Origin of the sequence: Sphingopyxis sp. L1A2A, assembly GCF_005502465.1 — a bacterium.
Taxonomy (GTDB): Bacteria; Pseudomonadota; Alphaproteobacteria; order Sphingomonadales; family Sphingomonadaceae; genus Sphingopyxis.
Genome location: NZ_SCOT01000014.1, coordinates 1 through 85,986, shown reverse-complemented (window position 1 = coordinate 85,986; position 85,986 = coordinate 1). Strand labels below are relative to the sequence as shown.

At 65.6% G+C, this 85,986-nt stretch carries 97 protein-coding genes; 64 read left to right on the top strand and 33 right to left on the bottom strand.

Annotation, left to right across the window (positions count from 1 at the left end):
- Positions 1-79: 79 nt before the first annotated feature.
- From FFS68_RS10545 to purC, 5 genes are all read right to left on the bottom strand, one after another.
- On the bottom strand, positions 80-2,977 hold the full coding sequence (locus tag FFS68_RS10545; protein WP_137753151.1) for a M16 family metallopeptidase: 2,898 nt from the start codon (positions 2,975-2,977) through the stop codon (positions 80-82).
- Positions 2,978-3,019: 42 nt separating this feature from the next.
- Positions 3,020-4,144 (bottom strand): diguanylate cyclase, encoded by a 1,125-nt coding sequence (locus tag FFS68_RS10540; RefSeq protein ID WP_137753150.1) that lies wholly within the window; start codon positions 4,142-4,144, stop codon positions 3,020-3,022.
- A gap of 120 nt (positions 4,145-4,264) precedes the next feature.
- Positions 4,265-5,101: a sterol desaturase family protein gene (locus FFS68_RS10535; protein ID WP_212742342.1), complete on the bottom strand. Its 837-nt coding sequence runs from the start codon at positions 5,099-5,101 to the stop codon at positions 4,265-4,267.
- Between the two features lie 15 nt (positions 5,102-5,116).
- Positions 5,117-5,758, bottom strand: coding sequence for an isoprenylcysteine carboxylmethyltransferase family protein (locus FFS68_RS10530; protein ID WP_137753149.1), 642 nt, complete (start codon positions 5,756-5,758; stop codon positions 5,117-5,119).
- A 92-nt stretch (positions 5,759-5,850) separates the two neighbouring features.
- Positions 5,851-6,630, bottom strand: a complete 780-nt coding sequence (gene purC, locus FFS68_RS10525; protein WP_137753148.1) for a phosphoribosylaminoimidazolesuccinocarboxamide synthase — start codon at positions 6,628-6,630, stop codon at positions 5,851-5,853.
- 207 nt (positions 6,631-6,837) lie between these two features.
- Between purC and FFS68_RS10520 the strand changes: the two genes are divergently transcribed.
- On the top strand, positions 6,838-7,761 hold the full coding sequence (locus tag FFS68_RS10520) for a crotonase/enoyl-CoA hydratase family protein (protein ID WP_137753147.1): 924 nt from the start codon (positions 6,838-6,840) through the stop codon (positions 7,759-7,761).
- A 4-nt stretch (positions 7,762-7,765) separates the two neighbouring features.
- On the opposite strand, the gene FFS68_RS10515 is transcribed toward FFS68_RS10520, so the two are convergent.
- From FFS68_RS10515 to FFS68_RS10495, 5 genes are all read right to left on the bottom strand, one after another.
- Positions 7,766-7,981, bottom strand: coding sequence for a hypothetical protein (locus tag FFS68_RS10515; protein ID WP_137753146.1), 216 nt, complete (start codon positions 7,979-7,981; stop codon positions 7,766-7,768).
- 21 nt (positions 7,982-8,002) lie between these two features.
- Positions 8,003-8,431, bottom strand: a complete 429-nt coding sequence (locus tag FFS68_RS10510; protein WP_137753145.1) for an SRPBCC domain-containing protein — start codon at positions 8,429-8,431, stop codon at positions 8,003-8,005.
- Positions 8,428-8,751, bottom strand: coding sequence for a metalloregulator ArsR/SmtB family transcription factor (locus FFS68_RS10505; protein WP_137753144.1), 324 nt, complete (start codon positions 8,749-8,751; stop codon positions 8,428-8,430). Before FFS68_RS10505 ends, FFS68_RS10510 begins: the two co-directional genes overlap by 4 nt.
- A 69-nt stretch (positions 8,752-8,820) precedes the next feature.
- A complete protein-coding gene (locus tag FFS68_RS10500; protein WP_137753143.1) occupies positions 8,821-10,452 on the bottom strand; it encodes an alkaline phosphatase D family protein in 1,632 nt (543 codons plus the stop codon).
- Between the two features lie 72 nt (positions 10,453-10,524).
- A complete protein-coding gene (locus tag FFS68_RS10495) occupies positions 10,525-11,649 on the bottom strand; it encodes a DUF3667 domain-containing protein (protein ID WP_137753142.1) in 1,125 nt (374 codons plus the stop codon).
- A 79-nt stretch (positions 11,650-11,728) separates the two neighbouring features.
- Between FFS68_RS10495 and FFS68_RS10490 the strand changes: the two genes are divergently transcribed.
- The 10 genes from FFS68_RS10490 (at position 11,729) to FFS68_RS10445 (ending at position 19,636) form a co-directional block, all read left to right on the top strand.
- A complete protein-coding gene (locus tag FFS68_RS10490; protein WP_137753141.1) occupies positions 11,729-13,015 on the top strand; it encodes a glutamate-5-semialdehyde dehydrogenase in 1,287 nt (428 codons plus the stop codon).
- Positions 13,012-13,656 carry a hypothetical protein gene (locus FFS68_RS10485; RefSeq protein ID WP_137753140.1) on the top strand — a complete coding sequence of 215 codons (645 nt, stop codon included), beginning with the start codon at positions 13,012-13,014 and terminating at the stop codon, positions 13,654-13,656. The genes FFS68_RS10490 and FFS68_RS10485 overlap by 4 nt, the downstream gene beginning before the upstream one ends.
- Entirely contained in the window at positions 13,653-14,306 is a 654-nt protein-coding gene (locus tag FFS68_RS10480; RefSeq protein ID WP_137753139.1) for a nicotinate-nucleotide adenylyltransferase, read from the top strand. Before FFS68_RS10485 ends, FFS68_RS10480 begins: the two co-directional genes overlap by 4 nt.
- Positions 14,303-14,701, top strand: a complete 399-nt coding sequence (gene rsfS, locus FFS68_RS10475; RefSeq protein WP_137753138.1) for a ribosome silencing factor — start codon at positions 14,303-14,305, stop codon at positions 14,699-14,701. Before FFS68_RS10480 ends, rsfS begins: the two co-directional genes overlap by 4 nt.
- Positions 14,702-14,734: 33 nt before the next feature.
- A complete protein-coding gene (locus tag FFS68_RS10470) occupies positions 14,735-15,163 on the top strand; it encodes a 23S rRNA (pseudouridine(1915)-N(3))-methyltransferase RlmH (RefSeq protein WP_137753137.1) in 429 nt (142 codons plus the stop codon).
- A complete protein-coding gene (locus FFS68_RS10465; protein ID WP_137753136.1) occupies positions 15,160-16,374 on the top strand; it encodes a peptidoglycan DD-metalloendopeptidase family protein in 1,215 nt (404 codons plus the stop codon). The genes FFS68_RS10470 and FFS68_RS10465 overlap by 4 nt, the downstream gene beginning before the upstream one ends.
- A 148-nt stretch (positions 16,375-16,522) precedes the next feature.
- A complete protein-coding gene (locus FFS68_RS10460) occupies positions 16,523-17,923 on the top strand; it encodes a S41 family peptidase (RefSeq protein WP_137753135.1) in 1,401 nt (466 codons plus the stop codon).
- Between the two features lie 12 nt (positions 17,924-17,935).
- Positions 17,936-18,418: a disulfide bond formation protein B gene (locus FFS68_RS10455; RefSeq protein WP_137753134.1), complete on the top strand. Its 483-nt coding sequence runs from the start codon at positions 17,936-17,938 to the stop codon at positions 18,416-18,418.
- Positions 18,415-18,948, top strand: coding sequence for a demethoxyubiquinone hydroxylase family protein (locus FFS68_RS10450; RefSeq protein WP_137753133.1), 534 nt, complete (start codon positions 18,415-18,417; stop codon positions 18,946-18,948). Before FFS68_RS10455 ends, FFS68_RS10450 begins: the two co-directional genes overlap by 4 nt.
- Positions 18,949-19,030: 82 nt before the next feature.
- Positions 19,031-19,636, top strand: a complete 606-nt coding sequence (locus tag FFS68_RS10445; protein ID WP_137753132.1) for a hypothetical protein — start codon at positions 19,031-19,033, stop codon at positions 19,634-19,636.
- A gap of 69 nt (positions 19,637-19,705) precedes the next feature.
- On the opposite strand, the gene FFS68_RS10440 is transcribed toward FFS68_RS10445, so the two are convergent.
- Positions 19,706-21,643 carry a prolyl oligopeptidase family serine peptidase gene (locus tag FFS68_RS10440; protein ID WP_137753131.1) on the bottom strand — a complete coding sequence of 646 codons (1,938 nt, stop codon included), beginning with the start codon at positions 21,641-21,643 and terminating at the stop codon, positions 19,706-19,708.
- A 317-nt stretch (positions 21,644-21,960) separates the two neighbouring features.
- Between FFS68_RS10440 and FFS68_RS10435 the strand changes: the two genes are divergently transcribed.
- The 11 genes from FFS68_RS10435 (at position 21,961) to FFS68_RS10385 (ending at position 30,481) form a co-directional block, all read left to right on the top strand.
- The gene (locus tag FFS68_RS10435) at positions 21,961-22,359 is read left to right on the top strand and encodes a hypothetical protein (RefSeq protein ID WP_137753130.1); all 399 of its coding nucleotides are present in this window, start codon (positions 21,961-21,963) and stop codon (positions 22,357-22,359) included.
- A gap of 142 nt (positions 22,360-22,501) precedes the next feature.
- Positions 22,502-23,845 (top strand): metallopeptidase TldD-related protein, encoded by a 1,344-nt coding sequence (locus FFS68_RS10430; protein ID WP_137753129.1) that lies wholly within the window; start codon positions 22,502-22,504, stop codon positions 23,843-23,845.
- Positions 23,846-23,852: 7 nt separating this feature from the next.
- The gene (locus FFS68_RS10425; protein WP_137753128.1) at positions 23,853-24,644 is read left to right on the top strand and encodes a 3'(2'),5'-bisphosphate nucleotidase CysQ; all 792 of its coding nucleotides are present in this window, start codon (positions 23,853-23,855) and stop codon (positions 24,642-24,644) included.
- 198 nt (positions 24,645-24,842) lie between these two features.
- Positions 24,843-25,211, top strand: coding sequence for a 30S ribosomal protein S13 (rpsM, locus tag FFS68_RS10420; protein WP_137753127.1), 369 nt, complete (start codon positions 24,843-24,845; stop codon positions 25,209-25,211).
- A 104-nt stretch (positions 25,212-25,315) separates the two neighbouring features.
- Complete coding sequence (gene rpsK, locus FFS68_RS10415; RefSeq protein ID WP_137753126.1) at positions 25,316-25,705, top strand: 30S ribosomal protein S11; 390 nt, start codon at positions 25,316-25,318, stop codon at positions 25,703-25,705.
- A gap of 107 nt (positions 25,706-25,812) precedes the next feature.
- A complete protein-coding gene (locus tag FFS68_RS10410; protein WP_039576660.1) occupies positions 25,813-26,871 on the top strand; it encodes a DNA-directed RNA polymerase subunit alpha in 1,059 nt (352 codons plus the stop codon).
- Positions 26,872-26,980: 109 nt separating this feature from the next.
- The gene (gene rplQ, locus FFS68_RS10405) at positions 26,981-27,403 is read left to right on the top strand and encodes a 50S ribosomal protein L17 (protein ID WP_137753125.1); all 423 of its coding nucleotides are present in this window, start codon (positions 26,981-26,983) and stop codon (positions 27,401-27,403) included.
- A gap of 44 nt (positions 27,404-27,447) precedes the next feature.
- Positions 27,448-27,954: a helix-turn-helix transcriptional regulator gene (locus tag FFS68_RS17885; RefSeq protein WP_137753124.1), complete on the top strand. Its 507-nt coding sequence runs from the start codon at positions 27,448-27,450 to the stop codon at positions 27,952-27,954.
- Between the two features lie 125 nt (positions 27,955-28,079).
- Positions 28,080-28,667 (top strand): MarR family transcriptional regulator, encoded by a 588-nt coding sequence (locus tag FFS68_RS10395; protein ID WP_137753123.1) that lies wholly within the window; start codon positions 28,080-28,082, stop codon positions 28,665-28,667.
- A gap of 10 nt (positions 28,668-28,677) precedes the next feature.
- Positions 28,678-29,364 carry a DUF4166 domain-containing protein gene (locus tag FFS68_RS10390; protein ID WP_137753122.1) on the top strand — a complete coding sequence of 229 codons (687 nt, stop codon included), beginning with the start codon at positions 28,678-28,680 and terminating at the stop codon, positions 29,362-29,364.
- The gene (locus FFS68_RS10385; protein ID WP_137753121.1) at positions 29,357-30,481 is read left to right on the top strand and encodes a saccharopine dehydrogenase NADP-binding domain-containing protein; all 1,125 of its coding nucleotides are present in this window, start codon (positions 29,357-29,359) and stop codon (positions 30,479-30,481) included. Before FFS68_RS10390 ends, FFS68_RS10385 begins: the two co-directional genes overlap by 8 nt.
- Here FFS68_RS10385 and FFS68_RS10380 read toward each other — a convergent pair.
- Positions 30,464-31,477 (bottom strand): radical SAM/SPASM domain-containing protein, encoded by a 1,014-nt coding sequence (locus FFS68_RS10380; RefSeq protein WP_137753120.1) that lies wholly within the window; start codon positions 31,475-31,477, stop codon positions 30,464-30,466. The genes FFS68_RS10385 and FFS68_RS10380 overlap by 18 nt on opposite strands.
- Before the next feature lie 3 nt (positions 31,478-31,480).
- On the bottom strand, positions 31,481-31,789 hold the full coding sequence (locus tag FFS68_RS10375) for a hypothetical protein (protein ID WP_137753119.1): 309 nt from the start codon (positions 31,787-31,789) through the stop codon (positions 31,481-31,483).
- Positions 31,790-32,101: 312 nt separating this feature from the next.
- Between FFS68_RS10375 and FFS68_RS10370 the strand changes: the two genes are divergently transcribed.
- The 7 genes from FFS68_RS10370 to FFS68_RS10340 all read left to right on the top strand — a co-directional run bounded on the left by FFS68_RS10370 (position 32,102) and on the right by FFS68_RS10340 (position 39,149).
- A complete protein-coding gene (locus FFS68_RS10370; protein WP_137753118.1) occupies positions 32,102-34,255 on the top strand; it encodes a prolyl oligopeptidase family serine peptidase in 2,154 nt (717 codons plus the stop codon).
- Positions 34,255-34,740 carry a GAF domain-containing protein gene (locus FFS68_RS10365; protein WP_137753117.1) on the top strand — a complete coding sequence of 162 codons (486 nt, stop codon included), beginning with the start codon at positions 34,255-34,257 and terminating at the stop codon, positions 34,738-34,740. The genes FFS68_RS10370 and FFS68_RS10365 overlap by 1 nt, the downstream gene beginning before the upstream one ends.
- 131 nt (positions 34,741-34,871) lie before the next feature.
- Positions 34,872-35,714 carry a glycine zipper 2TM domain-containing protein gene (locus tag FFS68_RS10360; protein WP_137753116.1) on the top strand — a complete coding sequence of 281 codons (843 nt, stop codon included), beginning with the start codon at positions 34,872-34,874 and terminating at the stop codon, positions 35,712-35,714.
- A 192-nt stretch (positions 35,715-35,906) separates the two neighbouring features.
- Positions 35,907-36,452, top strand: a complete 546-nt coding sequence (locus FFS68_RS10355) for a hypothetical protein (protein WP_137753115.1) — start codon at positions 35,907-35,909, stop codon at positions 36,450-36,452.
- A gap of 200 nt (positions 36,453-36,652) precedes the next feature.
- The gene (locus FFS68_RS10350) at positions 36,653-37,195 is read left to right on the top strand and encodes a hypothetical protein (protein ID WP_137753114.1); all 543 of its coding nucleotides are present in this window, start codon (positions 36,653-36,655) and stop codon (positions 37,193-37,195) included.
- Positions 37,196-37,260: 65 nt separating this feature from the next.
- Positions 37,261-38,583, top strand: coding sequence for a M28 family peptidase (locus FFS68_RS10345; RefSeq protein WP_137753113.1), 1,323 nt, complete (start codon positions 37,261-37,263; stop codon positions 38,581-38,583).
- A 116-nt stretch (positions 38,584-38,699) separates the two neighbouring features.
- A complete protein-coding gene (locus FFS68_RS10340; RefSeq protein WP_137753112.1) occupies positions 38,700-39,149 on the top strand; it encodes a PilZ domain-containing protein in 450 nt (149 codons plus the stop codon).
- 184 nt (positions 39,150-39,333) lie between these two features.
- On the opposite strand, the gene ctrA is transcribed toward FFS68_RS10340, so the two are convergent.
- Positions 39,334-40,041, bottom strand: coding sequence for a response regulator transcription factor CtrA (ctrA, locus tag FFS68_RS10335; RefSeq protein WP_088443381.1), 708 nt, complete (start codon positions 40,039-40,041; stop codon positions 39,334-39,336).
- Positions 40,042-40,237: 196 nt separating this feature from the next.
- Positions 40,238-41,173: a LysR family transcriptional regulator gene (locus FFS68_RS10330; protein ID WP_137753111.1), complete on the bottom strand. Its 936-nt coding sequence runs from the start codon at positions 41,171-41,173 to the stop codon at positions 40,238-40,240.
- A gap of 187 nt (positions 41,174-41,360) precedes the next feature.
- Here FFS68_RS10330 and FFS68_RS10325 point away from each other — a divergent pair, with 187 nt between their 5' ends.
- The 7 genes from FFS68_RS10325 to FFS68_RS10295 all read left to right on the top strand — a co-directional run bounded on the left by FFS68_RS10325 (position 41,361) and on the right by FFS68_RS10295 (position 45,703).
- Positions 41,361-42,059 (top strand): pirin family protein, encoded by a 699-nt coding sequence (locus FFS68_RS10325; protein WP_137753110.1) that lies wholly within the window; start codon positions 41,361-41,363, stop codon positions 42,057-42,059.
- Between the two features lie 125 nt (positions 42,060-42,184).
- Entirely contained in the window at positions 42,185-42,781 is a 597-nt protein-coding gene (locus tag FFS68_RS10320) for an NAD(P)H-dependent oxidoreductase (protein ID WP_137753109.1), read from the top strand.
- Between the two features lies 1 nt (position 42,782).
- Positions 42,783-43,589, top strand: coding sequence for a class III extradiol ring-cleavage dioxygenase (locus FFS68_RS10315; RefSeq protein WP_249340124.1), 807 nt, complete (start codon positions 42,783-42,785; stop codon positions 43,587-43,589).
- A 24-nt stretch (positions 43,590-43,613) separates the two neighbouring features.
- A complete protein-coding gene (locus FFS68_RS10310; RefSeq protein ID WP_137753108.1) occupies positions 43,614-44,297 on the top strand; it encodes an RNA pseudouridine synthase in 684 nt (227 codons plus the stop codon).
- Entirely contained in the window at positions 44,290-44,691 is a 402-nt protein-coding gene (gene arfB, locus FFS68_RS10305; RefSeq protein ID WP_137753107.1) for an alternative ribosome rescue aminoacyl-tRNA hydrolase ArfB, read from the top strand. The genes FFS68_RS10310 and arfB overlap by 8 nt, the downstream gene beginning before the upstream one ends.
- Positions 44,692-44,701: 10 nt before the next feature.
- Positions 44,702-45,292, top strand: coding sequence for an SOS response-associated peptidase family protein (locus FFS68_RS10300; RefSeq protein ID WP_137753106.1), 591 nt, complete (start codon positions 44,702-44,704; stop codon positions 45,290-45,292).
- An 87-nt stretch (positions 45,293-45,379) separates the two neighbouring features.
- On the top strand, positions 45,380-45,703 hold the full coding sequence (locus FFS68_RS10295; protein ID WP_171003822.1) for a PilZ domain-containing protein: 324 nt from the start codon (positions 45,380-45,382) through the stop codon (positions 45,701-45,703).
- A 204-nt stretch (positions 45,704-45,907) separates the two neighbouring features.
- Here FFS68_RS10295 and FFS68_RS10290 read toward each other — a convergent pair whose 3' ends face one another.
- Positions 45,908-46,333: an EVE domain-containing protein gene (locus tag FFS68_RS10290; protein ID WP_137753104.1), complete on the bottom strand. Its 426-nt coding sequence runs from the start codon at positions 46,331-46,333 to the stop codon at positions 45,908-45,910.
- Between the two features lie 124 nt (positions 46,334-46,457).
- Here FFS68_RS10290 and FFS68_RS10285 point away from each other — a divergent pair, with 124 nt between their 5' ends.
- On the top strand, positions 46,458-47,387 hold the full coding sequence (locus FFS68_RS10285) for a 2-oxoglutarate and iron-dependent oxygenase domain-containing protein (protein WP_137753103.1): 930 nt from the start codon (positions 46,458-46,460) through the stop codon (positions 47,385-47,387).
- A gap of 545 nt (positions 47,388-47,932) precedes the next feature.
- Here FFS68_RS10285 and FFS68_RS10280 read toward each other — a convergent pair.
- Genes FFS68_RS10280 through FFS68_RS10270 form a run of 3 tightly spaced genes read right to left on the bottom strand, consistent with a single transcriptional unit; the run spans position 47,933 to position 49,763 of the window.
- A complete protein-coding gene (locus FFS68_RS10280) occupies positions 47,933-48,337 on the bottom strand; it encodes a ribose-phosphate pyrophosphokinase (protein WP_137753102.1) in 405 nt (134 codons plus the stop codon).
- A complete protein-coding gene (locus FFS68_RS10275) occupies positions 48,313-49,131 on the bottom strand; it encodes a DUF1295 domain-containing protein (RefSeq protein ID WP_137753101.1) in 819 nt (272 codons plus the stop codon). Before FFS68_RS10275 ends, FFS68_RS10280 begins: the two co-directional genes overlap by 25 nt.
- On the bottom strand, positions 49,128-49,763 hold the full coding sequence (locus FFS68_RS10270; protein ID WP_137753100.1) for a lysophospholipid acyltransferase family protein: 636 nt from the start codon (positions 49,761-49,763) through the stop codon (positions 49,128-49,130). The genes FFS68_RS10275 and FFS68_RS10270 overlap by 4 nt, the downstream gene beginning before the upstream one ends.
- Between FFS68_RS10270 and FFS68_RS10265 the strand changes: the two genes are divergently transcribed.
- The 3 genes from FFS68_RS10265 (at position 49,764) to FFS68_RS10255 (ending at position 54,133) form a co-directional block, all read left to right on the top strand.
- Entirely contained in the window at positions 49,764-49,988 is a 225-nt protein-coding gene (locus FFS68_RS10265) for a hypothetical protein (RefSeq protein WP_137753099.1), read from the top strand.
- Positions 49,989-50,057: 69 nt separating this feature from the next.
- Positions 50,058-52,361: a DNA topoisomerase IV subunit A gene (gene parC, locus FFS68_RS10260; RefSeq protein WP_137753098.1), complete on the top strand. Its 2,304-nt coding sequence runs from the start codon at positions 50,058-50,060 to the stop codon at positions 52,359-52,361.
- A gap of 89 nt (positions 52,362-52,450) precedes the next feature.
- Positions 52,451-54,133 carry an EAL domain-containing protein gene (locus FFS68_RS10255; protein WP_249340123.1) on the top strand — a complete coding sequence of 561 codons (1,683 nt, stop codon included), beginning with the start codon at positions 52,451-52,453 and terminating at the stop codon, positions 54,131-54,133.
- Here the strand turns inward: FFS68_RS10255 and FFS68_RS10250 are convergent.
- The 4 genes from FFS68_RS10250 to FFS68_RS10235 form a co-directional block, all read right to left on the bottom strand.
- Entirely contained in the window at positions 54,106-55,302 is a 1,197-nt protein-coding gene (locus tag FFS68_RS10250; RefSeq protein ID WP_137753096.1) for a CCA tRNA nucleotidyltransferase, read from the bottom strand. The two genes, FFS68_RS10255 and FFS68_RS10250, sit on opposite strands and share 28 nt — an antisense overlap.
- The gene (locus FFS68_RS10245; protein WP_171003821.1) at positions 55,299-55,883 is read right to left on the bottom strand and encodes a CoA pyrophosphatase; all 585 of its coding nucleotides are present in this window, start codon (positions 55,881-55,883) and stop codon (positions 55,299-55,301) included. The genes FFS68_RS10250 and FFS68_RS10245 overlap by 4 nt, the downstream gene beginning before the upstream one ends.
- Positions 55,883-56,467 carry a DUF1285 domain-containing protein gene (locus tag FFS68_RS10240; protein ID WP_137753094.1) on the bottom strand — a complete coding sequence of 195 codons (585 nt, stop codon included), beginning with the start codon at positions 56,465-56,467 and terminating at the stop codon, positions 55,883-55,885. The genes FFS68_RS10245 and FFS68_RS10240 overlap by 1 nt, the downstream gene beginning before the upstream one ends.
- Before the next feature lie 134 nt (positions 56,468-56,601).
- Positions 56,602-57,105 (bottom strand): N-acetyltransferase, encoded by a 504-nt coding sequence (locus FFS68_RS10235; protein WP_137753093.1) that lies wholly within the window; start codon positions 57,103-57,105, stop codon positions 56,602-56,604.
- A gap of 17 nt (positions 57,106-57,122) precedes the next feature.
- Here FFS68_RS10235 and FFS68_RS10230 point away from each other — a divergent pair, with 17 nt between their 5' ends.
- The gene (locus tag FFS68_RS10230) at positions 57,123-57,566 is read left to right on the top strand and encodes a dihydroneopterin aldolase (protein ID WP_137753092.1); all 444 of its coding nucleotides are present in this window, start codon (positions 57,123-57,125) and stop codon (positions 57,564-57,566) included.
- The gene (locus FFS68_RS10225; protein WP_137753091.1) at positions 57,563-58,324 is read left to right on the top strand and encodes an SDR family oxidoreductase; all 762 of its coding nucleotides are present in this window, start codon (positions 57,563-57,565) and stop codon (positions 58,322-58,324) included. The genes FFS68_RS10230 and FFS68_RS10225 overlap by 4 nt, the downstream gene beginning before the upstream one ends.
- An 87-nt stretch (positions 58,325-58,411) precedes the next feature.
- On the opposite strand, the gene FFS68_RS10220 is transcribed toward FFS68_RS10225, so the two are convergent.
- On the bottom strand, positions 58,412-59,845 hold the full coding sequence (locus tag FFS68_RS10220; RefSeq protein ID WP_137753090.1) for an NAD-dependent succinate-semialdehyde dehydrogenase: 1,434 nt from the start codon (positions 59,843-59,845) through the stop codon (positions 58,412-58,414).
- A 44-nt stretch (positions 59,846-59,889) separates the two neighbouring features.
- Positions 59,890-60,489 (bottom strand): TIGR02466 family protein, encoded by a 600-nt coding sequence (locus tag FFS68_RS10215; protein WP_137753089.1) that lies wholly within the window; start codon positions 60,487-60,489, stop codon positions 59,890-59,892.
- Between the two features lie 46 nt (positions 60,490-60,535).
- Between FFS68_RS10215 and FFS68_RS10210 the strand changes: the two genes are divergently transcribed.
- From FFS68_RS10210 to FFS68_RS10195, 4 genes are all read left to right on the top strand, one after another.
- Positions 60,536-61,456, top strand: a complete 921-nt coding sequence (locus FFS68_RS10210) for an SMP-30/gluconolactonase/LRE family protein (RefSeq protein ID WP_137753088.1) — start codon at positions 60,536-60,538, stop codon at positions 61,454-61,456.
- 8 nt (positions 61,457-61,464) lie between these two features.
- Positions 61,465-62,154: a VIT family protein gene (locus FFS68_RS10205; RefSeq protein WP_171003819.1), complete on the top strand. Its 690-nt coding sequence runs from the start codon at positions 61,465-61,467 to the stop codon at positions 62,152-62,154.
- 92 nt (positions 62,155-62,246) lie between these two features.
- Complete coding sequence (locus tag FFS68_RS10200; RefSeq protein WP_137753086.1) at positions 62,247-63,350, top strand: DUF2855 family protein; 1,104 nt, start codon at positions 62,247-62,249, stop codon at positions 63,348-63,350.
- On the top strand, positions 63,347-64,009 hold the full coding sequence (locus FFS68_RS10195) for an HAD-IA family hydrolase (RefSeq protein ID WP_137753085.1): 663 nt from the start codon (positions 63,347-63,349) through the stop codon (positions 64,007-64,009). Before FFS68_RS10200 ends, FFS68_RS10195 begins: the two co-directional genes overlap by 4 nt.
- A gap of 173 nt (positions 64,010-64,182) precedes the next feature.
- Here FFS68_RS10195 and FFS68_RS10190 read toward each other — a convergent pair whose 3' ends face one another.
- Positions 64,183-65,076 (bottom strand): LysR family transcriptional regulator, encoded by an 894-nt coding sequence (locus FFS68_RS10190; RefSeq protein ID WP_137753084.1) that lies wholly within the window; start codon positions 65,074-65,076, stop codon positions 64,183-64,185.
- 91 nt (positions 65,077-65,167) lie between these two features.
- On the opposite strand from FFS68_RS10190, the gene FFS68_RS10185 reads away from it, so the two are divergent.
- From FFS68_RS10185 to FFS68_RS10150, 8 genes are all read left to right on the top strand, one after another.
- Positions 65,168-65,890, top strand: coding sequence for a CoA transferase subunit A (locus tag FFS68_RS10185; RefSeq protein WP_137753083.1), 723 nt, complete (start codon positions 65,168-65,170; stop codon positions 65,888-65,890).
- The gene (locus FFS68_RS10180; RefSeq protein WP_137753082.1) at positions 65,887-66,420 is read left to right on the top strand and encodes a hypothetical protein; all 534 of its coding nucleotides are present in this window, start codon (positions 65,887-65,889) and stop codon (positions 66,418-66,420) included. The genes FFS68_RS10185 and FFS68_RS10180 overlap by 4 nt, the downstream gene beginning before the upstream one ends.
- Positions 66,421-66,608: 188 nt before the next feature.
- Positions 66,609-67,319, top strand: a complete 711-nt coding sequence (locus FFS68_RS10175; RefSeq protein ID WP_249340122.1) for an HAD family acid phosphatase — start codon at positions 66,609-66,611, stop codon at positions 67,317-67,319.
- Positions 67,319-67,954: a CoA transferase subunit B gene (locus FFS68_RS10170; RefSeq protein ID WP_137753080.1), complete on the top strand. Its 636-nt coding sequence runs from the start codon at positions 67,319-67,321 to the stop codon at positions 67,952-67,954. Before FFS68_RS10175 ends, FFS68_RS10170 begins: the two co-directional genes overlap by 1 nt.
- 5 nt (positions 67,955-67,959) lie before the next feature.
- Positions 67,960-68,409 carry a hypothetical protein gene (locus FFS68_RS10165; RefSeq protein WP_137753079.1) on the top strand — a complete coding sequence of 150 codons (450 nt, stop codon included), beginning with the start codon at positions 67,960-67,962 and terminating at the stop codon, positions 68,407-68,409.
- 79 nt (positions 68,410-68,488) lie between these two features.
- Positions 68,489-69,769, top strand: a complete 1,281-nt coding sequence (locus tag FFS68_RS10160; RefSeq protein ID WP_137753078.1) for a serine hydrolase domain-containing protein — start codon at positions 68,489-68,491, stop codon at positions 69,767-69,769.
- A gap of 51 nt (positions 69,770-69,820) precedes the next feature.
- The gene (locus FFS68_RS10155) at positions 69,821-70,798 is read left to right on the top strand and encodes an NAD(P)-dependent oxidoreductase (protein ID WP_137753077.1); all 978 of its coding nucleotides are present in this window, start codon (positions 69,821-69,823) and stop codon (positions 70,796-70,798) included.
- Entirely contained in the window at positions 70,786-71,466 is a 681-nt protein-coding gene (locus FFS68_RS10150) for a glutathione S-transferase family protein (protein ID WP_137753076.1), read from the top strand. Before FFS68_RS10155 ends, FFS68_RS10150 begins: the two co-directional genes overlap by 13 nt.
- Before the next feature lie 114 nt (positions 71,467-71,580).
- Here the strand turns inward: FFS68_RS10150 and FFS68_RS10145 are convergent, their stop codons facing one another.
- Positions 71,581-72,099, bottom strand: a complete 519-nt coding sequence (locus FFS68_RS10145; RefSeq protein ID WP_171003818.1) for a sterol desaturase family protein — start codon at positions 72,097-72,099, stop codon at positions 71,581-71,583.
- A gap of 45 nt (positions 72,100-72,144) precedes the next feature.
- Positions 72,145-73,818: a phospholipase D-like domain-containing protein gene (locus tag FFS68_RS10140; protein WP_171003817.1), complete on the bottom strand. Its 1,674-nt coding sequence runs from the start codon at positions 73,816-73,818 to the stop codon at positions 72,145-72,147.
- A 135-nt stretch (positions 73,819-73,953) separates the two neighbouring features.
- Between FFS68_RS10140 and leuC the strand changes: the two genes are divergently transcribed.
- The 5 genes from leuC (at position 73,954) to FFS68_RS10115 (ending at position 78,261) form a co-directional block, all read left to right on the top strand.
- Entirely contained in the window at positions 73,954-75,384 is a 1,431-nt protein-coding gene (leuC, locus tag FFS68_RS10135; RefSeq protein WP_137753074.1) for a 3-isopropylmalate dehydratase large subunit, read from the top strand.
- 25 nt (positions 75,385-75,409) lie between these two features.
- The gene (locus FFS68_RS10130) at positions 75,410-76,258 is read left to right on the top strand and encodes an N-acyl homoserine lactonase family protein (RefSeq protein WP_171003816.1); all 849 of its coding nucleotides are present in this window, start codon (positions 75,410-75,412) and stop codon (positions 76,256-76,258) included.
- Between the two features lies 1 nt (position 76,259).
- Positions 76,260-76,853 (top strand): 3-isopropylmalate dehydratase small subunit, encoded by a 594-nt coding sequence (gene leuD / locus FFS68_RS10125; protein ID WP_137753073.1) that lies wholly within the window; start codon positions 76,260-76,262, stop codon positions 76,851-76,853.
- Between the two features lie 10 nt (positions 76,854-76,863).
- The gene (locus tag FFS68_RS10120; protein WP_137753072.1) at positions 76,864-77,859 is read left to right on the top strand and encodes an NADPH:quinone oxidoreductase family protein; all 996 of its coding nucleotides are present in this window, start codon (positions 76,864-76,866) and stop codon (positions 77,857-77,859) included.
- A gap of 108 nt (positions 77,860-77,967) precedes the next feature.
- Complete coding sequence (locus FFS68_RS10115) at positions 77,968-78,261, top strand: hypothetical protein (RefSeq protein WP_137753071.1); 294 nt, start codon at positions 77,968-77,970, stop codon at positions 78,259-78,261.
- 148 nt (positions 78,262-78,409) lie between these two features.
- Here FFS68_RS10115 and FFS68_RS10110 read toward each other — a convergent pair whose 3' ends face one another.
- Genes FFS68_RS10110 through sdhC form a run of 4 tightly spaced genes read right to left on the bottom strand, consistent with a single transcriptional unit; the run spans position 78,410 to position 81,714 of the window.
- Positions 78,410-79,054: a hypothetical protein gene (locus FFS68_RS10110; RefSeq protein ID WP_137753070.1), complete on the bottom strand. Its 645-nt coding sequence runs from the start codon at positions 79,052-79,054 to the stop codon at positions 78,410-78,412.
- Entirely contained in the window at positions 79,051-80,865 is a 1,815-nt protein-coding gene (gene sdhA, locus FFS68_RS10105) for a succinate dehydrogenase flavoprotein subunit (protein ID WP_137753069.1), read from the bottom strand. Before sdhA ends, FFS68_RS10110 begins: the two co-directional genes overlap by 4 nt.
- A 1-nt stretch (position 80,866) precedes the next feature.
- On the bottom strand, positions 80,867-81,271 hold the full coding sequence (gene sdhD, locus FFS68_RS10100) for a succinate dehydrogenase, hydrophobic membrane anchor protein (RefSeq protein ID WP_137753068.1): 405 nt from the start codon (positions 81,269-81,271) through the stop codon (positions 80,867-80,869).
- Positions 81,271-81,714 carry a succinate dehydrogenase, cytochrome b556 subunit gene (gene sdhC / locus FFS68_RS10095; RefSeq protein WP_137753067.1) on the bottom strand — a complete coding sequence of 148 codons (444 nt, stop codon included), beginning with the start codon at positions 81,712-81,714 and terminating at the stop codon, positions 81,271-81,273. Before sdhC ends, sdhD begins: the two co-directional genes overlap by 1 nt.
- Before the next feature lie 189 nt (positions 81,715-81,903).
- Between sdhC and FFS68_RS10090 the strand changes: the two genes are divergently transcribed.
- The 3 genes from FFS68_RS10090 to FFS68_RS10080 all read left to right on the top strand — a co-directional run bounded on the left by FFS68_RS10090 (position 81,904) and on the right by FFS68_RS10080 (position 83,576).
- Positions 81,904-82,179, top strand: a complete 276-nt coding sequence (locus tag FFS68_RS10090) for a metal/formaldehyde-sensitive transcriptional repressor (RefSeq protein ID WP_137753066.1) — start codon at positions 81,904-81,906, stop codon at positions 82,177-82,179.
- 10 nt (positions 82,180-82,189) lie between these two features.
- On the top strand, positions 82,190-83,137 hold the full coding sequence (dmeF, locus tag FFS68_RS10085) for a CDF family Co(II)/Ni(II) efflux transporter DmeF (protein ID WP_212742341.1): 948 nt from the start codon (positions 82,190-82,192) through the stop codon (positions 83,135-83,137).
- A 232-nt stretch (positions 83,138-83,369) separates the two neighbouring features.
- Positions 83,370-83,576 carry a cold-shock protein gene (locus tag FFS68_RS10080; protein WP_088442721.1) on the top strand — a complete coding sequence of 69 codons (207 nt, stop codon included), beginning with the start codon at positions 83,370-83,372 and terminating at the stop codon, positions 83,574-83,576.
- Between the two features lie 74 nt (positions 83,577-83,650).
- Here FFS68_RS10080 and FFS68_RS10075 read toward each other — a convergent pair whose 3' ends face one another.
- Positions 83,651-84,157 (bottom strand): hypothetical protein, encoded by a 507-nt coding sequence (locus FFS68_RS10075; RefSeq protein WP_137753064.1) that lies wholly within the window; start codon positions 84,155-84,157, stop codon positions 83,651-83,653.
- Positions 84,158-84,378: 221 nt separating this feature from the next.
- On the opposite strand from FFS68_RS10075, the gene FFS68_RS10070 reads away from it, so the two are divergent.
- Both FFS68_RS10070 and FFS68_RS10065 read left to right on the top strand, forming a co-directional pair.
- Positions 84,379-85,512, top strand: a complete 1,134-nt coding sequence (locus FFS68_RS10070; RefSeq protein ID WP_137753152.1) for a cell wall hydrolase — start codon at positions 84,379-84,381, stop codon at positions 85,510-85,512.
- A gap of 43 nt (positions 85,513-85,555) precedes the next feature.
- Complete coding sequence (locus FFS68_RS10065; protein WP_137753063.1) at positions 85,556-85,945, top strand: VOC family protein; 390 nt, start codon at positions 85,556-85,558, stop codon at positions 85,943-85,945.
- Positions 85,946-85,986: the final 41 nt, after the last annotated feature.

Genomic DNA, 85,986 nt, shown 5'->3' with positions numbered 1-85,986 from the left:
CCCTCCACCACCGTCGGTGGTCCCCCTCCCCGTTCCGGGGAGGAACTTATGCCTGCAAACGGTTGCTAGCGGACGCCCACTACTTCCCCGCCTTGTCGCTCACCGCCCTGATCACCAGCGCCTTGCCGTCGACCAGATAGCGGCGCGCGAGCGCCTGCAGGTCGGCGGGGGTCGCGGCTTCGACTTCGCCTATCCCCTTGCGGCTGCGGTCTAGGCGGTCGGCCTGGCTCGTCGCCTCGGCGACATAGTTCAGCCAATAGGCGTTTTCGCGCCGCGACTTGGTCATCGCTTCGACCAGCGGCCGCCGCGCGCGGTCGAGCAGGTCGGCATCGACGGGCGCGTCGCGCAATTCCTTGGCGATCGCAAAGATCGCAGCGCGGGTGGTCGCCAGATCCTTGTGATCGACATTGCTCGCGGCGAAGACATGACCAAAGCCCGGAAACTCGTCCGACAGGCTGGCGGCGGCGCCGGGGCTGTAGCTTTCGCCGAGCTTCTCGCGCAGTTCCTCGGTCAGCTTCAATTGCATCACCCGTGCCAGCAGGTTGAGCCGCATCGCTTCGGCAAGATCGCTGTCGTCTCGTGCCGGCCAATAGACGCGCAGCTCGGCCTGTTCGGCCGGCCCTTTATGGATCAGCGTGCGCTCGCTGCGGTCGGCCGCGAAGGCGCGGATGCGCGCTTCGGCGCGCGGGTCGAAGGCGGCGCGGCGTTCGGGCAGCGCCCCGAAGGTGGCGGCAATCGCGGCAATCGCCGCCGCCTCGTTGATGTCGCCGACGACGCCGATTTCGACCGCGCCATGGGCCAGACTGTCGGCGACCACCGGCTTCAGCTGCGCCCAGTCGAGCGTCATCAGCTTGGCCAGCGGCGGGGTCTGCGCGCGCGGATCGTCATTGGCGAGAATGCCCCCCGCGTCGCGGCCAAGCACCGCCGCCGGGGTTGCGTCGTTCGCGGCATATTGCTGCGGCAGCACGCGGCGGATCAGCGCCAGCCCATCGGCGCGATAGCCCGGATGGGTCAGGAAGGCCGCCATCAGCTTTGCCTGAAGCGCGAAGTCGCCCGGCGAGCTGGTCGCGGTGCCGCCGAAGAAATCGCTGCCGCTGCCGAAACTGGGGTTGACCGTCCGCCCCGCGAGGATCGAGCGCAGATCGTCGACGCTATGCGCCTCCAGCCCGCCAAGCACCATCGACCCCGCCAGCGCGACCCGCGTCGGATCGTCGCGCGTCGCGAGCAGGTTGCCGCCGTCGACACGCAGCGCCAGATAGACGGTGTCCTTTTGAAAATCGGTTTTCTTGATGTTGAGCATCACATTATTGGCAAAGCGGATGCGGCGGATGCCGAGATCCTCGACCCGCTCGTCGCTGATGATTTTGCCGGGGGTGCCGAAATTGTCATAGGCGAAAGCGGCATTGGCGGCCTGCGTCGGTGCCGCCACCGCGACCTGCGTCGAAGCGCGCAGCGCGCCAAGGATCGCTTCGGTGCCGCCTGCGATCGGTGCCTTCGCCGTCACCCGCGCGAGCGGCGCGCCGAAGCCGGTCATGCGCTGGCGGAACGCCGCGGTGACCGCCGCGGCGCTCAGTGACGGCGCGGTCGCCTCGAACAGCGCCTGCGACGTTTCGGGGCGAACAAAAACAAAATCGCCCTTTGCCGCGGTGACCAGTGCGTCGGCGAGCGCATCGCTGCGCCGCGTGGTTACCCCGGCGACGGCATTTTTGAACGCGGTGCGGCGGTTCGCCAGCTGCTCGTTGACCTCCGCCTGGGTAAAGCCATGTTCGATCGCGCGGCGCTGCTCCTGTTCGATCAGCGCCAGCGCCTCTTTCCACGCGCCCTCCTTGGCGACGGCGCCGACGGTGACCTGGTCAAAGACCTTCCAACCGCCCGCTTCCGCGAAATAGCCGACGAGGATCGGCGAATCCTCGTTCAAGGCGATTTTGGCCAGCCGGCGACTGACGATCCCCTCGCCGACATCTTCGGCCAGCGTGCGGGCGCGCTTCGCCTTGGTATCGGCCTCTTCGACCCAGGGTTTGAACGCGGCGATCGTCACCGAATCCTGGATCGCGGGGTCGATGAAGTCGTCGGCCGCCGCGGCGCGCTGATAATCGACATTGCCGATGTCGGGATCACCGCCGGCGGGGCCGCGCCCCTGCCAGTCGCCAAAGCGCGCCTTGATCTTGGCCTCGACCGCCGCCGGGTCGAAATCGCCGACCATCACCAGCGTCGCGCGCTCAGGGCGGTAATAACGGTCGTACAGGTCGCGCAGCCGCGCCGCGGGGGCGGTCTTGATCACCTCTTCGGTGCCGACCGGGATGCGGCTGGCGACCGTCATCCCCTGCATCTGGAAATCGAACTGGTCGATGACGCTGCGCAATTGATAGGTGTCGCGCGCCCGGCGTTCGGACAGGATGATCCCGCGCTCGCGGTCGACCGCGGCGGAATCGATGGTCAGCTCGCTTCCCGTCTCGCGCATCAGCATCAGCCCGGTGTCGATCAGGTCGTCCGACGCATTGGGCAGGTCGAGCTTGTATATCGTCTCGTCAAAGCCGGTCGAGGCGTTGGTGTCGGCGCCAAACGCCAGCCCCTTGCGTTCGAGCAGCTTGATCATCTCACCCTCGGGGACGTTGGTCGACCCGTTGAATGCCATATGTTCGAGGAAATGGGCGAGGCCGCGCTGGTCGTCGGCCTCGGCAAAGCTGCCGACGTCGAAGCGCATCCGCAGGACGACGCTGTCCTTGGGCGTGCTGTTTTGCAGCAGCGCATATTTCATTCCGTTGGGCAGCACGCCAAAGACGATGTTGGAGTCGACCGGCACATCGCTGGCGGCGAAGTTCCACGCCTTGGCCGCGGCGGTCTGCGGGTTGATCGCTGCCGTTGCCGCGGCGGCGGGAGCCGACGCTTCCTTGGCAAAGGCCGGCGCGGCGGTAACGGCGAGAAGGACGAGGGGCGACAGGGCGGTCGAAGCGCGCCGGACAAGGCTTTTGGTCATGCAACCGGTGTGGCCACCGCCCCGCGGACGGTCAAGCGATGCTTATGCCACCCGGCCGACGCTTTCGACCGACGACGTCTGGTCGCGATCAATCGCCTTTGCCGCATAGAGCGCGGTGTCGGCGACTTCGCACAATTTGCGCGCGGTGCGGCCATGATCAGGCCAGCGCGCGGTGCCGATGCTGGCGCCGACGCGGATCGGGCGGCCATCGATGCGATAGGGCGCGGCGAGCGCCGCGAGAATATGGTCGGCGAGCGAGGTGGCGAGCAATGGCGATCCGGCGGGCGCCAGGATCGCAAATTCGTCGCCGCCCTGCCGCGCCACGACGGCATGCTGACCGCAGGCCTGGCGCAGCCGCGCGGCGATTTCGCATAGCAACAGATCGCCGACCGCGTGGCCATGCTGGTCGTTGACCGGTTTGAAACCGTTGAGGTCGAGCAGCGCGATGGCAAAATGGCCATCCTGACCCACGGCCCCGATTTCCTGGTCGAGCCGGAGGTCGAATTCGCGGCGATTGGCAAGCCCGGTGAGCGGGTCGGTGTGTGCCAGATCGCGCATCTGCCGTTGCAGTTCGAGCAGGTCGATCACCTGGCCGTGCTGCTGGATCACCATGCGGAGCAGGAATAGCGTTGCGATCACCAGACTGGTACCGGCGGCGATTTCGGGCGGATGCCCCGACGTCAGCATCAGCAGCGCGATCGGCGCCAGCCCGACCCCCAGATTGAGGAAGGTCGCAAAGCGGATCGACGACAGGCAATAGGCGGTCGCAAGCGACCCCATCGCCATGATCATCGCATAATAGCTGTGCGTTGCCGGAGGGGCGGCGAGCCAGTTGGTCACCGTCCAAACGCTGCACATCAATCCGGTGACGCCCGACACCCAGCTGGCTTCGCGGATCATGCGCCGCACGCGGCGCGGGCTCATCCGCCGCCCGCGATTGTGCATCAGGAACAGGAAGCCGAAGATACCGGCGGTGGCGAGGATCACCGGGAAACCGATGCGGATCACCGGATGTACCGTCGCGACCCCGGCGTAGATCGCGGTCGGGGTCGTCGCCGCCAGCATCAGGAACAGCATCGGGGTCAGCGTTTCGATACGATTGGCGCGCAGGATCGCGACATCGTCGCGAATATCCTGTGGAACCGGCGGAAAAATCCGCGTGATCAACCTGTTAAAGACCCCCGTCATACCCCCCGATAGCAAGCGCGGGTAAAGCATCGGTTAAGGATCGAAAGCGCGTCTTATCATTTGCTTGGCGCGTGAAAGGCCGACGAATGGCCCGGCAAATTAACCCTGTCGGGCGACCGCAACGCCCTCTGTTTCGGGGCTCGCCGCGGGCTCGGTTTCACCGCGGCCGCGCCGAAACGGGTAGAGGAGCTGGCGGGCATAGGTGACCGGAACATCGTCGTCGATGCCATAGCGCGTCGGCATCGCGTCGCGCCGCATATGCGCGGTGCCAAAGACAATATCCCAGATCGGAAACTGGGCCGAAAAATTGCGGTTCCACGCCTCGGGATGATCGGCATGGTGCCAATGGTGGAAACATGGCGACGCAAAGACCCAGTGCAATGGGCCAAAATTGACGCGCAGATTGGCGTGCAGCATCAACGAATGCCATTGGTACAGGATGAAGAAAATCGCGATTGCGCCATCCGCAAAGCCGAGCGCAAAGACCGGCGCGATCGACGCGCCCTTGGTCAGGATCTGGTCGACCGGGTGGACGCGGTGCGCCGCCAGCCAATCCAGTTCCTCGATGCTGTGGTGGATCGCGTGAAAACGCCACAGCGACGGCAGCGTATGGAACAACCGGTGCATGGCATAGAAACACAGGTCGGCGACCAGCATCAGCGCCACAACCTGAAGCCACAAAGGTTGCTGCGCGACGCTGGCGCGAAATGCGGCCGGAAGCAGCGCTTGCCCGATAGCGATCGCACCGGCCGCAACAACCAGCAAACCAATGCCGATCGGGATACGGTTGAGGAGGAAAAAGACGGCGTCGTTGAACCATCCCCGCCGCAGCGGCCCTTGCGCCGGACGCGCCGGCAGCAGCCGTTCGAGCGGCAGGAAGATCAGCGCGATCAGCCACGCGCTTTGCAGGTCGACCAGTTTCAGCAGGAAATCCACCGCCGCGCCGCTCCGTCAAAAAATATAAGGGATCAACCGGTAACGCACCTTGCGGCTCAATTCCTGATAGGCCGGGTCCGCCATCAACACGCGTTCTTCGGCCAGGATGCGCGAGATATTGAGCGCCAGACCCAGGCTATAGACGCCCAGATTCCACCAATTGGGGCCGCTGAGCAGAAAGCCGATGTGCGTCAACGTGTAGCCCGCGTACATCGGGTGGCGCATCAGGCGGTACGGACCGCTGACCTTTACCCCGCGGTTGGCGGCGATCACGCCAAAGCTGCGCCGCAGCGTGAATTTCGCGTAAAGCTGGAACAGCATGCCGCCGATGATCAGGAAACTGCACAGCGCCAAGGGCACCAGCGGGGTATCGCTTGACGCCGTCACCAGCATCGGGGCGAGCGTCCCGCCAAAGCCCAGCGCCCAGTCGAGCGGGCGCAGCGAGATACTGTCGGTCGAGCGGCGGAAAAGGACGAAGAAGACGACGCAGCTTTCCGCGACAAGGAGCAGCCAATTTTGATAATGGCCGGTTTCGATCGCCGAGGGGATCAGCCTTGAAGCCAGCAGCCCCAACAGCACGACGACGACGACCTTTTCCAAAAGGTCCCAATCGAAACTGCGCGCTGCTGGCTGCGCTTGCCCACTCGATCCGCTCATGGTGCCATATCCCCACTATTCTTGGGGATCGCATAGCGCCGGGATGGTTACCAACCGGATAATTTTGCGCGCTTCATGCGCGGATCACCGACTTATTTGTCGCGTTTCTTCCGGTGGCTGTCGAGGTCGAGCACCGTGTGGTCGCCGCCTTCGGGCAGCAGGCCGAGCCGGCGCGCGACTTCCTGATAGGCTTCGACTTCGCCGCCGAGGTCACGGCGAAAGCGATCCTTGTCGAGCTTTTCGTTCGTCGTCATGTCCCACAGGCGGCAGCCGTCGGGGCTGATCTCGTCGGCGAGGATGATGCGGCTGAAATCGCCTTCGTACAGGCGCCCGAACTCGAGCTTGAAATCGACGAGCCGGATGCCGACCGCAGCGAACATGCCGCTCATGAAATCATTGATGCGGATCGCCATGTCCTGAATGTCGTGCAGCTCTTCCTGGCTGCACCAGCTGAAACAGGCGATATGCTCCTCGGCAACCAGCGGATCGCCGAGCGCGTCATCCTTGTAGCAATATTCGATCAGGGTGCGGGGGAGCTGGGTGCCCTCCTCGATGCCGAGCCGCTTTGACAGCGTGCCCGCGGCAACATTGCGCACGATGACCTCGATCGGCACGATCTCGACCTGGCGGATCAACTGCTCGCGCATGTTGAGGCGGCGGATGAAATGATGCGGCACGCCGATATTGCCGAGCAGCGTGAACACATGCTCGGAAATCCGGTTGTTGAGCACGCCCTTGCCGTTGATCGTCCCGCGCTTTTGCGCGTTGAACGCAGTCGCATCATCCTTGAAATACTGGATCAACGTGCCCGGTTCGGGGCCTTCATAGAGGATCTTGGCTTTGCCTTCGTAAATCTGGCGGCGACGGGCCATGGGCAGAGACTTTCCTTAGCATCAAAATAGCTGGCCCCGGCAAAGGCGACTCATCGAAAGGCGCGGTGCCGGGGCGATGGGGCGCCTATAGCGGCAAAGCCACGGCGCGTCACCCGTCATGCTCACCCGTCACTTTACGTCTACGTCAACTAGTGCTTGCGCTCGCACGGATCGCTTGCAACGATGGCCCAACCAAGGAGAGAGATCATGAGCTTTGAGCAGATTCGCCTCGATCGGCACGAAGGCATTGCGCTGCTGACGCTGCACCGGCCCGACCGGATGAACGCCTTTACCACCGAGATGATGCTGGAAATTGTCGCGGCGCTCGATGAATGTGACGCCGACGATGGCGTGCGTGCGGTGATCTTTACCGGATCGGGCGACCGCGCCTATTGCGCCGGCGCTGACCTGGGTCGGGGCGCGGCGACCTTTGACTATGCAAAACGCGCCGACAAGGCGGTGCTGCTGCCCGATGGCGTGGCAGCGAGTCCGGTTGCCGACGATGGGACGATCGACTGGTCGCACCCGCTGATCCGCGATTCGGGCGGGCGCGTGTCGATGCGGATTTTCGACTGTAAAAAGCCGGTGCTCGGCGCGATCAACGGCGCCGCGGTTGGGATCGGGGCAACGATGACGCTGTCGATGGACGCGCGGCTGGCCAGCGAGACCGCGCGCTACGGCTTTGTCTTCGCGCGGCGCGGGATCGTGCCCGAGGCCGCGTCGAGCTGGTTCCTGCCGCGACTGGTTGGCATCCAAAACGCGGTCGACTGGTGCTATTCGGGCCGCCTGATCGACGCCGCCGAAGCGCATGACAAGGGATTGGTGCAGTCGGTGCACACCCCCGGCGCGCTGGTCGATGCCGCGATCGCCAAGGCGCGCGAGCTGACCGATCACAGCGCGCCGGTGTCGGTCGCCCTGACCCGCCACATGCTGTGGCGGATGCTGGGTGCGCCGCACCCGATGAGCGCCCACCGCTGGGACAGCCGCGCCATTTTCGCGCGCGGTCGCAGCGCCGATGCGGCCGAGGGGGTGTCGAGCTTCCTCGAAAAGCGGCCCGCCAATTTCACCGTCAGCGTGGCGAATGATTATCCCTGGTTCGCCGAGTTCGAGGACACGCCGCCGTATAGCTGAGGGGTCAGTCCGCTGCGCTCCCGCGCTTCCTGAAATACGGCCGGAAGAACATGTAGAGGCCGGAGAATATCAGGAGGAAAAGCGGCGGCAGCGGCAGATAATAGACCCACTCGACCGGCTGATGCCCGAGGCCGAGCGTCACGAATATGGCGAGAACGATCGCCGAAAAGAGGATCGATACCCAGCGGTGAAACTGCCGGATCCACAGGCTCCAGTTCATGATATTCTCCCTGTCTGACTGTCAGTCGAGCGTCGCCACGACCTTTTCGAGATTTTCGAGATGGATGCGCCAGCCGCCCTTGGCGCCGCCGAAAGCCTGCTTCTGGTCAGGGCGGAAGCCGACCTGCTCCATGCGCAGCCGCGTGCCGGCAGACGTCGGTTCGAGCGTGAAGGTCACGGTGCTTTCCAGCGCGTAGGCGGGATCGTCGTGCGCGTGGTTCCAGCTGTAGGAGAGACTGCGCCCCGGTTCGACGTCGAGGATCTCGCAGTCGACATGGCCCCAGTCGCCGCGCAGCTGGAACCGGTGGCCGAGATCGAGGCCGAAGTCATTCTTCATCAGCCATTCCGCGATCAGGTGCGGCTGCGTCAGCGCGCGCCACAGCTTTTCGGGCGGGTGGGGAATTTCGCGCTCGACGGTTACGGTGCGCGTATCGGTGTCGGTGTCCGTCATTGATCCATCCTTTTGAGCAAATCTTCGAGATCGTCGAACCGCGCTTCCCAGAAGCGGTTCATGCGCCCGGTCCAGTCGATGAGCGGCGCGAGCGCGCGTTGCTGGGCACTGTAATGCGTCTGGCGGCCCAAGTGCCGGTCGAGCACCAGCCCCGCCTGTTTGAGAATGCCAAGATGTTTGGAGACCGCGGGCTGCGAAATACCGGCGCCTGCCGTCAGCGCGCCGACCGTCTGCTCGCCTTCGAGGCACAGCCGTTCGAAAAGCGCACGCCGACTGGGATCGGCGAGCGCCCTGAAAAGAAGGTCGGGGGAATGTTGCATCTAATCCATAACTCCGTGGCTATGGATTAACTCATAACCATCGAGTTATGAATGTGTCAAGCCCCCGTCTCAGGCAGCGTCATATTTTCGCCGCCCACGCGTCGCCGTCATGCTGTGCGTCGCCTTCAGCACCGGGGTGTGGGTGCGGATCGTTTCGACATTGTGCCAGTTCGCGGTGACCCGGTCGCGGGTCATCTGCACCGTGACATAACCGCGATCCTGCGTGTTCGCCCATTTGAGCTGCGGCGATGCGGCGCGCAGCGCCGACACCCGCGCCTCGTCCGAAATGCCGCGCGTATAGCCTTCGTAACCGGGCGAGGTGACGCTTTGCCCGGCGATCTCGATTCCCGCCGGGCGGCCGCCTTCGCCGAGGTCGAACGCCCAGGCATTATGCGTGTCACCGGTCAGGGTGACGAGGTCGGCGTCGGCGCGCTGGGCCGCGCCGAGCAGCCGCGAACGCGCCGCCGGATAGCCGTCCCACGCATCGAGGTTGAACGGAATGCCCGCCTTGGCCGCCATCTGCGCCGCGTCGATCCGGCGGCGGACATTGTCGGCCATGGTTGCGCCGAACCAATCCTTTGATTCGGGCGGCGTGAACAGGCTGCCCATCACCACTTGCTGTGCGCAGACCTGCCAGCGCGTGCCCTGCCTGGTCGAGGCAGCGAAGCCGTCGAACAACCAATTTTCTTGTTCGGCGCCCATCATCTGACGCGCGGGATCGCGATAGGCGGTTTCGGCGAATTGTTTGAGCTTCGCCGCCGTGTCGCCCGGCCCGGCGATGATTTCATCGATCTCGAACTGGCGGTCGCGGCCGGTCACCCGCGTTTCGGGGAGGAAGATCGTCGCGAGGTCGCCGACCTGATAATCGCGCCAGCGCGTGTCGGCGACGGGCATCCATTCGCGATAGGCGCGCTCGGCGGCCGCAACGCGATCGGGCCAGCTGCCTTCGCCGTCATTGTGGTTCTCTGCCCCGCCCTTCCAGCTGTCGTTGGTGATTTCATGATCGTCCCACTGGGCGATCATCGGGAACAGTGCGTGGAGCCGCGCCAGATCGGGGTCGCTGCGATAGGCGGCGTAGCGGAGGCGATAATCGGCCAGCGCCACCATCTCGTGCGCCGGCTGGATGTCGCGGCCCGGCACCGCCTGTTTGAGCGAGGGATAGTCGCCAACCGGATATTCGTAGAGATAGTCGCCCGAGTGGACGACCAGATCGATGTCCTGCCGCGCCGCGGCGTGGGCATAGGCGTTGAACCAGCCGAACGGCAGGTTCGAGCAGGAAAAGAGCGCGAGGGTGAAGGTGCTGGTCGGCCCGGCAGGCAGGGTGCGGGTGCGGCCGGTCAGCGACTTGGTCCCGTCTGGAGCGACAAAGCGATAATAATACCAGCGGCCGGGTTCGAGCCCCGCAACCACCAGCTTGGCGGTATGATCGCGGTCGCCGGTCGCGGCGACGCTGCCGCCGCCGGAAATTTTTGCAAAATCGGATGTTGCGGACAATTCGGCGGTCAGCATCGTGTCGCTCGGCGCGGCGTAGCGCGTCCACAGCAGCACCGAATTGGCGCCCGGCTCGCCGCTCGCGACGCCGTGGGTAAAGCCCTGCGCCATCATCGCGGCGGCCGCGCCCGGCAGCGACAGCGCCGCCAGTCCCGCGGTACCCAGCGCGATCAGCTGACGCCGATCCATTTCGCCCCATTGATGATGCATCGCAAATCTCCTCCTCGACCGGCGGGTTCTTTGCCCGGCCTTTGTTACGATTCGGCGCCGCCCGGATTTAGGCTAACCCATCACCCCGAGCGCGAGCAGCAGGAACATGAACATCATCACCGAAAACAGGCTGAAAAACAGCAGCAAATTGGTGCGCACGAACGCCCCGAGGCGCGACGAGCGATAGGCGCCGCGCAGCTGGCGATACATATGGAACGGCACGTACAGCAGCGCGAACGCGGTCGCGACGTCGCCGAAGATCGTCAGGTTGAACAGCCGCACGACCACGAACAAGAGCAGCATGAAGCTGATCGAATAGGTCACGAAGACAAAGTGGTCGTAAGTGTGGAAGCGGCGGCTGAACGGAAAAAGCAGCCACATAAAGGGCAGCGACATCGGAATCAGCGCCCAGGCGAATTTATAGGCGTTCGCCTGCAGCTTGTAGAATATCAGCGCGGGGTTCGCGATCGCCTTTTGCATGCTCTGGTCGATGAACGGAACCCCGGTATCGACCTTGGTCTGCGACAGGAAGTCGGCGCCGGTCATCACCTGATCGACGGGATCGTCAAGCACCGGCGGCCCCTTGTCGAGCTCTTCCTGGCTCAGGCGCCGGGCGACGCGGAGGTAGCCGGCGCTTTTCTGCAGCGTCGCGCGTTCCTCCTCAAGCTGTCGCCGCTCGGCCGCAGGCAGGGCCTTGTCCGCCAGCCGCGCGTCGATGCGATCGACCTCTTGCTCGAAACTGTCCTTGAGCGCGTTCGAGCGCGTCTGTTCGGCCGCCGCTTTGGCAATGCCCTCGCCCACCCCGCCGCCGCTGCCGACCATCGCAAGCACCGCATAGGTCAGGAACACCGCGAACAGGAACAGCGCGAGCGGCGAGATGAAGCGCGCGCGCTCGCCGTGGATATAGCGGCGCGTCAGGTCGCCGGGCCGCCACGCGAGCAGCGGCAACGTGTTCCAGATCTTGCCCTCGAAATGAAAAATCGCATGGACCAGATCGTGCCCGATCGCACCGAAGCTGCGGTGGACGTCGGCGCGCTGGCCGCAATGATGACAGTGCGAGCCGACCAGGCTGGTGCCGCAGTTCAGGCAGCGCAGTCCGCCTGCCGGCTCGCCCGGCCCGCCGTGCTGCGGCTCGACGACGCGCCCCGCCAATCCCGCGGTGACCGCCGCGCCGATGCCTTCGATATCCCCGCTCATGGCGCCTTGCCTAAAGGCGGGCGCAGCGCGACGCAACGGGACTTTCGGGCGTCAGGCAAAACGTGATAGTGGCAGCGCCATGAACGCCGAAGCTCTCACCGCCCCGCCGATGCCCGGCGATGCCGTCGCCCTGATCGCCGACATCGGCGCGCGCGCGCGTCTTGCAGCGAAACGGTTGGCGTTGGCGGCCACCGCGGACAAGGCCGCGGGGCTGGTTGCCGCTGCCGCAGCGATCCGCGCCAGCGCCGCCGACATCCTCGCCGCCAATGCCGAAGATATGGCGGCGGGACGGACGAACGGACTGTCGGGCGCGATGCTCGACCGGTTGCGGCTCGACGCGGAGCGATTGGCAGACATTGCCGGCGCGATCGACGCCATCGCGGCGCTGCCCGATCCGGCGGGCGCCGAAATCGAGCGGGTGGCGCGGCCTAACGGGCTGGTGCTCAGCCGGGTGCGCGTGCCGCTGGGCGTCGTCGGCATCATCTATGAAAGCCGCCCCAATGTGACCGCCGATGCCGCGGCGCTCGGGCTGATGTCGGGCAACGCGGTGATCCTGCGCGGCGGCAGCGAGGCAGTGCATTCGAACCGTGCGATCCATGCAGCGTTCGCGGCGGGGCTGGTCGCAGCGGGCCTGCCCGCCGATGCGGTGCAGCTTGTCCCGACGCAGGACCGCGCCGCGGTCGGCGCGATGCTCCGCGCGCAGGGGTTGATCGACATCATCATTCCGCGCGGCGGCAAGGGGCTGGTCGCGCGGGTGCAGGACGAGGCGCGGGTGCCCGTGCTCGCGCACCTCGACGGGATCAACCATCTTTACGTCGATGGCGCCGCCGATCCGGCGAAAGCCGTCGAACTCGCGGTCAACGCCAAGATGCGCCGCACGGGCGTCTGCGGCGCGACCGAAACGATCCTGATCGACCGCGCCTATCCCGCACCGCTGGCGATTGTCGACGCGCTGGTCGCGGCGGGCTGCGAAGTGCGCGGTGACAACGCGGTCGCGGCGCTGAGCCCGCATGTCGACCCGGCATCGGCGAGCGACTGGGACACCGAATATCTCGACGCGATCGTGTCGATCGCGATGGTCGATGGGCTGAGCGGCGCACTCGCCCACATCGACGCCCATTCAAGCCGCCACACCGACGCGATCGTCACCGAGGATGCCGCCGCCGCCGAACGCTTTCTGGCGGGAGTCGACAGCGCCATCGTCATGCACAATGCCTCGACGCAGTTCGCCGACGGCGGCGAATTCGGCCTCGGCGCCGAAATCGGCATCGCCACGGGGCGTCTTCATGCGCGGGGACCGGTCGCTCTCGAAGGGCTCACGACATACAAATGGTTGGTGCGCGGCACGGGACAGGTCCGGCCTTGACGGCCATCAAGCGTAATCAGTTCGCGAAATGGATCCGCTGGGCAGCGCTTCTTCTGCTGATCACTGCCACGCCATTTTGTTGGCTAGTGGCCCGCGATACGATCCTGGTGCTGCGTGCGAGCGATGGGCTGGGTGAACAAACGGCACGCTGGTTGCTGGTGACACGCTTCGCCAACACGATCGATGATTCGAAGATTTCGGCCAAAACGCGAGAGCCCTTCTATCTGACGATGTTATACGGCCCCAGTTGCTTTGTTTTGAAGGGCGCGACGCTCCTCCCGAGTGACACGCCGCCGGCGCAATCCAGTCTTCGTGACGACCGGCAACCATCGCTGGACGAAATTTTGTCGACGCACCGAATGCTCGCCGAGCGTCAAGTAAATCAGACCATTCAAGATCATGCCATATCCGAAAGCTTCTCGACCGCCGAATTGATCCTGTTCAACGGTTGCGTTGCGGCGACGCCATTTGCCCCGATGTGCGAGAAGCGTGTCTCGGCGCGGCTGGATGCGGTCTATGATAAAGTGTCGAACGAGGCCTTCACGCTTTTAGGTACGAAGGCTCGCCAAGCGGGCGCGCCGAATAGATATTGCGATATCATGCCTCAGGTCGTCAGGGACGAAAGGCTGAGGCTGCCATGATCCCCACCGGCCTCCTCGGCGGCAGCTTCAACCCCGCGCATGGCGGGCATCGTGCGATCAGTTTGAACGCCATCGATGCCCTCGGCCTCGACGAGATGTGGTGGCTGGTTTCGCCGGGCAATCCGCTCAAGCCCAAAGCGGGCATGGCTTCGCTGCCCGCACGGCTCGCTTCGGCACAGCGGATGGCAAAGCGCGCGCCGATTCGCGCGACCGGAATCGAGGCCGAACTCGGCACGCGCTACACCATCGATACGCTGAAAAAACTCGTCCGCCGCTACCCCGATCGCCAGTTTATCTGGATCATGGGGGCCGACAATCTGGTCCAGCTGCCCCAATGGCGCGACTGGCGGGGGATTGCGCGACTCATGCCGATTGCGGTTATCGCGCGTCCGGGCTATAATGACCGCGCCCATGCAAGACGTGCGATGGGTTGGCTTCGGCGCTTCGTCCGGCCCGTGGACCAGACATTGCATTGGACGGACTGGAGACCGCCCGCCCTCGTGTTCCTGCGATTTTCGCCCGATGTGCGATCCGCAACTGCGATACGGCAGGCCAACCCCCGCTGGTTCGAACGCTATGAAGGTCGCGCTTTGCGCGATCCGCTGACGCGTTCGCGGCTTGTGGACCCGACTAGGAAAGGACGCATTTGATCTCCGCCACCCAGGATGCCGCCAATGGCGCCGCATCCGCCAATGATAACGTGGACGCGCTCCACGCTCTGATCCTCCACCAGCTGGATGAGGACCAGGCCCAGGAAACCATCTCGATCCCGCTTGCCGGAAAAAGCAGCATCGCCGATCATATGGTGATCGCGAGCGGCCGGTCGACGCGCCATGTCTCGGCGATTGCCGAGAAACTGGCACAGCGGATCAAGCAGGAAGCGGGCCGCCAGGTTCGCGTCGAGGGACTGCCCAATGCCGATTGGGTGCTGCTCGATGCGGGCGACGTCATCGTCCACCTGTTCCGCCCCGAGGTGCGCAGCTTCTACAATCTCGAGCGCATGTGGTCGTTCGGCGACGCACCGCCGGTTGTAGCCGCAAATTGACGTCCCTGCCCTGCCAAGGGTAGGCGGGGCGTCATGTTGCTGCACATCATCGCGCGCGGGCGCATCGGGCGCGGGCCTGAGGCTGAGCTGGTCGAGCGCTACATGAAGCGTGTGACCTGGGCGCAGAAGATTTCGGAGCTTCCGGACACAGGCGGTCGTATGCCTGCCGCGGCGGAAAATAGCCGCACCATCTTGCTCGATGAGGGCGGCGAACAGATGTCGTCGACCGAATTTGCGAAATTGCTCGAAAGCTGGCGCGATAGCGGGGTGCGTGAGGCGCGTTTCTGCCTCGGCGCCGCCGACGGCTTTACCCCGGAGGAGCGCGAGGGCGCCAACAAGGTCATCGCCTTTGGCCGCGCGACCTGGCCGCATCTGATGGCGCGCGCGATGCTCGCCGAACAATTGTGGCGCGCCACCAGCATCGTCGCGAACCACCCCTATCACCGCGAGGGGCGGCAATGAGACGCCTTTTCATCGGCTTGGCCGTCGCCGCAGCTTTTGCCGGCGGCGCGCTCGTCCTGGCGCAGAGCGATGTCTTCGACCCGCAAGCGATCGCCGCACGCGAGCGCAACCAGTTGCTCGATGCCAAGCAGCAGTCGGCCGAAGCGATGGCGCGCAGCACCCGGCTGGAGGCGCAGGCGGTCGCCGCGAGCAGCGCGGCCGACCGGCTGAAAAAACGCAGCGCCGCGCTGGCGGCGCGCATCCAGTCGGCCGAAGCCGACATCAGCGCCGGCGAAGCGCGCGTCGCGCTGGTCAGCCGCCGCCTGGCGGGGCAGCGCGCGCGGCTGGCGGAGCAGCAACAGCCGCTGCTCGAACTCGCCGCCTCGCTCCAGCAACTCTCACGCCAGCCGCCGGTCAGCGTGCTGGCGCAGCCGGGATCGCTGAGCGATATGGTCCACGCCCGCGCCGTGATCGACGCCGCAATGCCGGTGATCGAACGCCGCACCGCCGGGGTGCGCCGGGAATTGACGCTGCTGCAAACGACGCGCCGCCAGCAGGCGGTCGCGCTGGAGGCGCTGTCGGCGAGCAAGGTGCAGCTGTCGCAGCGGCGCGGCGCGCTGACCCGGCTGGAAAATGAAGGCCGGCTCCGCTCGCGCGAATTGATGAGCAGCGCGCAGCTCGAGGCCGACCGCGCGCTGGGGCTGGGCGAAAAAGCCCGCGACATCGTCGACCTGATGGACTCGCTCGAGGCCGATGGCGCGGTGCGCGCCGAACTGGCGCAATTGGCGGGTCCGCTGCCGCGCCCGCGCAACCCGGCCGCCAATATCGCCAACGCGGCGCCGCCCGCGCCCGCCGAGGCCGCGCTGACCGAGGGCGCCTACCGCCTGCCCGTTGTCGGCCGCATCGTCGCCGGGCTGGGCGAGGTCAACGACAGCGGCGTCCGATCGCGCGGCGTGACGATTGCGGCGCGTCCGGGGGGACAGGTCGTTGCCCCTGCCCCCGGCCGCGTCAGTTTCGCCGGCGATTATCGCGGCTATGGCAAGATCGTCATCATCGATCATGGCGGCGGCTGGATCTCGTTGCTGACCGGCATGATCGGGCTGTCGGTCGCGGTCGGCGACACGCTGGACAGCGGCGCCCCGGTCGGACGCGCGGGGTCCGACGACAGCCGCATTACCGTCGAGCTGCGCCGCGGGGGCCGCCCGGTCGATATTGTCGCAATGATCGGATGACGTCGCTTGCCGGGATTCGGGCCGGTTAATCCCCCGTTCGGGCGCTGTCCCCTATCGGGATGCACCGCTTGACGCCTGCGCAAATGCGTAGGAGGATGGTGGGCCGGGGTACATAGGGCGGGAATTCCTGCCGGAGTGAAAGACGCACATGACCGACTCGACCAAGAAGCCCGCATCCTCGAAGCGCCGCTTTGCGTTGTGGCAGGGCGCCGCCGCGCTCTCGACGCTGGCGCTGGTGCCGCTCGCGACCGGCGCGATGGCGAGCGTCGACAGCAAGACGCAGGAAGAAATTGCGCGGTTCATGGACGTCTATCTCGAAGTGAAATCAAACTATGTCGAACCGGTCGACGATTCAAAACTGATCGAGGGTGCGATTAACGGCATGCTCGCCAGCCTCGATCCGCATTCGGGTTATCTCGACGCGCGCGGCTTTTCGAACCTGCGCACCCAGACCGACGGCGAATATGGCGGGCTGGGCCTGTCGGTGACGATGGAAGACGGCGTCGTGAAGGTCATCGCGCCGACCGCCGACACCCCCGCCGACAAGGCGGGGATCAAGTCGGGCGACTATATCACCCACATCAACAAGGAACTGATCTTTGGCCTGACGCTCGACGAGGCGGTCGATCAGATGCGCGGGCGTCCGGGCACCAAGATCGACGTCACGATCGTCCGCGAAGGCCAGGACAAGCCGATCGAGATGTCGCTGATGCGCGAAGTGATCGACCTGAAGCCCGTCAAATGGGAAGTCAGCGGCGATGTCGGGGTGCTGACCGTCACCAGCTTCTCCGCCGATGCGACCACCGATTTGCGCGCCGCGATGATGGCGGTCGAAAAATCGCTGGGCAAAAAGCCGCGCGGCTGGGTGCTCGATCTGCGCTCGAACCCTGGCGGGCTGCTCGACGAAGCCGTCGGGATCAGCGACCTGTTTCTGGAACGCGGCGAAATCGTGTCGCAGCGTGGCCGCCGCAAGGGCGATATCGAACGCTATTTTGCCGAGCCCGGCGATCTGGCGGGCGGTGCCCCGGTGGTCGTGCTGATCGATTCGGGTTCGGCTTCGGCCTCCGAAATCGTTGCCGGCGCGCTGCAGGACCAGCATCGCGCTGTCGTGATGGGCGAACGCAGTTTCGGCAAGGGATCGGTGCAGACGGTGCTGCCGCTGTCCGACACCACCGCGCTGCGGCTGACCACCGCGCGTTATTACACTCCGTCGGGGCGCAGCGTGCAGGAGGGCGGGATCGATCCCGACATCCGCGTGCCGCAGCTGTCCGATCCCGATTATGCATCGCGGCCGAAATTCCGCGAAAGCGACCTGCGCCGTCACCTGATCAACGAGAAAAAGGTCGACGACGGATTGCTCGAAAAGGACGAAAAGGCCGATCCGCGCTTTGCCGCAACCGCCGCCGACCTGAAGGCGAAGGGGATCGAGGACTTCCAGCTGCACTATGCGCTGCAAACGATCGGGCGCATCAGTCCGACCGCACCGCGGATGGCGCAGAGCAGCAAGCCCGCGGCCAAACCGACCGCCAAGCCGACCGCGCGCAACTAAGGGGTTGCCGACATGCTGAAATCGCGCCTGACCGCGCCCGCCGTCGCGCTTGCCGCGCCGCTGCTGCTGTATGGCGGGGCGCTGGTGTCGCAATATGGCTTTGGCCTGCACCCGTGCGAGATGTGTTACTGGCAGCGGTGGCCGCATCAGGCGGCGATCGTGCTGGCGCTGCTCGCGCTGCTGCTGCGCGGCAATGACAAGGCGATGCGCGCCCTGACATTGCTCGCCGCGCTCGCCATCGCCGTCTCCGGCGCGATCGGGATTTACCATGCCGGGGTCGAATATGGCTTTTGGGAGGGCATTACCACCTGCGCGACCGGCGGCGGCGGGCCGGTATCGCTCGACGCGATCATGAACGCGCCGCTGATCCGCTGCGACACCGCGCAATGGACGCTGGCCGGTATCTCGCTCGCGGGGTTCAACGCGATCTTTTCGCTGGGCGCGGCGGTGCTTATCTTGACCTTGCTGCGCCGGGGGACCACATCGGCGGCATGACGAAAGCCCCTGCCAAGAGCAATCGGTGCACCGCATCGATGATCCGCGTCGACCAGGCCGGCGAATATGGCGCGACGCGCATCTATGCCGGCCAGCTCGCGGTGATGGGCGATCGCCACCCGATGGCGCGCGAGATCGCGCATATGGCCGAGCAGGAAGAGCGCCATCGCAAATTCTTTGACGACATGATCGCCAAGCGCGGCGTGCGTCCGACTGCGCTCCAGCCGTTCTGGAACGTCGCAGGCTTTGCCCTGGGCGCGGTGACCGCCGCGATGGGACCGCGCGCCGCGATGGCGTGCACCGCCGCGGTCGAGACCGAGATCGACCGCCATTACCGCGACCAGCTCGATGCACTCGGCGACAGCGATCCCGAACTGAGCGCCGCGGTCGCCGATTTCCGCGCCGAGGAGCTGGAGCATAAGGAAGCCGCGCTCGCCGCGGGCGCCGAAAGCGCGCCAGGCTATCCGGTGCTGAGCCTGGCGATCCGCGCCGGTTGCCGTGCAGCCATCGCGCTGTCGAAGCGTATCTGATAGATAAAGGCCTGCCCGTCCGTTCATGACCGATGCAGGGTCGCGGTGCCAAGCCGCACCAAACAAGACAAAGGAATATCCGATGACCCGCCTGCCCCTGTTCGCGCTGATCCTGGCCGGTAGCGCCGTCCCCCTGCCCGCCATGGCTCAGGAAGCGACGGTCGATGGCGAAAAGGTCAACCAGGTCGTCGTCTATGGCGACGATCAATGCCCAAAGGGGGCCGCCGACGAAATCCTGGTCTGCGCCAAACTTCCCGAGGGCGAACGCTATCGCGTTCCCGAGATGCTGCGCGGCAACCCGCTCGATGTGCGCAACGAAGCATGGGCGAACAAGGTCGTCGCGGTCGAGCGCATCGGCCGCTTTGGCACCGACAGCTGCTCGCCGACCGGGCTGGGCGGCTTCACCGGCTGCACCCAGGCTCTGGTCGCGGGCGCCAAGGCCGAACGGCAGGCCGCCGACAAGACCGACTGGCAGGCAATGATCGCCGACGAACGCGCCAAGCGCATCGCGGGCATCGATGCCGCGTCGGATGAGGTCGAAGCCGCAGTGCGGGCCGAGGAACGCGCGCTCGCCGAGCGCCAGAAAGCCGCCGAGGAACTGGAGCGTCAGGCGAGCGGCCAGGCGCCGATGCCGACGGCGCCCGACGAGGCCGACGCCGAGCCGCTGCCGGTCCCGCCGCAGGGCTAAACCCTCCTGTCGTCATTGCGACCCCGGCGGAAGCCGGGGTCGCAATGACGAGGTGTTTGGCGGGCGCGATCAGTTCAGCAAATATTGCTTCCAGAACAACAGCGACGCCCAGAAATTATAGTCGGCATTTTCCTTCTTGGCGAAGCCGTGGCCCTCGTTGGTGCCGACCAGATGCCACGCCGTGCCGCCATTTTTACGGATCGCCGCGACGATCTGGTCGGCTTCTGATGCGGGAACGCGCGGGTCGTTGGCGCCGGTGACAACGAACAGCGGTTTCTTGATGTCGGCGACCCGCGTCAGCGGCGAGATTTCCATCAGCTTGGCGCGCTGTTCGGGCACCCGTTCGTCGCCATATTCGACGCGGCGCAGATCGCGGCGGTAATCCTGGGTGTTTTCCAGAAAGGTGACGAAGTTGGAAATCGCGACGACGCACAGGTTTGCGCGCAGCTTGGCGGCATAGTGCGTCGCGGCGGCGTAGCACATATAGCCGCCATAGCTGCCGCCGGTCAGCCCGAAACGCGCCGCGTCGAGGCTTTTGTCCCTGGCCAGCGCGTCGAGGAACGCGCCCATGTCCTTGACGCTGTCCTCGCGCTTGAACGGCCCGTTGTCGAGGCTGACGAACGTCTTGCCATACCCCGTCGAACCGCGGACGTTGGGATAGAAAAGCGCGATCCCCATTTCATTGAGCATATAGTTGCTGCGCCCCATGAAGCCGGGGCGCGACTGGCCTTCGGGGCCGCCATGCACACTCATGATCAGGGGGCGCTTGCCGGGGAATTTTGCCGGGTCGGGGCGATAGAGAAAGCCCGATACCTCGAGCCCGTCAAAGCTCTTTACCTTGACCAGTTCGGGTTCGATATTTTGGGTCACATCAAGCCCGCCGGTTTCGCTTTCGGTCCAGCGGGTGATCGCCAGCGTCGTGGGATCGACGCTGAAGGCGTCGGCGGCACTGCGCGCCGAGGTGAAAGTGATGCCGATTTCGCCCCACGGCGCGATCTCCAGCCCGCCGATGATCCCCGCGGGCAGTTTGTCGACGGTCCGCACGGCGCCGGTCTTTGGATCGAACAGCCGCAGGGTCGACGTCCCCGCCTCGTTGACGACATAGGCGATGAAACTGCCGTCGTCGGCGATGTCGAACGTGTCGATGTCCCATTTTTCTGATGGTCCTTTGGGCGTGAACTTGCCCGTCGCCGGATCGAGCGTCCCGAGCCGCTGGAAATCGCCGCCTTCGTCACTGGTCATCCAGATCGTGCCGTCGGGCGCAAAGGTGGCGCCGCCGAGCGCCACCGTCTTGCTGTGATCGCCGATCGGCGTCATCGCGCCGCTGGCGAGATCGAGGCGGAACAGGTCGGCCTTTTGCACCGAGCTATATTTGCCGACCAGCGCCCAGTCCTTGTTCGGCGCGAAATCGAGCAGCCCCCAGCCGCCGCCCTGAACTTCGGCCACCATCCGGCGCGTCTTGGGATCGCGCGGGTCCATCACGTAGATGTCGCTGTCGCGGCCGTTGCGCAGCGTCGAGGTAAAGGCGACGAGCTGGCCGTCCTTGCTCCACGCATTGAGCCCGTTGCGGCTCTTGCCATCGGTGAGCAGATCGAGCCGGCCATTTTTCATCGCATAGATTTGATAGAATTCGTTGCCGCCGATGTCCTTTTGCACCAGCATCACATCGGCCTTTTGCGGCGCCCAGCTGCCCGACCCCACCGGCTCGGCCTCGAAGGTCAGCTGCTTGCGTGCGCCCATCGGCATCGCGACGCGGTGCAGCTGTGCGGTGTTGCCGAAGCGGGTGGCGATCAGCATCGATTTATCGACGGGGTTCCAGCCGACAAAGCCGGCGCCGCGATTTTCCATATAGGGCCGCGTCGCCGCCGACAGGTCGGCCGGCACTTCGGGCATACCATCGGCGATCAGGGCAGCGGGTTTGGGTTCGACCGCGGGCTTGTCGCCCTCGGCCGCCGAAGCGGCGGCAAGCGGCAGGGTCAGGGCGGCGAGAAAGGCCAGATAGCGCATGATGATTTTCCCCGTGTTGCATAAACTGATCGACTGAAGTTAGACGCTAGCTGCGGGCGCTTTGGATGCAAGGCTTCGACAAACAGCGCCGCGCGTTCGACCACCGCCGACCGCATTTCCGGGTCGCCTCGGCGGCCGTCACACGTCTCACCGTGCCAATTTTGCAGCTTTTTTGGCGACCTGACGCGATTTGGTTGCGAATCCGGGGTGAATCGAGCGGAATTGTTAACGAATCGGTGCCAACCTGTCTTGACTCGGGAATAATGGGCTGAAATCGTGGCGTTCTGGGAATCGCCAGCCTAAGGGGGCTGAAAAAAATGGCATCAGCATTCGGACAGCGCCTGTGGCGGCGCACGTCACCTAGTGTGCCGGCAGCACGGAGTCTTGGCCGCCGCATGACCTGGCACGCCGCTACCGCGCTGGTCGCTTTTGCCGCTTTGCAGATCTGGCTGGTGTCGAGTGCGATCGCTGCGGGCGCCTCATCGACGCTGATTTTCGTCGCGCTGATCGTCCTGCTCGCGCTCGCCGTTCCCGTCGCGCGATCGACCGAACGCCGCTGGTATCACCTCAGCCGTCAGGCGCTCGCCAGCTGGGGCCTGCACGCACGCTTTCGCCGCGATGTCCGCCGCCTGTGGGTCGCTGCGCTGACGCTGCCCTTTCTGTGGGTCAGCGGCGCGATGGCCGCCACCGACGCGATTGCCGCGATCGTCAACTAATCCTCTCGCTTTCCTCGTCATCCCGGACTTGATCCGGGATCCATTCCAGCAGCGAAGTCGTGGACCCCGGATCAAGTCCGGGGTGACGAAGATTGCCGACTTTGATTTTGACGCCCTGCCGCGCGCCGTATAGGGCGCGGCAATGCTGACCGTTTCCGAAGCCCTCGATCGCGCGCAGTTGCTGTGCGACGCCGCTGCCAAGGCCGGCGCCGATGCCGCCGACGCGCTCTATTATTGCAATGCCGCCACGTCGGTTTCGATGCGGCTCGGCGCGCTGGAGGATGTCGAGCGGTCCGAGGGGCAGGATATTTCGCTGCGCGTCTTTGTCGGCCAGCGCAGCGCCAGCGTGTCGACCGCCGACATGGATGCGGGCGAGCTGACCAAGCTGGTCGAACGCTGCGTCGCGATGGCACGCGAGGCGCCCGAAGATCCCTATGCCGGGCTCGCCCCCGAAGCCCTGCTGTTCCAGGGTGCCGTTCCCGACTTCGACCTTGACGACGGCAGCGAAGCCGATCCGGCGGCGCTGCGCGAGGCTGCGCTGGCGGTCGAGGAAGCGGCCCGTGCGGTCGCCGGGGTGACCAACAGCGAAGGCGGCAGCGCCAGCCACAGCCGCACCCGCTTTGCGCTCGCCACCAGCCACGGCTTTGCCGGTGGTTACGGATCGAGCGGTCACAGCCTGTCGGCCAGCGTCATCGCGGGCGAAGGCGCATCGATGCAGCGCGATTATGGCTGGCACAGCGCGCATCATCTGGCCGACCTCGAAAGCGCCGCCGACATCGGCGTCCGCGCCGGAACCCGCGCCGTCGCGCGGCTGAACCCCGGCAAGGCGCCGAACGGCAAGGTGCCCGTCATCCTTGACCCGCGGGTCAGCGGCGGCATCGTCGGCCATCTGCTCGGCGCGATCGCCGGCCCCGCGATCGCGCGCGGCACCAGCTTCCTGCTCGGCAAGGAAGACCAGCTATTGTTCGACCGCAGCATCGTCATGCGCGACGAACCCCACCGCCCGCGCGGCTTACGCAGCCGCGCCTTTGATGGCGAAGGGCTGCCGACCGCGGCGCGCGATCTGGTCGCCGATGGCAAGATCACCGGCTGGCTGCTCGACACCGCATCGGCAAAGCAGCTTGGCCTGACCCCGACCGGCCATGCGAGCCGCGGCGGCGGCGCGTCGGGGGTCGGCGCCAGTAACCTGCATCTCGCGGCGGGCAGCATGACTCCGGCGGCGCTGATGACCGGGATCGCCGACGGCGTCTATATCACCGAGCTGATCGGGCACGGCGTCAATCCGGTGACCGGCGATTACAGCCGCGGCGCGTCGGGCTTCCTGATCAAGGACGGCGCCGTCGCCGGGCCGATCGCCGAATTCACCATTGCGGGCAATCTGATCGATATGTTCGCGGCGCTGATCCCGGCGAACGACCTGGAATTTCGCCATGGCATCAACGCGCCGACGCTGCGCATCGACGGCATGACCGTCGCCAGCAGCTGAGCGGCGGATGCCGGGCCGCAATCTGGAAGCCGCGATCGCCGCGACCCGCGAGGTCGGCGACATGGCGATGGCGCGCTGGCGCGGCGAAGGGCAAGCGGTCAATGTTTGGAACAAGTCGCACGACAATCCGGTCAGCGATGTCGATCTGGCGGTCGATGCGCGGTTGAAGGCGGTGCTCGGCGCGATGGTGCCCGACGCGGGGTGGCTGTCCGAAGAAACCGCTGACAATTCCGACCGGCTGGCGTGCCGCGCGATGTGGTGCGTCGATCCGATCGACGGCACCCGCGATTTCATCCGCGGCCGCCCCGGCTGGTGCGTGTCGGTCGCGCTGGTGATCGATGGCACCCCCGAATTCGGCATCCTCTATGCCCCCGCGCTCGACGAATTGTGGGTCGCGCAAAAGGGTCAGGGAGCGCAGCTCAATGGCGAGACGCTCCATGCCAGCCGCCGCACCGATTTCGCCGGATCGCGCGTCCCCGCCGATGCGTTGCCGCGCGTCGACAGCGACCTGGTGATCGTTACCAAGCCGAACAGCATCGCGCTGCGGATGGCACTGGTCGCCGACGACCGCGCCGATCTGGTCGCGACGTTGCGCTGGGGGTTTGAATGGGACGTTGCCGCCGCGGCGCTGATCGCGGCCGAGGCGGGAGCAACCGTCACCGACGCCTTTGGCGCGCCGCTAAAGTTCAACACCCCGCGCGCGCAGGCCTTTGGTGTGATCGCCTGTGCGCCGGGAATCCACGCCGCGGTGGTCGATCGCTTGCACGATCGCGCCGTCGCTCTTACATCGACATCCTGACAGTCAAAGCGCCGCACAAACCGCCGCACTCTGCTTGACAATCGGCCCGACTTACCTTAGTTGCGCCTCCATTCCGACATCATGACCGGACGGCGAAGCGCACAGCGCGCATTCGTGGTCCGTTTTTTGCGTTGGAAATCAGACGCTTTGAGATGGGGCCGATTGCCTACGGCCCTGTGGAGCAGGAGAAAATTACCAATGGCACGTATCGCGGGCGTCAACCTGCCCACCAACAAGCGCGTGATCATCGCGCTCACCTACATCCACGGCATCGGTCGCAAGACCGCCGTCGACATCGCCACCAAGCTGGGGATCGACCAGTCGCGCCGCGTCCAGGACCTGTCCGACGCCGAAGTGCTGCAGATCCGTGAAACCATCGACGCCGACCTGACGGTCGAGGGCGATCTTCGCCGCACCACGTCGATGAACATCAAGCGGCTGATGGACCTCGCCTGCTACCGCGGGCTGCGTCATCGCAAGGGTCTGCCGGTCCGTGGCCAGCGCACGCACACCAATGCGCGCACCCGCAAGGGCAAGGCCAAGGCGATCGCCGGCAAGAAGAAATAAGATCAGAAAATCGTCCGGGGGACGATTTTCCTTATTTCTCCGCCGGAGGCCGCTCTCGAAACAGCACCGCCGGCCGTTCAGGATTTAGGATTTAGGAATTCAAAATGGCTCGTGAACCGCAGCGCCTTCGTCGGCGCGAACGCAAAAACATCTCGTCGGGCGTCGCCCACGTCAACGCGACCTTCAACAACACGATGATCACCATCACCGACGCGCAGGGCAACACCATTGCCTGGTCGAGTGCCGGCATGATGGGTTTCAAGGGCAGCCGCAAGTCGACTCCCTACGCGGCGCAGGTGTGCGCCGAAGACGCCGGCAAAAAGGCGTCCGAACATGGCGTCCGCACGCTGGAAGTCGAAGTGAAAGGCCCGGGCGCCGGTCGTGAATCGGCGCTTCGCGCGCTGCAGGCGGTCGGTTTCCACATCACCTCGATCCGCGATGTGACCCCGATCCCGCACAATGGTGTCCGCCCGGCCAAGCGCCGCCGCGTCTGATGCCTGCTTCGGATGCGCCCCATTTCCGGGGCTGCATCCGCTAAACTCTTAACGCCGGACAAATTGGCCGACCCCCAATTCGTCCCGCCAAAAGCAAAGGGAAGACCATGACTGTCAATATCCGGAACTGGCAGGAATTGAAGAAGCCCAGCAACCTGGAAATCAAGGCTGGCAGCGACGGCAAGCGCAAGGCGACCTTTGTCGCCGAACCGCTCGAGCGCGGCTTTGGCCTGACGCTCGGCAACGCGCTGCGCCGCGTGTTGCTCTCGTCGCTCCAGGGTGCGGCGATCACGTCGATCAAGATCGAGAACGTCCTCCACGAATTCTCGAGCCTGGCCGGCGTGCGCGAAGATGTCACCGACATCGTCCTCAACGTGAAGCAGATCGCGCTCAAGATGGAAGGCGAAGGCCCGAAACGGCTTCAGCTTTCGGCGACCGGTCCCGCGACCGTCAAGGCCGGCGACATCATGGTGTCGGGCGACATCAAGGTGATGAACCCGAACCATGTCATCTGTCACCTCGATGACGGTGCGACGCTGAACATGGAACTCGTCGCCGACACCGGCAAGGGTTATGTCCCCGCGACCGCCAATCGTCCGATCGACGCGCCGATCGGCCTGATCCCGGTCGACTCGCTCTACTCGCCGGTGCGCCAGGTCGCCTACAAGGTCGACAATGCCCGCATCGGTCAGGAACTGGACTATGACAAGCTGAACCTGACCGTCGAAACCGACGGCACGATCACCCCGGAAGATGCCGTGGCCTATGCCGCGCGCATCCTTCAGGACCAGCTGCAGGTCTTCGTCCACTTTGAAGAAGCGATGAACGACAGCGGCATGATCGGCATGGCGGCATCGCCAACCACCGCGGACGAGAGCGACGTCAACCAGCTCAACCGCTTCCTGCTCAAGAAGGTCGACGAGCTCGAACTGTCGGTCCGCAGCGCCAATTGCCTGAAGAACGACAACATCATCTATATCGGTGATCTGGTTCAGAAGACCGAAGCCGAAATGCTGCGCACCCCGAACTTCGGCCGCAAATCCTTGAACGAAATCAAGGAAGTGTTGTCGTCGATGGGTCTGCGCCTGGGCATGGACATCCCCGGCTGGCCGCCGGAAAACATCGAAGAGATGGCCAAGAAGCTCGAACAAGAGCTGCTCGGATAATCTTGCGCCCCGGCTTCGGCCGGGGCTCACAACGGGAATGGGTCGGCCCGCAAATCGACCTGGCTTGGGGTACCTCACACGGCCCCTCTGACAAACGAAGGAAGTTATCATGCGTCATAAATCGGGTGGCCGGAAGCTGCAGCGCACCAGCGCGCACCGCACGGCCCTGTTCCGCAACATGTCGGCCTCGCTCATCAAGCATGAGCAGATCACGACCACCGTCGCCAAGGCGAAGGAACTGCGTCCCTATATCGAAAAGCTGATCACGCTGGCCAAGCGTGGCGGGCTGGCCAACCGTCGCCTCGCGATGAGCCGCCTGATGGACGACGTTCAGCTGGTCAAGCTGTTCGACACCCTCGCCGAGCGTTACAAGGACCGCAACGGCGGTTACGCCCGCGTCATCAAGGCCGGCATCCGCGCCAGCGACGCGGCGCCGATGGCGATCATCGAACTCGTCGATCGCGACGTCGATGCCAAGGGTCAGGATTCGGGTCCGGTCGAGCAGTATGACGAGGATATGGCCGAAGCCTGAGCTTCGCTTTAACCGCACGAAATCGAGGGCGGCCTTCCGAAAGGATGGCCGCCCTTTTTCGTGGGCGGCAGCCGTCTTGCGATCTCCTGCCCCCATGGTCCCCGCCCCCATGGTCAATGTACTCGCACATTATAGGACGGCGCATCGCGACGCCGCTCGTGTATCCCACGTCGGATCACGATCGAAAGCAACGCCGCCCGATGCCCGGAGACCGAATAGCAGCGGACCTAGCACAGCCGACTTCTGCCGGGACCGAATCCTTTGGCTCCCGCCTGCGGCGCCTGCGGGTGACGCGCCGTTTCAGCCAGATGCAGCTGGCGGCGGCGCTCGATGTCAGCGTGCCCGCGGTATCGGCATGGGAAAAGGACCGCACCCGGCCGCGCCATGGCCGCGTCGAGGCGCTGGGCGCTTTGCTGGGCGTGTCGGTCGCCGAACTGTTGGGCAGCGACGGCCGCGAATTTTCGCCTGACATGCTGGCCGAAAGCCGCGCCCACATCGCCCGCGTCGTCGGCACCACACCCGACAAGGTCCGGATATTGATCGAGTTTTAGGGCACGGTCCGGTTGAAGCGCCCTGCGACAGGCGCAGGGCTATAGTTCCATCTGAACAGCAACGCACTGACTGCTGCCACACCGCCGCCATTGACATTCGATCCTTCATGCCTGATATTTCTGTTATGACAGAAATTATCGAATATGAGTCGAAACTGTCCCCGGCCGCGACCGAGTTCATCCTCCATTGGGGAAATCTTGGCGGGCAATGGGGGGTCAACCGGTCGGTGGCGCAAATCCATGCGCTGTTGTTCGTGTCCGACCGCCCGCTGCATGCCGAAGAGATTGCCGAGATGCTGGGGCTGGCGCGATCGAACGTCTCGAACTCGATCAAGGAGCTGCTCGGCTGGCGGCTGATCCAGCGGGTGCCGGTGCTGGGCGACCGGCGCGACCATTTCGCCGCCGAAACCGACATCTGGGAAATGGTCACGCGGATCGCGGCGGGGCGCAAGGCGCGCGAGATCGATCCCGCCGAAGCGGCGCTGAAAGCGTGCGTCACCCGCGCGGCGAGCGATCCCGAGCTGAGCGCCGGGGCCAAGGCGCGGCTCGCCGATATGCTCGATTTTGTGACGACGATGAGCCGGTGGCACGACGAGATGCTGAACGTCCCCAAACCCGCGCTGATGCGGCTGATCAAGCTGGGCGCCGGGGTCACGAAGCTGATCAACTGGCGCCCCGGTCGCGGCAAAGACGGCGGCAGGGACGCCGGGTAGGAGACGAATGATGGGGCGGCGATTGGGCTATAGTCACGGGATCAAAGCCCCCTCCCCCAGTGCGCGCGAACAGGGCGGAGAGGATAGCGAAGCACGCACCGACGACCGCTTTCGCCGGCTTGTCCCACGCGCCGCCTGGGACGCGCTGCCCGCGGATGTGCGGCGGCGTTTTTCCAAGCGACTGACGGGCGTGGCGAGTGTGACCTATCGCGGCGAGATCGTGTGGACGCGGTTGTCGGGCGCGGGCTGGCTCCTCGCCCAGCTGTGCCGCCTGATCGGCGCGCCGCTGCCACTGGCGGCGAGCGGTCCCGCGCCCGCCGCGGTGGCGGTCAGCGAGGACCGGCAGAGCGGCGGCCAATGCTGGACGCGGCTCTACGGCCGGGCGCGCGGGCATCCACAGGTGATCCACAGCGCCAAGAGCTTTTCGGGTGCGACGGGGCTGGAAGAGCATATCGGCGGCGGGTTCGGCATGGCATTGACGGCGTATGCCGAGGGCGATGCGCTGATCTTCGCCTCTGACCATTATTTCTGGCGGCGCGGCAGCGTCCGGCTGCGGTTGCCCGGGTGGCTGACGCCGGGGCAAACCGTCGTCACGCACCAGCATCTGGGCAGCGGCCGCTTCGCCTTCGATCTCAAAGTCACGCACCCGCGGCTGGGCGAATTGGTCAACCAGCACGGGCTGTTCCGCGATGGCTGACCTGCGCGTCCTGCTGATCGGGGCGACGGGGGTGTTCGGGAGCCGGCTGGCCGAGCGCGCGGTGCTGGAACCCGGCATCGCGCTGACGCTGGCGGCGCGCGACCGGGCAAAGCTCGATGCGCTGGCGGCGCGGCTGGGCGGGCTGGCGGTGCGGGTGCTCGACCGCGAGCGGGTGACCGGCGCTGACCTCGCCGGGTTCGATGTCGTGGTCGATGCCGCGGGGCCGTTTCAGGCGTCGGCGCCGACGGTGATCGTGGCGGCGATCGCGGCCCGGGTCCATTATGTCGACCTGGCCGACGGGCGCGCGTTCGTTGCGGCGATCGGCGATCATGATGCGGCTGCAAAGGCGGCGGGGATCAGCGTCACCTGCGGCGCGAGTTCGATCCCGGCGCTGTCGCATGCCGTGATCGACGCGCTGACCGGGGGGTGGACGGGCATCGACAATATCCGCATCGGCATCTTTCCCGGCAACCGCGCGCCGCGCGGGCTGGCGGTGGTGCAGGCGATCCTGTCCTATGTCGGCCACCCGGTGCGCGTGTGGCGCGGCGGCGCGTGGACCGATGTGCCCGGATGGGGGATGACGCAGCGCTGGGCGGTGCCGGGGGTTGGGCGGCGCTGGGCGAGCGTGTGCGATACCCCCGAGCAGGATCTGCTCGTCGCGCGTTACGCCCCGCAGGGCAGCGCCGAGTTTTTCGCCGGAATGGAATTGAGCCTGCTTCACCTGGGGCTGGCGCTGCTGGCGTTGCCGGTGCGCTGGGGGTGGGTGCGCAGCCTGCGCCCGGCGGCGCGGCCGTTGCTGGCGATGGCGAAACTGCTGCTGCCGTTCGGGAGCGATATCGGGGCGATGGACGTGATTGTGACCGGGCAGGATGCGGGCGGCGCTCCCGCCCACGCGCGCTGGACGCTGCGCGCCGACGGCAACCGGGGGCCGTATGTGCCGGTGCTCGCGGCGCTGGCGATGCTGCGGCGGTTTCAGGGCGGGCGCCCGCCTGCGCCGGGGGCAAGGGTGTGCGCCGGGATGCTGACGCTGGCGGAGTCCGCGGCGGATTTTGCGGCGTTGGGGATCGCAACCTACGGCGCGGAAAGGGATCGCGCCCGCTTAATGCACCAGCTGTAGCTGCGCGCGGGTTTCGAGCAGTTCGTACCAGTTGAGATACGGCCAGCCCTCTTCATCATCGACCACCTCCTGCCACAGGCCGTGGCACAGGGCGCGCAGATCGCCGAGCGTCGACCTGCGGAAGCGGCGGGCGATCTCGGGCAGCGGTTCGCTGCCGAGACGGCCAAAGCGGAACCCCGGCCCCATCGCGTGGCAGATCGGGCTGAGCTCGCCATTCGCCATCACGACCAGCGGGTTGAGGATGTCCGAAAGCCGTGGGTTGCCCGCTGCGCCGCCCTCCCCCGGCACCACCAGATCGGGCCGCGCGGCGAGCGTTGCGCGGTTGAACAGATCGACATGGATCGCCAGCCGCTCGCCATAATCGGCCTGCAATGCCAGCGCCGTCAGCCAGGTCCGCGCAAGGATTTCGCCGTCGAGCTGGGCGCCCGCAAGCCCCTCTTGGGCCGCGCCGACCATGCCGAGCGGATGCAGCTGGAGGATGCGCGCGCCCTGCTTCACCGCAAACTCGGCCATCCACGGCAGATCGGCCAGGCTGTCGCGAGTCACCGTATGCGCGATCCCGAACGGCAGCCCGGCGCCGCGCACGACGTCGAGTCCCTTCAGCATCCGCGCGAAGGCGGTGGGCGAGCGGCGGATGCGGTTGTGCACCGCCTCGCGGCCGTCGACGCTCACCGCCACCAGGTCGAGCAGCGCCAGCGCCGCGGCCCGCCGCCCGGTCAGCACGGTGCCGTTGGTGACCGCGAGGCGCCGCAGTCCCAGCGCCTTCGCCGCCGCCAGCACCGCCGCGAAATCGTCGTAGAGAAACGGCTCGCCGCCCGAAAAGGCGACGACGCCATAGCCTTCGTTCGCGGCCTCCTCCAGAAAGTCGATCAGCGCGGCCACCGGCAATTGTTCGGTTTCACGCGGTCCCGAAGCCGAATAGCAATGCGCGCAGGCGAGGTTGCAACGACGGTTCAGGTGAACCTGAACCGTCTTGCTCGCAATGGCACCGACCAACGGTCAGTGCCCACGCACCGCGACATGGACATTGACCAGCCGTTCGGCCGGGATGCCGTTGATGATGACGCTGGGGTTGAGCGTGCCCGCGCTGAGCAGATCGCCCAATATGGTGCCGATCTTGGTCCGCGGCACCTTGAAATGCACGCTCGCCAGATCCTCGAACGGCGGGATGCCGTTGTCCAAGATGTCGATGATCTGGATGTCGCCGCTCGCTTCGATCTTCGCGACATGCTCGGCAAAGGCCTTCATTCGGCCCTTGTCGAAGCGGGCGGAGGAAAATTTGGTGGCTAAGTCGTGGGTCGCTTTCATCGGGAATATCCCTTCCGGTTACGCAGCCCGAACAATTGCGACCCGTGGCTGCGGTGACTCGGGTAAATCAGCACGCGATGGCTGACAAGTTAGTTGTTACGTAATACTATAGATAGAACATCTGTTTATGCCTAAATAACTGATACACTATTATTTATGCCCCACCGCGGCACATAGTCGGGCAGAATGGGAGGGTGGGCACTCGCACGGTCGGCGGCGAGCGACGCGGGACAAATCCACTTGCCCCCGGCTTTTCCATCCTTACATATCGGCGCACGATAATTTCCCCCGGATCATGAGGATCGCCTTGCCATGTCCCGTAAAGCCCTGTTCGCGCCGCTGGCGCTGGTTGCCCTTTCGATGACCCCCGCAGCGGTCCAGGCAGCCGAAGCCGCATCGGCCCCCGCACCGGCGCTGACCTATCCCGACACCGCGCGGGGTGACACGGTCGATCCGCAGTTCGGGGTCGATGTCGCCGATCCCTATCGCTGGCTGGAGGACGATGTTCGCGTCAATCCGAAGGTCGCCGATTGGGTCGCGGCACAGAACAAGGTCACCGACGCCTATCTCGCCACCCTGCCCGGCCGCGACACGTTCAAGAAACGGATGACCGAGCTGTATAATTACGAACGCTTCGGCCTGCCGACCAAAGCGGGGACGCGCTATTTCTATACCCGCAACGACGGGCTCCAGCCGCAGTCGGTGCTCTATGTCCGCGAGGGGCTGAAGGGCGAAGGGCGGGTGCTGATCGACCCCAATCTGTGGGCGAAGGATGGCGCCACCGCGCTCGCCGAATGGAACCCGTCGGAGGATGGCAAGCATCTGCTCTATTCGGTGCAGGACGGCGGCACCGACTGGCGCATCGTCCGGGTCAAGGACGTCGCGACCGGCCAGGATCTGTCCGACGAAGTGCGCTGGGTGAAATTTTCGGCACTCGATTGGGCGAAAGACGGCAGCGGCTTTTATTATTCGCGCTTCCCCGAACCCGTCGCGGGCGGCGCGTTCCAATCGCTCAACGAAAATCACAGCGTCTATTTCCACAAGCTCGGCACCCCGCAGAGCGCCGACGTGCTGATCCACGCCACTCCCGCCAAGCCCAAGCTCAACAACAGCGCGATCGTCACCGACGACGGCCAGTATCTGCTGGTGTTCGGGTCCGAAGGCACCGACGCGCGGCTGGGGCTGACGCTCTATCCGGTGGGCAAACGCATCGGGAAACCGATCACTTTGGTCGACGATTTCGCCAACAACTGGGACTATGTGACCAACCAGGGACCGCTGTTCACCTTTGTCACCAACAAGGGCGCGCCGCGCGAGCGGCTGGTGTCGATGGACATCCGCAATCCCGGCAAGCTGACCGAACTGGTCGCCGAAAGCGCGAACACGCTGGTCGGCGCGTCGCGGGTCGGCAACCGCATCATCCTGTCTTATCTGGGCGACGCGAAATCGCAGGCCGAAATGATCGCGCTCGACGGCAAAAAGGTCGCCAACATCAACCTCGCCGACATCGGGTCGGCATCGGGGTTCGGCGGCAAATCGAGCGACCCCGAAACCTTTTATGCCTTTTCCAGCTATGCGCGGCCGACCACGATCTACCGGCTCGATACCGCAACCGGAAAGAGCGAGATTTTCGCCGAGCCCAAGCTGACCTTCGACCCCAGCCAATTCTCGGTCGAGCAGCGTTTCTATAAATCGAAGGACGGTACCGAGGTGCCGATGTTCATCGTGATGAAGAAGGGCCTCGACCGCAGCAAGGGATCGCCGACGCTGCTTTACGGCTATGGCGGGTTCAACGTGTCGATGACCCCCGCTTTCTCGCCCACCCGTCTGGCGTGGGTCGACAAGGGCGGGGTGCTGGCGATCGCCAATCTGCGCGGTGGCGGCGAATATGGCAAAGCCTGGCACGATGCCGGGCGGCTCGCCAACAAGCAGAATGTCTTCGACGATTTCATCGGCGCGGGCGAATATCTGATCGCCCAGGGCATCGCCGGCAAAGGTCAGGTCGCGATCGAGGGCGGATCGAACGGCGGGCTGCTCGTCGGCGCGGTCACCAACCAGCGTCCCGACCTGTTCGCCGCGGCGCTGCCCGCGGTGGGGGTGATGGACATGCTGCGTTTCGACCGTTTCACCGCCGGGCGTTACTGGGTCGACGATTATGGCTATCCGTCGAAGGAGGGTGATTTCCGCAATCTGCTTCGCTACTCGCCCTATCATAATATCAAGGCGGGGGCGGCCTATCCCGCGGTGCTGGTGACCACCGCCGACACCGACGACCGCGTCGTGCCGGGGCACAGCTTCAAATATACCGCGCAGCTTCAACATGCCGAGGCGGGGAGCAAGCCGCATCTGATCCGCGTCGAAACCCGCGCCGGCCACGGCAGCGGCAAACCGACCGACAAGATCATCGCCGAGGCCGCCGACAAATATGCGTTCGCGGCGAAATGGACCGGACTGACGGTCGAATAATGTCCACCGCGCTTGCCTTTACCGCCACCGATCCGGCCGAACTGTGGGCCGAGGCGGGCGACGCCGCCGCGGCGCTGGTCGCGGGCGAGCCCGACGGCATCGCCAATATGGCGAATGTCGCGGCGCTGGTCTGGCAGGCGATCCCCGACCTCAATTGGGCGGGCTTCTATCGCTTTGACGGGCAGGAATTGGTGCTCGGCCCGTTTCAGGGCAAGGCGGCGTGCATCCGGATTCCGCTGGACAAGGGCGTATGCGGCGCCGCGGCGCGGCTGCGCGCGACGCAGCGGGTCGACGATGTCCACGCCTTTCCCGGCCATATCGCGTGCGACGCCGACAGCCGCAGCGAACTGGTCGTCCCGGTGATCGCGGACGATCGGCTGGTCGGCGTGCTCGACCTCGACAGCCCGCTGCCGGGGCGGTTTTCGGCCGCCGATCAGGCGGGGGCCGAGGCGCTGGTGGCGCGGATCGCGGGGGCGCTGGCATAGCCGCCACCCCCCGCACCATCTGACCCAAATCGGGACGCAATCCTCACGGTTAACGGATTCGCGAAAAGCCGCCAATTTTGCTAACAAGCTGTTAACCAATCGGTTCGGGCCGAGGGAACAGGGAGTTAGACATGCGTACGTTCGTTCTGTTGGGGGTGGCCGCAGGGTCGTTGTTGCTGGCGGGCCGTGCGCATGCCGAAGCGCCGATGATCGACGCGCGCGCCGCCGCTGATGTCGCAGCCGGCGTATCCTATGATCACGACCCGCGCCCGGCGCTGGATTATGGCGCGCCCGCCGATCCCGACGTGCGCGTGTACACCGGCCATGCCGACCGGGTGCCGAGCGAAGTCGAATATCGCCGCGTGTCGGGTTACGACGCCGAGGGCCGCTGGACCGGCACCTGGAACGGTAGCTATGAAGCGCCCGACGGCCGCCGGTACGACGGCAGCTATGAAGGCACGGTCGAGGGGCATGGCGCGGGTTATCCGCCGCCGCATCACGGCCATCATGGGGGCGGGTACGACCCGCGCCACGATGCAGAAATGGAACGCCGCTGTGGCCGGGGGGGTACAGTGGGCGGCGCGGTTGTCGGCGGAGTCGTGGGGGGCGTCGTCGGCAACCGCATCGCGGGGCGCGGTGATCGCACCGCGGGCACGCTGATCGGCGGCGGGCTTGGCGCGCTGGCCGGTGCCGCGATCGGCGACGCGTCGGACAAGAAGAAATGCGAGGCCTGGTGGTCGAGCCGCGGCGCTTATCATGGCGGCGCGAGCTATTATCAGAGCAGCTATGGTTACGGCTATGGCTATTACACCCCGGGCGTCGTGGTCACGACGATCATCACCGGTGGTGCGCCCGTGGTGACCGAAACGGTCGAGACGACCACCCGCACCTATTATGAAAATGTGCCGGTGCGGAAACGCTATGTGGCGAAGAAAAAGTGGAAGCCCCGGCCCAAGCCGCGCTGCGCCTGCTGACATACCCGATAGGTCTGGTCACCTGTATCTGGTCCGAAGGCCCGCCATCGCAGCGATGGCGGGCCTTTTCCATATCGAGACTCGCCTCGTCGCGCGGCGGCAACGGTTCAGCGGCGCGAAAGCATCGGCGGCCTAGACCAGCGACATTGCGGGCGGGACCATCCATTGCCCGCCCTTGGGGAGTATCCCTCGATGCGTAAATTCACCAGCCTTGCCGCCGCTGCCGCCGTCGTCGTCACCTCGGTGGGGATCAGCGCCGTCCCCGCCGAAGCGCGCCAGCGCCATGGCGGCTGGGGTCATCGCCATCACGACCGCATCAGCACCGGCGACGTGCTCGGCGGCCTGCTGATCATCGGCACCATCGCCGCGATCGCCGGCGCTGCGAGCAAGAACAAGCGCGAGCGCGCGCCCGACTATCGTTACGATCCGCCGTATCGCGACGACCAGCGCTATGAGCAGCGCGACGGCGATTATGTGCCGCCGGTCGACGACCGTCCGGAAGCCGGCGACACGCGCCCCTATGGCAATGGCGATGCCCAGACCCGCGCCGCCGATGCGTGCAGCTGGGCGGTCGAGGCCGAAATGGGCGACGACGCGCGCGTCGATCGCATCGACGGCACCGAAGCGAACAACGGCGGCTGGTACGTCACCGGCACCGCGTCGCGGCTGGGCGGCGAGGTTCGCAGTTTCGGGTGCAGCTATCGAAACGGCCGCGTCGTCGACGTCAATTTCGGCTGAACCTCGCCGCTTCATCAACAGCTTAACGCAGGGCCGCGTCACCTTTGGGTGGGGCGGCCCTTCGTGTTGAAGCTGAACCCCGGCAAAACCAAGGCTGAACGCCAGATAAGCGACGGGTTCAGCACCGCGTCACCCGCGAATCGCTAAACCGTCTCCAACAGGCTGCAACGCTGCTGCCTGCGCCTGAAGGAGACCGAACCATGGCTATCAAGACCAACCTGACCAAGGCCGCAATTGGTGCGGCCACCGCTGGCGCGATGTTGATGAGCGCCGCGCCCGCCGCCGCCCGCGACCGGTACGACCGCGACGGGATCAGTGCGGGCGAAGTGATCGCCGGCGCCGTCGTGCTCGGCGGCCTCGCCGCGATTTTGTCGAGCGGCAACAACGACCGCTATGACCGTTATGACGACCGCTATCGCTACGACGACCGTTATCGTGGCCGCTATGACGACCCGCGTTACGGCTATGGCTATGACTATAACCGCTATGGCAACAGCCGCAGCGCGGTGAACCAGTGCGTGAACGCGGTCGAACGCGGCAGCCGCCGCTATGGCAGCACCGACGTCACCCAGGTGACGAGCATCGATCGCAAGCGCGACGGGTATAAGGTGAAGGGCCGCGTCGTCGTCCGCGACGGTTACGGCGGCCGCTGGGGCCGTGGCGGTTACTACGACCAGGGTAAATTCACCTGTGACATCCGTTATGGCCGCGTGCAGGACATCCGTTTCTCGGGCCTGCGCTGACCTTGAAGCCCCTCCCCTGCCGGGGAGGGGCTTTTCTTTATGGCCACAACGCCGCATGAAGCGGTATGATCAAACACAGCCTGCTCGCCGCCCTGCTCCTCGCCGCGCCCGTTGCGGCGCACGCGAAGGACGAAACCCCCGCCGCCGATCCCGCGCGCCTGAAAGCCGACGTCGAAAAGCTGGTGTCGTTCGGCACCCGCCACACGCTGTCGTCGACGACCGATCCGAAACGCGGCATCGGCGCCGCGCGCAACTGGGGCGCGGCCGAGTTCGGACGGATTTCCAAGGCTTGCGGCGGTTGCCTGACCATCGAACGGATCGCCGATCGCTTTGACGGGCCGCGCGCGCCGGACGGCGTCATTGTCGAAAATGTGCTGGCGATCCAGAAAGGCACCGGCGACCCCGCGCATGTCATCATCATCGCGGGGCATATCGACAGCCGTGTCAGCGACCCGATGAATTTCACCGCCGACGCCCCCGGCGCCAACGACGATGCGTCGGGCACCGCGCTGGTGATCGAGGCGGCGCGGCTGCTGTCGAAGCAGCAGCATCGCGCGACGATCGTCTATGCGCTGCTGTCAGGCGAGGAGCAGGGATTGTGGGGCGGCCGCCTGTTGGCCAAGCACGCCAAGGCGCAGAATTGGCCGGTCGCGGCGATGCTGAACAACGACATCGTCGGCGGCGTGCACGGAACCGACGGCACGATCGTCGCCCATCGGGTGCGGGTGTTCAGCGAGGGCATCCGCGCGTCGGAGGATCTGGCGGCGCAGCTGGCGCGGCGCGGCATCGGCGGCGAGGACGACGGCCCGTCGCGCGCACTGGCCAAGGCGGCGATCCGGGCGGGCGAGCAAAGCCCGGCGATCGGACTCGAGGTGCTGGCGGTGCGCCGCCCCGACCGCTTTCGCCGCGGCGGCGACCATCTGCCGGCGCTCGAACTCGGCTATCCGGCGATCCGCTTCACCGTCGGGATCGAGGATTATGATCACCAGCATCAGGATTTGCGGACCGACAATGGCCGAAAATATGGCGACACCGTCGACGAGATGGATTTTGCCTATCTGGCGCGCGTCACCGCGCTCAACGTCGCGCTGGCCAGCGAGCTGGCGGCCGCGCCGCCCGCGCCCGCCAGCGTCAGCATCGACGGCGCGGTCAGCTCGAACACGACGGTCAAATGGACACCGGTCAAGGATGCCGCCGCCTATCGCGTCCACTGGCGCCGCGCCGACACGCTCGACTGGACCGACAGTCGCCAGGTCGCGGGCGATGCCGCGAGCGAACTGGTGCTGCCCGGAGTGATCGTCGACGATCATTTCTTTGGCGTGTCGGCGCTGGCGGCCGACCGCAGCGAAAGCATCGTAACATTCGGCGGGCTCCCGCCCGCGCCCTGACCGGCAATAATTACCGAACACGCTATACGAAAATTTACCTTCTGCCTTTACAGCCAAGGAGGGACCATGAATTTTTCGGCCAACGTGGGGGTTGGGCGACAACGATGGGTCGCGCCATGTCAATTCCCGAGGTTCCTTCTGCCTCCCCTCCCCCGGGCGAAAAGCGCCAGCCGCGCCAGTCGCGACTGGTCAAGGCGGCGCTCGCCTGCGCGCGCCTTGGTCAATTCGATGCAACGATCCGCAACGTGTCCGAAACCGGCATCGGCGGACAGGCACCGGACGCGCTCCATATCGGTGAGCGGATCACGGTGTTCCTGCCCGGGCACGAACCGATGCTCGGCACGGTGCGCTGGGTCGCGGGCAATCGTTTCGGGATCGAAACCGATCGGCCGGTCGAAACCAGCCAGCTCCGCACCGCGCATGGCAGCGGGGCGACTGCACCGGAAAATGTCGCGGGGTTCGAGATCATCCCGCCACCGTCCGCCCCCGCACGCCGCCCCGGGCTGGTGCTGGGCGCGGCTCAACAGGGCCATTTCGGGCGCAGTGTGTGGCAGGATAAGCGGTAATATGGGCGGCGGCGATGCCGCGCTGGCCACCTGGATCAAGCCTGTCCCGAGCCTGTCGAAGCGTCCGGGGTGACGACTTAAACAAGGGTGGCAAACCGCCGAAAGCCAGGTTTTGTCCAAAAGAAAACCGGCGCGGATTGCTCCGCGCCGGCTTCCCTCGGTAAATTATGTGATATGCCGTGCGTCAGGCGACGCGGCGCACCTCATTGCCTTCGTCGTCGATGTCACGAAGAACATAACCGCGGCCCCAGACCGTCTCGATATAATTTTCGCCTTCGCACGCCAGCGCCAGTTTTTTGCGCAGCTTGCAGATGAAGACGTCGATGATTTTGAGTTCGGGCTCGTCCATCCCGCCATAGAGGTGGTTGAGGAACATTTCCTTGGTCAGCGTCGTGCCCTTGCGCAGCGACAGCAGCTCGAGCATCTGATATTCCTTGCCGGTCAGATGCACGCGGGTCGTATCGACCTCGACCGTCTTGGTGTCCAGATTGACCGCCAGCTTGCCGGTCTTGATGACCGACTGGCTGTGGCCCTTCGATCGGCGGACGACCGCATGGATGCGGGCGACAAGTTCGTCGCGGTGGAACGGCTTGGTGACATAATCGTCGGCGCCAAAGCCGAACGAACGCACCTTTGAATCCATTTCGGAAATGCCCGACAGGATCAGCACCGGCGTCTGCACTTTCGCGGTGCGGAGCTTTTTCAGCACGTCATAGCCGTGCATGTCGGGCAGGTTCAGGTCGAGCAGGATGATGTCGTAATCATAGAGCTTGCCCAGGTCCAAGCCTTCTTCACCCAAATCGGTGGTATAGACATTGAAGCCTTCGGTCGTGAGCATCGTGTCGATCGCCTTGGCGGTCGTCGGCTCGTCCTCGATCAGCAATACGCGCATTGGGCACCCCTCGATTGTTTCCCACGATGATCCCGCGACCGTCCGCATGATCATCCTGCGATGCCACCGACGACCCCCGTTGCGGGACTGCCGGAACATTAACCACGAAACTAATGAAGGGAAAAGGTTAATTTTGATTTAACCCGCGGAACTCCGCGAGTCGCGGCAAATTCGAGCCGCCGGATTCGCGGATTTTTTACGCAGTCCCCAGCGCCAGATGCTGGGCGTGCGCGCCGGTGCATGACCGCTTTAGCCCATCGACCAGATAGTCGGCCAGCGCGCGCACCCGCGCCGGGCGCAGTCGCGACGGCGGCGACAACAGGTGCAGATAGGCCTGCGGCAGCGACCAGTCGGGCAGGATGCGGACGAGCGCCCCCGACGCCAGCGCATCGGCGGCGATGAAATCGGGCAGTACCGCAATGCCGCCGCCGGCGATCAGCAGCGGGATCATGATATCGCCATTGTTGGTGAACAGCGGCCCGGTCGGGATCACCGTCGCTTCCTCCTCGCCGCGATGGAAACGCAGCGGCAGGGTGCGCTCGCGGTGGCCATAGCCGATCAGCCGATGGCCCGAAAGATCGAGCGGATGGCGCGGGATGCCGTGCCGATCGAGATAGGCCGGGCTGGCCAGTACCGACGCCGCCACCGGCGCGATCGTGCGCGCGAGCAGGCTGCTATCCTCCATCGTGGCGATGCGCAGCCCCAGGTCGATGCCCTCGGCCACCAGGTCGTGGCGCGCGTCGCTGAGCATCACGTCGATCTCGACCGCCGGATGCAGGTCGAGAAAAGCCGCTATCGGCGCGCCGAGCACCTTGATGCCAAAGCTCATCGGCGCCGCCAGGCGGATTGGCCCGGCCAGATCGACGCGGTCGCCGCGTGCCGCCTCGGTCGCCGCGGTCGCCGCCGCCACCATCGCCTGCGCCTCGCCCAGCAGCCCCGCCCCCGCGGTCGAAACGGTGACGACGCGCGAACTGCGATAGAGCAAGGCGATGCCCAGCGCAGCCTCGAGGCGGGTCACCGCCTTTGACACGCTCGCTTTTGACATCCCGAGCGCGGTCGCCGCGGCGGTAAAGCTGCCACCATCGGCGACGGCGACAAAACAGGCCCAGCCTTCGTAATCGGGCAGCGACATTCCGGTGCTCCTCCATTCTCACCGTAGCCCTGAGCCGGTGTTGGCTTCAACGAATTACCTCATTTACGGAAACGATAGATTTCTATCTACGCTATTTTAGAAACAATCCCAATCGCTATCTTGGCCTCAACACCGAAGCGCCGCCGGGCATCGTGCCACGGCGCGGCGCGACAGAAAGGACAAGGCCATGATCGACATTCGCAAATTCGACACGCTGGGCCACGCCGACCACGGTTGGCTCGACGCCCGCCACCACTTCTCCTTCGCCAATTATCATGACGAAGGCCGGATGGGCTGGGGCGCGCTGCGCGTGTGGAACGACGACGCCATCGCGGCGCAGTCGGGTTTCCCCCCGCACCCGCACCGCGACATGGAAATCATCACCTATGTCCGCACCGGCGCGATCACCCACCGTGACAGCATGGGCAACAGCGGCCGCACCGCGGCAGGCGATGTTCAGGTGATGAGCGCCGGCACCGGCGTGACCCACAGCGAGTTCAACCTGGAGGATGAGGAAACCACGCTGTTCCAGATCTGGATCATGCCCGATCAGAGCGGCGGCAACCCCGGCTGGGGCGCGCGTCAGTTCCCCCAGAATGATCGTTCGGGCCAGTTCGTGACGCTGGCGAGCGGCATCGCAGGCGACACCGACGCACTGCCGATCCGCGCCAATGCCCGCGTCGCGGCGGCTACGGTGAATGCCGGTGAGCGCGTCTCCTACGACCTCGACGCCGGTCGCCATGCCTATCTGGTCGCCGCCAAGGGCCGCATCCGCGTCAACGGCACCGACGCCGACCCGCGCGACGGCATCGCGCTGCGCGATGTCGGGACGATCACCGTCGAGGCGCTCGACGACGCCGAGCTGGTGCTCGTCGACAGCCTCTGACGACGCCTTGGGCCGCTGCCTTGTCCCCTCCCTGAAGGCGGCGGCCCACCTCGGTGCCGCGAGTTTCCCCGGCTCGCGGCACCCCCTGCCCCTCCCATTCCAATTCAAGTCAAAGGAGTAATCACATGTCGCATATTCTTCGCATCGACGCCTCGGCCCGCCACAGCGGTTCGACCACCCGCCAGCTCGCCGACCAACTCGTCACCCGCCTGGTCGAACGGGACTATGGCAGCGCCGTCACCCGCCGCGACCTGGCGCTCACCCCGCCTACCCTGCTCACCGAAGCCTGGGTCGGCGCCAACTTCACCGACGATGCCGATCGCAGCGACGACCAGCGCGCGGTGCTCGCCCATTCGGACGAACTGATCGCCGAGCTCGAAGCCGCCGACACCATCGTCATCGGCGTCCCGGTTTACAATTTTGCCATCCCCGCGGCGCTGAAAGCGTGGATCGACCTGATCGCCCGCGCCCGCCGCACCTTCCGCTACACCGAAACCGGCCCCGAAGGGTTGCTCAAGGGCAAGAAGGCCTATCTGGTCGTCGCATCGGGCGGCGTGCCGGTCGGCAGCGACTATGATTTCGCCACCGGCTATCTCCGCCACGTCCTTGGCTTCGTCGGCATCACCGACGTCACCGTCATCGAGGCGGGTCAGCAGATGATGGACGGCGAAGCGGTGACCCGCGCGACGGCTGCCATCGATCAGCTGAAGCAGGCCGCCTGACATGTCGATGCGCCGTCTGCCGAGCTTGTTCCTTTCGCATGGCTCGCCGATGATGGCGCTCGAGCCCAGCCCGGCGCGAGATTTCCTCGCCGGGCTGGGTACCCAATTGCCGCGTCCGCGCGCGATCCTGGTCGTTTCGGCGCATCATGATGCGGCGTATCAGGGCGGCCGCGCGACCGTCACCGCCGCGTCCGCGCCGCCGACGATCCACGACTTCGGCGGCTTTCCCGACGAACTGTTCGCGATGCGCTACCCCGCGCCGGGCGATCCGGTACTGGCAGCGCGGGTCGTCGATCTGCTCGCGGGCCATGGCCTGACCGTCAACGCCGATCCCGACCGCGGACTCGACCATGGCGCGTGGGTGCCGCTATCGCTGATGTATCCGCACGCCGACATTCCGGTCGTCCAGCTGTCGATCGCGTCGAACGCGACGCCCGAATGGCATTATGCGCTGGGTCAAGCGCTGACCCCGCTGCGCGACGACGGCGTGCTGGTTGTCGGGTCGGGCAGCATCACGCATAATTTGCGCGCACTGTTCTCTGCGCGCCTGGCGATCGACGCGCCGGCGCCCACCTGGGTTACTGCCTTCACCGACTGGATCGCCGAGCGCATGGCGGCGGGCGCGATCGACGATGTGCTGCACAGCATCGAACGCGCTCCACACGGCGCCGACAATCACCCGACCCCCGACCATATTCTGCCGCTGTTCGTCGCGATGGGTGCGGGTGGATCGCCGTTTCGGGCCGAGCGGCTGCACCACAGCACGACCTATGGGCTGCTCGCGATGGATGTTTACGCTTTCGACTGAGCCATGGGCCGCCTATAGCGCGCCATGCTCCTTTCAGACCGTGTCCTGTTCCTCGATGGCGAGGCTCTCGTTATCGACAAGCCCGCTGGCCTGCCCGTCGACGCACCGCGCGACGGCAGCATCAGCCTCGAAAATCATCTCGACCTGCTCAAATTCGGGTTTAAGCGCTGGCCGCTCGCGGTCCACCGGCTCGACCGCGACACCTCGGGCTGCCTGCTGCTGGCGCGCAATCCCAAGGCGCATGGGCGCTTCACCCGCGCGTTCGAGGATCGCGAGGTCGAGAAGCAATATCTGGCGATCGTCGATGGCGTGCCGGAGGCCGACAGCGGCACGATCAACCTGCCGCTGAGCAAGGTGTCGACCGCCGAGGATGGCTGGCGGATGGTCGGCGACCCGAAAGGCAAGCCGTCGATTTCGCATTGGGAAAAGCTGGCGGTGGTCGATGGCCGCAGCCTGCTGCGCTTTCGCCCCGAAACCGGCCGCACCCACCAGATCCGCGTCCACGCGCTCGAAGGGCTGGGCTTCGCGCTGGTCGGCGATCCGGTTTACGGACGCGGCGGCACCAAAACCCGTACCTTGCTGCACGCCGAACGGCTGGTCGTAAAACGTGACGTCAAGCCGTCGGTAATTGCCGAGGCCCCCTTCCCCGACGCGTTTATCGCGTTGGGATTTACGGCGCCGGAGGGAGCGGAGCCGACGCGTGGCTGAGATCCCCGAAAGCGCGATTTCGGAAAAATTTCTCGCCGGCACCGGGCCGGGCGGGCAAAATGTCAACAAGGTCGCGACCGCGTGCCAGCTGCGCGTCAATGTCTATGCGCTGGGGCTCGATCCCGACGCCTATAAACGCTTGAAAACGCTGGCGGGTAGCCGGATGACCACCGACGGCGAGCTGATCATCCTGGCGCGCCGGTATCGCACCCAAGAGGGCAACCGCGCCGATGCCCGCGAGCGCCTGTCGGCGCTGATCGACGCCGCGCTGGTGCGCCCCGAACGGCGGATCAAGACCAAGCCGAGCAAGGCCGCCAAAGCGCGCCGGGTCGATAGCAAGAAAGCGCGTAGCAGCGTCAAGGCCGGGCGCGGACGGGTGCGCGGAATCGACTGAAAATCCTGCGATGACAAATCTTTACCGTCTCGACGCCCCCGCCGCCGCGATCGCCGCGGCGTTTAATGCCGAGGCCGGCAGCGACCCGTGGAGCGGCGATTATGTCGCCCCCGGGCGCCCCGCGCCGGTGATCGTCAGCGACGGCCGCGGTGGCGCGCGCCGCTTTCTGCGCCCGAAACTATGGGGGGTGCCGCCACCGCCGCGCGGCGACCGGCCGGTGACGCACGTCCGCAACCTGTCGAGCCCGTTCTGGATCGGCACATTGCGCCACGCCGAGCTGCGCTGCCTGATCCCCGCCACCGCCTTTGCCGAGTGGTCGGGGCCAGAGGGGACGCGCCGCCAGCACTGGTTTTCGGTGCCGTCGCAGCCGATCTTCGCCTTTGCCGGCATCCACCGCCAGAGCGAGGACTGGCCCTGTTTTGCGATGCTCGCGACCGAGCCCAACCGGCTGGTCGGCCAATATCAGCCGCACGCGATGCCGGTTATCCTGCACCCCGACCAGCATGCGACCTGGCTGAGCGGCGAATGGCGCGATGCGGTGGCGCTCGCGGTTCCCTATCCCGGTCAGGCCATGGCGGTCGGCGACGCCCCGCCGATGTAAGCGATTTTCACCATATCCCTTCACTTCAAGGTAACCACCAGCGCCGTAAAAGGAGGCGAATCAAATGTAACCGCTGGGACCAAAGCAGTGTTGGGGAATCGCATCATCGAGGCCAAACGGCCCGCCACCACCGGCCGCCGCGCCGAACGCGCTCCGGTACAGGCCCGCGCCCGCTATCGCGAGGCCGGGCTGAACCCCTTCGACGTCGAATTGTTCGACCTGTCGTCGACCGGCTTTCGCATGGTCACCTTTTTCCGACCGCAGCTCGGCAAGCATATCTGGGTCAACCTGCCCGGGCTGCAGCCGCTCGAAGCCATCGTCCGCCGCGCCGATGGCAACAGCTACGGGTGCGAGTTCGTCGATCCGCTCCACCCGTCGGTGGCGAAACATCTGCAGGTGAAGCTGCGCTAACTATCAACCTTCCCCCTTGATGGGCGGAAGGATACGCAGCCTTGCCACGCATGTGACTAGGCGAAGTTGGAGGGGGTGATGGTGCGTCCTTGCACCCACGCCTCAGGGCGCGACCGCACCCCCACCGCTGCGACTAGGCGGCAAGCCGCCAAGCCTCGCTGCCTCCCCCACCAAGGGGGAGGGAACCCTAGCCGAACGCGGCGCTCAATCCGCCGCCGTCTCCGACTTCTGCAAAATATGCTGCCACTCGGCGGGCGTCACGCGCCCGACGGACAGCCGCGACTGGCGGATCAGATCCATGTCGCCAAGTTTGGGATCGGCCTTGATCGCCGCCAGCGTCACCGGATGCTTCAGCGCCCGTACCGGTTCGACGCGCACCACGACCCACGGCGAGCCTGCATCGGCGGTCGGATCGGGGAAGGCAGTTTCGGTGACGCGCATGATCCCCACGCATTCCTTGCCGATATTGCTGTGGTAAAACAGCGCCTCGTCACCGACCTGCATCGCTTTCAGGTTGAGCTTGGCGGTGTGGTTGCGCACCCCGTCCCAGATGCCGGTGCCTTCGCGCACCAACTGCTCCCACGGATAAGCGTCGGGTTCGGATTTCATCAGCCAATATGATTTTGCCATGGCGCTCTCTTAGCAAGCATCGGCGGTTTGAAAAGAGCGAGCCTCTTTCCCTGCCCCGCCGACACCCCTACATGCGGACACAGAGTCGCGGTCGCCCAAGCGCCGCCCCAAATTGGATGATGATATGACCGCCGCTGTTCCCACCATCTCGATGTCGCTTCCCGCCGACCAGTTCGCCAAGGACTTTGGCGCCTCGTTCGAACGCTTCGGCTTTGCGATGATCACCGATCATGGCATCGACCCGGCGCTGATCGACGACGCTTGGGTGAAGGCGAAGGATTTCTTCGCGCTGCCCGAAGACACCAAGCGCGCCTATCATATCCCCGGCGGCGGCGGCGCGCGCGGCTATACGCCGTTCGGGACCGAAATCGCCAAGGGCGCGAAGGAAGTCGACCTCAAGGAATTCTGGCACGTCGGCCGCGACCTGCCCGCCGGCCACCGCCTCGCTGCGCAGCAGCCAAACAATGTCTGGCCCGCCGAAGTCGATGGCTTCCGCGCCGTCTATGACAAGCTCTTCGCCGAGTTCGACCGCGTCGGCGGCCAATTGCTGTCGGGCATCGCGCGCTACCTCGGCCTCGCCCCCGATTTCTTCGACGACACGGTGCTCGACGGCAACAGCGTGATGCGCCTGCTCCACTATCCGCCCGTCGAAGCGCCCGCCAAGGGCATCCGCGCCGAGGCACATGAGGACATCAACACGATCACTTTGCTGCTCGGCGCCGAAGAAGCGGGCCTGGAAATCCTCGACAAGGACGGCAGCTGGCTCCCGGTCAGCCCGCCGCCGGGGGCGATGGCGGTCAATGTCGGCGACATGCTGCAACGGCTGACCAACAACAAGCTCCCCTCCACCACCCACCGCGTCCGTAACCCCGATGCCGGACGGGCGAGTGTGGCGCGTTATTCGATGCCGTTTTTCCTGCACTTTCGCTCGGATTATCCGATCGAGACGCTGGAAAGCTGCATCGATGCGGCGCACCCGAACCTGTATCCGACGTCGATTACTGCCGATGAGTATTTGCAGGAGCGGCTGCGCGAGATTGGGTTGAAGAAATAAATCACCCGCTCATTCGTCACCCCGGACTTGATCCGGGGTCCAGACGACGGGTCAGCGATGGATGCCGGATCAAGTCCGGCACGACGAAGATGGAAAGTCCGCTTTGGGGTGGCCAGCAGCCATGGCCGTCTTCGGTGATCCCGGGGCGGGGCTGCGATCCGGTCGGCGCATGGGCCGAGCCATCATGCCAAAGTTCAGTAAAGTTCAGCCTAGTGCAGCGCCTGATTTGTCGTGTTTGGCGGACAGAGGGCGGCTGGTTCTTGGCTGCATCCGGAATCCGGGCGGCGACCGCTTTTGCCTGCAAATGGAAAGAGCTGAGACGAAGGCTGGCACAGCGGAATATTGTAGGACAGCGTTTTATTTTGAGCTGCGGATGGCGGCTTTGGGGTGGTTTTGAGACATTCCCCTCCCTTTCAGGGAGGGGTTAGGGGTGGGTGCGAGCAAAGCGAGCCGAGGCAGAGCGCCGCCTTCGGCGGCTACCCACCCCCAGCCCCTCCCTAAGAGGGAGGGGAGAAGCGATGGTCGCCTATCGGTCGTTAGTTGCCCTACCGCCCCGCCCAATACTCAAACACCGCCTGCTGCTGCTCGCGAATAAACCGCGCCGCCGCCGCGCCCTCCCACGGGCCGTCGTAGCCGAGCAGCAGCGCCGTCCCGCCGACCCACCAGCCCTGCCCCGGCAGCCGGTCGCTTTCGCGCACCACCAGCACCGCCAGATCAGGTTCGCCGTCGAGCGCGCACAGCCGGTCGACCTCGGCCAAGGTTTTGCACACCGCGCGCATCTTCGGCCGGGTGAAACGGAAACCCAGATCGCCGAGCAGTTCGGAATAGCTGACCGCGCGGCCTTCGCGCGCGGCTTCTGTCAATATCGAGCGGATGCACGGGGCGTCGCCGAGGGCGCTGGCGTCGGCGGCCAGCGCCTCGCCGCCTAAACCCTCGTCTTTGGCGGCCATGGGATGAAACCTGAGGTGCGCGCGACATAGGCGGCATAGTCGGGCCGCGTCTTGTGCAGGCCCTTTTCGAGCAGCGCCTTGCCCGACCATTTGGTCAGGGTGAAGGTCAGGAAGACCGGCCCGATCACACTGGCCAGTGCGACCCACGGCCCGATGTCGGCGGCGATCAGCCACAGCCCCCACCAGGTCAGCGCGTCGCCGAAATAATTGGGATGGCGGGTGTAGCGCCACAGCCCGGTGTCGAGCACCTGCCCCTTGTTCGCGGGGTTCTTGCGAAACGCATCGAGCTGCGCGTCGCCGATCGTCTCGAACGCAATGCCGATCAGCGCCGCGACGACGCCGAGTATCGCAAGGATGCCAACGCCGTTCGCCGCCGCGCCGCCGCTCGCCCAGATGCCGATCTGCGCCGGCAGGCAGGTGATGAACAGCAAGGGCGCTTGGGTCAGGAACACGGTGAGCAGCGCCGCCTTGTCCCAGCTCCATTTTTTCGTTTCCACCGTCCGCGACAGGATTTTGGCATAGCGCGGATCCTCGCCATGCTTCACCCAGCGCAGCCCCAGATGGATCGCCAGCCGCAGCCCCCACAGGCTGGTCAGCCCGAGCAGCAACCGCGCATGCAGTGTATCGGCGCCCGCCTGCCACGCCGCGCCCCATGCGAGCAGCACCATGCCGAACGCCCAAAAGGCGTCGATGAACGACACGTCGCGGATGGCGACCGAAATCGCCCACAGGATCAGGATCACCCCCAGCAGTCCCGCGAAATTGAGCGCCAGTAGCATCAGCAGATCGGTCATGCGCGCATCTCCATGTCGTCTGGGCCGTCGCCGACAATATCGTCGATCGAGCGCACCGCGCGCTCGGGGATTTTGGGGATGCAGGTGCGATACACTTCGAGCACCTTGAGCATATCGGCGCGAAAATCGCCGCTGGGCCAGATCAACGGACCGAGCCCGCCGGTCTTGGTCCCATAATCCATGAAGCCGACGACCATCGGCACCTTGGCCGCCAGCGCGATCTGGTAAAAACCGGTGCGCCATTTCGTCGTCTTGCCGCGTGTCCCTTCGGGCGCGACGGTCAGCATGAATTCGGCGCGGCGCGCGAATTCGGCGACCATCTGCTCGACGACATTGCCGCCGCCGCGGCGATCGACCGGCACCCCGCCCATCTGTTTCATGAAGCCGCCGAGCGGCCAGCGGAACAGCGACAGTTTCGCCATGAAATAGGGACGGATTTTCAAATCGGCGGTCAGCCCGAGGAAATTGACGAAGTCCCAATTGCTGGTGTGCGGCGCCGCGATCAGGATGAAGCGCCGCGGTTCGGGCACCACCCCGACCGCTTTCCAGCCGCGCATCCGGTACAGCAGCAACAGCAGGCGGCGCACCGCGCGCGCCACGCGTCCCGGCGGTTGATCCTCGATCCGCGTCACATGATCTCCTCTACCCGCCGCACGGCTTGCGCGAAAGCGCCGGGCTTCGCAAGGGGGCGCGACGACCGCTTGCGGCCCGGCGCGCTTTCTGCTCCCTTCACCCCCGGCATGTGGGGCGACCCCGACGGCAATGGCGCCCACGGCCTGAACGAGCGGATGGAGGTGAAATCGGTGTATGTCGGGCGCGACTATATGTTCGATCTGGTCAAGGCTTATGCGGATTGAACCGATAATCGCCGGGCGCGCATCGCGGCCTTTGCCTTGACGCGCTAGCCTTGCTATCGCGCCGCGACCATGGCGACCACCACCGACGATCCCGACAATCCAGAACCCGTCCCGGGCATGACCGACACGCCGTTCGGCAGTGCGCTGTCCGAACGCTATCTGGTCTATGCGCTGTCGACGATCACCGCGCGCTCGCTGCCCGATTTGCGCGACGGACTGAAGCCCGTCCACCGCCGCCTGTTATGGGCGATGCGCGCGATGCGGCTCGATCCGTCGCAGGGTTACAAGAAATCGGCGCGCGTCGTCGGCGATGTGATCGGCAAATTCCACCCGCACGGCGACGTCGCGGTGTATGACGCGATGGTCCGCCTGGCGCAGGATTTCTCGCTGCGCTATCCGCTGGTCGACGGCCAGGGCAATTTCGGCAATATCGACGGCGATAACGCTGCCGCCTATCGATACACCGAGGCGCGGCTGACCCGCGTCGCGGTCGACCTGATGCAGGGGCTCGACGAGGGTACCGTCGATTTCAAGCCGACCTATAATGGCGAAGACGAAGAGCCCGAGATCATGCCGGGGCTGTTCCCGAATCTGCTCGCCAATGGCGCGAGCGGGATCGCGGTCGGCATGGCGACGAACATCCCGCCGCACAATGCCGCCGAAGTGATCGACGCGGCGCTGCTGCTGATCGAAAATCCGCGCGCCGAACTGGCCGAGCTGCTCGAACATGTCAAAGGCCCCGACTTTCCGACCGGCGGCATCGTCGTCGACAGCGCCGAGACGATCCGGCAAGCCTATGCCACCGGCCGCGGCGGCTTTCGCGTCCGGGCGCGCTATTCGACCGGCAAGCTGGAGAGCGGCGGCTGGGAAGCCGATGGCATCGAAAAGCAGCCCGGCGGCACCTGGCAGCTGGTGATCAGCGAGATTCCCTATGGCGTCGCCAAGGGCAAGCTGATCGAACAGATTGCACAGCTGATCGCCGACAAGAAATTGCCGATCCTCGAGGATGTCCGCGACGAGAGCGCCGAGGATCTGCGCATCGTCATCGAGCCCAAAAGCCGCAACGTCGACCCCGACATCCTGAAGGAAAGCCTGTACCGGCTCACCGACCTGGAGAGCCGCTTCGCGCTCAACCTCAACGTCCTCGACGCGACGCGGACCCCGAAGGTGATGGGGCTGCATCAGCTGCTCACCGAATGGCTCACGCACCAGATCGTCGTGCTGATCCGCCGCGCCCAGCATCGCATCAACAAGATCGACGACCGGTTGGAGCTGGTCGCGGGCTATATCATCGCCTTCCTCAACCTCGACCGGATCATCGCGATCATCCGCACCGAGGACGAGCCCAAGCCGGTGATGATCGCCGAATTCATCCTGACCGACCGCCAGGCCGAGGCGATCCTCAACATGCGGCTGCGGTCTTTGCGCAAGCTCGAGGAAATGGAGCTGAAGCGCGAGCAGGCCGATCTGACCGCCGAGCGCGAGGAGCTGGTCAAGCTGGTCGAAAGCCCGCAGCGCCAGCGCACCCGGCTGCGCAAGGATCTGGAAAAACTGCGCACGGTTTACGGGCTCGACACGCTGCTCGGCGCGCGGCGCACGACGATCGCCGAAGCTGCCCCGGCGCGCGACATTCCGCTCGACGCGATGATCGAGAAAGAGCCGGTGACGGTGATCCTGTCGAAACGCGGCTGGATCCGCGCCCAGCGCGGCCATGTCGCCGCCGATCAATGGGCCGAATTCAAGTTCAAGGACGGCGACGAGTTATTGTTCGCCGCGCACGCGCAGACCACCGACAAGCTGCTGGTCGCGGCGAGCGACGGGCGCTTCTTCACCATCGGCGCCGACAAGCTGCCCGGCGGGCGCGGCTTTGGCGAGCCGCTGCGGTTGATGGTCGACATCGACCCCGAGGCGCGGATCGTCGCGATGATCCCCGCGCACGCCGACGGCCGCTTGCTGCTCGCCTCGTCGAGCGGACACGGCTTTGTCGCGCAGATGGGCGAAGTCGTCGCCGAAACGCGCAAGGGGCGCGGCGTCGTCAACCTCAAGACCGGCGCCCAGCTTGCCATCGTGCGGGCGATCGGGCCGGGCGACGACAGCGTCGCGGTGGTCGGCGACAATCGCAAGCTGGTGGTGTTCCCGATCAGCGAAGTGCCGGTGATGGCGCGCGGTCAGGGGGTGATGCTGCAACGCTATCGTGACGGCGGCCTGTCCGACGCGATCAGCTTTGCCTTTGCCGAGGGGTTAAGCTGGGCGATGGGCGGCGACACCGGCCGCACGCGGACCGAGACCGACCTGGTGCCGTGGCGCGTCGCGCGCGGCGCCGCGGGGCGGATGCCGCCGACCGGTTTCCCACGCAACAATCGTTTCGGCTGACCGTATTTTCAGCTTGCCGTAAATAGCTTCTTTACTCCCCACCCCCTAGGTCATGGCCAATGGGGAAAGGTCGCACAAAACCCGCTGTCATGCCTATTGATCGAACCGGTGAAGACCGGCCCTTGTTGTTCGTCGGTTGGATCGACGCACTCCCGGTCCCGGCGGCGCTGATCCGTCCGCTCGCGCGCGGCAATTTTCGCCTGCACGCCAGCAACGCCGCGTTCGACCGGTTGCGCCTGTCCCCCGCCGGCGCCGACGCGCCGATCGAATTGTTGCGCGCGATCGAGCGCGCCGCGCAAGACCCCGACGACACCCAGGAATTCTCGTGCCAGCTGGGCGAAGGCGTCGCGGCGCGCGATCTGCGCGGATCGATCGGGCCGCTGCCCACCGAATCGGGCGACGAGACGCTGTTCCTGCTGACCTTGATCGACCGCACCCAGGAAATGATGACCGAGCGCAATTTGCGCCGCGAGCTGGTGTCCGACAGCCTGACCGGCCTGCCCAACCGCGCCGGGTTCGAGGAGCTGGTCGAACAGCGCGCCGCGACCGACGGGGTCGGCGCCGACCATGCGATCCTGCTGCTCGACCTTGCCCGGTTCAGCCGCATCAACGAACATATCGGCCCGATGGCCGGCGACGAACTGATCATCACCGTCGCGCGGCGGCTGAAATCGAGCCTGCGCAGCGGCGACATATTGGCACGCACCGGCGGCGACGAATTCGCCATTTCCACGTGCGTCGCGGGCGGCCGCGCCGATGTGCGCGAGATGGCGCGGCGCATCCGCGGCTGTTTCGACCATCCGTTCCGCATCGGCGAGCTGAAGGTCAGCGTCGATTGCGCGCTAGGTTGCGCGATCCAGCCTGCCGTCGACAGCGATGTCGCCGATCAGATCCGCCATGCCCAGATCGCGCTGAAACGCGCCAAGCAGACCGATCGCATCGAGATCTACGAACCCGAAACGGCGATGCTGTCAGACAATCGCTTCGGGCTCGAAACCGAACTGCGCAACGCGATTGAGGAAGACCGGCTCCACCTCGCGTTCCAGCCACTGATCGAGCTCGCGACCGGCAAGGTCGCCGGGTTCGAGGCGCTGGCGCGCTGGGACAAACAGAATGGCGATTCGATTTCGCCCAGCGAATTCATCCCGATTGCAGAGGATTCGGGCCTGATCGTCCCGCTCGGCCAATGGGCGATCGGCAAGGCGGCGGCGGTCCTCGCCGACTGGGACAAACAGAATGGCGGCAAGATCGTCGACTGTTATTTTTCGGTCAATGTTTCGGCGATCCAGCTGCTGCGCGACGACATCGCCGCGGTCGTCCGCCAGGCGATGGCCAAGCACCGGATCGGCGGCGAACGGCTGATGATCGAACTCACCGAAAGTGCGATCATCGGCGATCCCGACCTCGCGCTATCGGTGCTGAGCGAATTGAAGGCGCTCGACGCGCGCGTCGCGATGGACGATTTCGGCACCGGCTATTCGAACCTCGCCTATCTGCAACGCTTGCCGCTCGATGTGCTCAAGATCGACCGCAGCTTTGTCGAACATATGGTCGACGACCGCGACAAGGTGGCGATTGTCCGCACGATCCAGAGCCTGGCCGAAGTGCTGGGGATGAAGACGACAGCGGAGGGCGTCGAAACCGCCGACCAGGCGCGGCTGCTGTCGGCGCTCGGTTGCGATTTCGGGCAAGGCTATTTGTTCGCGCGGCCGCTGGAAAGCGCCGCGGCGCTCGATTTCTGGCGTCAGTCGCTGGTGCGCCCGATCTTCTGATCGACCAGTTCGGCGACACGGGTAAAATCGGGAAAATCCTCGGCAACCCACGCCGCTTCGACTGCTTTCAGGATACGCGCCACCTCTGGCCCGGCAGCGACCCCGCGCGCGACGATATCGCCGCCCTTGATCGGCAACTGCGGCACCTGCCAATCCGCCAGCGCGCGCGCCGCGGCGGCTTCACCGGCGATCAGATGAACGTCGCGCGCGGCGTCGATCCCGATCGCATGCGCCAACTGCCGGACCGGACGCGCGGTATCGCCGCGATGCCCCGCCACCGCGGCCAGATATTTGCGTTGCCGCGTCGATAGCCGCAGCCGGCTGGCCACTTGTTCGGCGATGGCGGGATTGGCGGGCAGCAACGCCGCGAGGCGGCGGTGTGCCGTCGCGGGCACCCCCGCCGCCTGCTCATTGACGAGCAATCGGTCGAGCGTCGCCGCAAAATCCGGATCGAGTTCGGGCAGCATCACCGCAAATATGCCGTCGACCGCCATCTGGCCGACGATCGCGCGCGGATCGGGCAGCGCCAATATCTTGGTCAGTTCGTCGGCGATACGTTCGCGCGACAGGCTTTTGAGCGACTGACGCGCGGTGACCACCGCGGCGTGGCTGGCCGCGTCAAGAGCGCCGCGCCCGAAGCGCGCCGCGAAACGATAGAAGCGCAGGATGCGCAAATGATCCTCGGCGATCCGCGTCGCGGCGTCGCCGATGAAAGCGACGCGCCCTGCCCGCAGGTCGGCAAGGCCGCCGAAATAATCGTCGACCGCGCCGCTGTCGGGATCGGCATAGAGCGCGTTGATCGTGAAGTCGCGCCGCGCCGCATCGCCCGGCCAGTCATCGGCAAAGGCGATCGTCGCCCGGCGCCCGTCGGTTTCGACATCGTGGCGCAGCGTCGTAATCTCGTGATGGTCGCCGCTGGCGATCGCGGTGACGGTACCGTGGGCGATGCCGGTCGGGATGACCTTGATGTCCGCCGCCGCCAGCCGCCGCGTCACCTCGTGCGGCAACAAGGGCGTCGCCAGATCGATGTCGGTGACCGCCAGCCCGAGCAGCGTGTCGCGCACCGCACCGCCGACGATCTTGACCGCCCCGCCATCGGCGCTGAGCGCCGCGACGATGCGGCGCAGCCCGGGGCGCTTCCGCCATTCGGCGTCGGGCAGCGCCGTCACCGGTGCCAGCCCGCCGGCATCCGCCGCGCCAGATTGATGATGATCCCCGCCGTCACGCCCCAAATCCGCCGCCCCTGCCACGCCATGTCATAATAATGCCGATCCTGGCCCTGCCAATGCGCTTGCTGCCGCTGATAATTGGCGGGATCGAACAGCGTATCGAGCGGCACTTCAAACCAGTCCTCGACCTCGTCGGGATTGGGATCGAGCGGCAGGTCGGGCGGAATGACGCCGAGCACCGGGGTAATCCGGTAGCCGCTGCCCGACAGATAGGCCTCGGTCATCCCCGCCACCATCACGTCGCGGCGATCGAGGCCGATTTCTTCCTCGGCCTCGCGCAGCGCCGCGTCGATCGCGTCGCGGTCGCCGGGGTCGATCTTGCCCCCCGGAAAGGCGACCTGCCCGGCATGGCTGCGCAGCCATTGCGGGCGCTGGGTCAGGATGACGCCGGGATCGGGGCGGTCGGTAAAGGCGATCAGCACCGCGGCATCGCGCAGCGTCGGGGGGCCCAGATACGCCTCGTCCTCGCCCGCGTCGGGCAGCAGATTGCCCAGCGCAGCGCGCAGCTTCGCCGACAGCATCAGCGATCGACCAGCGGGAATTGGGCGCCGTTCGACCAGATCGCGGGCGGATCATTTTGGTCGGCCGGCGCCATGTCGACGATCTCATAATAGAGCGCACGGTCGATCCGCGCCTCGAGGCCGTTGCCGATGGCGCCGCGCACGTGCAGCCGCGGGTCAGGACTGTCGGGGTCGCTGCCAAAGCGGAGCGGGTGATCGGGTCCGGCCATGACGAGGTCGTCGGTGTCGAGGCGGAAGACGAGCTTGCGGGACTTGCCCTCCCCCTCGCTTTTCAGTTCGACCGCGCGAAAGGGCGTGTCCTCGACCATGATGCTCAGCCGTTCGGCGGGCGTGACGAGGACATGGCTGCCATCGCCTTCGCGGCGGAGGATCGTCGAAAACAGCCGGACCATCGCGGGCCGGTTGATCCGCCCGCCCTCATGGTACCAGCTGCCGTCGGCGCGGATTTCCATGAAGCTGTCGCCGCTGCGTTCAGGATACCAGCTTTCGACCGGCGGCAGCTTGCGCGCCGCAAGCAGTTCGGCGGCTTCGGTGAGCGAAAGCTGCGCAAAGTCCTTGGGAAGCGAAGGCGCGGGGGTGACCATCCGTCCGACATAGGGGGAAGGATGGCGGGTGCAACCCCATCACGTCGCCCCGCGAAGGCGGGGGCCGCTGGCAACCTGGACCAGCTTCGCCGCGTAAACCGATGGCAGCCCCCGCCTTCGCGGGGGCGACGGCTTTAGCGCGGCCCGATCATTCCCGCACCGATCGGCAACCCATGCCCGTTCACCGCGCGCGCCAGCAGGCGCCGCTTCTCGTACGGTCCCGGCAAATCCCACGCGCCCGTCGCCTCAGCATCGAACCCGAAAAAGCGCCCATAATATTCGGGATCGCCGATCATCATCAGCGCGCCGTCGGCCTGGGTTTCGGCCGCCGCCAGCATATGCGCCATCAGTACGCGGCCATGCCCGCCGCGCTGGACGTCGGGGCGCACCGCAACCGGCCCGACCATCACCAGCGGCGTCGCGGTGCCGTCGACGGCGCGGTGCGCCACCGGCCAGCACTGGATCGTGGCGATCAGCGCGCCATCCGCCACGCGGGCGAAGCTGAGCGCCGGCACGGCATCCACGCCTGCGCGGATGCGATAGGCGGTTCGTCCAAAACGGTCGCTGCCGAACGCGGCGTCGAGCAGAGCCTCGACCGCCTGCGGTGCAATGTCCGACAATGGAAGTAACTCGACCAACGCGCGCCCTTTCGCTAATGCGGCGGCGCTTTAGGGGTGCGGCGCGGCGATGCAAAGCCGAATGTCGCCCGCGTTCGACAGGATTTCTTGTGACCGATACATTGTGGCTGGAGGTGGACGGGCTGATCGCCCAGGTGCTGACCGGCATTTATTCCGAAGAAACCCACCTGCCGCAGCCGCTGCGCATCGGGGTGCGCGCGCGGCTGGCGATGGCCGATCATTATGATCCGACGACACCATTGAGCGCGTCGAAAAATTACATGCACCTGAAATTCGCGGCGACCGAGGGTATTCCCAAGGATGTCCATTTCGTACTGATCGAAAGCGTCGCCGACCATATCATCGACACTTTGTTCCTGCAGGACGACAAGGTCGAAGAGGTCGAGGTCAAGATCGTCAAGCTGGCGATCGCCGAGGACGGCGAAGAAATCGGCATCACGATGCGGCGGAGCCGCAAATGACGCAAAAGCTGGCGCTGGTCACCGGTGGCCTCCACCGCGTCGGCGCCGCGATTTCGGCGCGGCTGGCGCGCGAAGGCTATGCGCTGGCGATCCACAAGCGCAGCCCGGGCGATGCCGACGCGGTGCTTGCCGACGCGCTCGCCGAAACCGGCACGATCAGCCACCGCTTCGCCGCCGACCTGTCCGACCCCGCCGCGGTCGACGCGCTGATCCCCGCGGTGATCGAAAAATTCGGCCGCGCGCCCGACCTGCTCGTCAACAATGCCGCAATGTTTGCCGAGGGTGCGTGGGCCGATCTGTCGACCGCGGCGCTGACGGAGATGATGCAGGTCAACTTGTCTGCGCCGGTGATGCTTGCAAAGGCACTCGTCGCGGCGAGCGAAGGCAGCCGCCCGGCGATCGTCAATATCGTCGACCAACGCGTCGTACAGCCGGTGCCCGATCAGCTTGCCTATAGCCTGTCGAAATCGGCGCTGTGGCAGGCGACCGCGACGCTGGCGGTCGCGTTCGGACACCGCGCGCGGGTCAACGCCGTCGCGCCGGGGCTGACGCTGGCGACCGACGATTATTCGGCGGCGCAGGTCGAGCGGCTCGCGGGACGGATGCCGCTGGGCGCGCTACCGACCCCAGCTCAGATTGCCGACGCTGTGGTGTATCTGGCGCGCGCCGAGGCGGTGACCGGGCAGACGATCTTTGTCGATGGCGGCGCGCATCTGGCGCCGATGGGGCGCGATTTCGTGGCGTTGGAGCGGGATTAGCAGAATAACGTCATCCCAGCGAAAGCCGGGATCTCCATCGTTCTGACAGGACGACAGCGGCCCCAGCTTTCGCTGGGGCGACAATCATTAGTAAATATGCACCGCCTTGGTCACCAGATAGCCGTCCAGCCCCTCCGGCCCGCTTTCGCTGCCGAAGCCCGATTCCTTGATCCCGCCGAACGGCGTGTCGAGGGTCGAGATGACGAAGCTGTTGATCCCGACCATACCGCTCTCGACACCATCGGCGATGCGGTTGATGCGGCGGCCGTTCTCGGTGAAGGCGAAGGCGGCGAGGCCGTAAGGCAGCCGGTTCGCCTGCTCCAAGGCTTCGTCCTCGGTGCCGAAGGGGCGGATCAGCGCCATCGGGCCGAACGGTTCGTGGTGCATCGCATCGGCGTCGAGCGGGACGTCGGCGATCGCGGTCGGCTGGAAGAAATAGCCCTCGCCCGTCACCTCGCCGCCCGCGATCACGCGCGCGCCCTTGGCCTTGGCATCGGCGACCAGCGCCGCCAGCGCCGGGGCGCGGCGCGCGTTGGCGAGCGGCCCCATTTGCGTATCGGCGTCGAACCCGCTGCCGATCTTTACCTTCGCGGTCCGCTCGGCGAAGCCCTTCACAAAAGCGTCGTAGATACCCTGCTGGACATAGAAGCGCGTCGGCGAAATGCACACCTGTCCGGCGTTGCGGAACTTTTGCCACACGACCTTGTCGAGCGTGGCTTCGAGGTCGCAATCGTCGAAAATCAGCACCGGGGCGTGGCCGCCAAGCTCCATCGTGATGCGCTTCACGCCATCGGCGGCGAGTTTCATCAGATGTTTGCCGACCGCGGTCGAGCCGGTGAAACTGACCTTGCGGATCACCGGGCTGGCGAGCAAATGGCGGCTGATCCTGTCGGGGTCGCCGTAAACGAGCTGGACGACATCGCCGGGGATGCCGGCATCGGCGATGCAGCGCATGATCGCGCTGGTGCAGCCCGGGGTTTCTTCAGGCGCCTTGGCGATCACGACGCAGCCCGCGGCGAGTGCGGGGGCGATTTTCTTGACCATCAGATTGACCGGAAAGTTCCACGGGCTGAACCCCGCGACCGGGCCGACCGGCTGGCGCAGCACCATCGTGCGCTGGCCCGCGGGCCGCTGGAGCACGCGGCCTTCGATGCGTTTGCCCTGCTCGGCAAAATAATCGAACAGCCCCGCCGCCGACAGCACTTCGCCGCGCGCCTCGGCGATCGGTTTGCCCTGCTCCAGCGTCAGCAGCGTCGCAATATGCTCGACCCGCTCGCGGATGATGCCCGCAGCCTTGTGCATCAGCGCGGCGCGCTCGTCGAAACTCTTGGCGCGCCACACCGGCCAGCCACGCTCGGCGGCAGCGAGCGCCTCATCAAGATCGGCGATGGTCGCGACCGGCAGCTCGGCGATCGTGCCGGCGGTCGCGGGGTTATACACCGGCCGCCCCTCGCGCCCCTCACCGCTCCGCCAGGCACCGTTGATGAAAAGCTGAAGGTCGGCGTCGTAGGTCGCGGTCATGGGGGATGATCCTTCGTTAGAATAGGCCGCCGATATAGTCGCGCTCAGCGATAGTTAAAGCTGATGCTGATCCGTTCGCCCTTGCCGCTATGCGGCATCACTTCGTGGCGCAGCCAGCTTTCCCATAGGAACACCCGCCCCGCCGCAGGCTGCGCATAGACGAAGGGCAGCAGATGTTCGGGTGCATCGGCGGTGCGCCCCGGCGCCGCCATCAGCATCGCGAGCCGCGGGTCTTCCAGTTTCAGCGCCCCCGACCCCGACGGCACCGCGACATAGAAGGTTCCCGACACGATGCTGTGCGGGTGGATATGGCCGCTATGCGTGCCGCCGGGTTTCAGGACATTGACCCACAGGCTGTCGAGCTTCAGGGGCTTGGCGAGGTCGAAATGCGCCGCCTTGGCAAAGGCTTTCACTTCCTTGTCGAGCAGACGTTTCAGGTCGTGAAATGCCGGATCGCGCTCGGGCAGGTCGCCGAGGCTGGCGTAGCTTGTGTAGCCCTTATAGCCATGCGCGCGGCTCCACGCGCGCCCCGCGCCATCCTCCTCGGCAAACAGGCGGCTGCTGTCCTCCAGCTCGGCGAGCAGGTCGGGCGAGCCGATATCGGCCTCGTAGAAAATACTGGCGAACAGCGAACGAACGGGCATGATGGCCGCAAAGCACAGCAAGTGCGGACGCGCAAGGGAGACGGATATGGCCGAGTTCGAATTGATCGCCGACGGATTGCGTTTTCCCGAGGCGCCGGTGGTGATGGACGACGGCAGTGTCATCGTCGTCGAGATCGAGGCGGGGCGGATCACGCGGTGCTGGCCGGGCGGCAAGAAACAGGTCATCGCGACCCCCGGTGGCGGCCCCAACGGCCTGGCGATTGGCCCCGACGGCAAGCTCTATTGCTGTAACAACGGCGGCTTCAACTATGTCGAAGCGAACGGCTATCTCGCCCCGCACGGCATCGCCAGTGATTATTCGGGCGGGCGGATCGAGCGTATCGACATCGACACCGGTGCGGTCGAAATTCTCTACCAGAGCGGCGATCATGGCGTCTCCCTGCGCGGTCCCAACGACATCGTGTTCGACGCCCACGACGGCTTCTGGTTCACCGATCACGGCAAGGTCGATTATGCTGCGCGCTGCCACGACATTGTCGGCATCTTCTATGCCAAGGCCGACGGCAGTTTTATCGAGGAAGTCATCTTTCCGTCGAACAACCCCAATGGCGTCGGCCTGTCGCCCGACGGCAGCGCGCTGTACGCCGCCGAAACCTACACCTGCCGCCTGATGAAGTTCAACATAATCGCCCCCGGCAAGGTCGCCGCCGACGCCGGCCCCGGCGGTCCCGGCATCCCGCTCTATCGCCCCGCAGGCTATAAATTCTTCGACAGTCTGGCGATGGAGGCATCGGGCAATATCTGCGTCGCGACGATCGGCGAGTGCGGCATTTCGGTGATCTCGCCCGCGGGTGAGCTGGTCGAATTTGTCGCGACCGACGATATTTTCACCACCAACATCGCGTTCGGCGGACCCGACCGGCAGGACGCCTATATCACCCTGTCGGGCACCGGACGGCTGGTCAAGACGCGCTGGGCGCGGCCGGGGCTGCAACTCCAATATTGAGGGGGATCATGCACGAGGAAACCCACGCGGTGACGCGGATCGGCTGGCTGCGCGCCGCGATCCTCGGCGCCAACGACGGGATCGTATCGACCGCGAGCCTGATCGCCGGGGTCGCCGCGGCGGGCGCCGCGCAATCGTCGGTCCTGGTTACCGGCACCGCGGGGCTGGTGGCGGGCGCGATGTCGATGGCGGCGGGCGAATATGTTTCGGTCAGTTCGCAGGGCGACGCCGAAAGATCCGATGTAGAGCTGGAGAAGCGCCACCTCGCGGCGGATCCCGAGTTCGAGCTGGAGGAGTTGACCCAAATCTATCAGCAGCGCGGGCTGGATCGACCGCTTGCCGAGCAGGTGGCGGCGCAGCTGACCGCGCATGATGCGCTCGACACGCACTTGCGCGACGAGTTGGGGTTGACCGACGCGATGACCGCGCGGCCGGTGCAAGCCGCGGTGGCTTCGGCAGCAAGTTTTGCGATCGGCGCGGCCTTGCCGCTCGCGACAGTATTGCTCGATCAGGGCGGCTCGTTGCCCTTTACGGTGTCGGCGGCATCGCTCGCCTTCCTCGCCATCCTCGGCGCGCTTGGCGCCTGGGCAGGCAACGCCCCGATGCTTCGCCCGGTCGTCCGCGTCACGTTCTGGGGCGCGGCGGCGATGGCGGTGACGATCGCGATCGGATCGCTGTTTGACACCGCCATCGGCTGACGGCCGCGCCGCGGCGATTGTCAGCGCGGGCTGCATCTGTATGAATGGCCACCATTCCGCGAAAGCGGCCAGACAATCGGAGGGGTCCGCAAATGAGTTTAACGAGCTGGGCGATCGACATCGATCGCGACGATATTACGCAAGCCCGGCTGGTTGCCGACCCCGACAGCCCGCTCGCATCGGGGCAGGTGCGCGTGCATGTCGACAGCTATGCGATGACCGCGAACAACATCACCTACGCGGTGTTCGGCAAGCCCGCGGGCCTCTTCGGCAATGATCAGGGCTATTGGGACTTCTTCGCCGAACCGGGCGAACCCGGCCGCCTGCCGGTCTGGGGTTTCGCGACCGTCACCGAAAGCGCCGCCGAGGGCGTGTCTGTCGGCGACCGCTTTTATGGCTATTATCCGATGGCGAGCGATGCGGTGCTGACCGTCGGCAAGGCCGGACCCGGCGGTTTCACCGACGTGACCCCACGCCGCACCGCCCTGCCCCCCATTTACAACAACTACCAACGGATCGAGGCGATGGCCGACTATCGCGCCGCCGACCATGATTTTTGGCCGGTGTTCCGCCCGCTGTTCCTGACCGGCTGGCTGATCGCCGACCAGTTCGAGGATGAGGGCGATTATGGCGTCCAGCAGATCCTGATCGCCAGCGCATCGAGCAAGACCGCGATCGGGCTGGGCTTTGCCCTCAAGCAACGCGCCGACCGCCCCGAAACGATCGGGTTGACCAGCGCCGCCAATGTCGATGCGCTCGCGGCGCAAGGCATCTATGACCGCGTCATCAGCTATGACCAGATCATGACGCTCAACGCATCGACCCCCGCCGCGCTGGTCGACATGGCGGGCAATGGCGCGGTGACGCGCAGCGTCCACAGCCATTTCGGCGGCCAGTTGCAGGCATCGATCGTCGTCGGCAAATCGCATTGGGACGCGCAGGCCGACGCTGAAGGTCTGCCCGGCCCCGACCGCCAGGGCTTTTTTGCCCCCGGGCGCAGCCAGAAGCGGATCGCCGACTGGGGCGGGGCGGTGTTCGGGCAAAAAATCGCCGCGGCGTGGCTGGCGTTCATGGACGTCGCCCCGCGGATCGCCAGCATCGACAAGCGCAGCGGCGGCGACGCGGCGCTCGCCGCCTATCGCGAAATGCTGTCGGGACAGGCCGATCCGAAGACCGGGATTGTCATCGCTCCATGACGATAACCACCGTGATTTTCGATTTCGGCGGCGTCATCACCTCGTCGCCGTTCGAAGCGTTCAACCGGCTCGAGGACGAGCGCGGCTTGCCGCGCGATTTCGTGCGCCGCGTCAACGCCGCCGATCCCGACCACAATGCATGGGCGAAGTTCGAGCGCGCCGAAATCGATGCCGCGACCTTTGACACCTTGTTCGCCGCCGAAGCGCGGGCGCTGGGGCATGAGCTCGAGGGCGAAGCGGTGCTCGCGGTGCTCGCCGGCACCGTCCGCCCGGCGATGGTCGCGGCGCTCGACACGCTGAAAGCGCGCGGCTTCACCCTCGGCTGCATCACCAACAACGTGCCGTCGGGTTCGATGGGCGTTGTCGGCGCCGGCATGGCGCGCAGCTTCGCCAAGGCCGAGGAGGTCGCCGCGATCATGGCGCGGTTCGACCATGTCATCGAATCGAGCAAGGTCGGGGTCCGCAAACCCGATCCGCGCATCTACAAAATGATGTGCGACGCGCTGGACGTGGCACCGGCCGCCTGCGTCTATCTCGACGACCTCGGCATCAACTGCAAACCCGCCGCCCGGCTCGGTATGCACGCCATCAAGGTGACCAGCGGCGAGCAGGCGCTCGCCGACCTGTCGGCGGTGCTGGGGGTGCCGTTGGCCGGATGACCAGGTTTCCGATCGCGCGGTGAGCAGCGTTTTTGGGGCAGGACACTCCTTCACATTTTCGTCATCCCGGACTTGGTCCGGGATCCATGACGACGGCGCGGCTATGTATCCCGGATCAAGTCCGGGATGACGATGAAAAAAGGTCAGCTTCCGATCGATACCGGCCGTTCGACTTAGACGCCCGCCTCAGCAAGATCGAGCTTCGCCGCGCGCGCAAAAATCTGCGTCAGCACCGGTTCGGTGTCGGCGACGCGCATCGCCACCTGAAACTCGACCGGCGCGAGCGCGGGCATGGCGCCGATTTCGACGAGCGCGCCGCTCGCCACCTCGGTACGCACCATCGGCTGCGGGAAAATTCCGATGCCGCCCCCGGCCCTGGCGATGTCGATCATCGTGCGCGCGTTGTTGCACAGGTTGAGCGATTTCTGGGCAATCCGCGACGCCTGGATCGCGTCGCGCATCCGGCCGTGGATCGGCGAATGGCTGGCGAGCGACCAGACCGGCAAGCCGGTGTCGCCGCCCGCAAACGCCGTCGCGACTGCGGGGCTGGCGAGCCACACCAGCTCCACATCGCCGATCGCGCTGGTCTTGAGCGCCGGATGCGCGATCGGCCCGGCGGCAAAGGCAATGTCGGTGCGCCCGGTGAGCAGCTGCTGGATCAGGTTCGCAGTCAGGTCGATTTCGATCTCGAGCCCGACATGGGGCATATCGGCCTTCAGCCCCGCGACGAAGGCGGGCAGGCAGCTTGCCGCCGCGATCTCGCCCGCGCCGATCCGCACCACCCCGCTCGCCTCGCCATAACCGCCGCTGCCGAGCAGCGCATATTGCATGTCGCGCAGCAACGGATCGCAATCGCGCACCAGCTTGCGCCCCGCCGCGGTGAGCGACATCGCGCGACCTTCGCGGCGGAACAGCGCCGTCCCCAGCCGCTGTTCCAGCTCGCGCATGCGCGCCGACACCGTCGGCTGGGTGGTGTTCAGCCGCTCGGCAGCGGCCGAAAACGTGCCGAGCCGGTCGATCCAGAGCAAGGTTTCGAGATGATAGAGTGCGACGCGATTGATAGACATCGCCTATGTATAATGACAAATTAGAACAATTAGAATTGATGAATTAATTGCGCCAAGGTCCGCGCGCCATAGCAATCAGGAGAGCCGTCCCATGGGGAAGAAGCAATATCCCACCGCCGCCGCCGCGCTGGAAGGCCTGCTCTTTGACGGCATGCAGATTTGCGCGGGGGGCTTCGGCCTGTGCGGCATTCCCGAACGGCTGATCGACGCGATCCGCGATGCGGGAACCAAGGATCTGACGATCGCCAGCAACAACGCCGGGATCGACGGCGAAGGGCTCGGCAAGCTGCTCCGCACCCGGCAGGTCAAGAAAATGATCTCGTCCTACGTCGGCGAGAACAAGGAATTTGAGCGCCAATATCTGGCGGGCGAGCTCGAGGTCGAATTCTGCCCGCAGGGCACGCTGGCCGAACGCTGCCGCGCCGGCGGCGCGGGCATCCCCGGTTTCTACACCAAGACCGGCGTCGGCACCGCGGTCGCCGAGGGCAAGGAAGTCAAGAATTTCGACGGCCAGGATTATATCCTCGAACGCGGCATCTTTGCCGACCTCGCGATCATCAAGGGCTGGAAGGCCGACGAGAGCGGCAACCTCATCTTCCGCAAAACCGCGCGCAATTTCAACGCACCGATGGCGACCGCGGCGAAAATCTGCGTGGCCGAGGTCGAAGAGATCGTCCCCGTCGGCAGCCTCGACCCCGACACCATCCACCTGCCCGGCATTTATGTGAAGCGCATGATCATCGGCGCGCCCTATGACAAGAAGATCGAATTCCGCACGACGCGTCCGCGTGAGGCGGCAGACGTGGTTGCGTGAAACTACTGTTCGTCCTCCTTTTGGCGCCCACCACTGTCGATGATGCGCTCATCGAACAGACCTTTCGGCCCGCCGAAATCGCGCAGGCCAAAGTCATGCTGAATCTCAAAAAGTCGCCAGCATTTCAGGATGCCTACAAGCGGCTTGGTGAAGATCGTTGTGATGCGTATCTCAAGGCATGGAGCAAAGCATTTGCGACGGAAATGCCGAGCGTAAGGGCGGCCTATTATGATTCTTTCCGGAGAATCTATCCGACGGAGAAGCTGGTCACATTCTCGAAAATGTCGATGACACCGGAAGTTGGAGAGATACTGACAGATCGCGTCTCTTATGACGTGATGCACGGATCCGGCAGGCCGCATATGATCGCTCTTGGGCGCACATTCTTCGATGAATATGTCGCGTCGGCACGATTGATCAAAGCAACTCCGACTCGCGAGCAATCGAAAATCGCTGAGATAGAACTGAACATGGGCATGCCGGATCTCCTTTGCGGAGTTACGGCTGAAATGATCGAGGCATACCAATGACCAGCGCCGTTCGTGTCAAAGTCGCTTTCCGGGGCGTGTTACCGGCAATTTTTCTCCTCGCTGGCTGCGCAAGCACGCCGCGGGGAGAAGTCGCGATCGCCTCGGCCCTACCTGCTAGTCCCACGGAAGCCGCCAAGCCACCCGTCGCGCTACAGTATCTCTATGGCTCTGCCGAGGCCGCCATCGCGGTGCGCGCCACCAACGCTCGCATCGCTGACTATGGCCTCGCCCGCATCAAGCAACGACCGACCGACAGCGTCGTTCTGGCGGCGGGCGCCAGCATGGACGCGCCGCGCTTCGACCCCTGCGGCAGCAAGCCCTTCGCCGCGGTCTTCGATGCCGACGAGACGTTGATCTGGAACCTTGGCCCGATGCGCTACTTCGCCGAAAAGGGCACCGCCTTTGACCCCAAAATCTGGGACCAGTGGGAAAAGACCGGCGCGGGTAAGGCCGTCGCCATGCCCGGCACCGTCGAGATGGTTAGTAAGCTGCGCACCGCTGGCATCACGGTCATCGCCAACACCAATCGCAGCGCCACCAATGCCAAGGGCAGCGAAGACACGCTGCGCGCCGCGGGGCTCGGCGACTTCAAGCATGGCGAGACCTTGTTCCTGATGGGCGACGATGCCACCGGGTCGAGCAAGGACGGGCGTCGTGCGACGATTGCCGCCAAATATTGCGTCATCATCCTCGCCGGCGACCAGCTCGGCGATTTCAGCCAGCAGTTCAACGTTAGGGACCTCCCCGCCGCAACCCGCATGGCGCTGGCCACCGGCCCCGCCGCCGCGGCGCTGTGGGACAAGGGCTGGTTCCTGTTCCCCAACCCCGTCTATGGCCCATGGGAAAAGCTGGGCTGGGACGAAACCTTCCCCTCCGACAAAAATTGGGAGCCGAAATAATGCCCTGGACCCGCGACGATATGGCGGCGCGTGCCGCAAAGGAACTGCAGGACGGCTATTACGTCAATCTGGGCATCGGCATCCCGACCTTGGTCGCGAACCATATCCCCGCGGGGATGACGGTGACGCTCCAGTCGGAAAATGGCATGCTCGGCATCGGCCCCTTCCCGCTGGAGGGCGAGGAGGACGCCGACCTGATCAATGCGGGCAAGCAGACGATTAGCGAAGTGCCGAACTCGGCCTATTTCAGCTCGTCGGACAGCTTTGCGATGATCCGCGGCGGACATATCGACCTCACCGTCTTGGGCGCGATGGAGATTGCCGAAAATGGCGACATCGCCAACTGGATGATTCCAGGCAAGATGATCAAGGGCATGGGCGGCGCGATGGATCTGGTCGCCGGGGTCAAGAAGATCATCGTCGTGATGGAACATGTTGCCAAGGACGGCAGCCCGAAATTCATCCCGGCCTGCACGCTGCCGCTGACCGGCAAGAATGTCGTCGACATGATCATCACCGACCTCGCGGTGTTCCGGCGCGACGATCATGCCAGCCCGTTCCGGCTGATCGAGCTGGCGCCCGGGGTCACCGCCGAAGAGGTCGCCGAAAAGACCACCGCGCACTATATCGCCTGACGCCGGTGCCTGACGTCGCCGCCAACCCCGGTTCGACCTGGCTGCTGATCGGCGGCGGGCTGTCGGTCGCCGCGGCGCTGCTCCATATCGCATGCATCTTTGGCGGCCCCGACTGGTATCGCTTTTTCGGCGCGGGTGAGGGCATGGCGCGCGCGGCGGCACGCGGCGACTGGCAACCGACGCTGATCACGCTGGCGATCAGCGCGATGCTGCTGATCTGGGCGGCCTATGCCTTTTCGGGCGCGGGCGCCCTCCCGCGTCTGCCTTTGCTCCGCACGGGGCTGGTGACGATCACCGCAATCTATCTGCTCCGCGGGCTGATCTTTGTGCCGCTCCATCTGTGGCGGCCGCAACACACCGACAGCTTCGCGATCTGGTCGTCGCTGATCGTCTTTGTCTATGGCGCGGTTTACGCCATCGGCACGGTCAAGGCGTGGCGTTATCTGGCGCCCTGAACCGCGCCGGGGGTGACGGCGGCGGCAGTCGCGGCTAAGACAGCGATCAACGATAAGGTCGCAATATAATCACGGGTCGATGCAGCGTTTTTTTCTTCTTCTGATCGCGATAGCCGCGCTGGGCTTTTCCGGCTGGTTTGGTCTGCACGCCTTTGGCGGGGGCCAGCCGCTGGCCAGCGTTCCGATCCCGATCAAGCCGCCGGAGAATCTGCCCGACACCGCCGCCGAGTGGCGCGGCCGGATCGACTATCGCGCCCTCGACCAGCAATTGTCCGACCTGGCGCAGCGGCCCGAAATGGCGGGGCTGGCGGTGGCGGTGGTCGAGGATGGCGAACTGCGCTTTGTCCGCACCTATGGCGTCGCCGACAAATCGACCGGGGCGCCGGTCACCCCGCAGACGCTGTTTCGCTGGGCCTCGGTTTCCAAAACCGCGACGGGGGTGCTGGCGGCGGCGCTGGCCAGCGATGGCGCGATCGATCTGGACCGTCCGGTCGGTGACTGGCGCACGTCGCTGCGTCTGCCCGGCGGCGCCGAGGCGCGGGTGACGCTGGAGGATGTGCTGGCGCAGCGCACCGGCCTGACCAAAAACGCCTATGACGAAAAGCTGGAAGAGGGGCAGAGCCCGGCGCTGCTGCGCGCCAGTCTGGCTGCGGCGCCGCTGCAATGCGAACCCGGCACCTGCCACACCTATCAGAATATCGCCTTTGATACCGCGAGCGAGATCCTGGCCCGGGCGGCGAACGAGCCGTTCGCCAACGCGGTCGAGGACCGGTTTTTCCGCCCGCTCGGCATGGTCAGCGCCGGTTATGGGATGGCGCGGCTGACCGGCGCCAAGGATTGGGCGCGGCCGCATCGCGGGCACGACGTCCGCGCGGTCAAGGAGGCCTATTGGCGTGTCCCCGCCGCCGCGGGGGTCGAAAGCGACATCGTCGATTTCGCGACCTGGATGCAGGCGATGATGGGCGACCGCCCCGATGTGCTGCCGCAACCGGTGTTGCAGCTGGCCCACCGCCCGCGCGTCGGCACCGCGCGGCTCTATGGCGGCACGTTGCGGCAGGCGACCGGCGATGCGGCCTATGGCCTGGGCTGGCGGAGCTTTACCTATGGCGGTCACCGGCTCGCGGGCCATTCGGGCGCGGTTGCGGGCTACCGCGCAACGATGATTTTTGAACCCGCGACGCGGACGGGCGTCGTCGCGATGTGGAACAGCGACTGGGGATTTCCCTTTCGCATCCCGTTCACGGTGATCGACAGCTATCACCAGCGCGGCGACGCGGGCTGGCTCGACCTCAGCGAGCTGCCGCCTGCCAGAGGCCGGACGGACGCCACTCCGGTCGCGCGCGACCCGCTTGCGCCCTGATCCACGGCCTGTGTATCAGGCGCGCGTTCGGGGTCTGGAGGAGAATCATCGATGCGCGTGTTGCTGACCGGATCGTCGGGCTGGCTCGGGCGCTATCTGGCTCCGCTGCTGAGCCAAAACGGCCATGACGTGACCGGCTTCGACGTCGTCCCCGGCACGCATACGCAGGTCATCGGCACCGTCGCCGACCGCGCGCTGGTCGACCGGACCATGGGCGAGCATGGCATCGAGGCGGTGATCCACGGCGGCGCGCTGCACAAACCCGACATCATCCGCTATCCGCGGCAGGCGTTTATCGACGTCAATGTCAGCGGGACGCTGAACCTGATCGAGGCCGCGGTGGCGGCGGGCAACGACCGCTTCCTGTTCACCTCGACCACCTCGCTGATGGTGCGCGCCGATGTCCGCGACGGCGCGGGCGCGCATGGCGCGTGGTGGATGGACGAGGATTTCGGCCCGCTCGAACCGCGCAACATCTATGGCATCACCAAGCTCGCCGCCGAACAGGCGTGCCGCCTCGTCCACCGCGAGCATGGCATTTCGGTCGCGATCCTGCGCACCGGGCGCTTCTTTCCCGAAGATGACGACACCCATGCGGTGCCGAGCGGCCCGAACCTCAAGGCGAACGAGCTGCTGAACCGCCGCCTGACGGTCGAGGATGCCGCCGCGGCGCATCTCGCCGCGCTGGAGGCCGCGCCCGCGATCGGCTGCGACACCTTCATCCTCTCGGCGCCGCCGCCGTTCGCGCGCGAAGACGCCGCCGAACTCGCCCGCGACGCGCCCGCCGTCATCGCGCGCGCCCACCCCGACGCCGCCGAACTTTATGCGGCAGAAGGCTGGGTGCTTCCCGACCGGATCGACCGCGTTTACGACCCGTCGCGCGCCGAACGCCGCTTCGGCTGGCGCGCCCGCAGCGACTTCGCCAGCGTGCTCGCGGCGCTGCGCGAGGGCACCGCGCTGCCCTTCGCGCACGACCCCGCCTACACCTCCCCCATCGTCGCACAGGAGCGCGCAGCATGTACGAGCTGATCACCGCCAACCGCAATTATTCGAGCTGGTCGCTCCGCCCCTGGGTGCTGATGAGCGCGCTCGGTATATCGTTTCGCGACCGCATCGAACCCTTTACCAAGCCCGCCAATTACGATGATTTCCGTAGCTTCTCACCGACCGGACAGGTGCCGGCACTGCTCCACGAAGGGCGCACCATCCATGATTCGCTCGGCATCACCCTCTATCTCGCCGACCGGCACGACGGCGTGTGGCCGGCCGATCCCGACGCGCGCGCCTGGGCGCAATGCGCCGCCGCCGAAATGCACAGCGGCTTTGCGGCGCTCCGCAATGATTGCACGATGAACGTCGGGGTCCGCGTGACCCCAAAACCGATGTCCGCCGCGCTCCAGGCCAATGTCGCGCGCGTCCGCGAACTGTTCGAGGAGGGGCTGGCGCGCTTTGGCGGCCCGTGGCTCGCGGGCCGCGATTTCACCGCGGTCGACGCCTTTTTCGCCCCCGTCGCCTTCCGCATCCGTACCTATGGTCTCGACGTCGGCGTCGGACAGGTGTGGGTCGATCACATCCTGGCGTATCCCGCGATGGTGGAGTGGGAACGTCAGGCGCTCGCCGAAAGCTGGCGCGAGGTCGGGCATGAGGAAGAATTGCGCGCGTGCGGGGCGATCACGGCGGATTATCGGACGGGGTAGCATTCCTCGCCCCGTCATTGCGAGCGAAGCGAAGCAATCTCCAGCTATCGGCGCCGCGTGAGGCCGGCGGCTGGAGATTGCCGCGTCGCCTTCGGCTCCTCGCAATGACGGCAATCAATCGACCAACGCCTCGCGCACCACCGCAACCCCGGCCTCACGCTGCGCCTTCAGCTCGGCCTTCAGCTTCGCCGGATCGCGCGCAAAGACGAAGCCAAAGCTGACCCCGCCCTCCTTGCCGATCGTCGCATGGTGCAGCTTGTGCGCCTGCACCAGCCGCTTGGCATAGCCGCGCCGCGGCACCCAGCGGAAATAACGCTGGTGGACCAGCCCGTCGTGGACCACGGTATAGATGATGCCGTAAAACAGCACGCCCAGCCCGATCCACGTCCCCGGCGCCCACGCCGACGATCCCATGATCATCGGGCTGCCCACCGCGAACATCGATATGCTCAGCGCCGCACCGAACAGTCCGAACAGGTCGTTCTTTTCCAGCATCTTGTCATGCGGTTCATGATGGTCGCGGTGCCACGCCCAGCCAAAGCCGTGCATGATATATTTGTGGCTGCCCCACGCGACAAATTCCATCGCAACGACGGTGGCGACGATCAGCGCAATGATGGCGGGCAGCGACATGGCGCGATCATACCCCCGCCGCGCCGGCCGCGCTAGGGCTGGGATCTAGTCACCGACAAACACCAGCCGGTCGCGGAACTTGTGGCTGCGCGCGGTCGGCGAAAAACTGGTCTTCATCCAGCCGCCATCCTCGCTCAGATAATCATCGTCGGTCAGCCCCTGCCCGCGGATCTGGTTGATGAAGGCGCGCGACTTATAATGGTCGAACATCCGCAGAAATTCGGTCGCCATGACCGCGATCAGCCGCGGATCTTCGCTCAGAAATGCGTTTTCGTCATTGCCCTGACAGCTTTCGTCGCTGAAATTGGCCGACCCGAACAGCATCTGCGGCCGCGCCCCGAACGGGTCGATGATCATCAGCTTGCTGTGGATCTTGTGGTTGCCGAACGCCTTGGCATCCCATTGCCGCCCCATATAGGTTTCGAGCCGCGAGGGGACGAAATAGCGCGTGTTGTTCGTGGTCAGCGCCTCGACCTTCTTGCGCACCGTCGTGTTCCCGAGGCCATAGTGGAGCAGCCCCTGTGGCTGCGCCGCGATCGCGGCGACGATCGCGGGGTCGAGCGCGAACGGTGCGCTGGTCAGGACACAGCTTTTCGCCGCGCCGACCAGTTCGACCGCCTTGTCGATGATGTCGAGCGTGCGCACCGGCGAGAAATATTGCGCCCTAAACGGCCCGCCGCCCGCCGCGGCGAGCCGCGCTTGCAGCGCCCCGACGCGGTTGCGCACCTCGGCCGGATCACTCTTTGACGGCCCGCGCACCGGGTCGTCGGCCAGGATCAGCCAATAATCATGATAGGCCGCCGCGACGACCGGATCGTCCAGGATCACCGCGGCGTTGGTCTGGTAATAAAAGGCGTTCTCCGAAAAATTGGCGGTGCCGGTAAAGGTCCGCACCGGCACGCCGCCCGCCAGATGGACGATGAACTTGTTGTGGCTGATCTTCTGGATCGCGGCACGCGGCGTCGCGATGGCGGTCAGGCCGTGCGCGGCGAGCACCGCTTCGCTCTTGTGCGTCGCATGGTCGCCGGGCTTGGCGTGATAGACGATCCGTACATCGACCCCGCGCGCCTTGGCCGCCGCCAGCGCCGCCGCGACCTCGTCGTCGAAAAACTCGTAGATGCCGACGCGCAGGCCGTGCCCGCCGCCCGCGCCTTCGATGAAACCGATCAACGCCTCTTTCAACCCGCGCGACAGCCAGCGCCACGCCGCGCCATCGGGAACGTCGCGCGGATGCGCGCCCTTGAAGCGGTCGAGATAGGCAAAGGCGGAGGTGACGCCGCGATTGACATAGGCGCCCACTCCGCTCGCCATTTCGGGCGACGGCCGCAGCTTCAGCGTTAAGGGCGGCTCGCCGATGGTCAGGCCATCGGGCGGCGTCCCGCGCACCGGAAAAATGTCGAAGACATAGCCGAGGCTGCTTTTCAGCGTGTAATCGCTCCAGCGAAAGCGCTGGAACGGCGCCTCGCGCGACGACACGTCATAGCCATCGACCGGATCGCCCTTGAAGCGTTTCTCGCCGCGCAGCCAGTTCACCGCGATGACCTCGCCGCTGGCCAGGTCGACCTCGCTCTTGCGCACCGCAAAGCCGTGCAGGCCCGCGCTTTGCGCGGGATCGACGTCCCAGCCGAGCGAAATGCTATGGGTGCCGACCAGCGCCGCGGCGCGATACGGCCCGCGCGTCGTGCGGATGACGGGGCGATAGGCGGGAATCGATACCATGGGCCTCTCCTGTTCCTGAGCGCGACTCCAGAAGGGCTGCGCCATGCTAAGCATCTTTGCCGCCAACGCGACCGAAAATTGCGTTTCCTATCGCCACCGGCTTGCAATGTTGTGCGGCTGATCTAAGGCAGCGGCATGACTCGCCCCCGCACCCTGTATGAAAAAATCTGGGACGCGCATGTTGTCGAACAGCGCCCCGACGGCACCTGCCTGATCTTCATCGACCGCCACCTCGTCCACGAAGTCACCAGCCCGCAGGCGTTCGCCGGGCTGCGCGCGAGCGGGCGGACGGTACGTCGCCCCGACCTGACGCTGGCGGTGCCCGACCATAATCTGCCGACCACGGCGCGCCAGGACGCGGCGGGCAACCGGCTGCCGATTGCCGATCTGGAAAGCGCGGCGCAGCTCGCGGCGCTGGCGCAAAACGCCCCTGATTTCGGTATCCGCTACATCGACGCGGTCGCCGCCGAGCAGGGCATCGTCCATGTCGTGGGCCCCGAGCAGGGCTTTTCGCTGCCCGGCACGACGATCGTCTGCGGCGACAGCCACACCGCGTGCCACGGCGGTATCGGCGCGCTCGCCTTCGGCATCGGCACCAGCGAGGTCGAGCATGTGCTGGCGACGCAAACGTTGCTGCTCCAGCCCGCGAAAACGATGGAAGTGCGCGTCGAGGGCGAGGTCGGCCGCGGCGTCACCGCCAAGGACGTCATCCTCCACATCACCGGCACCATCGGCGCCGCGGGCGGCACCGGCCATGTCATCGAATATACCGGCAGCACGATCCGCGCGCTCAGCGTCGAGGGCCGCCTGACGGTCAGCAACATGGCGATCGAGGGCGGCGCGCGCGCCGGGCTGATCGCCCCCGACGCGACGACCTTCGCGTATCTCAAAGGCCGCCCATATGCGCCGAAGGGCGCCGACTGGGACGCCGCGGTCGCTTATTGGACCAGTCTCGCCACCGATCCGGGCGCGACCTATGACAAGATTGTCGTGATCGACGCCGCCGACATCGCGCCCAGCGTCACCTGGGGCACCAGCCCCGAAGATGTCGTGCCGATCACCGGGCTGGTCCCTGCCCCGGACAGCTTCGCCGACTCGTCAAAACAGGCGGCGGCGGCAAAATCGCTCGCCTATATGGGCCTCGAACCCGGCACCCGGATGCAGGACGTCGCCATCGAGAATATCTTCATCGGCAGCTGCACCAACAGCCGGATCGAAGATCTGCGCGCCGCCGCCGCGGTGCTGAAGGGGCGGCATAAGGCCGCGGGTGTCAAATGGGCGATCGTCGTCCCCGGATCGGGGCTGGTGAAGGCGCAGGCCGAAGCCGAGGGGCTCGACCGCATCTTCACCGACGCGGGCCTCGAGTGGCGCGAGCCCGGCTGTTCGGCGTGCCTCGGCATGAACCCCGACAAGGTGCCCGCAGGCGAACGCTGCGCCAGCACCAGCAACCGCAATTTCGTCGGCCGCCAAGGCCCGGGCAGCCGCACGCATCTCGTGTCGCCCGCGATGGCGGCGGCGGCGGCGGTGACCGGACGGCTCACCGACGTGCGGGAGCTGATGGATTGAGCGCGCAACAGAGGGAGCCAAGAGCATGATCTGGAAAGCTATCGCATCGGCCGCAGCAGCACTGGCCCTCGCCGCCCCCGCGCTGGCGCAGGACAAGCCCGCGGCGGCGAAGGTCAGCCTGACCCGGCTTGATTGCGGCACGGTGCGCGTCAACCGGCTCAACGCCTTTTCGGACACCCAGGCTTATCCCGGGCAAAGCCGCGACCTGACCGTCGGTTGTTACCTGATCCGCCACGGCGACCAGCTGATGCTGTGGGATCTGGGCTTGCCGACCGCGCTCAAGGGCGCGGCGTTCACGACCACCGGCGACATGTCGGCCACGGTGCGCCGCAGCCTGGTCGAACAGCTCGCCGACCTTGGCATCAAGCCCGACGACATCGATATGGTCGGGGTCAGCCATTTTCATTCCGACCATGTCGGCCAGCTGCCCGATTTCCCCGCCGCGAAACTCTATGTCGGCAATGGCGACTGGGATATGCTGACGCAAAGCGAGCGCCCCGCATTTGTCGATCCGAAACCCTTCGCGCACTGGATCGGCGGCGGCGGCAGCGTCGAGCCGGTCGCGCGCGACAAGGATATTTTCGGCGACGGCAGCGTCGTTATGCTCGACATGCCGGGGCACACCCCGGGCCACCACACGCTGCTCGTACGGCTGGCGGGAATGGGTCCGGTGCTGCTCAGCGGCGATCAGGCGCATTTTCAGGAAAATTACGACAGCGCGGGGGTGCCGACCTTCAACACCAACCGCGCCGACACCTTGGCCTCGTTCGACCGCTTCAAGGCGCTGGCGAAAAATCTGAAGGCAACGGTGATCATTCAGCACGAACCCCGCGACGTCACGAAACTCCCCGCTTTTCCGAAGGCTGCCGAATAGCATGACGCCGATTGAAAAGGTCGAAGGCCGCGCCATCCCGTTCGGGCTGAAGAATGTCGATACCGACGTCATCATCCCGGCCAAATGGCTGAAGACGATCAGCCGCGAGGGATTGGGCCAAGGCGCGTTCGAGACGTTACGCGCCGACCCCGACAATCTGTTCGACCGCCCCGAATTTCAGCGCGCGCCGATTCTGATCGCGGGCGACAATTTTGGCTGCGGGTCGAGCCGCGAGCATGCCGCCTGGGCGCTCGGCGACCTGGGCATCCGCGTCGTCATCGCGCCGTCCTACTCGGACATTTTTTCGGGCAATGCGGTGAAGAACGGGATCCTGCCAGTCGTGTTGCCGCAGGCGGCGATCGACCGGCTGATGGCGGTTGCGGCGACCGATCCGATCCACGTCGACCTCGACACTCAGACGGTGACGACGCCGTTTCAGGACCGCTTCACCTTCGACATCGACCCGTTCCGCAAGATGTGCCTGTTGCAAGGCCTCGACGAGATCTCACTGACCGAAAAGAGCGAAGCGGCAATCGCCGCGCACGAACAGAAAATAGCCAAAACACAGCCGTGGCTGACGCCAACGCTGGCATAAGGAGAAGATGATGAAGGCTCTCTTGTCGACCGCCACCGGCGGCCCCGAAACGCTGACCCTGGGCGAACTGCCGCGGCCGACCGCCAGCGTCGGACAGGTCGTGATCGACGTCAAGGCGTGCGCGGTCAATTTCCCCGACACGTTGATCATCGAGGATAAATATCAGTTCAAGCCCGCGCGCCCCTTTGCCCCCGGCGGCGAAGTCGCGGGGCTGATCGCCGAAGTCGGCGAAGGCGTCACCGAATTCAAGCTCGGCGACCGCGTCATCGCGGGCTGCGGCAATGGCGGCATGTCCGAAGCCGTCGCGGTGTCGGTCCACAATGTCTATCACCTGCCCGAAGGCCATGACTTCGCCGAGGGCGCGTCACTGCTGATGACCTACGGCACCAGTATCCACGCGCTCGTCGATCGCGGCCATATCCAGGAAGGCGAGACTTTGCTCGTGCTCGGCGCCTCGGGCGGCGTCGGCATCGCCGCGGTCGAACTCGGCAAGGCGTTCGGCGCGCGCGTTGTCGCGGGCGTCTCAAGCGAAGAAAAGGCTGACATCGCGCGGCAGGCGGGCGCCGATGAGGTCGTGATCTATGGCCGCCAGCCGTTCGACAAGGATCAGTCCAAGGCGCTCGCGAACACCTTTAAGGAAGCGGTCGGACCGGGCGGCGCCAATGTCGTCTATGACGCGGTCGGCGGCGATTATGCCGAGCCCGCGTTGCGTTCGATCGCATGGGAAGGCCGCTATCTTGTCGTCGGCTTCCCCGCGGGCATCCCGCGCCTGCCACTCAACCTGACCTTGCTCAAAAGCTGCGACGTCGCGGGTGTGTTCTGGGGCGCCTTTGTCGCGCGCGAGCCGGAGCGAAACCGGGCGCATGTCGCGCGCCTGTTCCAGCTGTGGGAACAGGGCAAGATCAAGCCGCGCGTCACCGGCACCTACGCGCTCGCCGATGGCGGCAAGGCGATTGCCAAGCTGGGCGATCGCAGCGCGGTCGGCAAACTGGTCGTAACACTCTGACCCGGCACCCTTGATTGGGTCGGTCGATTGGCGCCACCCGGTTAACCCTTTTGCAGGGGCTCGGCATTATTGTCGGGTGTCAGGACTAGCTGGGCCAAGGGTATGAAGATGGCGACTCGCCGTGCGAAGGCTGACGAAAGCAACGCGAGTATCGCGAATATTTCGCGTACCCGCCGCGCGCAGCTTGTCGCCGAGTTCGAGGGTGAGCTGGGAATCGACTACAAGGCGCGCGCCAAGGCGGCCGAGGCCGAACGCCGCTGGCAAATCCGCAAGACCTTCATCGTGTGGACCGTCGCGCTGATCTTTTTCACCGTGGCATGCCAGAAACTGTGGCTCATGGGTCAGGACGTCGACAAGCCGTTCTCCGACCTCAACCCGATCGACACCATTTTTGGCGAGTAGCCGCGCTGCACCGGTCCTCGGCAATATCAACGATTGAAAGTGCCGCCGCCTAACGTCGCCGAGGCGAAGTAATGCAAAAAGGGCAGCTCTTTTCCGCGAACCCATAAGAGCGCCGCGCCAACTCGACATGAATCCGGTCGTTGCAGGATCAATCGGCAGTTGGCGCCGGATAGCGGACAGATTTTCGAAAACGTTCGGGAACCGCGCTCTTTCCGAGCGATTCCATTGAAAAAATGTCAGGTGGCACATCAGCGGTGAAGCTCACGGCGCGGCTCACCAGTCGCAAGCTCCCGTCCCGATCCGAAATCGTAGCGCCGAGCAGCGCCCCACTCACGTCCACGTCATAGGTACGGATGCTATCCGCGTCGACGACGATCAGATGAGTGACAGGCCCGAACCGGGTTTCCCGTTTGCCCGCGACACGCGCCGACTGAATGATCGAATTGGCCTGCACGCCACACGCGGCGCGCGCAACAGTGGCGCCATTGATCATCTTGGCGCTCCCCATTTGAACATAGGTACCGGTCATCCTCGCACAATCGGCGATCAATCGATCGCGAGGTGTTTCAACGCGGTGATGAACGCCGTCATGGAACTCGGCACTCCATTCCTCGATTACGGTCCCGTCCCGGCGTGTAACCCTGTTCCAGGTCACAAGCGAATAGGTCTTCCGCGTCTCGCGCGTGAGGTCGATCAGCATGCGCGCCTCTTCCGAAATCGATGTTTCCGAAGTTCCCCCAGCGACGCCGGCCGCCGCGAACAAGATCAGGCTCGTCGCCGCTGTCCTGATCAATAAACCCGCGCCTTCGGCTTGATATATTCGACGTCATCCGACAGCGTATATTCGTGGACCGGGCGGTAATCGAGGCGGACGCCGCCGCCCTTGCCGCCCCAGCCGTCGAACCACGCCACCGTGTGCTTCATCCAGGTCGCATCGTCGCGGTTGGGGAAATCTTCGTGGGCGTGGGCGCCGCGGCTTTCCTTGCGGTTGAACGCCGAATGCATGGTCACCGTCGCCTGGCTGATCAAATTGTCGAGCTCGAGCGTTTCGACGAGGTCGGTGTTCCAGATCAGGCTGCGGTCGGTGACCCCGATGTCGTTCATCCGCTGATAGGTCTTGGTCAGCTTTTCCTTGCCCTCGGCCATCAGTTCGTCGGTGCGGAACACCGCGGCGTGCGCCGACATCGCGCGCTGCATTTCGAGGCGGATTTCGGCGGTCGGCGATCCGCCCTTGGCATGGCGGAAATGGTCGAGCCGGCCGAGCGCCAGATCGGCGCTGTCAGCTGGCAGCGGCTGCTGCGCCGCGCCAGGCTTGATGATGTCGCGCAGGCGGTGCCCGGTGGCGCGGCCAAAGACGACGAGATCGATCAGGCTGTTCGACCCGAGGCGGTTAGCGCCGTGGACCGACACGCACGCCGCTTCGCCGACCGCGAACAGGCCGGGGACGACGGTGTCGGGGCCATCCTTGCCCAACGTCACGACTTCGCCATGATAATTACACGGAATGCCGCCCATATTATAATGGACCGTCGGCACGACCGGCAGCGGCTGACGCGTCAAATCGACGCCCGCGAACACCTTGCCGCTTTCGGTGATGCCGGGCAGGCGTTCGTGCAGCACCGCCGGATCGATATGATCGAGGTGCAGGAAGATATGGTCCTTGTGCGGGCCAACGCCGCGGCCTTCGCGGATTTCGAGCGCCATCGAGCGCGACACGACGTCGCGCGACGCCAGATCCTTCGCCGACGGGGCATAGCGTTCCATGAACCGCTCGCCCTCGGAGTTGGTGAGATACCCCCCCTCGCCGCGCGCACCCTCGGTGATCAGCACGCCCGCGCCGTAGATGCCGGTCGGGTGGAACTGGACGAATTCCATGTCCTGGAGCGGCAGCCCGGCGCGCAGCACCATCCCGCCGCCATCGCCGGTGCAGGTGTGCGCCGAGGTCGCGGTGAAATAGCTGCGGCCATAGCCGCCGGTCGCGAGCACCACGGCCTGGCTGCGGAAGCGGTGGATACTGCCATCGTCCATGCACAGCGCGATGACGCCGCGGCAAACCTTGCCGTCGGGGCCATCTTCCATGATCAGGTCGAGCGCGAAATATTCGACGAAGAAGTCGGCGTCATATTTCAGCGACTGCTGGTACAGCGCGTGAAGCATCGCGTGGCCGGTGCGGTCGGCCGCGGCGGCGGTGCGCTGAACCGGCGGGCCTTCGCCCATATTCTGCATATGGCCGCCGAACGGGCGCTGATAGATGGTGCCATCGGCGTTGCGCGAAAAGGGCACCCCGGCATGTTCGAGCTCGTACACCGCCTGCGGCGCTTCGCGGACCATATATTCGATCGCGTCCTGGTCGCCGAGCCAGTCGGAGCCCTTGACGGTGTCGTACATATGCCATTGCCAATGGTCGGGCGAATTGTTGCCGAGCGACGCGGCGATGCCGCCCTGCGCCGCGACGGTGTGGCTGCGCGTCGGGAACACCTTGGTGATGCACGCGGTTTTCAGCCCCGCTTCGGCAGAGCCCATCGTGGCGCGCAGCCCTGACCCGCCGGCGCCGACGACGACGGTGTCATAGATATGGTCGATGATCTTGTAAGCGTCGGTCATGTCACATGCCCCCCGGGCCGGCGGCCATCACCGGGACCAGCGCGATACGGGCGATCGTAAAGATCCCGTAGACGGCGCCGCCGATGGCGTAGAAATTGAGCAGAACGGTCGCGAGCAGAAGCATCGGTCCGTGGACATAATCCTCGATCAGCACCGTCAGGCCCAGCCGCAGATGCCAGAAGACGCTGACCACCATCAGGATCAGCGCGAGCGCGACCATCGGGTTCGCCGCCCAGCGCAGCACCGCGGCATGGTCGCCGAGCGGCAGCCGGATCAGCGACACGACGAAAAAGCCGACGAGCAGAATGTTGCCGAGCGCGGTCAGCCGCTGCTGCAGCCAATGCTGCGACCCATGCCCCGACGAGCCGAGGCCGCGGACCTTGCCGAGATGCGTGCCGTCGCCCATCAGAGTGCCTCCGCCATGATGTAAAGCCAGGTCGCGGCGGTCGCGGCGATGCCCGCGGCGATCACGACGGTCGACCACAGCTTGTTCGATTTCAGCTCATACCCCGCGCCGGTGTCGAGCACGAAGTGACGCAGGCCCGAGAACAGATGCTGGAAAAACGCCCAGGTCAGCCCGACGAGGACGATCTTGCCCAGGATATTGGTGACCTGATGGAAAAGGGTGATTTCGGGGCTGGGATCGCGCCACACACAGGCAACGAACGCCGCATAAGCCTCTGGCCCACCCGCGATGGCGCCAAGCCACCACAGGAACAGGCCCACGCCGACGATCGCCAGCCCGTCGCCGCTGGCGCGATGAAGGATCGAGACCGCCATCGCCGGGCCCCATTTATACACCTGCAAATGCGGCGCGCGCGGGCGCGTATTCGGTTCGTTGCCAGCCATATCAGCCCCGTTTCTGACTCTAATCGGTCGATGGGCGCCGGTTTAGCGCCCCAGCCGCGATATGCAATTGCTTAGGGGCGATGGCGCGACAGAAATCGGGCGGGTTTGCCGGGGCGCAAACGGCGGATCGCTGCGACAGAGCAAAAGGCCGATTGCACCAATTCGACTTATAGGATAGGGGGGTATCCTATGTCGCACACTTCATCCAGCCACGATCATCTTCTCGCCCGCGTTCGCCGCATCGCCGGACAGGTGGGGGCGATCGAGCGCGCCATCACCGACAATGCGGGCTGCGCCGCGATCCTGCATCAGGTCGCGGGGGTGCGCGGGGCGGTGCTGGGGCTGATGGACGAACTGGTCGAAGATCATATGCGCGAGCATGTCGTCGCGCCCGCGCTGACCGATGCCGAGCGGGCCCAAGGCGCCGACGAATTGCTGGCGGCAATCCGCCGCTACGCGAAATAGGGTCCGGCGCGTGTCCTTCGACAGCGAGATCGAGGCGTTGACCCATGACCATGTCTTTCTGGGCGCGCGCCACGACGAAAATGCACGCCGCACCCTGTGGGTGGTCGCGCTGACCGCGGCAATGATGGTCGGCGAAATCGCCGCCGGCCTGGCGTTTAACTCGATGGCGCTGCTCGCCGACGGCTTTCACATGGCAACGCATGCCGGCGCGCTGGGCATCGCGGCGATCGCCTATGCCTATGCCAAGCGCCATGCCCACGGCGGCCGCTATAGCTTCGGCACCGGCAAGGTCGGCGATCTGGCCGGCTTCGCCTCGGCGCTGGTGCTTGGCATCGTCGCGCTGGGCATCGCTTATGAATCGGCGCTTCGCCTGTTCGACCCGCGCCCCGTGGCCTTTGCCGAGGCGACGATCATCGCGGTCATCGGGCTGGGCGTAAACATCGCCAGCGCGCTGTTGCTCGGCCACGGGCACGATCATGGCCGCAAGCACGGCCATGGGCACGATCACGACGATCATCACGGCGAGCACCATGATCATGGTCCCCACCACCAAGAGCGGGACAACAACCTCCGCTCGGCCTATCTGCATGTCGTCGCCGACGCGCTGACGTCGGTGCTCGCGATTGCCGCGCTGCTCGGCGGCCGGTATCTCGGCTGGGTCTGGCTCGACCCGGTGATGGGGATCGTCGGTTCGATCGTCATCGCGATGTGGGCGTGGTCGCTGATGCGCGATACCGCTGCGGTGTTGCTCGACGCATCCGACGCGGCGCTCGAAGCCGAGATTCGCCAGCGCGTCGAAGCGCCCGGCGATGCAAAGATCACCGACCTGCACGTCTGGCGCGTCGGCCCCAGTGCCCATTCGGCGATCATCAGCGTTGTCGGCGTGAAGCGCGATGCCGTTTGCGCGCGGGTGAAGCCGGTGCACGCGATCGAACATCTGACCGTCGAAACCCGCTAGCGGGCGGCAAGCGCAGCACGAAATTCGGCGCGATGGCGATATTTGGGCGCGATCGGAATCGCATATTTTGTGCAAAAACTTGACTTTTCGCCAAAATCGGAGCAGGGAAACTGCGCTAACGTCGCCTGCGACGGAAATTTGATGCCGACAGGCTGATACTTCCCTTCACGCGCTACCAGCTCCAAAGGTGCTTTTGCCCGAGGATTCCCTGTTTTCGTGAAAGGAAACACCCATGCCCATCGGCACCGTAAAATTCTTCAACAGCGACAAAGGCTATGGTTTCATTGCCAACGAGGATGGCTCGGGCGACAGCTTCGTCCACATCACTGCCGTTGAGCGCGCCGGCATGTCGACGCTGAACAAGGAACAGCGCGTTTCGTACGAGCTGGAAACCGACCAGCGCGGCAAGACGTCGGCTGTCAATCTTCAGCCTGCCTGAATGATATCCGGTCCGGCGTCCCTGGGGCGCCGGACCGGACCATCGCGGCGGTCATCCGGCCGCGATCGATATCGTCAGTCGCCCTTTTCGACGACGATGTGCGGCCACTGCGCCGCCAGCCGATCGGCCCAGTGCTGATACGGCCATGGAATCATTTCCTGATCAAACCAGAACAGCCGCTCGCCCGCGCGGTCGTAGAGATGCACCGCGTCATCGCTGTCGTCCTGCCGCACGATCCGCAATTTGCTGATTTGCGAGGGATGAACGCGCCCTTCGTCGCCGCTGCTGCTCCCGATCCGGCCCTTCCACCACACCAGATCGCCCGTGACGGGATCGACAAAACTGCCGCGGTTCGGATTGGCCAGCATATTGAGCCCCGCCCCCAAAGTGATCAGCGCCCCAAACCCCTGCGCCAGCGGCACCAGCCACGGCGCACATTCGCGGCCGTCGGCGCTGCAATTATCAGCCGGGTCGATCGTCGATCCCGCCCAGAAAAAGAGCAGGCCAAAGGCGAGCAGCAGCCACATCTGCCCATCGGTGCGCGCACTGCGCCGATAGGATGGGATGCCCGCATCGGTCATGGCCGGACATTTAGCCGCCCTGTCCCAATATTTGCCTAATCGAAGGGCCGCTGCAGACAGAGCGCGCGGACATTGCTGCTTTCAGCTTCCTCCACCCGCCCGTGCCGCTGTGGAACAAACGCGACGCGCTGCAACATTTTATTGGCGTTTGCGCGTATAAGGCGGACTGGACCCCGTTCGCGCGAATCGGCGCGGGCGCGGCGATGGAATTTTGGCGATTGATGAAGCCCGAACTCAACTTGACCGCCCGTTCGACGTGGCGCGACCCGGCGCCGGAAAAACCGGCCGGGCCAGGGCGTGCGTTTTGGGCGGCGATCGTTGCGGTGATGGCGGTGGCGTGCCTCGCCTTTCTATTGTCGAGCGGGCAGCTGCGTGCGCCCGCGGTCTTCGGCCCGTACAGCGTGTCGGTGCCGGTCGATTTTCGCGCCTATGACCCGGCGCGCTGGGCGATCATGAATGCCGGGGATTATGAGGACGCGCTGAAGATCGATCCAACGCTGCCCGATCCGGCGAGCATCGGCTTTGGCGACGCCGCGGCGCTGCCCCCGGCCGACCCCGCACTGTTGCGCGACGAGGCTTTTGTCGGCCCGCCCGCCAAGGCCTATGTCTTTCGCGGCGTCACCGCGCTCGACCGCGAGCGCGCGCATTATTGCCTGACCGCCGCCATCTATTATGAGGCGGCGTCCGAAACCGACGACGGGATGCGCGGCGTCGCCCAGACGGTGATCAACCGCGTCCGCCACCCGAGCTTTCCCAACACCGTGTGCGGCGTCGTGTTTCAGGGGTCGCAGCGCGCCGGGGTGTGCCAGTTTACCTTCAGCTGCGACGGCGCCATGGCGCGCGCGCCCAGCAAGCCCAATTGGCTGCGCGCCAGCCGCATCGCGTCGGCGGCGCTGGGCGGTTATGTTTTCCCCAAGGTCGGCCTTGCCACCCATTATCACACCCAGGCGATCTGGCCGCGCTGGGGCAAAAGCCTGGTGATGACCAACATCGTCGGCGCCCATATCTTTCACCGCTGGCGCGGCCGCTGGGGGATGCCCGATGCCTTCCGCGCCCCGTATCTGGGCCGCGAGCCGGTGCCGGGCCCCTATCTGCCACTCGCGCAGCAGCTCGCGATCCTGAAGGGTCAGGGCGTTGCCCCCGGCGCCGGTCCCGCACCGATGCTCAGCGGCCCCGGCGCCCCGCTGCTCGACGGGCCCGCCGCGCCGCTACCCGGCGCGATGGCACCCGCCGCGCCCGTCATGCCGTCGCCCGTCGTCGTCCCGGCGCCGGCACCGACCTATGCCGACCCCCGGCTCAACCAGTCGGGTCAGGTCCGCGAAGAATTCCGCGGCAGCGGAGAGTGGAAACAGTGATGCAATCGGCCTAGTCTGCCTGCCACATGACGGGGAGGCGGATATGGGACATGTCAAAGGCATCGGCGGACTGTTTTTCCGGGCGCGCGACCCCGACGCGCTGAACGCCTGGTATCGCGAGCGGCTGGGCATCGGCGCCGGCTGTAACGCCGACGATAGCGGTCCGATCGACGAATGGACATGGAACGTCGCCGCCGGGCCGATGGTGTTCGCGCCGTTCAAGGCCGACACCGATTATTTCCCCGCCGACCGCCAATATATGATCAACCTGCGCGTCGATGACCTCGACGCGGTGCTCGCCCCATTTCACGAAGCGGGCGACGCGGTGATCACCAAGGACGAATGGAACGACCCGGCAATCGGCCGCTTCGCACGCGTGCACGACCCCGAAGGCAATCCGATCGAACTGTGGGAACCGCCCGCGACCAAATAGCCCCGTTTTTCTCCCCTCCCTGCAAGGGAGGGGATCAAGGG

What these genes read in the sequence shown, in the direction of transcription:
- FFS68_RS10545 (WP_137753151.1), bottom strand. Translation starts at nt 2,977, where the DNA reads ATGACCAAAAGCCTTGTCCGGCGCGCTTCGACCGCCCTGTCGCCCCTC.
- FFS68_RS10530 (WP_137753149.1), bottom strand. Translation starts at nt 5,758, where the DNA reads ATGAGCGGATCGAGTGGGCAAGCGCAGCCAGCAGCGCGCAGTTTCGAT.
- purC (WP_137753148.1), bottom strand. Translation starts at nt 6,630, where the DNA reads ATGGCCCGTCGCCGCCAGATTTACGAAGGCAAAGCCAAGATCCTCTAT.
- FFS68_RS10520 (WP_137753147.1), top strand. Translation starts at nt 6,838, where the DNA reads ATGAGCTTTGAGCAGATTCGCCTCGATCGGCACGAAGGCATTGCGCTG.
- FFS68_RS10515 (WP_137753146.1), bottom strand. Translation starts at nt 7,981, where the DNA reads ATGAACTGGAGCCTGTGGATCCGGCAGTTTCACCGCTGGGTATCGATC.
- FFS68_RS10510 (WP_137753145.1), bottom strand. Translation starts at nt 8,431, where the DNA reads ATGACGGACACCGACACCGATACGCGCACCGTAACCGTCGAGCGCGAA.
- FFS68_RS10505 (WP_137753144.1), bottom strand. Translation starts at nt 8,751, where the DNA reads ATGCAACATTCCCCCGACCTTCTTTTCAGGGCGCTCGCCGATCCCAGT.
- FFS68_RS10500 (WP_137753143.1), bottom strand. Translation starts at nt 10,452, where the DNA reads ATGCATCATCAATGGGGCGAAATGGATCGGCGTCAGCTGATCGCGCTG.
- FFS68_RS10495 (WP_137753142.1), bottom strand. Translation starts at nt 11,649, where the DNA reads ATGAGCGGGGATATCGAAGGCATCGGCGCGGCGGTCACCGCGGGATTG.
- FFS68_RS10490 (WP_137753141.1), top strand. Translation starts at nt 11,729, where the DNA reads ATGAACGCCGAAGCTCTCACCGCCCCGCCGATGCCCGGCGATGCCGTC.
- FFS68_RS10480 (WP_137753139.1), top strand. Translation starts at nt 13,653, where the DNA reads ATGATCCCCACCGGCCTCCTCGGCGGCAGCTTCAACCCCGCGCATGGC.
- FFS68_RS10470 (WP_137753137.1), top strand. Translation starts at nt 14,735, where the DNA reads ATGTTGCTGCACATCATCGCGCGCGGGCGCATCGGGCGCGGGCCTGAG.
- FFS68_RS10465 (WP_137753136.1), top strand. Translation starts at nt 15,160, where the DNA reads ATGAGACGCCTTTTCATCGGCTTGGCCGTCGCCGCAGCTTTTGCCGGC.
- FFS68_RS10460 (WP_137753135.1), top strand. Translation starts at nt 16,523, where the DNA reads ATGACCGACTCGACCAAGAAGCCCGCATCCTCGAAGCGCCGCTTTGCG.
- FFS68_RS10455 (WP_137753134.1), top strand. Translation starts at nt 17,936, where the DNA reads ATGCTGAAATCGCGCCTGACCGCGCCCGCCGTCGCGCTTGCCGCGCCG.
- FFS68_RS10450 (WP_137753133.1), top strand. Translation starts at nt 18,415, where the DNA reads ATGACGAAAGCCCCTGCCAAGAGCAATCGGTGCACCGCATCGATGATC.
- FFS68_RS10445 (WP_137753132.1), top strand. Translation starts at nt 19,031, where the DNA reads ATGACCCGCCTGCCCCTGTTCGCGCTGATCCTGGCCGGTAGCGCCGTC.
- FFS68_RS10440 (WP_137753131.1), bottom strand. Translation starts at nt 21,643, where the DNA reads ATGCGCTATCTGGCCTTTCTCGCCGCCCTGACCCTGCCGCTTGCCGCC.
- FFS68_RS10435 (WP_137753130.1), top strand. Translation starts at nt 21,961, where the DNA reads ATGGCATCAGCATTCGGACAGCGCCTGTGGCGGCGCACGTCACCTAGT.
- FFS68_RS10430 (WP_137753129.1), top strand. Translation starts at nt 22,502, where the DNA reads ATGCTGACCGTTTCCGAAGCCCTCGATCGCGCGCAGTTGCTGTGCGAC.
- FFS68_RS10425 (WP_137753128.1), top strand. Translation starts at nt 23,853, where the DNA reads ATGCCGGGCCGCAATCTGGAAGCCGCGATCGCCGCGACCCGCGAGGTC.
- rpsM (WP_137753127.1), top strand. Translation starts at nt 24,843, where the DNA reads ATGGCACGTATCGCGGGCGTCAACCTGCCCACCAACAAGCGCGTGATC.
- rpsK (WP_137753126.1), top strand. Translation starts at nt 25,316, where the DNA reads ATGGCTCGTGAACCGCAGCGCCTTCGTCGGCGCGAACGCAAAAACATC.
- FFS68_RS10410 (WP_039576660.1), top strand. Translation starts at nt 25,813, where the DNA reads ATGACTGTCAATATCCGGAACTGGCAGGAATTGAAGAAGCCCAGCAAC.
- rplQ (WP_137753125.1), top strand. Translation starts at nt 26,981, where the DNA reads ATGCGTCATAAATCGGGTGGCCGGAAGCTGCAGCGCACCAGCGCGCAC.
- FFS68_RS17885 (WP_137753124.1), top strand. Translation starts at nt 27,448, where the DNA reads ATGGCCGCCCTTTTTCGTGGGCGGCAGCCGTCTTGCGATCTCCTGCCC.
- FFS68_RS10395 (WP_137753123.1), top strand. Translation starts at nt 28,080, where the DNA reads ATGACAGAAATTATCGAATATGAGTCGAAACTGTCCCCGGCCGCGACC.
- FFS68_RS10390 (WP_137753122.1), top strand. Translation starts at nt 28,678, where the DNA reads ATGGGGCGGCGATTGGGCTATAGTCACGGGATCAAAGCCCCCTCCCCC.
- FFS68_RS10385 (WP_137753121.1), top strand. Translation starts at nt 29,357, where the DNA reads ATGGCTGACCTGCGCGTCCTGCTGATCGGGGCGACGGGGGTGTTCGGG.
- FFS68_RS10375 (WP_137753119.1), bottom strand. Translation starts at nt 31,789, where the DNA reads ATGAAAGCGACCCACGACTTAGCCACCAAATTTTCCTCCGCCCGCTTC.
- FFS68_RS10370 (WP_137753118.1), top strand. Translation starts at nt 32,102, where the DNA reads ATGTCCCGTAAAGCCCTGTTCGCGCCGCTGGCGCTGGTTGCCCTTTCG.
- FFS68_RS10365 (WP_137753117.1), top strand. Translation starts at nt 34,255, where the DNA reads ATGTCCACCGCGCTTGCCTTTACCGCCACCGATCCGGCCGAACTGTGG.
- FFS68_RS10360 (WP_137753116.1), top strand. Translation starts at nt 34,872, where the DNA reads ATGCGTACGTTCGTTCTGTTGGGGGTGGCCGCAGGGTCGTTGTTGCTG.
- FFS68_RS10355 (WP_137753115.1), top strand. Translation starts at nt 35,907, where the DNA reads ATGCGTAAATTCACCAGCCTTGCCGCCGCTGCCGCCGTCGTCGTCACC.
- FFS68_RS10350 (WP_137753114.1), top strand. Translation starts at nt 36,653, where the DNA reads ATGGCTATCAAGACCAACCTGACCAAGGCCGCAATTGGTGCGGCCACC.
- FFS68_RS10345 (WP_137753113.1), top strand. Translation starts at nt 37,261, where the DNA reads ATGATCAAACACAGCCTGCTCGCCGCCCTGCTCCTCGCCGCGCCCGTT.
- FFS68_RS10340 (WP_137753112.1), top strand. Translation starts at nt 38,700, where the DNA reads ATGTCAATTCCCGAGGTTCCTTCTGCCTCCCCTCCCCCGGGCGAAAAG.
- ctrA (WP_088443381.1), bottom strand. Translation starts at nt 40,041, where the DNA reads ATGCGCGTATTGCTGATCGAGGACGAGCCGACGACCGCCAAGGCGATC.
- FFS68_RS10330 (WP_137753111.1), bottom strand. Translation starts at nt 41,173, where the DNA reads ATGTCGCTGCCCGATTACGAAGGCTGGGCCTGTTTTGTCGCCGTCGCC.
- FFS68_RS10325 (WP_137753110.1), top strand. Translation starts at nt 41,361, where the DNA reads ATGATCGACATTCGCAAATTCGACACGCTGGGCCACGCCGACCACGGT.
- FFS68_RS10320 (WP_137753109.1), top strand. Translation starts at nt 42,185, where the DNA reads ATGTCGCATATTCTTCGCATCGACGCCTCGGCCCGCCACAGCGGTTCG.
- FFS68_RS10315 (WP_249340124.1), top strand. Translation starts at nt 42,783, where the DNA reads ATGTCGATGCGCCGTCTGCCGAGCTTGTTCCTTTCGCATGGCTCGCCG.
- FFS68_RS10310 (WP_137753108.1), top strand. Translation starts at nt 43,614, where the DNA reads ATGCTCCTTTCAGACCGTGTCCTGTTCCTCGATGGCGAGGCTCTCGTT.
- FFS68_RS10300 (WP_137753106.1), top strand. Translation starts at nt 44,702, where the DNA reads ATGACAAATCTTTACCGTCTCGACGCCCCCGCCGCCGCGATCGCCGCG.
- FFS68_RS10290 (WP_137753104.1), bottom strand. Translation starts at nt 46,333, where the DNA reads ATGGCAAAATCATATTGGCTGATGAAATCCGAACCCGACGCTTATCCG.
- FFS68_RS10285 (WP_137753103.1), top strand. Translation starts at nt 46,458, where the DNA reads ATGACCGCCGCTGTTCCCACCATCTCGATGTCGCTTCCCGCCGACCAG.
- FFS68_RS10280 (WP_137753102.1), bottom strand. Translation starts at nt 48,337, where the DNA reads ATGGCCGCCAAAGACGAGGGTTTAGGCGGCGAGGCGCTGGCCGCCGAC.
- FFS68_RS10275 (WP_137753101.1), bottom strand. Translation starts at nt 49,131, where the DNA reads ATGACCGATCTGCTGATGCTACTGGCGCTCAATTTCGCGGGACTGCTG.
- FFS68_RS10265 (WP_137753099.1), top strand. Translation starts at nt 49,764, where the DNA reads ATGATCTCCTCTACCCGCCGCACGGCTTGCGCGAAAGCGCCGGGCTTC.
- parC (WP_137753098.1), top strand. Translation starts at nt 50,058, where the DNA reads ATGGCGACCACCACCGACGATCCCGACAATCCAGAACCCGTCCCGGGC.
- FFS68_RS10255 (WP_249340123.1), top strand. Translation starts at nt 52,451, where the DNA reads ATGCCTATTGATCGAACCGGTGAAGACCGGCCCTTGTTGTTCGTCGGT.
- FFS68_RS10245 (WP_171003821.1), bottom strand. Translation starts at nt 55,883, where the DNA reads ATGCTGTCGGCGAAGCTGCGCGCTGCGCTGGGCAATCTGCTGCCCGAC.
- FFS68_RS10240 (WP_137753094.1), bottom strand. Translation starts at nt 56,467, where the DNA reads ATGGTCACCCCCGCGCCTTCGCTTCCCAAGGACTTTGCGCAGCTTTCG.
- FFS68_RS10230 (WP_137753092.1), top strand. Translation starts at nt 57,123, where the DNA reads ATGCGGCGGCGCTTTAGGGGTGCGGCGCGGCGATGCAAAGCCGAATGT.
- FFS68_RS10225 (WP_137753091.1), top strand. Translation starts at nt 57,563, where the DNA reads ATGACGCAAAAGCTGGCGCTGGTCACCGGTGGCCTCCACCGCGTCGGC.
- FFS68_RS10220 (WP_137753090.1), bottom strand. Translation starts at nt 59,845, where the DNA reads ATGACCGCGACCTACGACGCCGACCTTCAGCTTTTCATCAACGGTGCC.
- FFS68_RS10215 (WP_137753089.1), bottom strand. Translation starts at nt 60,489, where the DNA reads ATGCCCGTTCGTTCGCTGTTCGCCAGTATTTTCTACGAGGCCGATATC.
- FFS68_RS10210 (WP_137753088.1), top strand. Translation starts at nt 60,536, where the DNA reads ATGGCCGAGTTCGAATTGATCGCCGACGGATTGCGTTTTCCCGAGGCG.
- FFS68_RS10205 (WP_171003819.1), top strand. Translation starts at nt 61,465, where the DNA reads ATGCACGAGGAAACCCACGCGGTGACGCGGATCGGCTGGCTGCGCGCC.
- FFS68_RS10200 (WP_137753086.1), top strand. Translation starts at nt 62,247, where the DNA reads ATGAGTTTAACGAGCTGGGCGATCGACATCGATCGCGACGATATTACG.
- FFS68_RS10195 (WP_137753085.1), top strand. Translation starts at nt 63,347, where the DNA reads ATGACGATAACCACCGTGATTTTCGATTTCGGCGGCGTCATCACCTCG.
- FFS68_RS10190 (WP_137753084.1), bottom strand. Translation starts at nt 65,076, where the DNA reads ATGTCTATCAATCGCGTCGCACTCTATCATCTCGAAACCTTGCTCTGG.
- FFS68_RS10185 (WP_137753083.1), top strand. Translation starts at nt 65,168, where the DNA reads ATGGGGAAGAAGCAATATCCCACCGCCGCCGCCGCGCTGGAAGGCCTG.
- FFS68_RS10170 (WP_137753080.1), top strand. Translation starts at nt 67,319, where the DNA reads ATGCCCTGGACCCGCGACGATATGGCGGCGCGTGCCGCAAAGGAACTG.
- FFS68_RS10160 (WP_137753078.1), top strand. Translation starts at nt 68,489, where the DNA reads ATGCAGCGTTTTTTTCTTCTTCTGATCGCGATAGCCGCGCTGGGCTTT.
- FFS68_RS10155 (WP_137753077.1), top strand. Translation starts at nt 69,821, where the DNA reads ATGCGCGTGTTGCTGACCGGATCGTCGGGCTGGCTCGGGCGCTATCTG.
- FFS68_RS10150 (WP_137753076.1), top strand. Translation starts at nt 70,786, where the DNA reads ATGTACGAGCTGATCACCGCCAACCGCAATTATTCGAGCTGGTCGCTC.
- FFS68_RS10145 (WP_171003818.1), bottom strand. Translation starts at nt 72,099, where the DNA reads ATGTCGCTGCCCGCCATCATTGCGCTGATCGTCGCCACCGTCGTTGCG.
- FFS68_RS10140 (WP_171003817.1), bottom strand. Translation starts at nt 73,818, where the DNA reads ATGGTATCGATTCCCGCCTATCGCCCCGTCATCCGCACGACGCGCGGG.
- leuC (WP_137753074.1), top strand. Translation starts at nt 73,954, where the DNA reads ATGACTCGCCCCCGCACCCTGTATGAAAAAATCTGGGACGCGCATGTT.
- FFS68_RS10130 (WP_171003816.1), top strand. Translation starts at nt 75,410, where the DNA reads ATGATCTGGAAAGCTATCGCATCGGCCGCAGCAGCACTGGCCCTCGCC.
- leuD (WP_137753073.1), top strand. Translation starts at nt 76,260, where the DNA reads ATGACGCCGATTGAAAAGGTCGAAGGCCGCGCCATCCCGTTCGGGCTG.
- FFS68_RS10120 (WP_137753072.1), top strand. Translation starts at nt 76,864, where the DNA reads ATGAAGGCTCTCTTGTCGACCGCCACCGGCGGCCCCGAAACGCTGACC.
- FFS68_RS10115 (WP_137753071.1), top strand. Translation starts at nt 77,968, where the DNA reads ATGGCGACTCGCCGTGCGAAGGCTGACGAAAGCAACGCGAGTATCGCG.
- sdhA (WP_137753069.1), bottom strand. Translation starts at nt 80,865, where the DNA reads ATGACCGACGCTTACAAGATCATCGACCATATCTATGACACCGTCGTC.
- sdhD (WP_137753068.1), bottom strand. Translation starts at nt 81,271, where the DNA reads ATGGGCGACGGCACGCATCTCGGCAAGGTCCGCGGCCTCGGCTCGTCG.
- sdhC (WP_137753067.1), bottom strand. Translation starts at nt 81,714, where the DNA reads ATGGCTGGCAACGAACCGAATACGCGCCCGCGCGCGCCGCATTTGCAG.
- FFS68_RS10090 (WP_137753066.1), top strand. Translation starts at nt 81,904, where the DNA reads ATGTCGCACACTTCATCCAGCCACGATCATCTTCTCGCCCGCGTTCGC.
- FFS68_RS10080 (WP_088442721.1), top strand. Translation starts at nt 83,370, where the DNA reads ATGCCCATCGGCACCGTAAAATTCTTCAACAGCGACAAAGGCTATGGT.
- FFS68_RS10075 (WP_137753064.1), bottom strand. Translation starts at nt 84,157, where the DNA reads ATGACCGATGCGGGCATCCCATCCTATCGGCGCAGTGCGCGCACCGAT.
- FFS68_RS10070 (WP_137753152.1), top strand. Translation starts at nt 84,379, where the DNA reads ATGAAGCCCGAACTCAACTTGACCGCCCGTTCGACGTGGCGCGACCCG.
- FFS68_RS10065 (WP_137753063.1), top strand. Translation starts at nt 85,556, where the DNA reads ATGGGACATGTCAAAGGCATCGGCGGACTGTTTTTCCGGGCGCGCGAC.